Here is a 114,615-nt window from a genome sequence, read left to right as displayed (position 1 = left end):
CGAGCTGCTGGCCTGGCTGCGCGGACTGGGCAACCTGCCGGCGGCGCTGGAAGCGGACCGGGAGGTCGTCGACCAGGTGCTCGCGGTGGCCCGGGCCGACCTGCGGGCCGCGGAGACGTACCACTTCGTCGCGGAGGCCCCGCTTCCGCTGCCGGTCACCGCGATCGCCGGCGAAAGCGACCCGAGCGTCAGCGAGCTGGACGCCGCCGGCTGGCGGCGGCACACCTCGGCCGAGTTCCGGCTGGAAGTGCTGCCGGGCGGCCATTTCCCGGCACTGCGGCTGGACTCGTACGCCCCGCGGATCATCGCGGAGCTGCCGCGAGCCGCCGCGGCCGGCGACGCGTCCTCGGAAACGATAGCCACGGTGACCGAGATCTGGGAGGACGTGCTCGGGCTGGCCGGCATCCAGCCCGACGAGGACTTCTTCGACCTCGGCGGCTACTCGCTGGTCGCGACCACGGTGGTGTCCCGCTGCTCCAAGGCCTTCGGCACGACGGTGCCGGTGCACCTGGTCTTCGACCACCCGGTGCTGGCCGAGTTCGCGGAGCGGGTCGAGGAGCTGGTCGCGCAGGACACCGCGCCGGCGGTGAGCGCCGTGGCGCAGCGCCAGGAGGGCTCGCTGAGCAGCCTGCTGGACGAGTTCGAGCAGCAGATGTCCGCCTCAGCGGACGTGTCGTGAGGGGGTGAGTGGGCGTGGGTGTCGCAGATCTGCTTGAGCGCTTGGACAAGATGGGGCCGCAGCGGCGGGCCGACTTCGCGCAGGTGCTGGCCGACCGCGGCTCGTCCTTCGGCGTGTACCCGTTGTCGCCCGCGCAGCGCCGCATGTGGTTCGTGGACCAGCTGTACCCGGACAGCGCGGTGCACAACGTCCCGTATGCCTTTCTGCTGCGGGGCGAGCTGGACGTCGACGCGCTGCGGGCCTCGTTCGACGAGTTGGTCCGCCGGCACGAGGCGTTGCGGATGAACGTGTTCGCCATCGACGGCGAGCCTTGGCAGGCGGTGAACGAGCCGTGGGACGGCGTGCTCGCGGTGGAGACCGCGGCCGACGACGCCGACCAGTCGGAGGCGGCCGAGGCCTACGCCGCCGAGGAGGCCGGCCGGCCGTTCGCGCTGGCCGACGCCCCGCCGCTGCGGGCCCGGCTGGTCCGGTTCGCCGGGGGCCAGGCGCTGCTTCTGGTGACGGCGCACCACATCGTCGCCGACGGCGGCTGGAGCATGCGGGTGTTCTTCGCCGACCTCATGCGGTGCTACGAGTCGCTGTGCGAGTCCGGGCGGCTGCCGACCTTCGCCGAGCTGCCGACCTTCGCCGAGCTCGCCCAGGCCCAGAGCGAGCACACCGCCCGCCGGCGGGCGGGCTCGCTGGCGTACTGGACAACGCAGCTGGCCGGCGCGCCGACCGTGCTGGACCTGCCGCTCGACCGGCCGCGCCGGACGGTGGCCCGGATGTGTGGCGACGTCGCCGAGGCCTGCTGGCCCGGCCGGCTGGCCGGCGACGTCGCGGAGTTCGCCCGGGTCAACCGGGTCACGCCGTTTGCCGTGCTGTTCGCCGGTTTCGCGGCGTTGCTGCACCGCTACTCCGGCCGTGACGACCTGTTGGTCGGCACCGCGGTGTCCAATCGGGACGGTGTTCGCGGCGTGGACGCGATCGGCCTGTTCGTCAACACGGTGGTGTTGCGCAGCCGGGCGCCGCAGGGCTCGACCTTCCGGACGCTCGTCACCGCCGCGATGGACACGGTCACCGGTGCCCAGCGGCACCAGGAGTTCCCGTTCGAGTCGGTGGTCGAGGCCCTCAACCCCGAGCGCGACACCTCGCACCACCCGGTGATCCAGGTGCTGTGCGCCATCCAGAACACCCACGCCGACGGTTTCCGGCTCGGCCGCGCCGAGGCGGAGATCGTGCCCGTGCACACCGCGGCCGCCCGATGCGACCTCGGCCTGACCTACGCGCTCGACACCGACTCCGTGCGCTGCTGGCTGGAGTTCGACACGGACCTGTTCGAGCCCGACACGATGGCGCGGCTGCTGGAGCACCTGCGCTGCCTGCTCACCGCCGCGCTGGCCGACCCCGATCGTGATCTCGCCGCGCTGCCGGTACTTCCTCCGGCCGACCTGGACCGGTTGGTCAACGACTGGGGCCGCGGTGAGCGTGAGACCCGCCCGGCCACGCTGCTCCACGAGTTGTTCGAGGACCAGGCGGATCGCACGCCGATGGCTCGCGCCGTGTCCTGCGGCGACACCGTGCTCACCTACCGCGAGTTGGACGACGCGGCCAACGGGCTCGCACATGTCCTGCGCGCCAACGGGATCAGCCGTGATCGGCGGGTCGGGATCTGCCTACCGCGCGGTGTCGAGCTGGCGGTCGCCGTGCTCGCCGTGTGGAAGGCCGGCGGCGCTTACGTTCCGGTAGACGTGGATCAGCCGCCGGCACGGTCGGCAACCGTGCTCGCGGACGCCGGCGCCGACGTCGTCGTGACCACCGGTGCGCTCATGGACCGGCTGCCGGCCAAGGTGATCGACGTCCATGCCGCTGGTGCGACCGCCGAGCGGCGGCCGAGCACCGCGACCTCGGACGACCTGGCCTACGTGATCTACACGTCCGGATCGACCGGCCAGCCGAAGGGCGTCGCCGTGGCTCACGCGGCGGCGGTGAACACCCTGTTCGGCCTCACCCACGCCACCGGGCTGACGGCGGCCGACCGGGTGCTCCAGTTCGCCTCTGTCGGCTTCGACGCCTCGGTGGCCGAGTTCCTGCTGGCCTTGGCCAACGGCGCCGAGCTGGTGTGCGCGCCGCGGCCGGCGATCCAGCCCGGGCCCGAGTTGGAGGAGACCATCCGGGCCCGGGGCGTGACCGCCGCGCTGCTGTCGCCGACGGTGTTGTCCATGCTGCGTCCGGACCAGGTCACCGGCCTGACGACGTTGGTGGTGGGCAGCGAAATGGTGCCACCCGAGCTCGCGTACGAGTGGTCGGAAGGTCGGCGCCTGCTTTTCGCGTACGGTCCGACCGAGACGACCGTGATCTCCACGGTCGAGCCGTGCGTGCGGCTGGAGCCCACCGCCCCGATCGGCCGACCACTGTCCAATGAGGACGTTTACGTGCTCGACGGCCACCTGCGGCCGGTGCCGCCGGGGGTTCGCGGCGAGCTGTACATCGGCGGCGGTTCGCTGGCCCGCGGCTACCTGGACCGGCCGGCGCTGACCGCCCGCCAGTTCGTGCCCGATCCGTTCAGCGGCCGCCCGGGCGCCCGGCTGTACCGAACCGGGGACATCGTCCGGTTCCGCCCGGACGGCGTGTTGGAGTGCTTCGGCCGGGCCGACGGCCAGGCCAAGGTCCGGGGCATCCGGGTCGAGCTGGGCGAGATCCAGCACCAGCTGGGCCGACAGCCGGGCGTGCGGGCCTGCGCCGTGGTGACCAAGGAGTTCGGCCCCGGCGACGTCCGACTGGTGGCCTACGTGACGCCCGCCGGCCCCGGGCCGCTCGACGAGCGGGGGCTGCGGGAGGCGCTGCGGGTGGTGCTGCCCGAGTACATGATCCCGGCCCGGTTCGTGGCCGTCCGTGAGATGCCGCAGAACGCCAGCGGCAAGACCGACCACCGGGCGCTGGAGGCGCTGGCCGCGCCGGTCGAACCGCCGGCGCCTGCCACCGCCGATGACATGGGCGCGGTCGAGACCGTGGTCGCGGACGCCTGGCGCGAGATCCTGCGGGTGCGGGCCGTCTCCGCCGACGACAACTTCTTCGACCTGGGCGGCAATTCGCTGCTGATCAGCCGGGTGGCGGCCGTGCTCCGGGAACGGCTGGGCCGGCCGGTCACCGCGCTGACCCTGCTGCGCCATCCGACGATCCACAGCCTCGCTGTGCACCTGGGCGGCGAGAGCCGGGAGCCGTCGCCCGCCGTGCGGGCGGGAGCCCGTGAGCAACGCCTCCGCACCGCGGCGCTGCGCGCGCGGCGGCGTGACGGCCGGACCGAGGGGAATGCCGATGAGTGAGCCGTCCGGTCTCGAAGTCGCGGTGGTCGGCATGGCCGGCCGGTTTCCCGGAGCCGCCGACATCCACGAGTTCGAGACGCTGATCCGGGAGGGCCGCAACGCCCTCACCCGCTCCACCGACGAGGAGCTGGACGCGCTCGGCGTGCCCGCGTCGACCTACAACCGCCCCGACTACATCCGGGGCCGGGGCCGGATCGACGGCCCCGAGCTGTTCGACGCCGAGTTCTTCGGCTACACGCCGATGGACGCGGCCCTGCTCGACCCGCAGCAGCGGGTGTTCCTGGAATGCTGCTGGCACGCCCTGGAGGACGCCGGGCAAGCGGGCCGGCCGGACGCGGGGCAGCTGGTCGGTGTCTACGCGAGCGCCAGCCTGAGCAGCTACCTGATCCGGCATCTGCTGACCCAGCCGTGGCTGGTGGCCGACGTCGGCGCGCATCAGCTGCTGCTGTCCAACGACAAGGACTCGCTGGCCGCCCGGGTCAGCTACGCGATGGACCTGCGCGGCCCCTCGGTCGTCGTCCAGTCGGCCTGCTCCAGCTCGCTGCTGGGCGTGCACCTGGCCAGCCAGGCGCTGATCAGCCGCGACTGCGACCTGGCCCTCGTCGGCGGGGCGGCGATTCGGCTGCCGCAGGCCGAAGGGGCGGTCCACCAGGCCGGCGGCATCATGTCGCCGGACGGTGAGTGCCGGTCGTTCGACGCGGCCGCGAACGGCACCGTCGGCGGCAACGGCGTCGGCGTCGTGGTGCTCAAGCGCCTCGCGGACGCGATCCGGGATGGCGACACGGTCCATGCGGTCGTGCTGGGCTCGGCGGTCGGCAACGACGGCGCGGCTCGGGTGGGATTCACCGCGCCGGGCGCCGAGGGCCAGACCGCCGTGATCCGCGCGGCCCTGGACGTCGCCGACGTCGATCCGAAAACCATCGGTTACGTCGAGGGCCACGGCAGCGCGACTCCGTTGGGCGACGCGGTCGAGGTGGAGGCGCTCACCGCCGCGTTCGACGCCGGTTCCGACACCGAGCCCTGGTGCGCGCTTGGTTCGGTGAAATCCCTGGTCGGGCACCTGGACGCCGCCGCCGGGATCGCCGGGTTCATCAAGGCGGTGATCACCGTGCGGGACGGCGTGATCCCGCCGAGCCCGCACTTCACCCGGCCGAACCCGGATTCGGCGCTTGAGCGGAGTCCGTTCCAGGTCAGCCCGACCGCTCAGCCGTGGCCACGGTCGTTCGACGTGCGCCGGGCCGGCGTCAGCTCCTTCGGCATGGGCGGCACGAGCGTGCACGTGATCGTCGAGCAGCCGCCGACGCCCAGCGCCCCGCCCCGGGCCGCGCTCGGAGGGCCGGAGGTGCTGGTGCTGTCGGCGGCCTCGCCGGATGCGCTGGAGACCGGGCGGCGGAACCTGGCCGGGCACCTCGGCGCGAACCCGGACCTCGATCTGCGCGACGTCGCGCACACGCTGGCAACGGGACGTCGCCGGCTCGGGCACCGAATGGCCGTGGTGACCAACAGTTCCGAGGCAGCACAGTCCGCTTTGGACGGTTCGGACGTCCGACGCGGATCCGGCCCGGTCCACCGCGAGGTGGTGCTGATGTTCCCCGGCCAGGGAACACAGCAGGCCGGCATGGCCGCGGAGCCCTATCACGCCGGCGGCGTCTTCCGGGACTGCGTGGACGAATGCGCCAAGCTGGCCGGCGACCGGCTAGGCCTCGACCTGGTGGCCGCACTGACCACAGTGGATGGTGCGGAGACGCTGAAGCGGACCCGCGACGCGCAACCGGCGCTGTTCGCCGTCGAATACGCGACCGCGATGCTGTGGTGGCACCGGGGAATCCGGCCGCGGGCGATGATCGGGCACAGCATCGGCGAGTACGCGGCCGCGGTGCTGGCCGGAGTGATGGACCTGAGCGACGCCATGGCGCTGGTCTGCGAACGCGGCCGGCTGATGGACGGCCTGCCCACCGGCTCGATGCTGGCCGTCGAGGCCGCGGCCGACGACCTGCCGGAAGTACCCGGCGTTGATGTCGCCGCACACAACGCGCCGGGTCTGAGCGTGCTGTCCGGGCCGGACGACCGGATCGCCGCCGCGGAACAGGTGTTGGCCGAGCGTGGCGTGGCCACGCGGCGGCTGCACACCTCGCACGCCTTCCACTCGGCCATGATGCAGCCCATCGCCGACGAATACGCCGACGTGGTGGCGGGTGTGCGGCTCAGCCCGCCGCGAATCCCGTTCGTGTCCAACGTGACCGGCACGTGGATCACTGACGAGCAGACCACGGATCCCGGCTACTGGGCCGCGCAGCTGCGCCGGCCGGTCCGATTCCACGACGGCATGCGCACCCTGCTGGAACGGGACCGACAGGTGTTGCTGGAGGTCGGCCCCGGCGTGACACTGACCAGCTTCGCCGGCCAGCACGGGTTGGCGGCCAACGGTCACGTCGCGGTGAGCTCGTCCACCCGGAATCGGGAGATCACCGCGGATTCGCTGGCCCGGTCCTGGGCGGCCCTCTGGGTCGAGGGTGTGGACCTCGACGAGGCGGCGGTCGGACAGGGTGGCCGGCGGGTGCCGCTGCCGGTGTACCCGTTCGAGCGGGCCCGGCACTGGATCGCCCTGCCCACGGACGTGCCGGACGCGGGCGAGACGGAGGCTTCGCAACCGGTGCCGAGCGTGGCGGAGCCGGGGCTGACCGACACCCAGACCCTGGTCACCGATGTGTGGCGGCAGCTGATGGGCATCGACCGCCCCGGGCTGCACGACGACTTCTTCGGCCTGGGCGGCCATTCGCTGCTGGCCACCCGGATCCTGGCCCGCATCGGCTCGGAGCTGGGCGTGGAGCTGTCGGTGCAGCTGCTGTTCGAGCACCCGACGATCGCCGGCCTGGCCGCCGAGGTCGACCGGGTGTGCGCGGCGGAGGCGTCCGACGCCGAACTGGAGGCACTGGTGGCGCGGTTGGGCGAGCTGCCGGCCGACGAGCTGCGGGCGCAGCTCGCCGGACTCGACGACGCGGGTGAGGGAGCGACGCAGTGAGCGGGACCGCGAGTGAGGATCTCAAGGCCATCGTCGGCGGGCTCGCGCCGGAGCAACGGCGGCGGCTGCTGGCCAAGCTGCGGGAACGGGACCAGGCCGGGTCGGCCGTCCGCTTCCCGCCGGAGCACACCGGCCGGGCGGGGGAGCCGACGCGGCTGTCCTTCACCCAGGAGCACATGTGGTTCCTCGACCAGATCGACCCGGGCAGCCCGGCCCGCAACATCCCGTTCGCCCTGCGCGTCAACGGGCGGGCCGACCGGCCGGCGCTGAGCCGGGCGCTCGACGAGATCGTGCGCCGGCACCACGTGCTGCGCACCGTCTTCCGCACGGAGCCCGACGGTCCTCGGCAGACGGTGATGCCGCCGTACTCGGTGGAGCTGGCCGTCGTGCCGATCGAGGACGACGCGATAGCCGACCACATTGCCCGGCTCGGACAGCACCGCTTCGACCTGGCCGAAGGGCCGCTGCTGCGGGCCGTGCTGCTGGCCGGCCCCGAGCAGGACGTGCTGGCGATCGTCGTCAACCACGCCGTCTTCGACGGCTGGTCGATCGATGTGTTCGTGAACGAGCTGACGGCCTGCTACCGGGCCGCCGTGCACGGCCGAACCCCTGACCTGCCCGCACTCGCGGCCCAGTACACGGACTGGGCGGCGTTCCAGCGCGCGAAGCTCGACGGCCGGCCGATGGCCGACCTGATCGACTACTGGAAGCAGCGGCTGGCCGAGGCGCCCGCACTGTCCACCGTGCCCACCGATTTCCCACGGTCGGCGTCGCCGGGCAGCGAGGTCGGACAGCGGGAAGTCGCTTTCCCGGATGGGCTGGTCGCCCGCCTGGAGGAGTTCGCCCGGGCCGAACGCACCACGCCGAACGTGGTGATGACGGCCGCATTCGCCGCCGTGCTGCACGGGGAGACCGGATCGTTCGACTTCCTGCTGGGCGTGCCGGTGGCCGGCCGCGTGCACACCGCGATCGAGCCGCTGATCGGCTGCTTCGAGAACACTGTCGTGCTGCGGATGGATCTCGCGGGGGAGCCGACGCTGGCTGAGGTCGTGCGACGGGCGCACCGCGCCTTCGTAGCGGCCTACGAGCATCAGGAAGCGCCGTTCGTCCAGGTCGTCGAGGCCGTCGCGCCGCCGCGGTCGCTCAACAGCAACCCGCTGTTCCAGATCCTGTTCAGCCTGTCCGGCACCAACGACACCTGGCTTCAGGACGGGCAGGACGACCTGTTCACGCCGGTGCGGGCGGAGTCCGGCGCGGCCGACTTCGACCTGCTCGTCTCGCTGACCCACCGCCGCGGCGGGGTCGTCGGCACCGCCGGTTTCGACGCCTCGCTGTACCTGCCGGGCACCATCGAGGGCCTGTTCACCCGGCTGTCGCAGGTCCTCACCGAACTCTTCGACCACCCCGACCGCGCGCTCGGCGAGGCCGAGAGCCTGCGCCGGGACGAGGTCCGGCTCTGGAGCTCGTTCGACGCCGGGAACGTCACCGAGAACGTGCGGACCTGGCTGCGAACCCTGCGCACCCGGGCGGACCTGGTGGCGACGGACTCCGCGGCCGCGGCATTGTCTCCGGACCGGAACGGTGCCGCGGTGTGCCTGGTGCGCTGGGAGGACTGCCGGTCGGGTCCGGACGACGCGTCGACGGCGGTCGACGACCTGGCCGCCGCCGTACGGGCGGCCGCGCTGGCTGGAAAAGCCGTGCTGGTGGGCATTTGCCCGCCGTCCGAGGCCACGACCGCATTGACGGCGTGCGACGACCGGTTGGCCGACGCGCTCGCCGGCGTCGAAGGCGTCGAGGTCGTGCGGCCGGAGGAGTGGACCTCGCGCTACCGGGTTTCCCGCGCCGGACGGAAGTCCGACGCGAACGGGTACTCGCTGGAATTCTCGGCGGCGGTCGCGACCGAAGTCGTTCGCCGGCTCGCACGCCCGGTCGCCGGCCACGAGCTCGTGGTGCTCACCGACGCCAAGGCGGAGCCCGCGCCGAATCGCGTGCTGCTGGCCACCAGCCCCGAGGTGGCGGAAACCGCGCGGCAGGCCCGGCCCGACGCGACCGTGGTCTATTGCCCGCAGGACGACCGAGAACGGTTCACCGCCCACCTCTGGGCCCTGGACGAGCCGACCAGCCGCCCCGGACTGCGCACCGTGCAGCTGGACGGGTCCAGGCTGGAGTTCATCGCCAACGAGCTGGCCTCGCCGAGCGCCGTCGCCATGCGGACGCTGTCCTTCGCCGACGCCGCCGAGGACACCGAGCACGAGCGAGTGGCCCCGAGGGACGACCTGGAGCGGCGGGTCGCCGAAATCTGGTGCGGCTTCCTGCCCGACGCCCACGGCGACGTGCGGGAGGACTTCTTCGCGGCGGGCGGCCATTCGATGCTGGCCCTGCGGATGCTCGGCTCGATCCGCGACGAGCTCGGCACTGTCGTGCCGCTCACCGCGTTCTTCGCCGGGCCGACGATCGAACGCCTGGCCGACGCGGTCCGGGAGGGCGGGGCCGACCAGCCGGCGCCGATCCCGGTCGTGCCGCGCGACCGGCCGCTGGAGCTTTCCCTGTCCCAGCAACGCTATTGGACCGCCAGCCGGTTCGGCGACGAGCCCAACCGGTTCAACATCACGTTCGCCGCGCGGCTTCGCGGCCCGCTGGACGTGGCGGCGCTGCGCACGGCGGTCGCCGCCGTCGTCCGGCGGCACGAGGTGCTGCGGTCGACGTTCCCGGACGAGGACGGCCGCCCGTCGGTGGTCTTCCACGACCGCAGCGACCACTGGCTGCCGGCGCTGGACATCAGCGGCTTTCCCGAGGCCGACCGGCCGGCCGTCGTCGACGAGTACATCCACGAGCACTCGCAGGCCGCGTACAACCTGGAGTCGGGCCCGCTGCTGCGCGTCCGCCTGCTGACCGAGTCGCCCGAGCTGCACTACCTGCTGCTGGGCATGCACCACATCGTCTCGGACAACTCGTCGTGGGCGATCTTCCTGCGGGAGCTGGAGACCTGCTACGACATCGCGGTCGCCGGGGGCGGCGAACCGCCGCGGCCGCTTCCCGTCCAGTTCGCGGACTACGCGATGTGGCAACGGGAATGGCTGGCCGGGCCGGAGGCCGCGGCGCACCTGGACTACTGGCGGCAGGCGCTCGACGCCGTGCCGGCGCTGTCGGCGACGGCCACCGACCATCCCCGGCCGGCCACGGCGTCCAACCGGGCCCGGCACACCGACCGGCTGTTCGCGCCGGAGCTCGGGCCGCGGCTGAAGGCCTTGTGCCGCAACCAGGGCATGACGCCGTTCACGGCGCTGGTCGCCGGTTTCGGGGCGCTGCTGCGTCGTTACGGCTGCCAGCAGGACCTGGTGGTCGGCACCTCGGTCGGCGGCCGCTACCGGGCCGAGGCCGAGCCGCTGATCGGTTGCCTCGCCGACCTGCTGCCGATCCGGCTGGACGTCCCGCTCGACGCCACGCTGTCCGAGCTGATCGCCGACGGGCGGACCCGGGTCACCGGGGCCCAGAGCCACCAGGAGATCCCGTTCGCGGCCATTCTCGACGAGGTGCGGCCGGCCCGCGGCGCCGCGAACCACCCGCTGTTCCAATGCGTCGTCAACTACATCGAGCCGTCCGTGGCGGCGGTCGGCGGGATTGCGTTGGAGGCGCTGGACGTTCCGGACAGCGGCCTGGACTTCGACCTGTTCCTCACCGTTTCCTGGTCGGGCGAGCGGCTGCGGGCCAGCCTGCGCTATGCGGCGGACCTGTTCGAACCGGCCACCGTGGCGGCGATGCTGGCGGCGTTCGAGGCCCTGCTGGCCGACGCCGTCGCCGGCACCGGCCTCGCGGTGGGCGAGGTCCCGCTGGGCGCGGACTTCTCCTTGCCGCTGGTCGCCCCGCTGCTGCCGGTCACGGCCGAGAGCGCGCCGGCGCAGGTGATCGGGGTGGCGTCGACCTTCACCGCCGAGCCCGTCACCGCGGGCGTGGAGTTCTGGCTGGGCGCGTTCGGCGCTCGGGCGGAGCTGGAGTTCGCGCCGTTCAGCCAGATCGTGCAGCCGCTGCTCGACCCCAGCGGCCCACTGCACGCCGAACCAGAAGCGCGCAACGTTCTACTGGTGCGGTGGCAGGACTTGCTGCCAACCGTTGCAAGTGGACGGATGCGACCGGGTGCCGCGATCACCGCGCTCGACCGGGCGCTGCACGAGCTGCTGGACGCGGTCCGGCAGCACCGGCAGTGGTCGCAGTCGCCATTGGTGATCGGGATCTGCCCGGCGTCGGCGGCGTACCGGGACCCGACCTGGGACGCCCTGTTCGCCGGCGCCGCCGGCCGGTTCGCCGACTCCGCCCGGCGCGTGCCGGACGTCGTGGTGACCGACCTCGGCCAGCAGATGCCGGTGTTCCGGGTGGCCGAGATCGACGATCCGGTCGGCGACGACCTCGCCCGCATGCCGTACAGCCGAGAGGCGTATGCGGTGCTGGGGACCGCGATAGCCTTCGCACTGGCCGAATGCCCGCCGGTTCGGACCGTCGTCGTCGGCCCGAACGTCGCGATGACCGACGGACTCGTCCGCCACCTGCGGGGACATCTGCGCGCCGGACGCCGGATCGCGGTAGCTGCCGAACAGTTGCCAGCCGCGCTGGCCCATCCACGCAGCGAACTCCTGTCGCCGCAGGGACTGTCCTGCGTGCGTGACGGCGTCGTGCTGGTGCGGGACCAGGCTGCGGCGGGCGAACTCGACGCCACCTCGCCGGATCTGGCCGTCATGGTGGCGCCGGCGGGGGAACCCGATGCCCCGATCTGGAGCGAGTACGGGCCGACCGCCCGCCGGCTGCCGGCCGCGGTGACCCGCGAGCTGGCCAGGGCCACCGATGCCGGCGCGTTGCTGGAACTCGTGTCCGGTAACCGATCCGGCTCCACGGACGCGGACGACCACGTGGCGCCGGAGACCGCCGAGGAGCAGGCGCTCGCCGACATCGTGACCGACCTGCTGCGGGTGCGAACCGTCAGCGTCACCGGGGATTTCTTCGCGCTGGGCGGCGATTCGCTGCTGGCGATCCAGCTGGTGTCCCGTGCGGCTCGCGCCGGGATCCTGCTCACGCCGCGAATGATCCTGGCCCATCGGGACATCAGGTCCCTGGCGCGAGCGGCAGGCGGCGGCATGGGCGCGACGGCGGCCGAGCACAGCGGGCCGTTCGAGCCCATCCCGGGGCAGCGCTGGTTCCTCGACGAGATCGCCCCCACGATGCCCAACCCCTCGCACTACAACCACCCGTACTACGTGTCGCTGAGCCGGCCGGTCGCGCCGGCCCACGTCGAACAGGCCCTCGCGGTGTTGCTGCGCCGGCACGAGAGTCTGCGCACGCGGTACGAGCGGACCGGCGACACCTGGACCGCGCAGATCGTGCCGACTCCCGACCAGATCGACCTGGTGTGCCACGATCTGTCCGATTTGGACCCGCAAGCCAAGGATGAGCGGCTGCTGGAGCTGACGTCGGCCGCACAGACCACGCTCGATCTGGCGGCCGGCCCGGTGCACCGGGCCATGCACTTCGACCTCGGCCCGGACGAGCCACAGCGGCTATTCCTGCTCAACCACCACCTGGCGGTGGACGGCGTGTCCCGGGGCATCCTGCTCAACGAGCTCGAACTGCTGCTCGACCAGCTGGAGGCCGGCAAGGACCCGATGCTGCCGGAGCCCGGCACCTCGCTGAGCACCTGGGCCCAGCGCAGTGTCGAGTACGCGGCGTCGCCGGAGTTGCGGCAGGAGACCGAGTTCTGGCTCGCTCAGGGGCGGCCGGCGGACAGCTCGCTCGCGGTCGACCTGGTCGGCCGGCCGGTCACCATCGACACCATCCGGATCGCCCGGACCGCGGTGTCGCCGGCCCGGACCGCGCGGCTGCGCGAGCTGGCCCGCCGGTCGGGACTGCGCTTCCCGCATCTGCTCGCCGCCGCGGTGGCGACCCAGGTCGCCCGGTGGAGCGGGGGCGACTCGGGGTCGATGTACATCATCACGCTCGGCCGACCCGACACCCTGCCCGACGTGGACGTGTCCCAGACGGTGGGCTGGTTCCAGACCCAGTATCCGGCCGCGTTCACCGTGCCCGCCGACGCCGGCGCGGTGGAGCGGGCGAGGTCCGTCGGCAACCAGCTCAACCGGGCCCCGGACGGCGGTGTCGGCTACGGCACGCTGTTGTACCAGAGTCCGTGGCAGGACGTGCGGCAGCGACTGCGGAACATGCCCAAGCCCCAGGTCAGCTTCAACTACATGGGCGAGTTCGGCCTGAACGACGCCGCCCCCGGCGCGGAGCGGTTCGTGCCGGCCCGGGGATCGTTCGGGCATTCGATGGACGAGCGGGCGGCGTGGCCGAACCTGCTTGACTTCATGGTGACCGCGCACGGCGATGGCCTGCGCATTGAGGCCAACTACAGCCACAACGTGTTCCGCGGCCGGACGGTCGACCGAATGCTCGGGGAACTGGCCGCGGAGTTCGACCGGATGATTCAGGACGAGGAACTGTGAACGTCAGCGTCAGGCCGGAGACCCGGCTGCTCACCGGGGTGTCCGCGCTGGTCGTGCTGGCCGCCGGCCAGCTGCTGTCGGCCGTCGGCACCCGGATGACCAATTTCGCGCTCGCCGTCTACGTCTACAACGAGACCGGTAGCGCGACCCAGTTGACCACCATGAGCATGTGCGCGCTGCTCGCGACCGCGGTGTTCAGTCCGCTGGCCGGCGCGTTGGTGGACCGCTGGCGGCGGCGGACCACGATCATGGTCAGCGACGCCGGCTCGCTGGTCGTGACGGCCGCGCTGCTGGCGCTGTTCGCCACCGGGCAGATCCAGGTGTGGGAGCTGTTCGTGGCCAACGTGCTCACCGGCGCGCTGATGGCCTTCCAGCTGCCCGCCTACATCTCCACCGTCTCGATGATCGTGGACCGCCGCAACTACCCGCGGGCCTCGGCGATCTTCTCGATCACCCGGTCGGCGCCGGCCGTCATCGCGCCCGGCGTGGCCGCGCCGGTGCTGTCGTCGATCGGCATGAAAGCCATCCTGGCCATCGACGGCCTGTCCTACGCGGTCGCGGTGGCCACGGTGTTCCTGGTCGCCTTCCCGGTGGTGGAACCCAAGCTGCGCAAGGGTTTTCAGGAGCTGCTGCGGGAAATGGCCTTCGGCTTCCGGTACATCTGGAACCGGCCGGCCATGCGCGGCCTGGAGACCGTGCAGTTCCTGACGATCCTGCTGTCCGGCTTCGGGGCGGTGCTGATCACGCCGTTCATTCTCGACCGCACCGGAAGCGTGGACGAGGTCGGCCTGGTCAGCTCCATCGGCGCGGTCGGCGGCATCGTCGGTGCGGTGCTGCTGTCGGTGATGAAGCCGACCAGCCGCAAGGCGGTGCGGATGTTGGCCGCCACCATGGTGTTCGGGCTCGTCGGCCGCGCGCTGTTCGGGTTCGCCGACTCCGTGGCGGTGTGGTCGTTCGCCTGGCTGACCACGTGGTTCTGCCTGCCGTTCATCAACTCCTACGGTCACTCGATCTGGCAGGAGAAGGTGGACCCGCAGGTCCAGGGGCGGGTGTTCGCCACCCGCCAGCTGGTCGAGGGGATCGGCATCCCGATCGCGGTCGGGCTCGCCGGCCCGCTGGCCGACACGGTTTTCGAGCCGCAGATGCGGCCCGGGCACCTGCTCGGCGACGTGTTCGGCGGCGTGCTGGGCACCACGCCGGGATCGGGCGTTGCCCTGATGTACGTGCTCACCGGCGCCCTGCTGGCGGTGCTCGCGGTGGTGGGCCTCGCGCTGCGCTCGGTCCGGGACATCGAGTCCGCGGTGCCCGATTTCGTGGCGGAGCAGGAACCCGCCAAGGTTGCTGAGAAGACGGAGGTCTGACATGGGACTCACCTACGCCGTAGTGCGCAACGACGAGGAGCAGTACTCGATCTGGCTCGCCGACCGCGAGCTGCCGCTGGGCTGGCACGGCGTCGGGTTCACCGGGTCGGAGCAGGAGTGCCTCGACCACGTGGCCGAGGTGTGGCAGGACATGCGTCCGGCCAGCCTGCGCCGCGCGATGGGCTGACCGCGATGGAGATCACCGCGCTGGTGGGCGCCATCCTGGACCTGGACCCGACCGACCTGGCCGACGACCGGCCGCTGTCCTCCTACGACACCTGGACCAGCATGAAACACGTGCAGATCGTGGTCGCGCTGGAGTCGGCCTACGGCGTGTCGCCGAGCGTGCAGGAGATCAAGGAGATGAAGACCATCGCCGACATCCGCCGCGTGTACGTCAAGGAGCGGACACCGTGACCGGCGGCGACGCCCGGCTGCTGGTGGACGCGTGGCGGCGCTGGCGAGAGATCGCCCGCGAGGACGCGCCGTACCGGGTGGCGGTGCTGGCCAGCTATACCGCGGACCCGCTGGTGCCGCACCTGGGCCTGGCCCTGCACGACAGCGGGATGCCTGCGCACGTCGAGGTCGGCCCGTACAATCAGATCGCCCAGCAGTGCGTCGACCCGGGCAGCGCCACCGCCCAGGCCGAGCCCGACGTCCTGCTGGTCGCGCCCCGGTTCGAGGAGTGCTGGGGCCGCCCGCCGCGACTCGACGACCCCGACGACGTGGACCACGCCGCCGAGCTGCTCATGCTCGCCGACGAGGCGCTGGCCGCCAGTACCCGGTGGAACGCCACGCTGGTTTTCGTGCTCCCCGCGCTGCCGGAGGACCGGCCGTTCGGGATCGGCGACCACGGCCTGCACCGCGGGGTCGTGGCCACCGCGACGATGGTGCGGGAGGCGTTGCGCGACCGGCTCGCCGGCCGGCCCAACGTCGGTCTGCTCGACGCCGAGGCCGTGGTCCGATCGGTCGGCGTCGCCAACGCGCACACGCCGATGCTGCATCGCCTGGCCGGAATCCCTTACAGCGACACGGTGTTCGCCGGGCTGGCCGACCAGGCGGCGCGGCTGCTGCGGCTGCGCCTGCAGCCCGCTGGCTCCGTCGTCGCGGTGGACGTGGACAGCCTGCTGCGCGACGGGGCGGGTCCGCGGTCCGGCGGCGAGCTGCTGAGGCCGATCCTGGATCAGTTGCGCCACAACGGGTCTCGCACCGTGGCGATCAGCCGTGCGCAGCCGGACGCCATGTGGCCGATCGTGCGGTCGCTGTTCGGTGACGGCTGGGAAGACCTCGTCGATGACTGGGAATTCGTCGACGACACGTGGACTCCTGTCGGACGGCTGCTCACCGCGGACGCCGGCAGCTGGCCGGACCCGACCGGCGTGGTCGGCATCGGCGCGGACGCCGAGATGTGGGCGGCCAACCTGGTCGGCAGCCCCGTCTGGGACCAGGTCCCGCCGCTCGACTCGCCGCGTCCGACGCCGGCCGTGGCCGCCGGGGAGCCGGCCGCGCCCGTGTCGCTCGCCGGTTACATCGCAGGTCTCGGCGTGTCCGTCGACTGGCGGCCGATGGACGGCGAACTGCTGCCGGCAATCGCGGAGATGGCCGAGAAGACCAAGGACTTCACCCTGGGGATCGCCCACGACGAGGACAGCTTGGCCGCCCTCGTCGAGGACGACGACAGCACCATCCTGGTCGGCGAGGTGCGCGACCGGCTCGGCGACTACGGCCACGCGGTGGCCTGCGGCGTCCGCTTCGCGGACGGATCCGGCGTGGTGGACCCGTTCTACGTGAGCTGCCCGGCGATGGGCCGCGGCGTGGAGGACAACACGATCGCCCGGATCATCGAGCTGGCGGTGCAACGGCAGTGCGACACGCTGGTGTTCCGGCACGTCGCGACCGGCCGCAACGACGCCGCGCTCCGGTTCCTGCGGGACATCTCCGCCCAGGCGGGCCCGGTGCGGATCCTCGTCGAGGAACTGCCCACCGACGCCGGAACGGCCGTCGCCGTATGACCGACTTCCTTGTCCTCGGCAGCGGTTCACTGGCCCGAGTGGTCTGCTACAGCCTCGCGGCGGTGGCGACGCGGCCGATCCGGGTGACCGTGGTCGGCCGGGACGCCTCGGTGGTGGGAGAAATCGGCCAGGTTTCCCGCGTGCGGGCGGCGACCGGTGGGAATCCGGTCACCTTCCGGGGGATCACGCTGCCGACCTGGCGAACCGAGGACCTGGCGTCGGTGGTGGCCGAGGTCGTGCCGGACGCGGTGCTGTTGTGCGCGTCGACGCAGTCCCCGTGGGAGGGGACCGCGCGACCGTCGGCCTGGACCGAGTTCACCCGGCGTGCGGGATTCGGCGTGACCCTGCCGTTCCACGTCGAGTTGGCCGAGGCCGCGGCACGGGCGGTCGCCGAGGCGGCGCCGGACAGCCTGTTCCTCAACGCGGCGTTTCCCGACGCGGTCAATCCGGTGTTGTCCGCGTTGGGGATTCCGGTGTTCGCAGGCATCGGAAACGTCGCCGTGCTCGCCGCCGCCGCGCGGGCCCGGCTGGCCGAGGACGCCGAGGCCGGTGAGCTGGCGATGCTCGCCCACCACCTGCACCTGCACGCACCCGCGAACCCCGACCACGAAGCCGTGGTGTACGTGGCGGGGAAGCGAGTGCCGGCCGTGCCGCTGCTCGAAGCGCAGCGGCGGGTGCGGCGGCAGGAGGCGAACCAGGTCACGGGCCTGTCCGCGGCCCGAACCCTGTTCGATGTGGTCGGCGACGCCACCGTCCACACCCACCTGCCGGGACCGATGGGCCGGCCTGGCGGCTATCCGGTGACGGTCGGATCGCGCCGGATCGCGCTGCGGCTGCCGGCCGGCGTCACCGAGGACGACGCGGTGGCGGCCAACCAGGTCTGGGCCGAGCAGGACTCGGTTTCCGTGGAGCGCGACCGGATCCGGTTCACCGGCGCCGCCGCGACGATGCTGCCCGAGCTGGGCCCGGACGTGCCGGTCGAGTTCCCGGTGCGGGACCTCGCCGAGGTCCGCGCCGCGCTGTCCCGGCACCGTGAGCTGCTGCGGGGCCGCGGCCCCGACGATTTTCGAACGAGAGTGGTGTGATGGAAGACGAGCGGTTCGACAAGCTGCTGGCCGTCGCCGGCCGGGTGTTCGGCGGGCCGGTGACGGCCGCCGACTCGTTCCACGGCCTGGGCGGCGACTCGCTGAAGGCGGTCGCGCTGATGGCCGGCCTCGAAGAGGAGACCGCGATCGAGGTCGACACCTTCGAGATGATCAGCGCGGCCAGCTTCGGCGACTTCTTCCGGTCCTATCTCGGCGTCGTCAGCGGGTGACCCGGGCCAGCTTGCGGCCGACCTTGAGGTAGCAGTCGCCGGTCCGGCCGGCGAGCATGCCGTCCACCAGCGCCGCCAGCGGCTCCCGCGTGTCGTCGGCAGTCAGCGTCACCGTCTCCTGGTCGCCGTCGGACTCGACCACCAGGCGCAGGCCGTTCTGTTGTGCGACCCGGCGGACGTCGCCGTTGCTCTTGGCAAAACCGAGCGCCTTGACCACCTCGGTCACCGGCTGGTCCAGGTCGGTGACCGAGGGCAGGTCGTCGACGTCGCCGAACACACGCCGGGAGAAGCGGGCGACGAACTCCTCGCGGGCCTTCATCGCCGCGTCCACACCGTGGATGGCCGCGGTGATCTCCCCGGCCAGGATCTTCTTCAGGTCCATCGGGTGCAGGGAGCCGGCGGCCACCCGTGCGCCGACGACCGCCAGCTCGGCGTCCGCCCACTCCGACAGCGCCCGCAGGTAGGGGTCCACCAGCCGGTCGGGCACCGACATGATCCGGCCGAAGATCTCGCCCGGCGGGGCGACCAGCGGCACGTAGTTGCCCCGGGACTTGCTCATCTTGGTGCCGGCGCCGTCGGTGCCCTCGATCAGCGACGTGGCGACCACCAGCTCCGGGGTCTGGCCGCAGATGTCCATGACCTTGCGGCACATCTGCATGTTGAGGAACTGGTCGATGCCGCCGACCTCGAGGTCGCAGTTGGTCTCGACCGAGTCCAGCGCCATCACCACCGAGTACGCCAGCTCGGCCATCGACAGGCCCTGCCCGGCGTCCAGGCGCTTGCGGAAGTCCTCCCGCTGCAGCGGCATGGACACCGGGATCTGCGACAGGATCTCGATGACCCGCGGCAGGGTGACCTGGCGCAGCCAGTCCCCGTTGTGCCGGAACTGGGCGCGGTCGAAGTCGAAGAACGGGCTGACCTGCTGGCGGTAGGTGGCCAGGTTGGCCGCGATGCGCTCGTCGGTCAGGGCCGGCCGGTCGTCGGAGCGGCCGGACGGGTCGCCGATCTTGGCCGTCATGTCGCCGACGATGAACACGACCTGGTGGCCCATGCGCTGGAAGCGGCCGAGGATCAGCATCGGCACCGTGTGCCCCAGGTGCACCTCGGCCCCGGTCGGGTCGATGCCGAACTTGGCGACGAACGGCCGGCCCTCGCCCGCGGCCTTGGCCAGCCGTTCGGCCAGCGCCTCGGTGGATGGCTGCAGCTCCTGCGAACGCGCGCCGATCAGGGCCGCCTGCTCGGCGAGCGTGAGGTCGGACAGGTCGAGGCTCCGGCGCCGGGTGGTCTCGGCCAGCAGCTCGCGCACGGCCGCGTCGCCCGCCAGATCCGCGTCCTCGAGCAGCGCGGTCACGCGGTCAATTGACTGGCTCAGCCGGCTCATCAGCGCACTCCTGGTAGATCGTCACGACGAGCCGATACTAACGGGAGGTCGTGACCGGACGCCGCTGTTTTCGCGCAGCCGTCACGGTGGCCGTCCTGGTCGTCGACGCTGGTAGGTCCAGCGTCGACGACCAGGACGGTGTGCCAGCGTTTGGAGCGTGCCTGGGGTGACGAACAAGTGCCGACGGCGCGCGGTGGACAGCAATCGGGCCGGTGCGCTGATGACGGAAGCCGTGGTCGGCGTGTGCTGGGCGTCGCGGACCGGATCGGTCACATTTCGAGGTCCGCGGCGTTGTAGTCGCCGGCCTCGATGTCTCGGACGATCATCTGTCAGAAGGAGGTGGGCTCGTCGACCGTGGCGTCGCCGATGCGGCTGATCGCCTCGCTGAACCCGGCCGCGGCGGCGGCCGTTTCGTTGTGGTCCTGAGCGGTCTGATAGAAGGGCAACGAGTCCTCGAAGACGTCCAGGCACGCCGCGAACGCCGGACGGGCGACACAAAGCCGAGCACCGCTTGTGAATCGGCCATCGGTGACGGTGATCGTGTGTCCGATACCGCCGACAACACGGCAATCGTCCGCCATAAATGGTCGTGTTTGTCGGTTATGCGCTGATCAAGTCCCCCGATTGGCGGCAGGACTACGAAGATCACGGGCGTACTTTGCGACCGAGAGCGTGATGTCGTTGCCGATTAACGAGTGAACGACACCGTCCGAGGGGGTACGGGGGAAATGGTGCGGTTACGCACGACTTTGACATGCCTGTTTACGGTTGGAGCGATGCTGCTCGCGGGACAGAGCGCGAACGGGGCGGCCCCGCTTGGCATCGCGCCGGCACACACGACTCCACAGCTGGGGCCGGCCACCAACTGGAGAGCCGAGCCGGGCCAGCACCACGGCCAACTGGTGCCGTCCACCGCTGCGCTGCCGCACCGCCAGCCGGCGGCGACCAGCAAGCCGCTGGCCGTGAGCAAGCCGAAGGCGACCACGTCGGCGACCTACTCGGCGCCGACCACGCCGCAGCGGATGATCCCCGGCGAGCAGTACTCGATTCCGTTCGCACTGACCAACAGCACCGGCAATCCCTTGCCGGCCAGCCAGTTCGAGCTCTCCTACCACTGGACGCTGCCGGACGGCACTGACCGCACCGACCAGTCCAACCGGCTCGGCACCGCGCTGCCGAACGACCTCGCGCCGGGCCAGTCCGCCACCTTCGACGCGCACGTCGTCGCGCCGACGCCGGGCATCTTCGGCAACGAGCGCCAGGCGTACGTGCTGAGGTGGGACCTGCGCGACAAGAAGACCGGCGCCTGGCTGTCGCAGACCGCGAATGTGCCGACGCTGGACCAGAACGTCGCCGTCGAGCAGCCGACCTCCGACCAGCTGGGGCTGGAGAACTTCTACCAGTACAGCGGCGTCGCGACCGGTGCCGGCAGCTCCGTCTCGGTCAACGCCGCCAACGGCAACCTGGTGTTCGGCTATGCGCCGCTGACCAACCCGGGCCGCGGCCTGTCCAGCTTCGTTCGGCTGAGCTACAACAGCTTGGACACGTCGAACTCCTATGCCGGCGCGGGTTGGTCGGTCTCCGCGTCCTCGCTGCCCCGACTCGGCACGCCGCTCCAGTTCGACCTGCTCGGCGGCCTGCTCGGCTATCCCGGCAAGGTCACGCTCGTCGACGGCGACGGCACCAGCCATGTGTTCTCGCTGAACAAGCACGGCAGCAACGATCCGAAGGACTGGGACTACGACAAGCCCGCCGGCGTGCACCTGTACCTCCAGCACACCGGCAGCAGCGACCCCAACCGGGCCTGGGTGATGACCCAGCCCGACCGCACCCAGTTCTTCTTCGACGCCGACGGCTTCCAGACCGCCACCGTCGACCGCAACGGCAACACGATGACCTTCAACTACACCAAGACGGTCATCGGCAACCGCAACACCGGCGTGCTCACCTCGATCACCGACCCGGCCGGCCGCCAGTCGCTGACCTTCGACTACTACAAAGCCGGCGAGGCCGCGAACTACTTCTCCGGTGATGTGAAGAAGTCCACCGCCGCGCTGCCGAACAACCTGATCGTCAACCAGCTCAAGTCGATCACCGACCTGTCCGGTCGGACGATCACCTTCACCTACAGCGACACCGGCCTGCTCCAGGAGCTCGCCGACGGCGCCGGCACGCCGCAGGAGAAGGACTTCGACTTCTTCTACGACAACGGCGCGCTGCTGACCAACCCGAAGCTGATCCGGGTCAACGACCCGCTCGGCCACGGCACCCAGATCAAGTACTTCACCGATCCGTCCGACCAGCTGCGCTACGGCCGCGTGCAGACGCTGACCGACCGCAGCGGCGCCGGCACCGCGTTCGACTACACCGCTACGGATCCCAAGTCCGGTACCAAGCTCAAGCAGACCATCACCGACCCGTTGGGGCACGCCAGTTCCCTGCTGCTGGACGGTTTCGGCCGGATGGTGTCGACCACCGACGCCAAGAACGAGACCACCAACCTGAACTGGGACGCCGACAACAACGTGATCCGGTTGCAGGAAGCCAACAACGCAGTCAGCACCTGGGTGTACGACCAGAACACCGGCTATCCGCTGCAGATCACCGACGCGCAGAACGCCGCAAACGGCGGTGCCTCGATCGGCGTGTCCTATCAGACGTTCCTGAACGGCCATGTCGCCGATGTGGTGTCCAACACCAGCGCCGAGGGACGGACCTCGACGTTCGGCTACGACCAGTCGGGCAACCTGATCTCGGTCACCGACCCGAACGGCAACGTCTCCGGCACGCCGCCGGGACACTTCACCACCAAGTACACCTACGACTCCACCGGGCAGCCGCTGACCAGCACCGACGCCAACGGCCACAGCACGCGCTTCGGCAACTTCGACCCGAACGGCTTCCCACAGACCACAACCGACGCGCTCGGCGCCGTCACCACCACCAACTACGACGTGGTGGGCAACGTCGTGTCGATCACCGACGCGAACCACAAGACCAGCACGTACACGTACGACATCTTCAAGCGGCCGCTGCTGTCCAAGGTGCCGAAGGACCAGGACAAGGGCCAGTACGTCGTCACACCGGGGCCGGTGTACGACCGCAACGACAACGTGGTGCGGCTGACCGCGCCCAACGGCGCCGTCGGCACGGCGAGCTACGACGCCAGCGACCGGGTCGTCGCCAGCACCCTGCCCAAGGACACCGATACCGGCCCGAACCGGCTGACCACCTACGGCTACGACCGCGTCGGCAACACGATCACCACCACCCAGCCCAACGGCAACCTGCCCGGCGCGGCCCGCGGCTCGTTCACCACCACCAACACCTACGACGAGCTGAACCGGGTGATCGCGGAGACCGACGCCAACGGCGGCCGGACCACCTACACCTACAACAACGTCGGCGACAACACGTCGATCACCGACCCGCTCGGTCACGTCACCGCGAAGTACACCTACGACCTGAATCACCGCACCACTTCGGTGACCGACGCGGACGGGCACACCAAGTCCACCGGCTTCGACCGGGACGGCCTGCAGACCAGCACCACCGACGAGGAGGGCAACAAGACCAGCTACACGCTGGACGCCCGCGGCATGACCGTCCAGGTGCAGGCGCCGTTCCGCAACGACAACGGGACGATCACCAACAACACCACCCGGTACGAGTTCGACGAGGTCGGCAACCAGACCAAGGTCATCTCGCCGCGGGCGGTGGCCGCCGGCAGCACCGAGGCCTTCGTCTCGCAGACCCGGTACGACCCGGTGAACCGGGTGCAGGCCCAGCTCTCTCCCTTCGACCCCAACGATTCCCGGTACAACAAGCCGTCCGAGACGGACTACAGCTACGACGCCGCCGGCCAGCTGACCCGGGTCAGCGCGCCGCCGTCGCAGGGGCAGACCGTCCGCAACGACACCACGTACAACTACTTCGACAACGGCTGGTCCCGCAGTTCGACCGACCCGGTGGACATCTCCACCAACTACGACTACAACGACCTCGGCCAGCAGACCGTTCGCACCCTGACCAGCGCCGGCGGATCGTCGTCCCGGTCGATGTCCTGGGACTACTACCCGGACGGCAAGGTCAAGACCCGCGCCGATGTCGGTGTGCCGGCCGGCAGTGCGGTCGAGTTGGTGGACAACTCCGACGCGCAGAACGTGTCCGCGGTCGGCTCGTGGCCGGCGTCGAGCGCAGGCAGCAGCGGATTCCAGGGCTACGACTACCAGACGCACGCGGCCGGCCCGGGGACCGATTCCTTCTCGTGGAACCTGGTGATCCCGCAGGACGGCACCTACGACGTGTACGTGCGGTACCCGTCGGTGGCCGGCGCGGCCAAGGATGCCGCGTACACGGTGAACTTCACCGGCGGCACCGCGAACACCACCGTCGACCAGACGCAGCAGGCCGGCGACTGGGTCAAGCTGGGCAGCTGGGCGTTCACCGCCGACGGCAGCGGGCAGAAGATCACGCTGGCCGCGAACGCCGGCGGCGTGGTCACCGCCGACGCGGTGAAGGTGGTGCGGCAGAACAACAATCCGCCGCCACCGCAGAAGAACCTGTTCAACTACAGCTACGACGCCGACGGCAACCTGACCGATCTCGCCGACCAGTCCACCGGTGCCCAGTTCGACGACTACGCCGCAACTTTCGACGGCATGGACCGGCTGGCCACCGTGAAGGTCGGCAAGGGCGGCGCGGTGCAGCACACCACGACGTTCAGCTACGACGCCGACGGCAACACCCTGACCCGCGGCGACGACGCGGCGGCGGCCTCCTTCGCCTACGACGCACGGAATCTGCTGACGAAGGTGACCAACGCCGAGTCCGCGACCGACCCGAAGCCGAAGGTCACCACGTTCGGCTACGACCCGAGTGGTCAGGTCAACAAGGAATCCCGGCCCAACGGCAACGTGGTCACGTCCAGCTACTTCCTCAACGGCCAGTTGCAGCACCAGATCGAGAACAAGTCCGACGGCACGGTGGTTGCCGAGCACACCCTGGACTACGACCCGGACGGCAACAAGACGCAGGACGTGGCGAAAACGCAGAACGCCGACAACCACTCGGCCTACGTCAACCAGACCACCAACTACAGCTACGACCCGCTGGACCGGCTGGCCGGCGCGACCAAGACCGGCGGCGGGCAGAACGAGAGCTACGTCCACGACGCCAACAACAACGTGGTGTCGCAGACCATCGGCAACCAGACCACCACGTCCAACTACGACCGCAACCGGCTGCAGACCACCAGCGCCGGCGGCTTCACCACGTCGTACAACTACGACGTGTTCGGCCGGCTGGACACCGTGACGCTGAACGGGAACACCCTGGAGCGCTACGGCTACGACGGGTTCGACCACATCGCCACCGACCGCAAGAAGACCGGCGACACCGTCAGCACCACCAGCTATGCCTACGATCCGTTCGACCGGACCGTGTCCCAGACCACCGACGGCAAGAACGGCAAGACCACCACGTTCGACTACCTGGGCGTGTCCGGAGCGGTGACCGCCGAGCACGAGAACGGCAAGCTCACCAAGACGTACCAGTACTCGCCGTGGGGTGAGCGGCTGTCCCAGGTGGTGCACAAGGACGACGGGTCCGAGGATCCCACCTACTACAGCTACAGCCCGCACTCCGACGTGCAGGCCGTCACCGACGCCAACGGTGACACCAAGGCCACCTACGGCTACACCGCTTACGGGGCCGATGATTCCAGCCAGGACACCGGTGCCGACAAGTCCGATCCGGCCCAGCCGGACAAGGATCCGTACAACGCGTACCGGTTCAACGCGGCCCGGATCAACGGCAACAGCAGCACGTACAACATGGGCTTCCGGACCTATGACCCCGGTCTGAACTCCTTCCTCACCCGGGATTCCTACAACGGGGCCCTGTCCGACCTGAGCCTGACCGCCAATCCCTTCACCGGCAACCGCTACGCGTTCGGCGGCGGCAACCCGCTCAGCAACATCGAGCTCAACGGCCACAACTGGCTGTCCGACCTCGGGCACGCCGCCCTCGACGTCGCCGGCATGATCCCGGTTGTCGGCGCCGTCGCCGACGTCGCCAACGCCGCGTGGTACGCGGTGGACGGCGATTACCTCGACGCCGGGCTCTCACTCGCCGGCGCCATCCCCGTCATCGGTGACGCCGCGCTCGGCACCCGCTATGCCATCAAGGGCGCCAAGTACGTCGACGAGGGCATCGAGGCCGCCGAAGCCATTTCCACCGGCGTGAAGGACGCCGAGCACGTCGCCGAGGACGTCAAGGCCGTCGACAAGACCGTCTCCGAGGCCGACCAACAGGCTGCGAAACAGGCCCAGGCCGCCGCGGCGCAGAAGGCCGCCGACGAAGCCGCGGCCCGCAAGGCCGCCGAGGAGGCCGCCGCGAAGAAGGCGGCCGAGGAGAGAGCCGAAGCCGCCGCCGAACAAAAGGCGGAACAGGAAGCCGAGGGACAGGCCGAGTCGCAGGCGTGCCCCGTGACCAACAGCTTCCCGGCCGCGACCGCGGTGCTGATGGGCGACGGCACCACCAAGGCGATCAGCGACGTGCAGGTGGGCGACCGGGTGCAGGCCACCGATCCGACCACCGGTGCCACCCGGGCCGAGCCGGTCGACGCGCAGATCGTCACGCCCGGCGACCAGCAGTTCACCAACGTCACCGTGCACGCGGCGACCGGCGACGGGACCATCACATCGACCCAGCAGCACCCGTTCTGGGACGCGACCGCCAAGAAGTTCGTGAACGCCGCCGACCTCAAACCCGGCGACGAGCTGCGCGAGCCCGACGGCGACCTGGTGGCCGTCGTGTCGGTGGTCAGCTACCTCGGGCAGCGCACGGCGTTCAACCTGACCGTCGATGACCTGCACACCTACTACGTCATGGTCAACGGCGTCGCCGTGCTGGTGCACAACAGCTGCCGCACGGCCCGGGCGCTGGGCACCGCCGGCGAGACCGCACTGGGCATTCCGCCCGGCAAGGTGCGTATCCCGTCGGCCAGCGGCACCGCCAGCTATCGTGTTCCCGACTATCTCTCCAAGAACGTGTTGCTGGACGTGAAGAACGTGTCCCATCTCGACCTGACCGACCAACTGGCCGACTTCTACGATTTCGCGTCCGCGACCAGCCGGACGTTCGCCATCATCGCCCGGCAGGACACCACGCTCAGCCCGGCGATACGAAGCATGCAGAACCTAGGACTGGTGCGGATCTTCCGATGGCTGCCGCCGATCAATCTCTGACCGAACAGGATCTCGTGACCGAGCTGCGCGCCGCCGGCGTGGCCGTGAACTCCGTCTGGGACCTCGTGAACACCCGGTCCGGCTACGCCGGCGCGGTGCCCGTGCTCATCGCGGGCCTGCGCCGGGCCGACCCCGATGACGCCCGCCTGATGGAGGGCATCGCGCGGGCGTTGTCGGTGAAGGAGGCGCGGCCGGCCGCGGCGTCGGCGCTGCTCGAGTGCTTCGGCCGGGTCGAGGATGACTCGGCTCGCTGGGCGATGGGCAGCGCGCTGGACATCGTGGCCGACAGGTCGTCGGTGTCCGGCCTGCTGGAGCTCGCCGGGCAGGGCCGGTACGGCTCGTCCCGGCAGCTGGTGGTCAGCGCGCTGGGGCGGGTCGGCAAGGGCCGGCCGGAGGTCGTCGAGCTGCTGGTGCGGTTGCTCGGTGACGACGACCTGGCGGCGTTCGCGGCCGCCGCCCTGGCCCGGCTCAAGGCCGTCGAGGCCCGCGAGCCGCTACGGCCGCTGCTCGACCACGAACTGCCGCTCGTGCGCAAGCGAGCCAGGGACGCACTGTCCAAGCTGGACGCGATCGCCGAACAGGAAGAGCGATGAGGGGGAGCTGATGAAGGCAAGGGGCTTACTCGCGGTGGCGTTGGCCGCCACGGCGATGGTGGTGGCGCCGGTTGCGGCGCAGGCGAATGTCGGCGGGGCGTTGCCGCTGCCGGGGTTCGGGGCGATCGTGGTGGACCAGGCGCACAAGCACGTGTTCGTGAGCGGTGGGCCGACGGGCAACTCGATCGTGGTGACGGACTTCTCGGGGGACGTGGTCAAGCAGATCACCGGGGAGTTCGGGGCGACGGGGCTGGCGCTGAGCGCGGACGGGGCGACGCTGTACGCGGCGCTGGCGGCGGGTGACGCGGTGGCGGCGATCGACACGGTGAAGTTCACGGAGACAGCAAGGTACGCGACGCCGGCGCAGACGTGCCCGACGACGCTGGCCCGGACGGGCCAGTACGTGTGGCTCGGCTACGGCTGCGACGGGAACTGGTCGGGCGGCATCGGTCGGCTGGACACGGCGGCGGCGACGCCGGCGATCACGTTGGGGCAGCAGGGAAACGCGGTGTTCAACGGGGCGCCGCTGGTGGCGGCGGCGGAGAACGGGCCGGTGGTGGCGACGCAGCCGAACCTGAGCCTGTCCACCACCGACGTCTACACGGTGAACGCGGGTGCATTGCAGGCCGGGGCATCGGGCACGGTGACCGGTAGCGACGTACAGGACGTCACCGTGACGCCGGACGGGGCGACGCTGTACACGGCGGCAGGCTCGGAGGACCACGTGGCGGGGCTGGCGACTGCGGACCTGTCCGGCCGGGGTGCGTACGCCACGGGGCACTTCCCTGACGCGGTAAGGATTTCCGCCGACGGCGGGTACGTCGCCACCGGCGCCTACACATCCGCGCACAAGGTGCTCGTGTTCAAGTCCGGTGGCACCACGCCGGTGAACGCCGTCGGCCTGGGCGACAGCACCACGGCGAGCCGGGGCCTGGCCTGGACCACGGACAACAAGCGGCTGTTCGTCGTCACCCAGCAGACCGCGGGCGGCGCTCCCGGCCTGGCGGTCGTGCTCGACCCGACGGAGCCATGCACGCTGCTCTGCTGATCACAGCGGTCGGTTGAGCGATCCCATCTGCCTCGGCGGGTGGGATCGCTTCTTTCGTTCCGGAGGTCAGCGGTCGATGGGGGCTGTGCGTGTCGGAAACCATGTCCATGCTGGTCAGGCCGCGTGTTTGTACTCATGGATGACTCCACCGAGGCGGACGTTCGAGACTGTCGACCAGGCGCCGGCAGCAACCATTCAGACGGCAGCGTTCCGGCGGGCGGTGCGCTCCAGGATCCCCAGGGTTGCTTTGAGGGCGGACTCCGAGATCACCGGGAAGTCGACGCGCTTGCGCCACTCCTCGTCGACTTCCGACCAGTCGTAGTAGGAGGTGACGCGGGTGCCGTCCTCGGCCGGTTCCAGCCGGTAGCCGTAGATGTGGCGGGCATGCGGTCGGACTCGGCCCTCGACGGTCCAAGCGATCTCCTCGCCCGGGATGAGCTTGGTGATGACGACCTCGACGTCGTACCTCCCCAGCGGAACGTCGCCGAGCGCTTCCCGGTCCATGTGGACCACGAACCGGTCGCCGGGCTGTGTGACCGGCGCCCCTTCGGCGTCCATGAGCATTCCCGACGAGTCGATGTCCACATGACCCTTCGGATCGGCCAGGACGGCGAAGATGGCGCTGGCGGGGACCGGTACGAGTCGGGAGACTTCGATCCGTTCCGTGTTGTCGTCCGGGCGCGGCGTTTCCGCCGTGGCGATCAGGACAGCGCGACCGAGGACGTGCGAGGTCATGGTGAAGCCGAGGACGGCGGGGGTGGCGTCGGCCGGGATACCGATGGACTCGACGTCAAGGGCGTGCACCACGACGAAGTAGCGGTGCGGGCCGTGCCCAGCCGGCGGGGCGGCGCCGATGAAACGCGCGAGGCGGGCGTCGTTGGGTAGCTGGAAGGCGCCCTCCGGCAGGCCCGAACCGGTGTCGTCGCCCACGCCCTCGGGCAGCTCGGTGACGGTGGCGGGGATGTCGGCGACCGCCCAGTGCCAGAACCCGGACCCGGTTGGGGCGTCGGGGTCGTAGACGGTGACGGCGTAGCTCTTGGTGCCATCGGGAGCGCCGCTCCAGGACAGCTGCGGGGAGATGTCCTTCCCGCCGGGGATGCTGGCGGAGAGCTGCTCAAGCGACCAGGCGGCACCGTCGGTGATCGTGGTGCTGGCAACGGTGAAGGCAGCTGCCTCGGGGAGGCGGGCGAACGGGTCGTTGGCGCTCATCGCGTCGTTCCTTTCCTGCCGCGTTGGTGACGTGCCGAGGGTGGGGTCTCGTCGGGAGGCCCGGCCCTCGCCTCTCGGCCTCCGGATCGACCATATCACAGATAATCGATTATCTCTCGCCCTGTCTATACTCTGGCCATGACGCGAACGACGGGTGCCACGACCTCGCGGGGCAAGCCCATGCTCTCTGAGCAGGTCTATGCGCACCTGCGGGACGCGATCATGCACGGCGCCCACGCACCCGGTGATGCCCTCAAACCGCAGGATCTCGCCAAGGAACAGAGCGTGAGCCTGGCCGTCGTGCGCGAGGCACTCGTGCGTCTGGTTGGCGAGGGCCTCGCCGACCGGCTGCCGAACCGTGGCTTCGCTGTCCCGGCCTTCTCCGATCATCGCTGGCAGGAGATCGCGGAGGCTCGGCGGGCCGTCGAACCTGTTCTCCTGCGCATGTCCATCGAGCGCGGTGACCTGGACTGGGAGTCCCGCGTGCGGGCCGCCCATCACCGTCTCGCCCGCACCCCGGCGTTCGTCCCCGGGGAAGGCGAGCACTACAGCGACGCATGGGCCGAAGCGCACCGGATCTTCCACCGCACCCTGCTGGAGGGATGCGGCAACGCGATCCTTCTGGAGACCTTCGACCGAATGTGGACCGCGAGCGAACTCGCCCGCCGCTGGTCGGCCCACCGCACCCCCGACCGGGACCACCTCGGTGAACACCGCCGGCTGGAGGATGCCGCGCTGGCGCGCGATGCCGACGCCGCAGCCGCGGCGCTGGCCCAGCACCTCACCCTGACCGCGGCCGGACTGGCCGACCGCACCCAGCACGAACCCACGACGGAAGCCTGACGCGCCTCAGCAGCGCGGCCGGTCGAGTTCGTACCCCGGATTCCCGGCCGCGCGAACCGCGACGGATCAGAGCGGCCCGGGCTGAGGAGAGTGGCGGGTGGGCTCTGCCGCCCGAGATTGCGTAGCTGCCCAGCTGGCGAGGAGTTTGAGCCGGTCTTCGGATGCGGTGCCGGGTTCGGCGGTGTATGTGATCAGGTTGTGCACGGCTCGGCCGGACAGGGGTAGGTCGAGGGACTGGAAGGTCAGTTCCAGGTGGCCGACGTCGGGGTGCTGGAGCCGTTTGATGCCGTCGTGGCGGATCAGGACGTCGTGCATGGCCCACAGGCCGCGGAACTCGGGGCTGAGGGTGCACAGCTCGCCGACGAGTTCGCGCAGTGCCCGGTCGCGGGGCTCGCGCCCGGCCTCGGCGCGCAGCAGGGCGGCGGTGGCATTGCCGGCGGCGTCCCAGTCGACGAAGAAGTCATGTGCGCCGGGGTCGAGGAAGATGTAGCGGGCGATGTTGGGGCGGCCGCGCTGGTCGACGGTGGCGCTGTCGAACATCGGCGCGTGCAGGGCTCGGGCCAGGGGGTTGCTGGCGACGACGTCCGTGCGGCCGTTGCGTACGAACGCCGAGGACATCGTCATGGAGTCGAGCAGCCACTGGACCCGGGGCGGGACCTCGACGTCCCTGCGACGCGATGGCGTGCGACTCTCGGGCCGCGATGACCGGGCCAGGTCAAACAGGTAAGTGCGTTCGTTGTCGTCCAGTCGCAGGGCGCGAGCGACCGCGTCCAGGACGTCTTCGGACACGCCGCCGATGTGACCCTTCTCCAGCCGCGTGTACCACTCCGTGCTCACACCGGCAAGGACGGCGACCTCCTCGCGCCGCAGCCCGGCGACCCGGCGACGGGCGCTGGTCGGCAGTCCGGCCTGCGCCGGGGTGATTTTGGCGCGCCGGCTGGCAAGGAAGTGCCGGATTTCGCCGCGGTTCCCGGGCTGCTGGTCCATGTCATTCACGGTAGCCGCTGGTCACGGCGCGAGGGGGGTTGAGGTCATACCCCCTGTAAACGCGACCTTCTCCGGTGGCGGCGATCGCGGTCTCCTGGGGATCGAAACAAGCAATGGAGGCAGGGGACATGACGAGCAAGACGCTGACAGCGCCGGCGGTGGCGCTGGGCACGTGGGCCTGGGGAGACAGCGGCGAAGTGGGCGACGGCTATTTCGGCAGTCAGCTGACCGCGTCCGGCCTGCGAGAGGTCGTCGAGAAGGCGCAATCGAACGGGTTCACCCTGTGGGACACCGCGGTGGTGTACGGCATGGGCCACTCGGAGACGGTCCTCGCTCAGGCGCTGAAGGGCTACGCCCGCAGCGAGTACCAGCTGTCGACGAAGTTCACCCCGCAGGTCGCGGGCGACGGCGACGATCCGGTCGCGGACATGCTGGAGCAGAGCCTCGACCGAATGGGTACGGACTATGTGGATCTGTACTGGATCCACAACCCTGCCGACGTGGCCCGTTGGACGCCGCTTCTGATTCCGCTGCTGCGGAGCGGCAGGATCAAGCATGTCGGCGTCTCGAACCACAACATGAAGGAGATCGCTCTCGCCGATCAGATCCTCGGCGAGGCCGGCTTCCGTGTGGAGGCGGTCCAGAACCACTGCAGTCTCCTGTACCGGAACTCTGAGCGGGCGGGCATTCTTGATCACTGCCGCGAGCACGACGTGCGGTTCTTTTCCTACATGGTCCTCGAGCAAGGGGCGCTGACCGGCAGGTACAGCCCGGCCCATCCGTTGCCGGAGGGCAGCAGCCGGGCGGCTGTGTACAACGGCATCCTGCCCCAGTTGCAGGCGCTGACGGACAGGATGGGGGCGATCGGCGAGGACCGAGGCGCGTCCGCCGCCGACGTCGCCACCGCCTGGGCCATCGTCAAGGGGACCACCCCGATCATCGGGGTCACGAAGGCGGGTTACCTCGACGGGTTGGTCCGAGCTCGCGGCATCGAGCTCGCCGACGAGGAGATCGCGGAGCTGGAGGCGCTGGCGGATGCTGCGGACGTCGACACGCGCGGCAGCTGGGAGCACGACATGTAGCAGTCGTCGTCATCGCCGATATGAAGCACAGCATCGACGCCGTTCCGAACCTTCACTGGGAGGCCAAGGAACTGCTGCTCGACCGGAACCGCATCGCTGTGCGCGTTTCGTGCAGATGACAAACCTGCGTGACTCCGCCAGGCCCACCACCGCCACCCACGTCGTGAGGCGTGACGATCGAGCGGGATTCGATGGCAACGAACCGCCATCGAACTCAGCTGATCACCCCGCGGGCCGGACCGGTGCCTGTCTCAGCCGATCTTCGCGATCATCTTGCCGGCGACGCGGCCGGTGAACATCTCCGGGAACGCGACGGGGATTGCCTCCAGCCCTTCGATGACGTGTGTGCTGTAGTGCAGCTTCTGTGTCGCGACGGCCGGGGCGAGATCAGCGAGGAATTCGGGGTAGTAGTCGTAGAACTCGGTCACGTTGAAGCCGCGGATGGTGAGGGTCTTGTAGATGGCCGCCCGCAGCAGGTCCGGCAGATGGTCCGGTCCCTCGAAAGCCCCGGTGCGCGTGATCTGCGACATGACGCCGCCCAGGGCGACCTGCGCGTTCCGGTTCAGGTGCGCCGGCAGCGCGGGGAACAGGGCGACACCCACGTTCTCGTAGAGGGTGTCGATTCCATCGGGCACGGCGCGGGCGAGTTGCTCGGCGAAGTCGGGCGCCTTGTAGTCGGCGGCGGCGTCCAGACCGAGATCATCGAGCAGGTGGCGGGTCTTCTCGGGCCCGCCCGCGATCCCCACGACCCGGTATCCCCGGAGCTTTCCGATCTGAGCCGCGGCCGAGCCGACGGCGCCGGCCGCAGCGGTGACGACGAGCGTTCCACCCGGCTTCGGGTCCAGGATCTTGGTCAGGCCGACCCAGGCCGTGAGGCCCGTCACGCCGAGCACGCCGAGGTTCGCCGCCAACGGCGCCGCGTCCGGATCGACCACCCGAAGGTCCGACCCGTCGGACACGGCGTAATCCTGCCAACCGGTGGCGCCGGTGAAGCCGGCGACGTGGGCACCGACAGCGAACGCGGGATTGTCGCTCTGCTCGACGACGGCGACCGTGAAGCCGAACATCGTGTCGCCGAGCGCGATGGGCGTCTGGTCGCTGTTCGCGTTCCCCATCAGGATGCGGTTGAAGGGATCCAGCGAGACCAGGATGTTGCGAACGAGCACTTGTCCGTCGCCGGGGACGGGCACGGGGCGCTCCACGATCTCGAAGTCGCTCTCCTTCGGGTTTCCGTGCGGCCGTGCCGCCAAGATGATCTGCCGATTCACGCGCGCGCTCACGCTTGTCTGCCTCTCGTAGGGCGGGCCAACTGGTGTGTCCTCGACAGAACGCCACCCGCCGGGACCCAACCAGTGCTCTCGCGGACCCGGGTAGTGACAGGTCCTCCCAGGCCCGATCACCCGCGAGTTACCGTGCTTTCATGACCGACAAGCCGAACCACCTGGGCGAATACCTCCGCGCCCGCCGCGGGCTTGTCCCGCCCGAGCAGGCGGGCGTCCCCGATCTCGGTGGACGGCGGGTGCCCGGCTTGAGGCGCGAAGAAGTTGCCATGCTCGCCGGGATCAGCGTCGACTACTACCTGCGCCTGGAGCGGGGACGCGAGCGCAATCCGTCCGTGCAGGTTCTCGAATCCATCGCCCGTGTCTTCCAACTCGACGACGAGCACACGGCCCACCTGCTGAGCCTGGGGGCGGACAAGCCCCGGCGGACGCGGCGCAGGCCGCGGACCGAGACGGTGCCGGCCAGTACCGTCAAGCTCCTGCCGCCCCTGCCGTATCCCGCGTTTGTTGAGGGCCGCTATTTCGACATCCTGGCCGCCAACGCCGTGGCGACCGCGCTGTCGCCGCGCCTGTCGGTTGGGGGCAACCAGTTGCTCGACGTGTTTCTCGACCCGGCGGAGCAATCCCTCCACCTGGACTGGGACGGGACCACAGCGTGCTACGCCGCCAGCCTCCGCCGGTCCGTGGGCACCGACACCGACGACCCGCGCCTCGTCGAGCTCATCGGAGAACTCTGCCTGGCGAGCCCGCGCTTCCGCGCCCTGTGGAACCGCCACGACGTGGCGGCGCAGCGCGCTACCTCGGTCCCGTTCGACCACCCACAGGTGGGCGAGTTGCGTCTGCATCGTGAGAGGCTCGCGATCAGCGGAACGGACGGCCTCACTCTCGTCATCTACCACGCGGAGGCTGGCTCCTCGGACGACGAAAAGCTGGCGCTTCTGGGGTCGTCCTCACTGACGCAGGCCGAAAACAACGGCCTTTCGCGTCGCCCCTCGGCCGAGCGACACGGCTGAACCACATTTCTCTTCGTCCACCGGGATATGCGGTGACAATGCGCGTCAGTGGATGAGCAAGCCGACGATCTTCGTCGGCTGTTTTTCGTTTCTGCGTCTCATGGTGCCGGCACTGCGGCCGTCTCGCCGTCCATGGCCGCCAGTTGACGGGTGATGCGGTTCGTGTCGGTGATCCGATGCTGAGCGCGGCTCAGGTCCAGGGCACGCTGCCAGGCCTCGCGGGCCTCGGCGTGTTGTCCCAGCGCGGCGTGGGTTCGGGCCAGGTGGTCGAGGGTGTCCGCCTCGTAGTAGGTGGCGCCGAGGTGTCGGCACAGCTTGAGGGATTCCTGGAAGCGGACCAGGGCCCGCTCGTGCCGGCCGCGGCGGTGTTCGATGTAGCCGAGACAGTCGAGGGTGACGGCCTGGCCCTGTCGGTTGCCGTGCCGGACGAACAGGGCCAGCGCCCGCTCGCAGGAGGCCCTGGACTGCTGGAAGTCGCCGAGCAGCGCCTGGTGCCAGCCCACCATGCTGAGCGCCTCCGCCTCCCACACCGGATTGTCCAGCGTCCGGAACAGGCGGAACGCCCGGTCGGCGTAGTCCAGTGCCAGGCGGTCGTCCACGTGCCGCCACACCCAGGTGAGGTCGTAGTACGCGCGGGCTTCCCCATGCGTGTCACCGGCTTCGCTGGCCAGGTCGAGCGCGCGGTGCAGGTGGGAGGCGGCCTCGGTGCGCATTCCGGCCCGAGCGTGGGCCTGGCCGAGCAGGCGGTGCGCGTGCCCTTCGAGTGCGCGGTCGCCCAGTTGCCGCGCGGCGGTGAGCGCGATTCGCCAGGTCGTCAGCTGCTCGTGCAAGTGCCCGCGCCGCAACAGGTAGCCGTGCATCGTCCAGGCCAGCTGCCAGGCCAGCTCCGGCCAGCCGTGCCGGACCGCGGCCTGCTGTGCGGCGAGCAGACCGGCGTGTTCGACGTCGAACCAGGACAGGATCGAGGCGTCGTCGGGGAAGTTGGGGATGGCGAAGTGGCTCGGCCGTTCGCCGATGTCGATCGGCTTGCGGTGCGGGTACAGGAGTCGCTCGCCGACGTAGCTGGCGTGGATGTAGAAGGAGACCAGCTGCCGCAGGGCTGGTGTCCCGCCCGACCGCGGTTCGGCGGCCCGCTCGGCGGCGTAGAGCCGGACCAGGTCGTGCATACGGCAGCGAGGAGAGCCTTGTCGCTGCACCAGATGCGCGTTCTCCAGCTGCCGGAGCAGCGCCGTGACCCGGCTGGCCGGCAGTCCGGTCAGGACCGCGATCGCGGGCAGTCCGATGTCGGGGCCCGGGACCATGCCGAGTAGCCGGAACACCCGGGCGGCCTCGGGGGCGAGCGCTTCGTAGGACCAGGAGAGCGTGGCGCGCAGGTTCGAGGTGAGCTCGCCGCCGTCCAGAGCGTCCAGCCGGGCCGACGCCTCGCCGAGCTCGGCGGCCAGCAACGACAGCGAAAGTTCTGAGTAGGTGGCCGCGCACGCCGCCACGATTCCCAGGGCGAGCGGCAGGCCGGCGCAGTAGGTCACCAGCTCGTCGACCGCGGTCCGGTCGGTTTCGACCCGGTCGGGGTCCAGGCGCTTCGCGAGCAGGTTCCTGGCGTCCGGGGCGTCCAACACGTCCAGCGCCAGCGGCCGGGCGTCATGGGTGGTGACCAGCCCGGTCAGCTGGTTGCGGCTGGTGATCAGCACCGTGCAGCTCGGGCTGTCGGGCAACAGCGCCGCCACCTGGCCGCTGTCCCTGGCGTTGTCCAGCACGATCAGCATGCGCCGGTCCGCCACCGTGTCCCGGTACAGCGCCGCCTGCCCCTCGGCGTCGAACGGGATCGACGCCGGCGGCAGCCGTAGCGCGTCGAGGAATCCGCGCACCGCCTCCACCGGTTCCACCGGCGTGCCGGACGGGTCGAACCCGCGCAGGTTCACGTACAACTGCCCGTCGGGGAACAGGTGGGCGTTCTCGTGGGCCCACTGCAGGGCGAGCCAGGTCTTGCCGACGCCACCCATGCCGACGATCGCGATGATCGTGACGGCGCCGTCCGCCTTGGTGGGCAACGACTTCGTGAGCGAGGCCAGGTCTCGGGTCCGCCCGGTGAACGATCGGGGACGGGCCGGCAGACGGGGCACCGGCACCGGCGCGGTCCGCGCCGGAAGAGGCGCGTCGGCCGGCGCGTAGGGGTGGTCGGGAAGGCAGATCCAGGCCCGCACCGCGGTTTCCTTGACGGTGACGTCGGCGTGCCGGTAGGTGATCGCGTCCTCGATCCGGCTGTTGCGAACCACCTCGTGGAAGAACCAGGACGAGACGATGAGCGCCAGCACCCCCGGCGAGCCGGCCAGGGCCGCCTTCAGCGGCGGCGCGTCGAGCAGCCGGAACGCCAGGTTGATCGACTTCGCGGTGACCCCGAAGTCGTCGTAGGCGATCTCGCCGGCGTGCAGCGCCATCCGCAGCCGGATCCGTTCCGGGGCCAGGTGGGTGTTGTTGTGCCGGTGCAGCGCCGTGGCCAGGGCCTTGGGCAGCGAGTCGACGAACGCGGCCTTGGGCACCTCCGCCCCGGCGAGCACGAACACGCCGTCCCCGCGGTCCTCGATCTCACAGCTGTCCCACGGGATTCCGGCCGCGTCGAAGGCCATCCGCAGCGCTCGGTACACCCCGCCCCGCACCACGACCTGGTCGTTGTTGGTCCGTTGCGGGTGGCCGAACCCCTCGACGTCCACGACGAGAATCGTTCGGTGCACCGCCTGGCGCCGGTCCACCGAACGAATGGCGCGGACCGGCGACACGGGGCCGGAGCCCGTCTCCCAGCGCGGGTCGGGCACGAGGCCGTCCTCGATGTCCGACACGGTCGAGCGGGCAGTGCTGCCAACGACTTCCGGATAGCCCTGGAACATGGCCGGTCCTCCTCCCGAGGAGTGATCGAGCCGTCTGTGGGGTGGGACGTCGGGACGCGGCGGGTGCCCACAAGGATGAGCCAGGGTCAGGAAGCGGGATAGTGTGATTGCAATATTGCACGGGCGTTACCGGGCAGGTTGTGCCGTATCCTTTTGCGAGGAGTATCGCGAGAGTCGGCGAGCAGGGCTCCGGAGAGGAAGGCGTTCGTTCATGTCGCAGGACGCACCGTCCGCGCGCGAGCGTCAGCTGGCGCGGGAACTCCGACTGCTCCGCATGACCGTCGGCCTGACCGGCAAGGACGTCGCGGCGCGGCTGGGCTGGTCGACCTCGAAGGTCTCCCGGATCGAGACCGGACGGATCGGCATCGGCCAGGATGATCTCGAGTCGCTGTTCGGTCTGTACGAGGCGCCCGACGACAAGGCCGAGCACCTGCGCCGGCTGGCCGCCTCGGCCCGGACGCAGGGCTGGTGGGACGCCTACGCGAACAGCCTGTCGTCCGGATACTCGAGCCTGATCAAGCTGGAGGCGGGATCCGCCGAACTCCGGTGCTACTGCGCGCTGGTCCCGCACGCCCTGCTGCAGACCCCGGAGTACTCGCGGCACGTCATCCAGTCGACCCTGCAGGTGCCCGCGCCGACCGAGATCGACCGGCGTATCGACATCAACCGCCGCAGACAGGCGGTGCTGCGGCGGGAGAACCCGCCCATGCGGCTGTCCGCCGTCATCGACGAGGCCGCGTTCCGGCGGCCCATCCGGACCGCCGACGGGCGGATCGACAACAGCGTCACGCGTGCGCAGTTCCGGCGGCTGGCCGAACTCTCGACGTGGCCGAACGTCACCATCCAGGTGCTGCGCTTCAAGTCCGGGATCCCGCCGGTGACCGCAGGCTCGTTCTCCATCCTGGAGTCGATGGCCACCAACACCCCGGACGTCGTCTACCTGGAAAACAAGACCCGATTCTTCTTCATCGACACGGAGCGCGAAGTGCACCAGTACGTGCAGGAGTTCGAACTGCTCAGCTCGATGGCGCTGGACCCGGACGACTCGCGCGTCTTCGTCGAGCGCGCCGCGCAGCGTTGAGGCCACGGTCGATGCACCGGCGTGAACTGGGGGAATCGGGACTCAAGGTCTCCGCCATCGGACTCGGCTGCATGGGCATGTCGGAGTTCTACGGCCAGGCCGACCAGTCGGCGGGCATCCGCAGCATCCACCGGGCGATCGACCGGGGGATGACCCTCATCGACACGGCGCCGTCCTTCGGCGCGCCGTCCTTCGGCGAGTCCGCGAACGAGCTGCTCGTCGGGCGGGCCCTGCGCGGACGGCGGGATTCCGTCGTGCTGGCCACCAAGTTCGGCTTCGCCGGCAGCGGGGACGACCGGGTCGTGGACAATTCGCCCGCCTACATCCGGCGCTCGGTCGACGAGTCGCTGGCCCGGCTGGAGACCGACCACATCGACCTGTACTACCTCTACCGGCGCAGTCCGCACGTGCCGATCGAGGAGGTGGTGCTGACGATGAAGGAGCTGGTCCAGGCGGGCAAGGTGCGCCATCTCGGGCTGTCCGAGGTCAGTGCCGAGACGTTGCGCCAGGCCAACGAGATCCATCCGATCGCCGCCCTGCAGAGCGAGTACTCGTTGCTCAGCCGCCACATCGAGGACAGGATCCTGCCCACCGCGCGGGAACTCGGCGTCGGTGTCGTCGCCTACGCGCCGGTCGCGCGGGGCCTGCTCGCCGGTGCGCTGACCACATTGGACGGCCTGGAGCCCAACGACCTGCGGCGGCATCAGCCGCGCTTCCAGCAGGGCAACCTCGGCCAGAACCTCGCGCTCGTGCAACGAGTGCGCGCCGTCGCCGAGGAGGTCGGCTGCACCACGGCGCAGCTGGCCCTGGCCTGGCTGCTGGCCAAGGACGACGGGATCGTGCCGATCCCCAGCAGCACCAGCCGCCGGCACGTCGAGGAGAACGCCGCGGCGGCCGAGATCGTGCTGTCGGCCCGGCTGGTCAAGGAGCTGGACGAGGCCATCCAGCCCGACGAGGTCATCGGCGATCGGAACACCGCGGCGAGCCTCGCCCTGATGGAGCTGTAGCACCCCATGGAGCACGTCCTGGCCCGGCGGCACGCCGACTTCCGCCGGTTGTTCATCGGGAACTCGGTGTCTTTGCTGGGATCCAGCGTCACCGCGGTCGCGCTGCCGTTGTCGGCGGTGGTGTATCTGCACGCCTCGCCGTTCCAGATGGGCCTGCTCGGCGTGGCGACCCTGGCCCCGCACTTCGTGTTCGGGTTGCCGGCCGGGGTGTGGGTGGATCGGTTGCCGTATCGGCGGATCCTGGTCGCCGCCGACATCGCGCAGACCATCCTGGTCGGTGCGGTGCCGCTGTTGGCCTGGCTCGGGGTGCTGAGCCTGTGGCACCTCTACGTGATCGTGGTGCTGGCCGGCGTGGCCAACCTGTTCGAGAACGTGACGGCACAGTCGTTCACCCCGCACCTGGTGCCCCGCGAGCAGTTGTTGTCGGCCAACAGCACCCTGATGGCCAGCAACGCCACCGTGAACACCACCGGGTCGGCCGTCGGCAGCGCGCTGGTCACGGTGTTCGCGGCGCCGTTCGCGCTGGTGGTGGACGCCGTTTCCTTTGCTGTGGCCGCCTTTTTCAAGGCGCGGATCAGCACGCCCGGTCCGCCGCCGCGAGCGACCGAACGGCGGCTGGCCGCGGAGATCGCGGTGGGGCTGCGGGCCGTCTTCACCCAGCCCACCGTGCGGGTGGTGATCGTCGCCGCCGCGCTGGGCGCGCTGGCCGGGCAGATGCAGAACGTCGTGCTGGTGCTTTTCCTTGTGCAGGGCCTGAAACTCTCCTCCGGGCTGGTCGGCCTGGCGATCACCGTCGTCGGCGTGGCCGGCGTTGCGTCGGCGGTTGTGGCCACGCCGATCACCCGCCGCCTCGGCCCCGGGCCGGCTTTCATCGCCGGCATGCTGATCTCGGCCCTGGCCGGGCTGGTTCTGGTGCTGGCCAGCGGCCCATTGCCGGTGGTGCTGGCCGTGGTCGGGCTGGCCCAGGTGCTGCGCGGCGCCGGGCCGTCCCTGTTCGGAGTCAACCAGCAGACCCTCCGGCAGACGTTGGTGCCACCGGACCTGCTGTCCCGAGTCAACGCCACGTGGCGGTTTCTCGTCTACGGCTTGCAGCCCGTCGGCGCACTTCTGGGCGGCGTGCTGGGGTCGCTCGACCTGCGCCTGACGTTGATCGTGAGCAGTGTGGTGATGTTGCTGGGCGTGGCGGTCGCGGTGTTCTCGCCACTGCGGTCGATGCGGGCGATCGCTTAGGCGAAGTCGGTCAGTCCAGCGGTTTCCTGTTGCGCTGTCACGTCGGCGAGGCGTTCGGACAGGGCGGCGTGCAGGAAGCGGTAGGAGTCGCTGCCGAGCACGAGGCGTTTCGGGGCGGCGGACTGGTCGGCGCTCGCGATGATGCGGGCGGCCATCCTGGCCGGGTCGCCGAGGGAGGGGCGGCCGCGGTCGTCGGCGCCACGAGTCATGGCGGCGGGGGAGGCGTCGTAGGCGGGCATGGGCGTGGCGGTGTGGAGGCTGTCGAAGCGGAATTCGGTGCGGGCGCCGCCGGGTTCGACGATGGTGACCTCGATGCCGAACGGGGCGACTTCCTTGCCGACGGACTCCATGAAGCCCTCGATGCCCCACTTGCTGGCGTGGTACAGCGACGCGCCCGGGTTGGTGGCCTGCCCGCCGTAGGTGGAGATCTGGATGATCCGCCCGCCGCCCTGGGCCCGCAGGTGCGGCAGCGCGGCCCGGGTGACCTGGATGGAGCCGACCAGGTTGGTGGCCAGGATGTGGTCGATCTGCTCGTCGGTGACCTCCTCGGCCGCGCCGAACAGGCCGTAGCCGGCGTTGTTGACCACGACGTCGACGCGGCCCAGTTCGCCGAACGCGCGGTCGACGACCACCCGCACGGCCGGCGTGTCGGTGACGTCCAGGTGGGCCACCCAGAACTGGTCGCCGTACTTGTCCTGCAGGTCACGCACCGAGCCCGCCCGGCGGACGGTGCCGGCGACCCGGTCCCCGCGGCCCAGCAGCTGCTCGGTCAGCTGCCGGCCGAAGCCGCTGTTGACGCCGGTGACGAACCATGTCCGCATTGCTTTCACTCCTCATGTCTTGGCTGCTCAGAGCATGCGGCGCGGCCATCGAGCGAGGGAGTGCCGAGAAGTTCCTGGGAGTGTCAGGACCACCCACCGCCGGGCCGCGGCGGTTAGCGTCGAAGGCATGGACACACGGGAGGCCGGCAACGCGCTCGGGGAGTTCCTGCGGGCGCGGCGGGAGCTCGTGCGCCCGGAGGACGTCGGCATGCGGTCGGCCGGGATCCGTCGCGTTTCCGGTCTGCGGCGTGAGGAAGTGGCCATGCTGGCCGGCATCAGCGCCGACTACTACCTGCGGCTGGAGCAGGGCCGGGACCGGACGCCGTCGACCCAGGTGCTCGACGCGCTGGCCGACGTGCTGCGGCTGGACGAGGCCGGCGCCGCCCACCTGCGGGAGCTGGCCCGCCCGAAGTCCCGTCGCCGGCCCCGGCCCAAGGTCGAACGGGTGCCGGCCAGCATCCAGCAGCTGGTGCGGTCCCTGACCATGCCGGCGTTCGTGCAGAACAAGTACATGGACGTGCTGGCCGCCAATCCGCTGGCCGTGGCGCTGTCCCCGCACCTGGCGCCGGGCTGCAACCGGCTGCGGGCCCTGTTCACCGATCCCGAGGCCCGGCGTGTTCATCCGGACTGGGAGCAGGGCACCGCCGAGGTCGTGGCCCAGCTGCGGGCGGTCATCGGCGGCGACACCGAGGATCCGCGGCTGGCCGAGCTGATCGGCGAGCTTTCCCTGGCCAGCGAACGGTTCCGCCGCCTGTGGGCCCGTCACGACATCCGCCGTCGGCGCAGCGCCACCACCAGGCTGAGTCATCCTCAGGTCGGCGAGCTCATCCTGCACCGGGACAAGCTCGCCGTCACCGGCACCGACAACCTGGTGATCGTTGTCTATCACGCCGAGCCGGGCACACCCTCGGCCCAGGCGCTGGCCCTGCTCGGCTCGCTGATCACTGCGGGGTGAGCCGCTTTGTCAGAGATCGAGCGTCAGGCGGTGTGAACGCGCCCGGGACACGCATACCATCATGGTGTCGCTGCTGGCTCGTTCCTGCGGGTTCAGCACACTGTCGCGGTGGTCGATTTCGCCCTCCAGGACAGCGGTTTCGCACGAGCCGCAGGTTCCTTCACGGCAGGTGGACGGCACCAGCACGCCCACGTCCCGCAAGGCATCGAGCACCGAACAACCCGCGGCCACGTGGACCGTACGACCGTCGCGCAGGCCGACGTCGAACGGTTTGTCGTCTTGGGTCCCGTGATCGCGCGCCCGGGGCGCGAATCGCTCCACCGTCAGCACCAGCCGCGACCAGACGTCCAACTGCTCGATCTCGTCGATCAGCGACGCCGGCCCGCAGCAGTACACCGCGGTCCCATCGGGCAAGCCGTTCATCAGCGCCGACAACGACGGCCGGCCATCGTTCCTCGTCGTCCACAGGGTCGTTTCCGGCCCGGCCAACAGTTCGCGGAAGGGCATCTCGGCCAGCGACCGTCCAATGTAGTGCAACTGCCACCGCCGACCGGTTTCCCGCAGCCGGGCCACCATCGGCACGATCGGCGTGATCCCGATGCCGCCCGCGATGAACACGTGCTCCGGCGCGTCTGTCAACCGGAAGTGATTGCGCGGCCCGTCCACCCGAAGCGTGTCGCCGACCGCCACCCGCTCGTGCACCCAGACCGACCCGCCGCGCCCGTCCTCCCGCCGCCGCACCGCAATCTGCCAGCGATCGGTGCCCGTCCCCGTGAGCGAGTACTGCCGCTTGCCCTCGCCCGTGGTGAGGTCAATGTGCGCACCCGGCTCCACCTCGGGCAGCCGTCGCCCATCCGCCGGCATCAACGTCAGCAATCGAACATCATCCGTCAACGCCTCCACAGCACCAACCCGCAGCAGGCGTCCTTCCCGCGCCCTCTTCACCGATGCCCGCCCCCGAAGCGTCACCTTCAGCGCCACCGGCCCGCGAAACTCCCACCCGTGCACCTTGATCGGCTCTTGCAGACTGAGGTCCGGGAACCGTTCCACCAGCCGTGCCACCGCCACCCGCGCCTCCAGCCTCGCCAGGCTCGCCCCCACACACGCATGCGGGCCCGCGCTGAACGCGATGTGCTGGAGGTCCTTTCGGTCGATGTCGAAGTCGTCCGGGTTGTCCCAGCGCCGCTCGTCGCGGTTGGCCGAGCTCAGCACCCCCGCCACCACCGCCCCCGCCGGCAGGTCCACTCCGGACAGTGTCACCGCCTTCGTTGTCCGCCGTGTCACTGTCCCCACCGGCGATCCCCACCGCAGCGCCTCTTCGATCAGCGCCCCCACCGCCCCCTCGTCCTCCCGCACCCTTTCTCGCACTTCCGCCCGCTCCACGTAGGCCCCCATCGCGAAGCCGAACAGGTCTCTGGGTTCCTGCATGCCGCCCACGATCAGCAGCTTCACTGTCGCCGCCAGCTCACTGAACGTCGCCCCCGTGGCCAGCAACGCCGACAGAATGCTCCCTGCCGGCACCCCTTCGTCCACCCGCCGCCGGAGCATCTCGTCCACCTCGCGTCCAGCCCCCTCCGCCAGCCGACTCTTCTCCTCGTCCCCCTCGTAGTTCGACGCCCCCGCCGCGATCCCGTTTAACCACCCCAGCACTGTCTCCGCCGGCACCTTCGGCAACCCCGTTGCCTCCGTCAACACCCGAATCGCCAGCGGCTGCGCGAATTCCCCAATCAGATCCACCACCCTCCCCGCCTCCAGCCCTTCCACCAGCTCGTCCACCACCCCCTCCACCACGGCTCGCATCCCTTTGGCAATCACCGACGGCCTCAGCCTGTCCGTCAAAGGCTTCCTCAGCCTCCGGTGGCATTCGCCCTCGCTGTGCAACAGATTCGGCCCGATCGCCTCCGTCAGCGGCGAGTCCTCCACCGCCGCGCTGTACGTCCCCGGCTCCGCCGCCAGCGCCCGCACGTCTTCCCACCTGGTCACAAAAAACGCCCTCGCCCAGCCCACCCACACCACCGGCCGCTCTCGCCGCAACCTTGCATAGATCGGATACGGATCCGCATCCAACCCCGCCACCGTGATCCCAACCCCATCCGCAGAGCCCATACCGGCAGCATCTCCGCCCACCCAAGCCAAGTCCAGAGCAGAACCAAAACCAACACACGCACCCCCAACGCACCCACGACGTAACTCGCGCCGAACCCACGCACCCACCTGACGCGCGCACCTACGGACCGCAACCACGGTGCCGGGTGGCAAGGCCGCGGCGGCACACAGGAGTCTTTGGGGAAGGAGTCGGCCGTCGTGGCCGCGGCAGCGGATCACGAGCCCAAGGGTCTGTGATGTTATGGAATTGTGGGAAGGGGCCGTCGATACGATCTCAGAACGGTTCTCATTCAACGGTTCCCGCCAACGGCACAGGTCTGGCGGTGGCAGGTCCGGTGGTCGTGGCGGTTTGGATCAGAACGGCGGCTCATCCAACGGATCTGGCTTGGTGCTGTAGGTCTGCCCCCACCGCGTCTGGATGCTGGCGGTCCCATCCTCGGCGATGGTGACCTTCGCTTTGGTCGCATGCTTGTAGCGGTGATGCCTACGGTCCAACGGCCCGAGATTAGTGCCCGTGGTCTTGCCTTCCGGCCACGCCACCGCATGATCGAGGTCGCACGACCGCGACGGATGCGAACAACAGGGCATCACACACGTCCTGTGCCGGGTGCGAATGAACCGGTCCACCTCCGCCTTCGGCCGGTACATCCCCGGGCTGTACTCCAACAAGTTGCCGGCCCCATCGGTGAGCAGCCGGTGGAACACCGTGCCAGGCTGGGACATCAAGTCCCGCACGACCTCTGCCGGGATCAACTGACCAGCATCGAGCTGCCCCGGCCGATCATCGACACCCAACAACGCGGTGATGGGCACGGTGACCTGGATCAACGCCTTCGAACCGGCACTTTTCGGTTCTTCCAACACCAAGGCGGCCAACACGTCCGCCCGAACCGCGTCCATCGACCTGCCGTTCTTGGGTTCCGCGCGGGCCAGCCGGTCGATCTTGGTGTACATCGCCTGAGCGACCTCCACCGGCTGTTCGGACTTCAGGACGGCCATCCCGTCGTCCTCGTCGTAGAGCTCGACCTTCCGACCCCGCCGCCGCCCCGCACACCGCCGGGCATGCCCAGCAGGATCCGCGCGCTGCAACCGGCGCTGCACCGACCGCCGGAGTTGTTGACAGCACCGGCCCTCCGCCGTCTCCAACGTCTTCGCGACGGCCTTCTGCGCCAACTCTGGTGTGTAGTCCTCGGTCGGATCGACCAGCCCGTGGGCGGACCACTCACTGATCACCCCGGCCTCCATCGCCTCCAACACATCCGGAAACAGTGTGGCCACGCGGGTGGCCCACTGGACAAGCGAGGAGGCGTTGCTGGGCGAGAGCTGCAACGCCATGCCGATGTCGATGACGGCCCAGTCGTCCACGTTCAACTCGGCGATCAACCGCAACCGCTCGGCCTGCGCCCGACGGATACCCCGCTCGTATTCGATCAAACGAGCGACTTTTGCTTCCATACCAGCAATTCTATGCCCACCGCAAGATCCAACTCGACCCACGAACGAGTGAAACCCATTGCCAGACAACGGCTTTGGTGATCGGCGCTCGGCACAGTGTCGAGGCTACGGTAGCGGGCATGCATGAGGTGCTGAGCCGCTCGGTCAGCCATAACGCCCGTGCCAGGGCGATCTCGATCCGGCCGAGCTGCCATTGCCGGCCTGGGCCCGCAAGCACGACTGACCTGCGGCGCGTCATCGGATCCCGACGAATCCGATGACGCGCCGGCAGAATCAGGACCAGGCGACCGGGAGTTCGAACACGCCGTAGACGGCCATCTGGTGGCGGAACTCGAGGCTGTCGAAGGGAACCGCGAGCCGCAGATCCGGCAGCCGACGGAACAGGGTCTCCAGCGCCACCTGCACCTCGATGCGGGCCAGGTAGTGGCCGAGGCAGTGGTGGATGCCGAAGCCGAAGGTGAGGTGGCGAGGGGAGGGACGGCCGATGTCGAGACGGTCGCCGTCGGGGAAGGCTGCGTGGTCCCGGTTGGCCGACGGCAACGCCACCAGCAGCCCGTCGCCGGCCTTGATCAGCTGGCCGCCGATCACCACGTCCTCACGAGCCGCCCGAGGAAGACCGTTGTGTACGACGGTGAGGTAGCGCAGCAACTCCTCGACGGCGTTGGGGACGGTGGTCGGATCGGCCTGCAACAAGGCTCGTTGCTCGGGATGCTGGAGCAGGGCCAGCACGCTGAGGGCGGTCATGTGGGCGGTGGACTCGTGCCCGGCGACGAGGATCATCCGGGCCAGGTCGGCGATCTCCTGCTGGGTGATCGCCCCGATCCGGTACTGGTCGACGACGAGCCGGCTGACCAGGTCGTCGCCGGGGTCGGCGTCCTTGGCCGCGACCAGCCGCACCATGTACTCGGTGAGCTCCTGGTTGGCGGCCCGCACGCCCTCCTCGGAGGTCCGGCGGTCGGCGACGCGGAGGGTGCGCTGCTGGAAGAAGTCGTGATCCTCGTAGGGCACACCGAGCAGCAGGCAGATCACCATGGACGGCAGGGGAATGGCGAACGTCTTGACCAGGTCGCCGGGCTCCCCGCCGGCGACGAGGTCGTCGACCAGACCGTCCACGAGGTGCTGCACCGAGGGGCGCAGCAACTCCATGCGCCGGGCCATGAAGTCCTTGTTGAGCATCCGCCGCAGCCGCCCGTGTTGCGGGTCGTCGTCGCGGATCATCAGCTGCCGGAAGCGCAGGTTGGCCTTGACCGCCGGCGTGATGAACGGGAAGCCGGGAGTGTTCGGGTCGGCGCTGAACCGCTCGTCGGTCAGCACCGCCTGCGCGTCGGCGTAACGGGTGATCAGCCACGGCGTGGTGCCGTCCCACAGCCGCACTTTGCCGACGGGATCATCGTCGCGGCGCAAGGCGAACGGCGCGGGCGGGTCGAAGGTGTGGCTGGCCCGGGCCATCGGGTAGTCCTGGATGGTCACGACGCGGCCCGCAGCAGGTCGGCCAGCTTCTCCCGCATGATGATGTTGGTGCCGTCCGAGTGCAGCCAGATCGCCGCGTCCCGCAACAGCTTCTCGATGCCGTTCTCCCGCATCACGCCAGCCCCGCCCCACAGTTCCATGGCCCGCCGGGCTGAGTCGAAGGTCCGCTCCGAGACCAGCAGCTTGGGGATGATGCTCAGCGCCGGGTCGTAGCCCTCGGTCCGGGTGGCCTCGCTGGCGGCCCGCAGCACGTAGGTGCGCGAGGCGTCCACGTTGACGTACATGTCGGCCAGGTAGGAGCCGACGGCCTGGTGCTCGATGATCGGCTTGCCGCCCTGGATCCTGGTGCGGCAGAAGGAAAGTGTGCGGTCGAAGCACTCGCGGGCGATGCCGAGGGCGCACGCGGCCGCGTAGGTGTTGCCGGCCCGCATGGCCGAGATGGCGTCCTGGCGGGCGGTGTCCGGAGCGCCGAGCACGTCGGCGTCCGGCACGAACACGTTGTCGTAGAAGATCTCCGAGTTGTTGGCGGTGCGCTCGCCGCACTTGTCGTGCACCTTGCCGATGCGCACGCCCTCGGTGCCGGCCGGCAGGATGAAGCCGGTGATGCCGGCCTCGCCGGTGCGGGCGTAGCACAGGATGATCTCGGCCCGGTTGGCGTTGGAGATGTAGTGCTTGACGCCGTTGATCACATAGCCGCCGTCGACCCGCTCGGCCCGGGTGCGCAGCCCGCCGTTGGGACCGGTGTAGGGTAGGAAGTTGTCGGAGCCGGCGGCCGGCTCGGTCACCGAGGCCGCGAACAGGCCGCGCGGGTTGGCCGCCATCCGCGACAGGTGGCGCTCGCGCTGCTCGGGGGTGGCCATGGCGTGGAACATCTGGGCGATCTTCCAGTGCACGCCCAACACCACGCCGATGCCCAGGTCCGCGGCGGCGATCTCCTCCAGCACAGTGACATTGGTGACGTGGTCGGTGCCGCTGCCCCCGTAAATCCTCGGCAGCGGGGCCTGGCGCAGGCCGTGGGCGTCGGCCTGCTCGATGATCTCCCACGACCAGGCGTCTTGCGGGTCGGTCTGCGCGTCCAGGTCGGCCGCGACCGGTCGGACGACCTTGGCGGCGAACTCCCGCGCGACCTCGCGCCACTTGAGCGCTTCCGGCCCGAGGCTGAAGTCCACTGTTGTGCTCTCCTTCTTGGTGTCAGTTCGCGAGTGCGGCCCGCACAGCGGCGGTGAGTCCGCGAAGTGTTGTCTCGCCGAGGAAATCGGTCAGCGGCAGATCCGTGCCGAGTGTTCGGTTCACCCTGGTCCGCAGCCGCGACGCCATCAGCGAGTCCAGGCCGATCGCCCTGAGCGGACGGTCAGCGGGAACGGTGCGCATGCCCAGCGACTCGGCGATCTGCGCGGCGACGAAGCCGTCAGCGTCGGTCGGGGCTTCGGGTTGTGGCTGGGGAACCGGTGCGAGAACCGGCGGTTGGGGAAGGGCTGTCGTGCCGGCGACCGTGAAGCGTAGGCGCAGGCCGGGAAGCTCGGCGACCGTGCGGCCACCGGCATCGACCAAGGCGGCAGTGCCAGGCAAGTCGATCATGATGGGGGAAGAAGTGGAGGGAACCAAGGTCGTCTCCGGAGCTATGGGATTCGCCGCCGGCGCCTCGAACCAGTACTTCTCCCGCTGCCACGGATACCGCGGCAGCCGCACACACCGGGACCCGGCTGGGAACACCTTGTCCCAGTCCGCCTCGTACCCGTGGCCGTGCAGCGCACCCAACCCCCGAGCCAGCGCCGCCAGCTCGGACTCGTTGCGGTACAACGAAGGCACGACCCGCAGACCCTCGAACGCCGTCCGCAGCACCGGATGCGGGCTGATCTCGATGAACACGGCGTCGCTCGTGGCCTGGACCACAGATGCCAGCCGCACCGGATCACGCAGGTTGCGCACCCAGTACGCGGCATCGAGGCCCGAACCGTCCACCACTTCGTCGATCACCGTGGAGTGGATCGGCACCGAACCGGCCCGCGGCTGGAGACCGGCCAGCTCGGCCAGCAGCGGCTCCCGCAGCGGATCCACCTGAGGGCTGTGCGAGGCAAAGGTGACGTCCACCAGCCGACAGAACACACCCTGCCGATCGAGCTTCTGCTGGATCTCCCGCAGCGCCAGGGGATCCCCGGACAGCACCGTGGAACGTGGGCTGTTCAGCGCGGCGATCGCCACCCGGTCGGCGTAGTCGGAGATCGCGTCGGCAGCCTCGGCCTCCGACAGCTCCACGGTGGCCATGCCACCCTGGCCGGCGATCTGCTTGCACAGTCGGCTACGTCGACAGATCACCGCCGCCGCATCGGCCAGGCTCAGCGCCCCGGCCACGTAGGCGGCGGCCGATTCACCCATGCTGTGCCCGATGACGACGTCCGGCTCGACGCCCCAGTGCCGCCAGACAGCGGCGATCGACACCTCCATGGCCCACAGCACCGGTTGGATCCGGTCCAGCTCGGTCAGCCATCCGGTGTCCTCGCCGAGCAGCAGCTCCAGCACTGACCACCCGGTCTCGGCCCGCACGGCCTCGTCGCACAAGGTCAGCTGCTCGGCGAAGACCGGGGACTGGGCATGGAGTTCGCGGCCCATCCCGGCCCACTGCGACCCCTGCCCCGGGAACACGAAGGCGATTCTCGGCCGCCGCGAAGGGCTGGGGGCGGTCGCGGCGAGCGGGTTGTCCAGCTGCTCGGCCAGCTCCTCGCGGGTCCGACCGGTCACGGCCAGCCGGAATTCCTGGTGCTGACGGTGTTTCGCCGCCGTGAAGCAGATGTCGCCCAGAGGCAGGTCCGTGCTCCGGAGAAAGTCCACATAGGACTTGCGTAGCTGGTCCAGGGCCGGCTCGGTGGCCGCCGACAACACCAGCGGCGCCGGGCCGGTGAGCTCCGGGCCACAGGACGACACGTGCTCGGTGAGCACCACGTGCGCGTTGGCCCCGGAGATGCCGAACGAGCTGACCCCGGAGATCGCCGGCCGGCCCCGGTCGGGCAGCTCGGTGAGCCTGGTCGGGATCGTGACGCCGAGCTCGTCGAACGGGATCGAGGGGTTGGGCCGGTTCAGATGCAGGCTCGGCGGCACGACCCGGTGCCGGAGCACCAGCGCCGCCTTGATCAGCCCGGCCAGCCCGGCGGCCGCCTCGGCGTGCGCGATGTTGGTCTTCAACGAGCCGACCAGCAGCGGCCGGTCCGCGGGCCGGCCGGCGCCCAGAACCGTGCCCAGGGCACCGAGTTCGACCGGGTCGCCGACCGAGGTCCCGGTGCCGTGCGCCTCGACGTAGTCGACGGTCGAAGGCTCGATGCCCGCGTCGGCGTAGGCCGCCCGCAGCATCTCCTCCTGACCGCTCACCGCGGGCGTCATCAGGTAGCCGCTGCCACGGCCGTCGCCGATCACGCTGCTGCCGCGGATCACCGCGTACACCGGATTGCCGTCGGTCACAGCTGCTTCCAACGGCTTGAGCGCCAGCACCGCTACGCCCTCGCCACGCACATAGCCGTTGCCGGAGGCGTCGCCGAACTTGCAGCGGCCGTCCGGCGAAAGCACCCCGCCCTGGGACAGCGCCACCGTCTCGTGCGGTTGCAGGATCATGTTGACGCCGCCGACCAGCGCCAGGTTCGACTCGCCGGAGCGCAGGCTCTGCATGGCCAGATGCACCGCGACCAGCGAGGACGAGCACGCCGTGTCCAGCGAGATGCTGGGGCCGCGCAGGTCGAAGAAGAACGACAGCCGGCCCGGCAGCGCGGCCCGAGTGCCGGAGTTCACCCCGGAGTGGATGTCGAGCACGCCGGCTCGGCTGAGCAGGTCCCAGTAGTTGCTCATGGCCTGGCCGACGTAGACCCCGGCCCGGTTGCCGGCGAGGTCGGCCGGCCGGATGCCGGCGTCCTCCACCGCCTCCCACGCCGTCTCCAGCAGCAGCCGCTGTTGCGGGTCCATGGTCTGCGCCTCGCGCGGGGAAATCCCGAAGAACGCCGCGTCGAAGCCGTCCACTTCGGACAGGAATCCGCCCCGTCGGGCGACGGACTTGCCCGGCACGCCGGGCTCCGGGTCGTACACCGCGTCCACGTCGTAGCGGTCCGGCGGCACCTCGCCGACCTGGTCGCGGCCCTCACGCAGCAGCCGCCACAGCTCGTCGGGGCCGGTCGCGCCGGGGAAGCGGCAGCCGATGCCGACGATGGCGACCGGCCCGCCCCCAGCAAGCGCTTTCCCGTGTTCAGTCATCCAGGACTCCCAGTACGCCTAATGTCGGGCCGACGATAACTCACGTGCTGGTTCATTCCGTCTCGCCTGTTATCTTCCCGACAAGACGGATCGTCATTTTCGACAGGTGACACCGTCAATTTACCTGAAGTTACCGGTCGAATAGGGGAATGATGACAAACGTGCAAGTGGTCGATCGTCTACTCATCGCCGAAACCGTGACGACAATGGGTTGGGCCATCGACCGTTCCGATTGGCTCAGGCTGGCCGGGGTGCTCGCCCCGGAGATCGCCCTGGACTATTCCTCGCTCTACGGCGGCGAGCCGCATCGCGTCACCCGGGACGAGCTGATCGGCCGCATGACCCGGTTCACCGAGGCGCTTGACATGGTCCAGCACCTGGTGCTCGGCGTGCTGGCTGCCGTCGACGGCGACCGGGCCACCGCCTCCGCAAACGTTGTCGCCGTGCACCGCAAGGCCACCCACCTGGGCAATCCGCTGTGGACGGTGGCCGGCACCTATGACTACGGGCTGACCAGGACGGCCGATGGCTGGCAGATCGACCGGCTCAAGCTGACCGTGCTCTGGGCCGACGGCAACCAGCACCTGCGGCCGGCGCCGCCTACCACGTAACCGGCAGCGCCCGCAGCCCCCGCACCAGCATCCCCGTCTTCCAGACCAGCTCCTCCTCGGGCACGGCCAGCCGCACGGTCGGCAGGCGGCGCAGCAGGGTCCCGATCGCCGCCTGCAGCTCGATGCGGGCCAGCTGCGCGGCGATGCAGAAGTGGATGCCGTGGCCGAAGGCCAGGTGGGGGTTGCGGCCGCGGGTGAGGTCGAGCCGCTCGGGGTCGTCGAACACCAGGTCGTCACGGTTCGCCGAGGCCAGCTGGGGCAGCACGGTCTCGCCTGCGCGCACGAGGACGTCGCCGATCTGGACGTCCTCGAGCGCCACCCGCGGCCCGCCGGCCGAGGTCTGGATCGGCACGTAGCGCAGCAGCTCCTCGATCGCCGACGGCAGCAGGTCGGGGTCGGCCAGCAGCAGTTCCCGCTGGTCGGGCCGGGTCAGCAGGGTGTAGGTGAAGTTGCCGATCTGGTTGGCGGTCGACTCGTGCCCGGCCACCAGCAGCGTGACGCCGAAGTTGACCAGCTCGTCCGGGCCGAGCTCGTCGACCTCGGCCAGCACGCCGAGCAGGTCGTCGGTGGGCTCGACCCGGCGGCGCTCGACCAGCTCGGCCAGGTACCCCTTGAGCGCGGCCCCGGCCGCCTCGATCTCGGCCGCCGAATACGCGGTGATCGACACGAACCGCTCGGACCAGGCCCGGAACCGGTCGCGGTCGTCGAAGGGCACGCCGAGCAGCTCGCAGATCACGGTGATGGGCAGCGGCAGGGCCAGGCCCTCGATCAGCTCGGCCGGCGGCCCGGCGGTGATCAGGCCGTCCAGCAGGTCGTCCACGATGGCCTGCACCCGCGGGCGGAAGTCGTCCATCCGACGGCTGGTGAACGCCCGGGCGGCCAGCCGGCGCAGCCGGGAGTGCTCGGGCGGGTCCATGGTGAGAATGGTCTTGGCCCGGGCGATCACCGGCTGCGGCCGCGGCACGTCCGCCCCGAGCACGGCCGCCCGGCTGAACCGGGAATCGCCCAGAATCGCCTTGACCGCGGCGTGGCCGATGGCCAGCCAGCCCTCGCCGCCGTACGGGAGTTCGACGCGCAGCAGCGGTTCCGCGGGGCGCAGCTGCCGGAATTCCGGATCGAGGTCGAGTTGGTGCGCGGTGCGGAACGGAAAAGGGCGTGCAGGTGTCATGGCGCGAGTAGACCATCCACGCCGGTGCGAATTCGGCGTGAAGCTACTTTAGTTACATTCGCCGACCTGCCCATTATGGACACGTTGAGTCGTTGCCCAGAGTTTCGCCGTTGTTGGGACGTTCGACGGTCACCGCGGGTTGCTTGGGCGAGGCGATTCCCACTTACGAGTGTTGCTCGATAGGGTGTCGGGTAGACCTGAGGGTGAGCGGTGACCACCCGCTCACCCTCCGAGAAGGGAGTTATCCTCATGAACACCGGACTCCGTCGCACCGCGGCGGGCGCCGCCGTCCTCGGCGCCGTCGCCGTGGCCGCGCTCGTTCCCGCCGCCGCGGCCTCGGCGATGCCGACCGACTTCCGGTGTACCTCGGCCCAGGTGACCACCACCCTGGTGCCGGGCGAGCCCGGGGCCGGCCAGCGCTACGCGCAGGTGAAGTTCACCGCGAAGCCCGGCCAGTCCTGCAACTTCCAGGGCAGCCTGCCGGTCTCGCTGACCGGCGCCCCGGGCATCACCGTGACGACCGCGGCGGACGCCGCGAACGCCCCGCTGGTGACGATCTCGGACGGCCAGTCGGCCACGATGTTGTTGCACTGGACCGGAATCGAGGCCCCGTCGAACCAGGTCACGCCGGCCAGCGTCACCGTGGTCGCGCCGAGCACCACCGACCCGCGCGGCATCAGCAGCGACCCGAACATCACGCTGCCGTGGAGCCTGGGCGCGATGGACGACTCGGGTCAGGCGCACGACCTGATCGTCAGCGCCGTCACCGCGGCCTGACGCCGGTTTCCACTGGCCGGCACGGTTCTCCGTGCCGGCCAGTTTTCCGTTCCGTCCAGGTGGGCGGTTCGCCGTAACCGGTGTCGGAAGTGACGGGCATGTCCGTTCAGGCACATCGGATCGTCGGTTCACCCGGTGGCCCGGCGAGAGCGGTCCCGGGGCGGCATCCTGCCCCTCAGACCCGAACGGCCGGAGGATCGAACATGACGCTCGCGGACGTCAGAGCCATCTACCTGGTCCACGCGATGGTCCAGCGCGAATTCGGCTTCATGCCCGAGCTCGTGCGGGCCGTTGTCGGCGGCGACGTGGACCGGGCTCGGGTCGTCATCGGGCACGTCGAGCTGGTCGCCGGCCTGGCGCGCCGGCACCACCGCGTCGAGGACCGGCATTTCTGGCCCAAGCTGCTCGACCGGTTGCCGGCGGAGGCCGCGCCGCTCGTGCGGGCCATGGAGAGCGAGCACCAGGATATCGACGTTCTGGTCGGTTGTTTGGGGAAGGCACTGGATTCTTGGCGTGCCGCGGCTGCCCCGTCGGCACGGGACGCCACCGCGGCCGTGCTCGACGCGTTGATCTTGCCGCTGGCCGATCACCTGGCCCGGGAGGAGGAGCACGTCGTCCCGCTGATCGCCCGGTGCGTGACCTCGGCCGAGTGTGACGAGATGCTTGCCGACCACGTTGAAGACACCGAACTGGCCCCGCTGATCTTCGGTTTGCTGCGCTACGACGCCGATCCCGACGTGTTCCGGATGACGGTCGAGCGGCTGCCCCTGCGTTCGGCCATCCTGGAGCGTTCGGAGCAGGCCTTCGCCGAGCACGCCCAGCGCGTCTACGGCACCGCCACCCCGCCCCACGCCCCTGGCCCGCCGTCGCCGGCCGACGGGCCGTGTTCGCTGACGGGCATCGCCTAGAGGCTCGCCGGATAATGGACCGCAGGGTACATTCAATGGGTGCTCACCAAGAAGGGGGCCGCGACCCGCCTGCGGATCGTCGAAGCGGCGGCCACGGAGATCCGCGAACGCGGCGTCGGCAATGTCACCCTGGACGACGTCGGCAGCCGCAGCGGCACCGGCAAGAGCCAGCTGTTCCACTACTTCCCCGAGGGACGCGAGCAGCTGCTGCTTGCGGTGGCCCAGCACGAGGCCGACCGGGTGATCGAGGACCAGCAGCCCTACCTCAGCGAGCTCACGTCATGGACGGCGTGGCGGCAGTGGCGGGACGCCGTCGTCGGGCGCTACCGCCGGCAGGGCGTGCACTGCCCGCTGGGCGCCCTGATCATGGAGATCGACCGGCGTACCCCGGCCGCGCAGGAGGTGACCCGGCAGCTGTTCGCGCAGTGGCAGCGGCAGGTCGAGATCGGCATCGAGAAGATGCAGGCCAGCGGCCACATCAGCCGAGACATCGAAGCCTCCGCGGCGGCGTCGGCGCTGCTCGCCGCGATCCAGGGCGGGGTGGTGATCCTGATGTCCACGGGATCGTCCGAGCACCTGGAGGCGGCGCTGGACTTCTGCCTGGACCACCTGCGTGCGGCCTAGCGCGGATCGCACGGATCCGGCCACTGCCAACAGATCCCGCCACGCCGGCCGCGGGTAGGCTCGCCGACGTGCTGTTGGGACGCAGACGCGAGCAGGAGACGCTGGACCGGCTGGTGCGGGACGTCCGCGACGGCCGGAGCCGGGTGCTGGTGCTGCGGGGTGAGGCCGGCGCCGGCAAGACCGCCTTGCTTGACTACGTGGCCGGCACGATGCCCGCCGAGCGGGTGTCCCGGGCGGTCGGCGTCGAGTCGGAGAGCGAGATCGCCTACGCGACGCTGCAACGGTTGTGCGTCCCGCTGATGACCCACGTGGACCGGCTGCCGGCGCCCCAGCGCGAGGCGCTGCTGGTGGGGCTGGGTGAACGGGCCGGTGCAGTTCCGGACGCGTTGCACGTCGGGCTGGCGGTGCTCGGGCTGTTCGCCGAGGCGGCGGCCGAGCGGCCGCTGCTGTGCGTGGTGGACGACGTGCAGTGGCTGGACAAGATGTCCGAGGTGATCCTCACCTTCGTGGCCCGGCGGTTGGACGCCGAATCGGTGGCCCTGGTGTTCGCCTCCCGCGACGAGGAACTGCTTGACGGCCTGCCCGAGCTGCGGGTCGACGGCCTGCCCGACGGGGACGCCCGGGCGCTGCTGGACTCGGTGCTGCCGGGACCGGTCGACGCCCGTATCCGGGACCGGATCGTCGCCGAGACCCACGGAAACCCGTTGGCGCTGCTGGAACTTCCGCGCGGCCGCACGCCGGCGGAGCTGGCCTTCGGCCTCGGCGGCCGGACCACGGCCCCGATCCCGAACCGGATCGAACAGGGCTTCCAGCGGCGGATCGCCGAGCTGTCCCAAGACACCCGCACGCTGTTGCTGGCCGCCGCTGTGGAGCCGCTCGGCGACGTCCCGCTGCTGTGGCGGGCGTTGGAACGGCTCAACGTCACACCGGACGCCGCCGCCCCGGCCGAATCGGCTGAGCTGCTCGAACTCGGGGCCCGCGTGCGGTTCCGGCATCCACTGGTGCGTTCGGCCAGCTGGCGCTCCGCCACCCCGGCCGAGCTCCGCGCGGTGCACGGGGCGTTCGCCGACGTCACCGATCCGCAGCAGGATCCCGATCGCCGGGCCTGGCATCGCGCCCACGCCACCCTCGGGTTGGACGACGAGGTCGCGGCCGAGCTGGCTCAGTCGGCCGACCGGGCCCGTTCCCGTGGCGGCCACGCCGCGGCCGCCGCCTTCCTGGAGCGGGCCGCGGAGCTGACCGCCGACCCGAAGCCGCGGGCCGCCCGCGCCTTCGCCGCGGCGCAGGCCCGGTTCGCCGCCGGCCAGCCGGCCAAGGTGCCGGAGTTGTTGGCAGCAGCGGAACTCGGCCCGCTCGATCCGCTGCACCAGGCCGAAGTGGAGCGGCTGCGGGCCCAGGTAGCCTTCGCCGTCAACCGGGGCCGCGCAGCCGGCCCGCCGTTGCTCGCCGCCGCCCGGCGGCTGGCGGACCTCGATCTGGCCGCCGCCCGGGAGACGTACCTGGCGGCATTCGGCGCGGCGGTGCACGCCGGTGACCACCCGCGTCCGGCGGCCGAGGCCGGTCGGGCCCTGCCGGCGGGCGACGATCCGGCCGGGCTGCTGCTCACCGGCCTCGCGGCGTGGGCGCTCGACGGCTACGTCGCGGCGTTGCCGAGCCTCAGGCGGGCGTTGTGCGAGGCTCCGCTGTTGCTGGTCGCCCCGGTCGCCCAGGAGATCTGGGACGACCAGGCGTGGCAACGGATCACCGAGACGGTGCTGGCCGAGACCAGGGTCACCGGTGCGCTGTCCGTTCTGCCGACGTCGTTGACCGCGCGGGCCGGCGCGCTGCTGGCCGACCTCCGCCTGACCGACGCCGCCGCGTTGCTCGACGAGGTCCGCACGCTGCGGGAAGCCACCGGCCTGGCCGGGGATCCGTTCGCCGAGCTCACGCTGCTTGCCTTGCAGGGCAAGGAAAAGCCGGCGGTCGAGCTGATCGAGACCGTGACCAGGGACGCCGACGAGCGCGGCGAACGACGGCTCACCGCCATGGCCGACCATGCCCTGGCCGTGCTCAACAACGGCCTCGGCCGGTATGCCGCCGCTCAGGCCGCGGCCGCCCGCGTCGGGCCGCACCTCGGGATTTCCCCATGGACGGAACTGGTCGAGGCCGCCATCCACGCCGGCGACATCGCTGCGGCGACCGAGGCCCGCGACCGGCTGGCCGAGCACACCGGCCCGGCCGGCACCGACTGGGCGCTGGGCACACAGGCCCTCGCCGACGCCCTCGTCGCCCCTTCTGACGACAAGTTCCGTGAGGCGATCGACCGGCTGCCACTGGCCCTGCCCGCCGCCCGCGCGCGCCTGCTGTACGGGGAGTGGCTGCGCCGGGAGAACCGCCGCGCCGACGCCCGTGACCAGCTCCGGCCGGCCCACGAGGCATTCCTGGCCGCCGGGGCCGGCGGCTTCGCGGAGCGCGCCGGCCGTGAGCTCGCCGCGACGGGGGAGACGGTCCGCAAACGCGGCGGCGGCGCTGTGGAGGAACTGACCCCGCAAGAGGCGCAGATCGCCCGGCTGGCGGTCGCCGGCCGCACCAATCCGGAGATCGCCGCCGCGCTGTTCCTCAGCCCCCGCACGGTGGAATGGCACCTGCGCAAGGTGTTCACCAAGCTCGGCATTACGTCGAGACGGGAGTTGGCTACTTCTTCGCTTTGAGCGCCGCCTCGAACGACTTGCGCAGACTCGCCGGGCCGATGATCGGCAACGCGGCCGCCAAGAGGCGCTGGCGGAAATTGTGCGGTTCCCGCGTCAACTCGACGTCGATCCGGGTTCCGTCGCCGTCCGGCGTCAGCTGGAAAATCCATCCGCCGCCCACCCCGAAAAGCTTCGACTCGTGCGTGGACACCGTGACCCGCCGCCGGTCGGCGTCCCATTCGTAGCGGGCCCGCTCCCACGCGGCGGCGGTGCCCTCGGTCACCTCGGCCCAGGAATCGCCCCGTTCGTGCACCTCAAGGGTGTCGATGGACGGCCAGTCCCGCACGCGGGCCGGGCCGAAGTCGGTGAGCACGGCCATGGCGTCGGCCGGGCTGAGCGTGGAGACCAGGTGAAAACGTGTGACGGACATCGCTGTTTCCCTCGCTGTTCGGATTTGGCGTGACGGGAAATATGGTCACCGCCGGGCCCGGTCCATCGCCCCCGGGTGACTCACTGGCCGACACCCTGGCCGCACACCGGGCAGAGCTCGGTGCCCGAACGTGCGGTTGCCGGTGGTCACGGTGGGCTTGGATAATTCGACCATGGGTAACTGGGCACTCGAGAACCGTGACGGCATCGCTGTTCTCACCTACACGCGGCCGCCGCGGAACTATCTCGACTTCGCCTCCATCGCCGAGCTGGGGGATCTGCTCGAACGAGTGGGCAAGGAATCCGACGAGCTGAAGGCCGTGATGCTGACCGGCGGCGTCGACGGCTATTTCATCGCGCACGGCGACCTCGAGGACCTGGCCCGCCTCGGCCGCGGCGAGGGCGAGGACGGCCCGCCGGCCTGGCACCGGGTCACCGACCTGGTGCGGGACATCCCGCAGCCGGTGGTCGCGGCCATCGACGGGCAGGCCTGGGGCGCCGGCAACGAGCTGGCCATCGCCTGCCAGCTGCGGGTCGCCTCGCAGCGCTCGCACCTGGGCAACCCCGAGGTGAACGTCGGCATCACCACCGGCGGCGGGGGCACGCCGCGGCTGCTCCGTCTGATCGGGCCGGGCCTGGCCGCCGAGGTTCTGTTGCGGGGCCGGGTGTTCAAGGCCGAGGAGGCGCTGAAGGTCGGCTGGGTCAACGAGGTGCTGCCCACTGAGGGCTTCGTCGACGCTGCCGTGGCCTGGTGCCGCAAGCTCGTCGAGCTGCCGACCGAGGCCGTGTACGCGGCCAAGCGGGTGCTGGTGCAGTCGGCCGAGCTGTCCCTGGACGAGGGGCTGGCGCTGGAACTGGCCGAGTTCAAGCAGATCACCGGCAACAGCCCGGCGATGGCCGCCCGGATCAAGCAGATCGCCGCGGGCGGCTGACCGTCGGCAGGCCGTCGCCGTGATCGCGGCGACGGCCAGCCCTCGCGCTAGTCAGGGCTCCAGTGCGGGTCGAGGCTCTGCCCGTGCCCCCGCGGGCACCGTCCGTATCCGCTGCCGGACACCTGCCAGTGAGCTGGGCAGTAGGGCCGTTCGCACTTTCGGCAGAACCCGGCCAGGTCGTACAAGTCCAGTGTGGACACTCCGGCGAAGCTGACCGGTCCGCCGAAGACCTACGCCGTGCGCTGCCCCTCTTCCGCCCGGCGGTATCACCTCGACCTCAGCGGCCGATCCTGAAGGTGATCGATCACCTGCTGGGATGAGAAATCCTGTTTGCGAGGTTGCCCGGGCTCTGAGCCAGTTCTGAGGCACGGGGCCGCCGCCTGTTGTTACGCTGATACCAGTATACGAATACATGTATTGAACTGGAGGATGGGTGATGGCTGGACGGGTGAGCAGGCGGGGCATGCTGGGTCTCGGCGCGGCGGCGGCAGGCCTGGGCGTGGCCTCGCTGGCCGGCCGGGCCAGCGCGTCGACCCCCACGTTCACGCCGCTGCCGGCCGACGCCCGCCCGCGTCCCGTGCCGGCCGAGGGATACATCCTCGACCGCATCGGCGACGCCATGTACGCCGTCACCGCCGGCGGCAACCAGTCCGCCTTCGTTGTCACCAAAGCCGGTGTCGTGCTCATCGACGCACCCCCGAGCCTCGCCACCGCCCTGCCGGCCGCGATCAAACGGGTCACCGCCAAGCCGGTCACGCACATCATCTACAGCCACTCCCACGCCGACCACATCGCCAACGCCAAGGCCTTCGGCGACGTCGTACGGGTGTCCCATGTGGACACTGCCGCCACCGTCAAGGCCAACCGCGACCCCAACCGTCCCATGCCCACGACCACCTTCACCGACCGCCGTGTCCTGCACGTCGGCGGGCATGCCTTCGAGCTCAGCTATCCCGGCCCCAACCACGAGGCCGGCAACATCATCGTCAACGTGCCCCGTGAACGCGCCGCCGTCATGGTCGATGTCGTCCTGCCCGGCTGGTCCCCGTTCAAGGCCTGGGGCACCGCCGACAGCGTCCCCGGCGTCCTGCGTGCCCACGATGTGTTGAGCCGCCTGGACATCGACACCTTCGTCGGCGGCCACGTCCATCGCCTCGGCACCCCCGCCGACATCCGCACGTCCCGCGACTTCACCTACGACCTGTGGGACACCACCAACCGCGTCGTCGGCCAGACCAGGCTCGCCGACTTCACCGCCCAGGTCGAGCCCGGCAACAACTGGGCCGCCTTCCAGCTCTACTACGACGCCATCGCCACCCGTGCCGAAGCCGAGATCCGCCAGCGCTGGCTGGGCAAGCTCGCCGGCGTCGACGTCTTCACCCGCGACAACATCATCACCATCGCGGTCTCACTCCTGCTCGACGCCCCCAAGGACATCAGCTGAACGTGGTGAAGGGGTCCTTCATGACGTTGAACGTCAGGGAAGGTCCCTTGATCTTGGGCGGGGGCTGACGTACGCCTGAATGGACTAAAGGGCGGCGGCCAGGGCGACCGACACGGTGGGGTGGCGGAACTCGAAGCCGTGGCGGATCAAGGCGTCGGGCACGGCCCGCTGGCCGGTCATGGCGCCGGCGTCGGCGAGTTCGCCGGCGAAGAGGCGCAGCAGCCAGGGCGGGTAGACCCACGGGGTGGGGCGGTGCAGGAGGCGGCCGACGGCGCGGACCATCTCGGCGTTGGTGACCGGTTGCGGGCCGGAGAGGTTGACGGGGCCGCTGATCTCCTTGTGCTCCAAGGCGAACTGGATGGCGGCGACCTCGTCGTGCAGGGAGATCCAGGCCAGGTACTGGCGGCCGGTGCCCATGCGGCCGCCGGCGCCCCAGGCGACCATGGGGCGCAGTTGGCCGAGCAGCCCGCCGGTGGGGGAGAGCACGATGCCGGTGCGCAGCAGGACGACCCGCGCCGCCAAGGCGGCCTTGGTGGCCTCTTCGCGTTCGCGGTCCATGTCGGCCAGGAAGCCGGTGCCGGCCGGCACGGACTCGTCGACGACCTGGTCGCCGGTGTCGCCGTAGTAGGCAACGGAAGAGCTGTTCAACAGGGCGGGCACGCCTTGTGCGGCGACGGCCTCGGCCAGCACCCGGGTGGGCACGACCCGGCTGTCGGTGAGCTCCTTCTTGAACTCGGGAGTCCACCTCTTGGCGGTGGTGTCGACGGCGCACAGGTTGATCACGGCGTCGACGCCGTCCAGCGCGCCGTCGGCGATGGTCCCGGCGACGGGATCCCACTGGCGCTCGTCGGGAGCCGAAGGCGAGCGGCGGACCAGCCGCAGCACCTCGTGCCCGGCGGAACGGAGCACCGGCGTCAGGGCGGTCCCGATCACCCCGGACGCCCCGGCGACGACTACGCGCATCGGCCTGCCCTTCTCACGACGGAAGTGATTAACGGTGTTAACTCTAGCGGGTCGGCCCGGCTCGCTTGACGGTGCGGATGATCGGCGCGGTCTCGATCGTGTGGATCTGCGGCAGCGCGGAGAGTCGGTCAGTGAGGTAGCGGTAGAGGTCGCGGCTGTCCCGGCAGACGACGGCGACCAGCAGGTTGGTCGGCCCGGTGGTGGCGGCGCAGAAGGCGACCTCGGGATGCGCGGCGATGGTGGCGCCGGTCGTGACGAGGTCCGCGGGCGACACGGACGCCCACAGCCGCGCCTCCGCGTGGTAGCCGAGCAGTTCGGTGTCGACGTCCACATCGAACCACAGCAGCCCGGCGGCCCGCAGCGCGTCGAGCCGCCGGGCGACCCGCGACTGCGACCAGCCGGTGGCGGCGGCCAGCACGGGATAGGGTGCGCGGCCGTCCTCGGCGAGCGCCCGCAGCAGCGGACGGTCCGCGTCGGTCAGGGCCTCCGCCGGCTCGCCGTGCACCGGTGCCAGGGCCGCGATCTGTTCCGGCCCAAGGGATCCCGGACCGTCGAGCCCTTGCCGGCCGCCGCCGAAGACGTGCATGACGTTGTGCGCGGTGACAGACAGGACCGGCGCGGTGCGCTGGAGCCGGTGCAGGAGCAGTTCATCGCGTTCGGTCGCGGACCAGGAGCGCAGGCTGGCGCAGATCTCCGTGCCGCCGGAGACCAGGTTCACCCACCGCGTGTCGTCGCGACGGGCCAGCGCCTGCGCGACATCGGCGGCAGCGCCCTGCTTGCACTGCACGCGGACGACCCACTCGGCCCCGCCGATCCGGACCGGGTCGACGTCCCCGACGAGGCGGACCAGGTCGCTCTCCAGCATCCGGGCGTAGCGCCGCGCCACGGTGCGGTCCGACACGCCCAGCACCTCGCCGATACGCGCGAACGACGCCCGGCCGTCGACCACCAGGGCCTGGAGCAGGCCTCGATCGACATCGTCGAGCACGACGGATTCCCTCGTCATAAGCTCCATCATGTCGGATTCTCCCGCTGACAGCGACCTGGCTACGCGTTCGTCCGATCGCAGGCCAGTGTCTGTCGCATGGAAACCGTCACCGAAGCACTGGAGCTGTTCGACTCCCCGGAGCCGCTGAGCGTCCTCGAACGAGACGCGAACCTGCTGCTCGCGCCGCCGCACCCCAGCGGCCTGCCCGTCACGCCGTGGCACGACCAGGAACCGTTGGCGGTCGTGCACTTCCCGCGGGAGCACGTGCCGCAGGCCTTCGCCGCGCCGCGCGGCGTGTACGAGAACGATCACCTGCGCATCGAGTGGCAGACCATGGACGACACCCGACAGCCCTTCTACCACCGCAATTGCGACGTCGACGAGCTCTGCTTCCAGATCGCCGGGGAGCGGACCCTGATGACCGAGCGGGGCGTGATCGAGCACCGCGCCGGCGAGTTCTCCCGCATCCCCCGAGGTGTCGCGCACGACAACTACGGCCGGCGCGAGAGCCACCTGCTGTTCTACTCGCCGGCCCCGATGATCGAGGAGCGCCAACCCACACGCCTCGCGCAGGCGACGTTCCCGCCGTTCGAGGGCTGGCAGGCCGGCCCGGTGAACGAGGCGGTGACCGAATGCATGGGCACGCCGGGCCACGACATCGCGGTCTTCCCAGTGGACGAGAAACGCCTGCTGAGCAACGACTCTGAGCGCCTGGAAGTCCTGACCACGACCCCCGGTGCCACCGGCGTGACCTGGCAGTACCGGTCGCCGCGCATGCGCCTGGGCAGCGTGTGGCTGCCGGCCGCCGACGGCCGGCACTACCGCCGAACCCTGGACGCCGACGAAATCCAGTATCAGATCAGCGGTCGTCGAATTGTTGTCTCCCAACGAGGTTCGGTCGAGCTGAGGCCGGGTGACCTGGTTCGGATCCCGTTGGGTGTGGCGCACACCAGCATCGCCACCGAGCCGACCGAGCACCTTGTCCTGTTGTCCGACCGGGCCCTCACCCAGGTCGCGCCCACCGACCGTTACGCCGAGGGACACAAGTGAAAGCCCAACTGCTCACCGCCTTCGGCGGCGTCGAGAACTTCACGCTCACGGAGGTGCCGACGCCGGTCCCCGGTCCTGGCCAGGTCCTCGTCCGCACCAACGCGTTCGGGGTCAACAGTCTGGAGTGCAAGATCCGTGCTGGGACAGTCCAGCATGCGTTCCCGACACCGCTGCCGGTGATCCTGGGCAAGGAAATCGCCGGCCACGTAACCAAAGTCGGTGACGGCGTGACCGGTCTGGCGGTCGGTGACCGGGTCGTGGGGTTTGCCGACTCGGGCGCCTACGCGGAGTACGCCGTCGCTCGCGTCGAAGCGCTCACGATCCTACCCGACGCCTTGGAGTTCACCGCCGCGGTCACGCTGCCGGTGGCCGTCGAAACGGCCACGCGGGGCATCGCAGCCCTTGGTGTCCAATCGGGCTGGACCGTCGTGGTCAACGGGGCGACCGGTGCGGTCGGCACCGCGGTCGTGCAACTCCTTGCCGCACAAGGCGTCACGGTCATCGGCACCGCGTCCGAGCGCAACCACGAGCACCTGGCCTCGTTCGGCGCGACGCCCATCGCCTACGGGCAAACCATTCGGCGGCCCGTCGATGCCGTCTACGACGTGACCGGGCACGGCTTCGTGCCGACGGCCATCGAGCTGACCGGCGACCCTCGGCGAGTCCTGACCATCGCCGACTTCACCGCCGCCCGGCTCGGCGTCCTGACCTCCACCGGCGCCGGCAAGCAGACCGCCGAGTCCTTCGCACCGGTGCTACCCCTTGCCGCTGAAGGAAAGTTCCGGACCGTGATCGACCGGGTCTTCCCGTTCACGGACATCGCCGAAGCCCACACCCGCAGCGAACAGGGCCATGCCCGCGGCAAGATCGTCGTTCAGTCCGGATAGGGCACGAAGGTGCTGCGGTTCTCGTCGACCCGCAGCGCCCGGCCGATCTGCGGGGCGGCGCGCTGGGGGCACAGGGGGCGGTCGCAGGTGCGGCAGCCGGGGCCGATGGGGGTGGCGGCACGGAGGTCGTCGAGGTCCATCCCGGCGGAGTAGACGAGCCGGCCGGCGTGCCGGATCTCGCAGCCGAGGCCGATGGCGAAGGTCTTGCCGGGCCCGCCGTAGCCGCCCCGGCTGCGCGCCACGGTGCGGGCGATCCACAGGTACCGCTGCCCGTCGGGCATGGCCGAGACCTGGGTCAACACCTTGCCGGGGGCGGCGAAAGCCTCATAGACGTTCCACAGTGGACAGGTGCCGCCCGATCGCGAGAAGTGGAACCCGGTGGCGGACTGGCGCTTGGAGACGTTGCCGGCCCGGTCGACCCGCACGAACGAGAACGGCACGCCGCGCAGGCCGGGCCGCTGCAGCGTGGTGAGCCGGTGGCAGATGCTCTCGTAGCCCATGGCGAAGTGGTCGGCCAGCAGTTCGATGTCGTAGCGCAGCCGCTCGGCGGTCTCGTGGAACGCCCGGTACGGCAGAATCAGCGCGGCGGCGGCGTAGCGGGCCAGGCCGATGCGCACCAGCGACCGGCTCGCGCTGTCGTCACCCTCGACGACGGCATCCAAAAGGTCGGGGAATTCGAGCTGGGCGATGAGCGTGGCCATTCGGAAAGCCTGTTGTCCGGGGCGCAGGTGAAGGGAAAGATGCAGCACTCGGGCGGCCGGGTCGTAGTGATGCATTTCACCGGCGTTGGCATTGTGGGATGTGTCACTCGGGGCGGTGACGACGCGGACGCCGTGCATTCGAGAGAGGTGCGAAGACAGCGCGGTGCGCACTTCGCCCGGGCGGACGCCGGCGGCCTCCGCAATCGATTCAGAGGCCTCGTCCAATTCCGGAAAATGGTTGCGATGCCGGTAGAAGAAGTCCCGGACCTGCTCGTGCACGCCGATCGACTGCTCGACGGCCCGGTCCCCGGCCAGCGCCTCCACCTGCTCGGCCAGGCTGCGCCCGCGCCGGTGCAGGGCGATCACCGCCTCGGCCACCTCGGGCATGCCCGAGGCCACCTCCCGCAGGTCGGCCACTGACACCCGGTCCATCGGCAGCGCTTCGCGCAGCTCGGCGACCAGGCGGGCGGCGTCGTCGGCGGCGAAGAAACCGGCGTCCACGCCGAACGCCTCGGTGATGCGCACCAGCACCGGCACGGTCAGCGGCCGGGAGTCGTGCTCGATCTGGTTGAGGTAGCTGGGCGAGATGCCCAGCAGCCGGGCCAGGTCGGCCTGCCGCATCCCGCGCTCGTCACGCAATCGGCGTAGCCGGGCGCCGACGAAGGCCTTCTCCATCCGCCCAGCGTAGGGCCATCTTGCTAACCCCGCCATTAGCAAAGTTGGCAGATCCGGGTATGAAGATTTTCAAGAATTCGCCGGTTCCGCGGTGTCGACAGTCGAAACGAGGAAATGGCACGGTCGGTGCAACGAATTCGACCACGGGAGTTGAGCCTCATGTCGACGGCACAGGAAATCGCGAAGCAGTGGGCGACCGACCCGCGCTGGAACGGCGTGGAGCGCACGTATTCGGCCGAGGACGTGGTGCGGCTGCGCGGCACCGTGCAGGAGGCCCACACACTGGCCGACCGTGGTGCCCGCCGGCTGTGGGACCTGATGCGGACCGAGGACTACGTGCACGCCCTGGGCGCGCTCACCGGCAACCAGGCGGTGCAGCAGGTCCGGGCCGGCCTGAAGGCGATCTACCTGTCCGGCTGGCAGGTCGCCGCCGACGCCAACCTGTCCGGCCAGACCTACCCGGACCAGAGCCTGTACCCGGCCAACTCGGTGCCGGCGGTGGTGCGCCGGATCAACAACGCGCTGCTGCGGGCCGACCAGATCAGCCACGCCGAGGGCACCGTCGCTGAGCAAACCAAATATGGCCAAGACTGGCTGGCCCCGATCGTGGCCGACGCGGAGGCCGGCTTCGGCGGCGTGCTCAACGCCTACGAGCTGATGAGCGCGATGATCGCCGCCGGCGCGGCCGGCGTGCACTGGGAGGACCAGTTGGCCTCCGAGAAGAAGTGCGGCCACCTGGGCGGCAAGGTCCTCATCCCGACCGGCCAGCACATCCGCACCCTCAACGCGGCCCGGCTGGCCGCCGACGTGGCCGGCGTGCCGTCGGTGGTGATCGCCCGCACCGACGCCCAGGCGGCCAGCCTGATCACCACCGACGTGGACGAGCGTGACCGCGAGTTCATCACGGGCGAGCGCACCGCCGAGGGCTTCTACCGCGTGCGCAACGGGATCGAGCCCTGCATCGCCCGCGGCCTGGCCTACGCCCCGTACGCCGACCTGCTGTGGATGGAGACGTCCCTGCCGGACCTGGAGGTGGCCCGCCGGTTCGCCGAGTCGGTCAAGGCCCAGTACCCGGACCAGCTGCTGGCCTACAACTGCTCGCCCTCCTTCAACTGGCGCAAGCACCTGGACGACGCCACCATCGCCAAGTTCCAGCGCGAGCTCGGGCACATGGGCTACAAGTTCCAGTTCATCACCCTGGCCGGCTTCCACGCCCTCAACCACTCCATGTTCGATCTGGCCCGCGGCTACGCCGAGGACGGCATGACCGCCTACGTCGAGCTGCAGGAACGGGAGTTCGCGGCCGAGGCCCACGGCTACACCGCGGTCAAGCACCAGCGTGAGGTCGGCACCGGCTACTTCGATCTGGTCAGCACCACCCTCAACCCGGCCGGCGAGACCACGGCCCTGGCCGGTTCCACCGAGCAGGCCCAGTTCTGATGCGCAGCGTCGAGATCACCGGGGAACGCGGCCCCCGGTTCGACGAGGTCCTCACGCCCGAGGCGGTCGCCTTCGTGGTGCGGCTGGACGACGAGTTCGCCGGCCGCCGGTCCGAGCTGCTGGCCGCCCGCCGCGAGCGCCGGGCCCGCTTCGCCGAGGGCGAGCTGCCCGACTTCCTCCCGCACACCAAGCACATTCGCGAGGACGAGTCGTGGCGGGTGGCCTCCCCGTCGCCGGGGCTGGCCCGCCGCCGGGCGGAGATCACCGGGCCGCCGGAGCGCAAGATGGCGGTCAACGCCCTCAACTCCGGGGCCGACGTGTGGATGGCCGACTTCGAGGACGCGTGCGCGCCGACCTGGCACAACGTGATCACCGGCCAGCTGACCCTGATCGACGCGCTGGACCGGCGCATCGACTTCACGGCCGACAGCGGCAAGCGCTACGAGCTGTGCGCGGAGCCGGCGACCATCGTGGTGCGGCCCCGCGGCTGGCACCTGGTGGACAAGAACATCATTGTCGACGGTCGGCCGGTCTCCGCTTCCCTGCTGGACTTCGGGCTGGCTCTGTTCCACAGTGGACGGCGGCAGCTGGAGCGTGGGCACGGGCCGTACTTCTACCTGCCCAAGCTCGAAGGCCATCTGGAAGCCCGGCTGTGGAACGACGTGTTCTGCTTCGCCCAGGACCAGTTGGGCCTGCCGCGCGGCACGATCCGGGCCACCACGCTGATCGAGACCATCACGGCCGCGTTCGAGATGGACGAGATCCTCTACGAGCTGCGCGAGCACAGCGCCGGCCTGAACGCCGGCCGCTGGGACTACATCTTCAGCGTCATCAAGAACTTCGGCGCCCGCCCGGAGTTCGTGCTGCCGGACCGCGGCCAGGTCACGATGACCGTGCCGTTCATGCGCGCCTACACCGAGTTGCTGGTCCGCACCTGCCACCGGCGCGGCGCGCACGCCATCGGCGGCATGTCGGCGTTCCTGCCCAACCCCGACCCCGAGACCAACACCGCCTGCATGGACATCGTCCGACAGGACAAGGAAAGGGAGTCCATCGACGGCTTCGACGGCTCGTGGGTGGCGCACCCCGCGCTGGTCGAGACCTGCCGGGCGGCCTTCCCCCGTGACGACCAGCTGGATCGGCAGCGCACCGACGTGGTGGCCACCGCCGCCGGTCTGCTCGCGGTGGACCGCACGCCCGGCCGCGTCACGGAACCGGGGCTGCGCAACAACGTCTCGGTCGCCGTCCGCTACTTCGACGCCTGGCTCGACGGCACCGGCGCCGCCGCGATCAACGGCCTGATGGAGGACGCGGCCACCGCCGAGATCGCCCGCTGCCAGGTGTGGCAGTGGCTGCGGCACGTGACCCCGCTGGCCGACGGCGGCGTGGTCACCGCCGACCTGGTGGAGGACATGGTGGACAAGGAGCTGCTGTCGCTGAAGCCGGAGCGCCGCGAGCCGGTGCGGGAGCTGTTCCGGCGCAACGCCCTGGCGTCCGAGCTGCCGACGTTCTTCACCACCGGCGCGTACGCGCGGCACCTGGCCTGACCGTTCCGGATGGTGGGCATGAGCGGGACCCGCGGGGCCTCGGCCGGTATCCTCTGGCCGAGGCCCGCGGTGCAGGGAAGCCGGTGCGAATCCGGCGCGGTCCCGCCACTGTGACCGGCTCGACGGGCCGGGAGTCAGACACCGGCCGCGGGCACGGCTGTGTTGTCCACGAGGATGGAGCTGACACGCGTGGAGTTGTCGTGCGCGCATGTGCTGGATCGCCTGAACGGGCCGGGACCGGTGTTCTCGGTGGAGTTCTTCCCGCCCCGCGACGCCGCCGATGAGCAGCGGCTCTGGCTGGCGATCCGGCAGCTGGAGGGGTTGGACCCGGCGTTCATGTCGGTGACCTACGGGGCCGGCGGGTCGAGCCGGGACCGGACCATCCGCACCACCGGTCGGGTGGTGCGGGAGACGTCCCTGCTGCCGATGGCCCATCTGACCGCGGTCGACCACTCGGTGGCCGAGCTGCGCAACGTCATCGGCTGGTACGCGGCGGTGGGCGTGCGCAACATCCTCGCCGTGCGGGGCGATCCGCCCGGCGACCCGATGGGGGAGTGGGTCAAGCACCCGAACGGGCTGACCTACGCCGAGGAGTTGGTGGCGCTGGTCCGGGAACTCGGCGACTTCTGCGTGGGAGTCTCGGCTTTCCCTTATGGTCACTCTCGTTCGACCGACCTGGACACCGACACCGAGTACTTGGTGCGGAAGTTCCGTGCCGGGGCCGATTTCGCCATCGCGCAGCTGTTCTTCGAGGCCGAGGACTTCCTGCGGCTGCGGGACCGGATGGCGAAGCGGGGCTGCGACGCGCCGCTGCTGCCGGGCATCCTGCCGCTGACCACGGTCCGCACCCTGCACAAGACCGTGGAGCTGTCCGGCGCGCCGGTGCCGCCGTCGATCGCCCGACGGCTCGAACCGCTGGCCGACGACCCCAAGGCCTTCCGGGCCGAGGGCATCGACGTGGTGACCGAGCTGGCCCAGCGCCTGATCGACGAGGGCGTGCCGGGTGTGCACTTCTACACGTTCAACATGTCCAAGGCGACCACCGAGGTGGTCGGCCGGCTGGGGCTGCTGCCGGCCCGGGCATGATCGTTTGAGCCGGCCGAGCTCACAGCGTCGTGAGCTTGGCCGGGTTGAGGACCCACATCACCTGGTCGATGCCCTCGGCCGAGCCGACGATCGAGAGCACGCCGATGGTCTCGCCGTCCCGCTGGAGCAGCAGCGCGTCCGCGCCGTTCAGCATGGCCGGCACGGTCCGCACGTCCTCCCAGAAGTTGGTCGACCAGGCACGGACCAGCTTGGACACCGCGTCCGCGCCCGTGACCACGTACTTCGTGGCCCGCGTGACACCGCCCCCGTCGGAGTAGCTGACCACGTCCGCGGCGAACAGCTCCTCCAGCGCCGACAGGTCCCCGGCCTGCGCGGCCTGGACGAACGCGGTCAGCAGCCGCCGCTGCTCGGTCGGATCGACCGGGGCGCGGCGCTCGGCCGCCAAGTGCTTGCGCGCCCGGCTGACGTACTGCCGGGCGGTCGCCTCGGTGGTCTGCACGATCTCGGCGATCTGCTGGTACGGGTAGTCGAACGCCTCCCGCAGCACGTAGGCGGCGCGTTCGGTCGGCGTGAGCTTTTCCAGCAGCAGCAACACACCCAGTTCCAGGGCAGCGGCCCGCTCGGCGCCCAGCTGCGGATCCGCTGACGTGTCAACCGGTTCCGGCAGCCACGGCCCGACGTAGCGCTCCCGCCGCGCGTAGGCGGACTGGGTGGCGTTGATGGCCAGCCGGGTGGCCGTGGTGGCCAGGTAGGCGGCCGGATGCTCCACCTTCGCCCGGTCGGCGGTCTGCCAGCGGATCCACACCTCCTGCACCAGATCCTCGGCGTCGGCGGCGGTGCCCAGCATGCGGTAGGCGATGCCGAACAGGCGGGGCCGCACCTCGGCGAAGACCGCGGCCGCGTCGTCGAGCGTCGTCTCCATGCTGTCTGGTCCCTTTCGACGGGGCTGGCCGGGCGGCGCACTGCCAGTCGCAGCGTACGCCAGCCCGGCCGCCTTCCCCGTGCCCACGGACCAGGTGGGCATCATCCGTTGGGCTGAACATCCGCTCTGCCAACGGAAACCGCGTCGCTACACAGGAAGACCGAGTCCTCGACGGCCTCGATCCGGTGCCGGCGGTGCGGCAGCGACAGCAGGTCGCCCGGCTGCGCCTCCCACGACTCGCGCCCGGCGATCAGCCGGACCCGGCCGCGCAGCACGTGCACCGTGGTCGCCCAGCACAAGTCCTGCTCGTGCAGATGTTCGTTGGCCAGCACCGCCGTCACCGTGTGGCGCACCCGGTGTTCGTGCACGGTCAACGAACTGCGCCGCTGTGGGCACGCCCGGGCCTGGTCCAACTGTCCCTGCGCCACCGCGACCAGCGACGTCTTGGTCATGGGCGCGGCGCCCGGCGGTCCTTGCGCTGCTCCAGTTCCTCGGCGCTGACCGGCACCAGCATCGGCTGCCCCGGCACGCAGAACATGGTCACCACGAAGGCCGATTCGGCGTCGGTCAGGTGGTTGCCGTCCTGGTAGTGGATCACGTCGCCGCCCGGCTCCCAGAACGCCTCGCCCGCCTTGACCACCCGCGCCGGCTCGCCCTCCAGCTCGAAGACGATCTCGCCCTTGACCACGTAGCCGTAGGCCGGGCCGGAGTGGCGGTGCGGCGGCGCGCCCGGGCTGGCCGGCGGCAGCGTGACGAGAATGGTCATCGCCTCGGCGTGCTCGTGGATCTGGGGCGCGTCCGGCACGGTCGCGACCACGTCCAGCTGCGGCGGTGGCCCGGCGGCGTAGAAGTCCTCCACGGTGTGCTCCTCCAGTTCGTGGGTTGACGCCAGCTAGGACCGGCCAGGCCTCGGATGTGTGACAGCGGGAGACGGCCATCACGTCGCTGTCACACATCGGGGCTGTCACAAACCCCGGTGCTGTCCGGTCCTAGCTGGAGCTGAGGCTCACTGGGAAGGACAGACCATGAAGATCGTCGTCATCGGGGGCACCGGCCTGATCGGCTCCGGCGTCGTCCGGCAGCTGACCGAGGCCGGCCACGAGGCCGTCGCCGCCGCGCCGAGCACCGGCGTGAACACCCTCACCGGCGAGGGGCTGAAGGAGGTGCTGCGGGACGCTCAGGTGCTGGTCGACGTGTCCAACTCGCCGTCGTTCGCCGACGACGACGTGATGGACTTCTTCGTCACCTCCACCGGCAACCTGACCGAGGCCGCCCGGGAGGCCGGCGTCGGCCACTACGTCGCGCTGTCCATCATCGGCATCGACCGCTCGCCCGAGATCGGCTACTACCGGGCCAAGGTCGCGCAGGAGACCGCCATCCGCGGGGCCGGGCTGCCGCACACCATCGTGCGGGCCACTCAGTTCTTCGAGTTCGCCGGGGCCATCGCCGACACCTCCGTGGTCGACGGCGCCGTCCGGCTGCCCGGTGTCGGCGTGCAGCCCATGGCCGCTGTTGACGTGTCAACGGCCGTCGCCCGCGCCGCCGCCGGGGACCCGGTCAACGGCGTGGTCGAGATCGCCGGGCCGGAGGCGTTCGGGCTCGACGAGTGGGTGCGCCGAGTGTTGGCGTTCCGGGGCGACCCGCGCCAGGTGATCACCGACCCCGACGCCCTGTTCTACGGCGGTGTGCCCGGGCAGTCCGTGCTGCTGCCCGGGCCGGACGCCCGCCTGGCCCAGACCCGTCTGGACGCGTGGCTGGCCGCGCAGAAGTGAGAGCTCGCGCGGGTGGCGTTCCTCCATGCGCCACCCGCGCGTCCTAACGGTGGTGGGCGGCGAGGTGCCGGGCCAGGACGTCGTCGCCGAAATCGCCCTCCGGGTCCCGCCACACCGAGTGCACGTGGTTGACGTCGCGCTGCGTGTTGTCGTACTCGGCGAGCAGGCGCGGGCCCTGGAGGCGGTAGTAGTGCGGCTGGCCCGGCTCGATTCCGCCGGCCCAGGCGAAGTGCACGTCCAGCAGCTTGTCGCCGGCGAACTTGGCCGCCTCCCGCTCGGCCAGCTCGTCCGGGACACGGCCGAGGAACACCATGAGCAGTGCTCGCAACTGGTCCCTCTGTTCGGGGGAGAACCTTGTCGCGGGCACTCCCTTCGGGGCGGTCGTCAGGCTCACGTCGTCGAGGTGCTTCGGCTGGAGGCCCACCTTGGCTTCGGCCGCTTGCTGGATCTCCTCCACGGAGTCGGCCAGCCGAGGTTCGGTGAAGCGGCCGCGCCAGACGTCCGGCAGGCGCATCGCCGTGTTCCCCTCGCCGATCCGGGGCCGGTTGCCGGTGACGATGTCCACCGGCGGCGTCGCGCTGATCACCGCTTGCTGGGCCAGCTCCTCGTCGAGCGAGCGCACCAGGTCCCGTCCGAGATCCTCCACCGCCCCGAGCGGCCGGAGCAGGTGTCCGCCCAACAGCGGCGAGGCCGCGGGGTCAGCGCCCAGGAAACAGGGCGTGCTGGCCTGAACTGTGCCGTTCAGTACAACGTGGTGCACCGACACGTGGTGCCCGCCGAACCGCCACGACCAGGGGCCCTCGTCCGACGGCTCGCCGAACACCCGCAGCCAGTACAGCTGCGGATCTCGGCCGCGCTCCCGGCCCCAGTCCACCCGGAAGCCCTCCAGGCCGTCGAGCACGTTCTCCAGGCCCATGATCGTCGACACCGTCACGAAGCCCGCCCGCGACAGCCCCGACGCCACCAGCCGCATCGCCAGCTGCTGCTGCGCCGGCCGCATCCTGGTCAGCGGCAGACCCCCGTGATCCGTTGGCGTGTAATACCAACGGTGCCGCTCCTCCTCGGCCGGCCACGGCCAGGCCGCCGCCGCGCGCTGCTCGTCATCCAGACTGTCCAGCCAGGCCCGGGCGGCGTCAACCATCCGCCCGGCCGGATCGCGGTCCGTCACACTGTCGAACCTACGACTCGCTCACCACCAGCACCAGCGAGCCCTCGAAGGTCGGCTGCGTGCGCAGGTGGCCGTGCTTGCGGTCCCAGGTCCCGTCGGCCAGGTCCCGGCGCAGATCCCGCTCGAACCGCTGCTGCGCCTCCGGCTGCACGAAGCTCCACGCCGAGCACGCCTGCCGGTCAACGCCTGGCCCGGCGCTCCCGCCACACGCCTGGTTCGTCGCGGCGCTGCGGCGGCACCAGGAACTTGGGGCGGTTGAACCAGGCGATGCAGAACTGGAGGGCCAGCCCGAGCATGAACAGCAGGAGCAGGCCGCCCTCGACGTAGGCGAGCCAGGTCGGCCCGCGTACGACGCCGCGCGCCGGGTCGGTGTAGGCGATCAGCGGCACGGCGAGCGCGAGGGAGGTCATGCTGAGCGTGAAGGCGGTGAAGCCGCGGGCCAGGCCCCGGTCGAAGTCCGGCTTGAACCCGTACCGGCCAGTGAACCGAACGATGTGGTTCGGATCCCGCCACATCCGGATCGTGCTTCGCAACATGACGCCGGCACTCAGCCAGAAGAAGGCAGCCACCAGATACACCACGACACGATCATCTGCCTCGGGCGGCCGCGGCGGTAGAGTCAGATCCGGAGTCGGTTCCGTTTAGGCGAGGGGTGCGGGGTGGCGGAGGGTCGCAGGCTGCGGGCGGACGCGCAGCGCAACGAGGACCGGCTGCTGGTGGCGGCGGCGGAGGCGTTCGGGCGGGACGGGGCGAATGCCTCGGTGAAGGACATCGCCAAGGCGGCGGGGGTGGGTGTGGGCACGCTCTACCGGCGGTTTCCGTCGAAGGAGCTGCTAATCGAGGCGACGTACCGCAACGAGGTGCAGCGGCTGTGCGACGCGGCGCCGGAGCTGGCGGAGCGGCTGGAGCCGGGCGAGGCGCTGCGGAGCTGGATGGAGCGGTTCATCGACTTCATGGCGGCCAAGGACGGCATGGCGGACGTGCTCCGAGTGGTGCTGACCGATGAGGGGGAGCGGCTGGAGACCCGGGCGATGCTGGCGCGGGCGATCGAGAGCCTGCTCACGGCGGACATGCGGCCGCAGGCGCACGCGGGGGACGTGCTGATGGCGCTGGGCGGGATCAGCCTGATCGCGGCCAGCGAGGGCCGGCGTGACCTGGCGGGACGGCTGATCGATCTGCTGCTGCACGGGGTGCTCGTGTAACCCCCGCTCCTATCCGTCTTTCGGGGACGGGTGGAGGATGGTGGCGGGTGGGCGAGCGAGCCGAGGCACAACACGAGCGGCAGCGGGCGGAGCCGAGGGGGCTGCACCTGGTGGGGCAGGATGTCTACGCCGACTGGGAGGCGGTCTACCGGGACAACGTCGGCCGGATACACCGGCTGATGTACGCCAAGGTGGGCAACCGACCGGACGCGGAGGACCTCACGACCGAGGTCTTCCTGACCGCGCTCAAGCCGTTGCGGGTCACGGCCAGCATCGGCGAGGTGCGCTCCTACCTGCTCGCCACCGCCCGCACGGTGCTGGCCGACTACTGGCGGCGCACCCTCGGCCGGGAGGTCACCACCCTGGACGAGGAACTCGGCATCTCGACGCCGGAGCCGGCGCCGGAGAATCCGACGGCGCCGGCCCGGGCGGCGGCTATCCTGGCCGCGCTGCCGGAGCGGTACCGGCGGATCCTGGAACTGCGGTTCCTCGGCGCGTGCTCGCTGCGCGAGGCGGCGGAGCAGATGGGGGTTACGGTCGGCAACGCGAAGGTGCTGCAACACCGGGCCCTTCGGCAGGCCGCGACGGTGGCGGAAGGGATGCTGTCGTGAAGACTCCAGCGTGGCGCTATGTCGAGGACCTGCTGGCCGGGCGCAAGCCGAGGCCGTTCAAGGCGACCGAGGACGAGGCCGCCGAGGTGCGGGCGGCGATCCTGTTGCAGTCCGAACAGGACAGTGGCGAGCCGTCCAAGGAGTTCGTCGCGGCACTGCGGGATCGGCTGGCCGGCGAGATGGCGGAGAAGCCGACGCCATCCGGCAATCGCCGCCAGTTCGTCAAGATCACGACGGCCGCCGCAGCCGCTACGGCGGTGGGAGCCGGCCTCGACCACGTGCTGGTCTCGCAGACGGCGGCCGCCCCGGAGCAGCAGAACATGGTGCCCGACAACGGGGAGTGGCGGACCGTCGTGGCCTCGACGGACCTGCCGGACGGCAGCGTGCGGCCCTTCGATCTCGGCGCGGTGACAGGCTTTCTGCGGCGCAGCGGGGGAGAAGTGTCCGCGGTGTCGGCGATCTGCACCCACCTCGGCTGCCGGCTACGGCTGGATGCGCCAGAGCGCAAGCTGAACTGTCCGTGCCACCGAACCTCGTTCAATGTGGACGGATCGCTGGCCCAGCACGAGCTGCCGGTCGCCCCGGCGCCGCTGCCGACCCTGCTTGTGCGGGAGAACAGCGGCCGCGTCGAGGTTTTCGTGCCGCCGCCGGCGTAACCCGGACCCGTATCCCTGGGCATGAGGAAATCCCATGGGGCAAGGGGGATCGTGGCCGTCGGCGCGGCGATGCTCGCGCTGACGGCGTGCAGCCCGGCCGTGTCGACGCCCGGTCCGACCACGTCGATGCCGAGTATGTCGATGCCGACGACGTCACAGTCCACTTCGGACCAGCCGGTGGCGACCAACACCGTGTCCATCAAGAACTTCGCGTTCGACCCGGCGGTGATCACGGTCAAGGTCGGCACCACGGTCACCTGGACCAACGCCGACCAGGACCCGCACACGGTGACCAGCGACGGCAAGTCCGGCCCGCTCAACTCCAAGCCGTTCAACCAGGGCGACACCTTCCAGTACACCTTCACCCAGGCCGGCACGTTCTCCTATCTCTGCACCATCCACCCGTTCATGACCGCGACCGTGACGGTGACGCCGTGAGTGACGCGGAAGTGGACGAACATGGCATGACCCGGCGGCAGTTGCTGCGGCACACGGCGTGGTTCGGTGCGGCGGTGGTGCTGACGGTGGCCGGCGGCGAGGTGATCAGCCACATCTCCGGCCCGGCCGAGGCAGCGGCCCCAGTCGACCCGCTGGCCGACCCGCACGCGCTGCGGTTCGTGCAGGTCAGCGACAGCCACCTGGGTTTCAAGGGCACGGCCAACACGGCCGTCGAGGACTCCTTCCAGCACGCCATCAACCAGGTCAACGCCCTGCCGTTCCGGCCCGACTTCGTGATGCACACCGGGGATCTCACCCACCTGTCGACGCCGGCGCAGTTCGACCAGGTCAAGCAGATGATGAGCCACCTCAACACGTCGCAGACCCTGACCGTGCCCGGCGAGCACGACTCCGTGGACGACACCGGCCAGAAGTACCGGGCCGCCTTCGGCGCCGGCACCGCCGGCGACGGCTGGTACAGCTTCGACATGAAGGGCGTGCACTTCCTGTCCCTGGTCAACACCCTGAGCCTGGAGAAGCTCGGGCACCTGGGCGCGGACCAGTTGGAGTTCGTCCGCAAGGACGTGGCCAAGCTGTCCGCGGACACGCCGATCGTGGTGTTCAGCCACATCCCGCTGTTCGAGATGTACCCGGCCTGGGGGTGGGGCACCGACGACGCCGTGCAGGCGCTGTCCTACCTGCGCCGGTTCTCCTCGGTGACCTGCCTGAACGGGCACGTGCACCAGCTGTTCACCAAGACCGAGGGCAACATCACCTTCCACAGCGCGACCACCACCGCGTACCCGCTGCCCAAGCCGGGCGTCGGCCCCGCGCCGACACCGCAGACGCTGCCGGCGGGCAAGCTGGCCGACGCCCTCGGCATCCGCGAAGTCGCCTACCGGCAAGGGAATCCGGGCCTGGCCGTGAAGGACGTGAAGCTGGCATGAGGTACGTCACCGCTGTCCTGCTGGCCCTCAGCGGCTACATCCACGCCGACCTCTACCTGCACGGGTATCGGGTGATTCCCCTTGTCGGGCCGGCGTTCCTGCTCCAGGCCAGCGGCTCGTTCGCGATCGCCGTGCTGTTGCTGTTCGGCAACGCCCTGATCCCGCGGCTGGCCGCCGCCGGACTCGCCTTCGGCGCGCTGGCCGGCTTCGTCATGTCACGGACGGTCGGCATCGGCACGTTCGTCGAGCAGGGCTTCGATCCCGCCCCGCAAGCGTTGATCAGCGTGCTGGCTGAGGTCGCCGTGCTGGCGCTTCTTGTGGTGGCGTGGCGGATTCAGGCCAGCAGGGCCGGTGCGAGGGTCACCAGCTGATCGATGCCGGTGGCGAAGTCGGTGCCCACCGGCACCGAGATCTCCACGTGGTCCGCGCCGGCAGCCAGGTGGTCACGCACCATCGCGGCGATCTCCGTTGGCTTGTCGGAAGAAATGGGCTGGCCGACCACCAGCAGCTTGTCCGGGCCCAGTATCTCGCGGGCCTTCGCGGTGAACTCCGGCGGCTGCCACGCCGGCAGGGCGCCGTCGGCGACTTCCCCGGCCAGGGCCAGCATCTTCGGGCCGTTGGCGGCGATGATCCTGGGGAAACGGACATCCGGCGCGGGCGCCTGGCCCACGGTCGGCATCCGCTCCAGGTAGCCACGCATGGTGGCCAGCGGCCGGCCGAACTCCAGGCCGGCGCTGGCCGCCTGCTCCGGGTAACCGACGCCGAGGCCGAGCACGAACCGGCCCGGGAAGGCCTGCTCCAGCAGGGCGCCGGCGGCGTGCATGGTCTGTGGGTGCCGGGCCCAGATGTTGGCGATGCCGGTGCCGAACGCCATCCGCTCGGTGGCCGCCAGCAGCACGGCCAACTGCACCAGGGCGTCCTTGCCGCCGATCACCTCGTTGGTCCAGGCCGCGCCGTAGCCCGCGTGTTCGAGCCGGCGCACCGCCTCACGCTGTAGGTCGATCGGCGGCACTTCGGTGAAGGAGACCGGCAGGTGCACGCCGACCGGTCCCAACGCTGGCTTTGTCATGACACCAGCCTCGGGGCGGAGCGGTCGGCGTGTCCAAGTCCCGTGCCGCACCGGCCGATGCGGTTCAGGCATCGCCCCTGGTCAACGCGGGTGGCCTTGGTTGGGGAGGGAGCAACCAAGGCCGCCTTCGGGTGTCAGCCGCCTCCCTCCCTGCTTGCCATCCGTCGCCACCTCGGCGTATAGATAGACCGGTCGATCTACTTCGAGGTGGTGGCCTGGCATGACCCGACCGGGACCCCGGGAGCGGCTGCTGGCCGCGACCACGACGCTGAGCTACACCCGTGGCGTCGGCGTCGGGCTGGACGCCATCCTCAAGGAGGCCGACGTCGCCCGCCGGTCCGTCTACCAGCACTTCGGTGGCAAGGACAATCTGATCGCCGAGGCCATCGCCGGGGCGTCCACAGTGGACCTCGACGCCATCGAAGCCCGGATGGAGCAGGCCGGCGCCGACCCACGCGGCCGGCTGCTGGCGATCTTCGGCTTCTACGTGGACCGCTCCTCGCACAAGCACTTCAAGGGCTGCCGGTTCGTCGCCGCCGATCTGGGGCTGCCCGATCCCGAGCATCCCGTGCACGCCAAGACCCGCGCCCACTTCGAGCGCCTGCACCACATGCTCGTGACCGAGCTGACCGCCCTCGCGCACCCGGACGTCGCCGGCGCCGCCGACCGGCTGATGCTGGTCATCGACGGTCTGCTGGCGCAGAACGGGACCCACCCGAGCCCGGGCACGGTGCCGGCCGCGCGGGCGATGTTCACGCACGTGCTCGACCAAGCCTGAAGGAGCACACCATGGATCTCAGCAACGCGACCGCCCTGGTCACCGGGGCCAACCGGGGGCTGGGCAGCCTCTATGTCGATCAGTTGCTGGCCCGCGGCGCGAAGGTGTACACCGCCGCCCGCCGGCCGGAGACCATCGAGTCCCGTCCCGGTGTCACACCGCTGCGGCTGGACATCGCCAACCCGGACGACGTGGCGGCCGCCGCCGCGACCGCGGCGGACGTGAACCTCCTGATCAACAACGCCGGCGTGCTCACCGAGGCGTCGTTGCTCACCGGCGACCTCGCCGACGTCCGCGAGGACCTGGACACCAACTTCTTCGGCACGCTCGCGACGATCCGCGCGTTCGCCGGCGTGATCGAGGGCAACGGCGGCGGCACCATCCTGAACATGCTGTCCATGTTCTCGTGGACCAGCGCGCCCGGCGCCGGCGCGTACTGCGCGTCGAAGGCGGCTCTGTGGTCGCTCACCAACTCCGTGCGGCTGGAGCTCGCGCCGCGCAAGGTTCGCGTGGCCGGGCTGCATGTCGGCTTCGTCGACACCGACATGGTCCGGCACCTCGACCGGCCCAAGGTCTCCGCCGAGTCCGTTGTGGACGCCGCGCTGGCCGGGCTGGCCGCCGACGACTACGAGATCGTCGCCGACGAGACCAGCCGCAAGATCAAGCAGGGGCTCAGCCAGGACCTCCGCGTCCTGTACCCGAACCTGCCCTGACCCGAACAGGAGCCGTCCCATGCCGATGTGGCATGTCCACTACCCCAAGGGCGTCTACGACGCCGCCGACCGCAGGGCCCTCTCGACCCGGATCACCGAGCTGTACCACGAGCGGGTCAAGCTGCCCAAGTTCTACGTGAGCGTCGCGTTCCACGAGTTCGACCCCGAGCACTTCTTCGTCGGCGGCGAGCCGGCCGAGCGCTTCGTGCGGATCTGGATCGACCAGATCGCCCGCCAGAACGCCGATCCCGAGCGTCAGCGCCGGTGGATGGTCATGCTCAACGACTGGCTGTCGGCTTTCCTCGCCGACCGCGGGTTGAACTGGGAGATCCACATCGACAACACGCCGACCGACTTCTGGACCATCGACGGCTATCTGCCGCCCCCGTACGGCTCCGAGGACGAGCAGCGCTGGCTGGCCGAGAACAAGTCCTCCGAGCTGCTCGGCCGCTGATCAGCGCGCCAGCGGGACGGCGATCCGCCCGGTGTGGCGGGGCGTTTCGGCCTCGTCGAGCATCGCGGCGGCGACGGTGGCACGACTGACCCGCGCCGGGAAGAACTGCCTTGGCACGCCGTCGATTCCGACCGTGCGACGGGTCGGACTGATCGGACCGTCGAACAATGGGCCGGCGTGGAAGACCGTGCCACCCGCCCGCAGAACAGTGGTGTCGGCGGCGATCCGGTCCGGCAATTCGGCCCGCATGAACAAACCGAGCAATGCTCGGGTGGCCCAGCCCGCTGCTGCCGCCGACTCGCCGGTGCCGAGAGCGGCCAGCCAGACGACCCGACCGGCGTCAACGGCGGCCCGCGCCCCAGCGGTCAGGATCCCCGCACCGCCGAGGCCGGACAGCACGATTTCACTACCCCGCAAGGCTTTGGCGATACCTTCGGGATCGGTGACGTCGGCGGCGACCCGGATCAGCCGGTCCGAGTCCGGGAGGGCGATCCGTTCCGGCGCACGGGCGATCGCCGTCACGAGATGCCCGCGGGCCAACGCCTGCCGGGTGAGCTCAAGGCCGGTCGCCCCGGCGGCCGCCAACACGGTCAGCTCCATCACGCCACCGCCGACAGCACGGAGACGGCGGCGCTGTGCAGCCCGGGCGCGGCGACGAGCACGTCCGGGCTGCCGGCCCGCCATGGCGAGCCGTCGATCCGGCTGACCACGCCGCCGGCCTCGGTGGCCAGCAGCATGCCCGGCGCGATGCCCGGCAGCACCGGCTCGTACTGCCAGAACACGTCGTGCTGGCCGGATGCCAGCAGCAGCAACGGGAACGTGGACGGCACGAACGCCCGCACCAGCAGCGCCTCGTCCAGCATCGCGGTGATCGACTCACCGATGCGGCGATGCGTGTTGGGCAGTCCGGCCTCGGCCTGCCCGGTGCTGACGATGGCGGCGTCCAGGTCGGTCTTGGCCGACGCCCGCAGCCGCTTTCCGTTGAGATAGGCGCCCTCACCGCGGGTCGCGGTATACGTGCGGTCGCCGATCGGTTGGCGCACAACGGTGTGGACCGGCTCGCCGTCGCGGATCAGCGTCACGGTGACGCACCACTCCGGCATGCCGTGCACGTGGTTGACGTTGCCCTCGACGGCGTCCACCGCCCAGAACTCGCCCGGCGGCAACGGTGTCGTCTCCATCTCGTCGTCCAGCCACACGGCTTCGGGCCGCAGCTCCTTCAGCGCCGGCCGGAGCAGGTCGAGCGCCACGGTCTCGTTTCGGCTGCCGGCCTCGAACATGTCGGACTTGCCGCCGGGGCGCGCGTCCGCGGAGAACACGGCGAGCAGTCGGTCGGCGGCTTCGGTGACAACGGGGGTCAGGTTCATGCCCACGACGCTAGGAGCGGGCTGGCCTAACGTCCAGTGCACTCTTGTTACGCCAAGAGTTACCCTCGTGCATGTGGACCTGAACCTACTGGTGGCGCTGGACGCCCTGCTCGAGGAGAACAGCGTGGCCGCCGCGGCCGACCGGCTACACCTGTCGCCGCCGGCGATGAGTCGCACGCTGGCGCGGATCCGGCGGGCCACCGGGGACGAGATCCTGGTGCGAACCGGCCGCACGATGACCCCGACGCCGCGGGCGCTGGAGCTGCGGGAGGAGACCCGTGAGCTGGTCCGCCGTGCCGCCGCTGTGCTGACTCCCGTGCAGGAACTGGATCTGGACAGCCTGGAGCGGACGTTCACCGTGCGTTGCCATGACGCCCTGGTGTTCGCGCTGGCCAGCACGCTGACCACCGCCGTCGAGCGGGCCGCCCCCGGCGTGCGGATCCGGTTTCTCGGCGAGCCGTCCGGCGACGTCGCCGATCTCGCCCGCGGCCACACCGATCTGGAGGTCGGGGCGACCGAGCCGAGCCGCCCCGAGATCGCCGCTGAAACCATTGGCGCAGACCGGCTCGTGCTCGCGTGCGGGACGACTCATCCGCTCGCCGACGGCGATCTCACGCCCGAACGGTTCGCCGCCGCCGACCACGTCAAGGTGTCCCGCCGTGGCGGGCTCCGCGACGTGATCGACGACCGGCTCGCCGAGCTCGGGCTGCACCGGCGAGTGGTCGCCGCCCTGCCGATCACCAGTGCCGCCCTGGAACTGGCCGCGAGCGGCTCCGTCGTCACCGTTGTGCCCGAGCTGGTCTGCCGCTCCGCGTGGACCCGGCTCGGGCTGCGCGTCCGGCCGCTGCCGTTCGAGCTGCCGCCCGTGCCGGTCATTGTCGCGTGGCACCACCGCTACGACGGCGATCACGCCCACGCGTGGCTGCGCGCCCAGGTGCGGGACGGCCTGCGGGCCGCGCTCTGATCAGACGCTGCTGAGGGCGGCTCGGTGCGGTCATCCCGCGTCAGGGGGAGTGACCTCCAGCCTGAGCACGGGTTCGCCGTTGTCGATCTCGCCGGTCGGCACGAAGCCGTACTTCCGGTAGAACGGGCCGGGGCCGTCCTCGGCCGGGTGGTGACTCGTCAACAGCTCCGTCGCGCCGTCCGCCCGGATCAGGTCGACGACCAGGTCCAGCACCGCGGTCCCGTGGCCCCGGCCCTGGTGCCGGCCGTCGATCAGCAGTCGCCACAGGTAGTACGGCCCGAGAATGCCCGGCCGGCCCGGCGGCACGTTCCAGCTCAGCATCACGAAGCCCACCGGCTCGTCGCCGTCGTACACCGCCCGGTACCAGGGCTCGGCTTCCGGTATCTGTACCGCGTCGTTCAGTGAGCTCGTCACCGACCCGACGAACCGCTCCTGTGACGGGTGCACCTTCAGCGCGCGCACCGCCTCCCGGTTCTCGTCGGTGATCTCCACCAGCCGCACGCCCATTGCGCGGACGCTAGCCGAAGATGTGGTCCAGCTGCGCGGCCATTACCGCCCGGGCGGTGGCGCTGGTCTGCTGCCCGGTGACCACCACGAAGATCAGGCCCTCCAGCAGGGCGATGAGGCCGTTGGCGGCGAGATCGGCGTCGGTGTCGGGGCGGGCGAGGCGGATCTGGTCGGCGAGCATGTCGCGCAGGTCGGGCTTGCCGGCGCCGAGCGTGGCCAGGCTCTCGGGCCGGAGCTGGAGGCGGCGCATGAACACGGCGGCGGTCTCGGCCTCGTTCGGGCGGTCGCGGGGGACCAGCTCCATCATCACGGCGGTGACGAGCTGCCGCGGGCTGCGGGGCTCGGGCAGGGCGGCGACGACCTTGCGGATCTCGGTCCGCACGTCCTCGATGATGATCTCCAGCGCGAACCGCAGCATCTCGTCCTTGCTGCGGAAGTAGTGCTGCACCAAGCCCATCGACACGCCGGCCTCGGCGGCGACGCCGCGCAGTGTGATGGCCTCCCAGCCGTCGCGGCGGGTGATCCGCCACAGCGCGTCGGCGATCTCCCGCCGCCGCGCCTCATGGTCCACGATCTTCGGCACCCGTTCACAATACGCTGCATTGCCAAAGCGGTTACCGTGCAGTGCATGGTGAAAACGACGACCAACGGGGATGTGGTCCTCGCCTACGAGACGTTCGGTCACGAGGGTCGGCCGATCCTGCTGCTCACCGGGGCGGCCGCGCAGATGGTGATGTGGCCGACGGCGTTCTGCGAAGCCTTGGCCGCCAAGGGTTTCCACGTGGCGCGGATGGACAACCGCGGCACCGGCTTGTCCCAGGACCCGACCACGGCCCAGTTCACCCTGGACGACATCGCCGCCGACGTCACAGCCGTGTGCGACGCCCTGGGCTGGCCCGGGGCCCACCTGTTCGGCATGTCCGAGGGCGGGATGTTCGCGCAGGCCACCGCCGTTCGCCGACCGGAACGGGTGCTCAGCCTGATCTCGCTGGCGTCCGCGCCGGTGCTCCGGCCGTGGATCAGCGGCCCGAACCTCCGGGCGGCCTGGCGGGTGTACCGGGTGATGAGCCGCGGGGCGACCAACCGTGAGGAGCTGAGCCAGCTCTGGGTGGACGTCTACAAGATCGCCGGCACGCCGCCCGTGGACGAAGAGCTCTGGCGGGAGGTGGGTCGGCAGCACTTCGACCACGGCCTGCGGCCGGAGGGCGACAAGCGGCTGTTCAAGGCGGTCATCAAGGCCGGCGACCGCCGCCGGGAACTACGCGGGCTGCGGGTGCCGACACTGGTGCTGCACGGCGAGGCCGACCGGCTCGCGCTGCCCAAGGCCGGCCGGGAGACGGCGAAGGCCATCCCGGGCGCGAAGCTGGTGACGTTCCCGGGCATGGGCCACGATCTCCCGCCCCAGCTGTGGTCCCGGATCATCGACGAGGTCGACGCGTTCGTCCAGGAGGTGGCGGCCGTCACGGGCAGAGATCGGCCGATTACTTGAATGGTCACGTGCTCGTTGCTACGAAGGAGACCATGGCACCCACAGCCGTCCGTCCGCCCGCCGGCGCCTGGGAGGAGCACGCGATCCGGTCCCTGGCCGACGGCGTGGGCGCGAACGCCTGGGCCCGCCGCGCCCAGCTGGTGATGGCCGCCTGGCGCGGCGACTCCGTGGCGTCGATCGCCAGCGACGCCGGCCTGACCCCGCACACGGTCAAACGCTGGTTGACCATGTTCGACGAGCAGGGTGTGCCGGGACTGATGGCGCAGCCGGGATCGGGCCGCCGCTCCCGGGTCAGCGACGGCGACCGCGACCGGATCGTCGCGGTCGCCCGGAAGGGCCGGTGGACCCTGGAGTCGCTGACCGAGGCGGTCCGCGCCGAGGGCATCGACCTCGGCGCGGGACAGCTCCGCCGTATTCTCATCGCCGCCGGCGTGAACTGGCGCTAGACCGGCGTCTTGTGCGCGGCCCGCACCGCGTGGCTCAGGTCCAGACCAGTCGTCTCCGGGGCCAGGAACTGCGACACCAGGCCGCCGATGGCCAGCACCGCCGCGCCGATCAGCAGCGTGAACCCGACGCCGACCTGGGTCAGCGCGATCGGCAGCAGGAACGTGCCGATCGCCGCGCCGACCCGGCTCATCGCGGTGGCGAAGCCGACGCCGGTGGTGCGGATCGAGGTCGGGAACACCTCCAGCGGGTAGACCGCGGTCAGCGCGCTGGACGCGGCGTTGAGGAAGGAGAACACCAGGAAGCAGATCACCACGACGGCGATCGGGGCGTTCGGCCAGACACCGACCACCGCCAGTGCGACGGCGGTGATCCAGAACGGCGGGATGAGCAGCTTGCGCCGGCCGATCCGCTCCACCAACAGGCAGCCCACGGCCACGCCGAGCACCGCGAAACCGTTGCTGGCCAACGAACCCGCCAACGCGTCGTCGCCGAGGCCCAGCGCCGCCAGCACCTGCGGGTAGAAGGTGCTGATCGCGAAGTACGGCAGCACCAGACAGGCCCAGAACGTGCTGGCGAAGATGGTGCTGCGGATGTGCTCCTTGGTGAACAGCGCCCGCAGACTGTTGCGGGGCTCGGCGTCCGCGACCTCGGTGTCCACGTCGATGTCCATGCCGAAGCGGTCGATCAACGCCTGCGCCTCGGCCCGCCGCCCCTTGCTCAGCAGCCAGCGCGCCGATTCCGGGATGCCGCCCCGCAACGACACGCAGATCACCGCGATCACCGTGCTGCTGGCCAGCGTCCACCGCCAGCCGTCGGGCACGTTGACCAGCGCGTAGCCCACGGCGAAGGCCACCATGTAGCCGACGTACCAGCTGACCTCCAGGCTGGCCAGCAGCCGGCCCCGGTTGGCCTTGGGCGCGTACTCCGACAGCAGCGGCGCCCCGATCGCGTACTCGCCGCCGATCGCGATGCCCATGATCAGCCGGATGATGAACAGCTGCCAGGCGTCGTGCACGAAGAACTGCGCCACCGAGCCGACCAGGAAGATCAGCATGTCGGTGAGGAACACGATGCGCCGGCCGTAGCGGTCGGCGAACCAGCCGAACAGCGGGCCGCCGACGAAGATGCCGACCAGCGCGGACGAGCCGATCAGCCCGACCATCCACGCGGACATGTTCAGCGCCGTCGTCACCGCGGGCACGACCGCGCCCAGGCCGCCCAGGATGTAGCCGTCGATGCCCTCGCCCACCTGCGTGGCCAGGGTCAGGCGGAGACGGACGCGCGAGGTGGATCTGTCGGTGTCGGGCTTCGTTGCCATCTTCCGATCCTGTTCTGTCAGGGGACGTTCGGCCAGTCCACAGCGATGTACTTCGTCTCGAGGAAGGCGTCGATGCCCTCGCGCCCGCCCTCCCGCCCCAGTCCCGACTGCTTCACGCCGCCGAACGGGGCGGCGGGGTCGGAGATCAGCCCCCGGTTCAGCCCGACCATGCCGGCCTCCAGCCGGTCGGAGATCCGCAGTGCCCGCTCCAGGCTGCCGGAGTACACATAGGACGCCAGCCCGTGCTCGGTGTCGTTGGCCCGCTTGAGCATCTCGTGCTCGTCCCGGTAGGTCAGGATCGGCGCCACCGGTCCGAACACCTCGGTGGCCAGCAGCTCCGCGTCCGGCGGGACGTCGGTCAGCACCGTCGCCGGGAAGTACCAGCCCGGACCCTCGGGCGTCGGCCCCTGGGCGGCGATCTTCGCGCCCTTGGCCAGCGCGTCGTCCACCAGGCCCTGGATCTTCTGCCGCGCCGCCTCGTTCACCATCGGGCCGAGCGTCACGCCCTCGGCCAGGCCCGGTCCGATGTGGACGGACGCCATCGCCTCGCCGAACTTCGCCGTGAACTCCTCGGCGACGTCCTCGTGCACGTAGAACCGGTTGGCGGCGATGCACACCTCGCCGCCGCCGCGCATCTTGGCGTCCATCGCGCCGCGCACCGCCGCGTCGACGTCGGCGTCCTGGCAGACGATGAACGGCGCGTTGCCGCCCAGCTCCATCGTCACGTTGACCACGTGGTCGGCGGCCTGCTTCAGCAGGACCCGGCCGGTCGCCGTCGACCCCGTGAACGAGAACTTGCGGACCCGGTCGTCCTGGAACCAGACGTTGGCCACCTCGGCCGCGCGGTCGGTCGGCAGCACAGTGCACACACCATCCGGCAGGCCGACTTCCACCAGCAGGCCCGCCACTGCCAGCGCCGTCAGCGGCGTGTCCGGCGCCGGCTTGAGCACCACCGGGCAGCCGGCCGCCAGCGCCGGCGCGATCTTGCGGGTCGCCATCGCGGCGGGGAAGTTCCACGGCGTCACGAAGGCCGTCACCCCGACGGGCTGCTTCCGGACCAGATGCCGGAACCCGCCCGCCGGTGCGTCGCCGAAGCTGGAGCCGACCCGGACCGCTTCCTCGCTGAACCAGCGGAAGAACTCCGCCGCGTAGAACACCTCCGCCTTGGCGTCGCGGAGGGCCTTGCCGTTCTCCAACGTGATCAGCCGGGCCAGTTCGTCGGCGTGATCCCGCATCGCCGCGAACATGTCGTGCAGGATCTCCGACCGCCGCCTCGGCGCGGTGGCCCGCCAGCCCTCGAACGCCTCCGCCGCCGCGTCCACCGCCGCGCGGGAGTCCGCTTCCCCTGCCGCCGACACCTCGCGGATCACCTCGCCGGTGGCCGGATCCGCCACCGGATACGTCCGTCCGTCGACCGCCGCCCGCCATCGGCCGCCGATGAAAAGATCCCCGCTCCCCGACGCCTTGGCGATTCCATCCACGTCCATGGGCCGGAATTCTCGACCCGGAATACCCGGCTAACAAGGAATCAGCCGAATTCGACACCTCAGTTGCGCTGAGGGCAACTACCCGGCGAGTCCCGCTCTCGGGCAAGCGAAATACCGGTTCAGGTCAGCCAGGCCTGGGCCGACCGCACGGGCCGGGCCTCCCAGCCCATCTGCGCCGACACCGTGCCCGCCGCGGCCGCGGTGATCCGCCCGGCTTCGTCCAGCCGCGAGCCCAACCGCTCGGCCGGGGCGGAGACGTTGAGGGCGGCCACGACCCGGCCACGGAAGTCGCGGATCGGGGCGGAGACGCCGACGAGGGCGTCCTCGAACTCCTCGCGGACCCGGGCGTAGCCGTCCCGGCGGGCCTCCTGGATGCGGGCCCACAGGTCGGAAAGGGTCCGGACGGAGGAGTTGGGGAAGCCGGCGGACAGGTCGCCACCGGGGAAGCGCACGTAGAGGTCGTCGGGGGTGGAGTCGAGCAGCAGCACCCGGCCGGCGGAGGTGCACGGCACCGGAACGCCCCGGCCCTCCCAGCCGTGGGCCCGGAAGGAGTGCCCGGAGATGGACAGCAGAGTCAGCACCTGACGGTCCCGCAGCACACAGAGGTGCACGGTCTCCTCAAGATCGGTGGACAGCCCGCGCATGATCGGCTCGGCCACCCGGACGAGGCGGTTCTCCACGGATCGGGCGACGAGGGAGAACAGCCGCCAGCCGAGGCGGTACTCCAGGGTGTCGGGGTCGCGCTCGACGATGCCCTCCTCGGCCAGCGCCCGCAGGGCCCGGGAGACCTGACTCTTCTCCCGGCCCACCAGCTGGGCCAGCCGCACCACGCCGAGCCCGCCGGCCCGCTGGGCCTCGGCCGAACCGAGCGCCTCCAGCAGTTCGATGTCGCGGCGCAGCCCATGGCCCTGGTGGCGTTCCACCCGATCAGCCTACGGCCAGTTGGCGGCAGCGCAACCAGCGTTGCGATTGCTTGCCCGCGGTGAGGACCGGACCTAAATTCGGATTCATGATTCTCATCGGCGAATCATTCGTCGGCAACGGCGCTAATGCCGCCCACACCAACATCGTGCTCGGCCGAAAGGACGGCCCGATGGCGTCCGCGTGGGCGACCGCGCTGGCCACGCCGAGCGCCGGCCACGTGCCGTTCGTGACGGTGCTGCGGCCATCGGTGCCGGTGAAGCCGTTCACGCTGTTCGTCAGCAAGGCTGCGCCGGCGGGTGAGCTGCACGAGCGGGCGATCTGGGGCTCGGCCCAGGCCGGCCTGGCCCAGGGCGTGGCCGACGCGGTCGCGGCCGGCCTGCTGGACGACCCGGACAACCTGCTGATCATCGCGGCGGTCTGGGTGAACCCGGCGGTCGACGACCTGGACGAGTCGTACCGCAACCAGCGGGACGCGGCGCTCGGCGCGGTCCGGGCGGCGGTCGAGGGCACGCCGACCGTCGAGGACGTGCTCAAGGCGGCGGAAGCCGGTGCGTACAACCCGTTCTACACACCTGGGGACGCCTGATGAAGATCACGGACATCACTCTCGACCGATTGCGGCTGCAGCTCGACCCGCCGCTGCGCGCGGCCTGGGACCCGGAGCCGAGGACCAGCTTCGACGCCACGATCGTGCGCGTGCACACCGACGAGGGCGTCACCGGCATCGGCTCGGGCGACACCATGGACGGCTTCGACGCGTTCAAGGACCTCTTCCTCGGCCAGGACCCGCTGGACATCGTCCGGCACGTCAAGGCGATCGAGACGGCCAACTTCCACGGCGGCTACTACTGGCCGGTGGAGGTCGCGCTGTGGGACATCATCGGCAAGGTCGCCGGCCTGCCGGTGGCCACGCTGCTCGGCAACGCCGCCCACTCGGTGCCGGCCTACGCCTCCTCGGCCGAGCTCAAGCCGCCGGCCGAGCGGGTCGAGACCGCCCTGCACGCCCGGGAACTCGGCTTCCGGGCGATGAAGATCCGGATCGACCGGGACCGCGTCGAGGACGGCGTCAGGGCGGTCGCCGCGGTGCGGGAAGCGCTCGGCGACGGCTTCGAGATCATGGTGGACCTGAACCAGTCCTGGCGGATGGCCGGCGACACCGCCAACGCCTCCGACCTGGTCAAGACCCGCAAGCTGGTCCGGAGGCTGGCCGAGCTGGACGTCTTCTGGGTCGAGGAACCGTTGCCGTACAACGATCTCGACGGCTTCAAGACGCTGCGGGCGGAGAACCCGGGAGTGCGCATCGCGGCGGGGGAGATGCAGCACTCGCTGCCCGAGCTGCTGCGCTACCTGGAACACGACGTGCTCGACATCTACCAGATGGACGTGGTGCTGGCCATCGGCATGCACCGCGCCCGCACACTAGCCGAGCTGGCCCAGCTCAAGCACCGGCAGTTCACCCCGCACAGCTGGACCAACGGCATCGGCGTGCTGGCCAACCTGCACGTGGCAGCCGGCGTCGGCGGCGGCCCGTACTTCGAGTTCCCGTTCGACCCGCCGGGCTGGACCCCGCAACGCCGCGACTTCATGCTGGCCGAACCGGTCATGGTCAACCGTGCGGGCGAGCTGGAGGTGCCGCAGACTCCGGGGTTGGGCATCGAGCTGGACGAGGACGCAGTGCGGCGCTGGAGGATCGCATGAACCACGAGTACTGGCTGACCGCCGCGGCGAAGATCGAGCCGGAGACCCGCCCGCACATCGGCGGCCGGTTCGTCGACGCGCGGTCCGGCAGGACGTTCGACAGCGTGTCGCCGCGCGACGGCAGCGTGATCGCCCAGGTTTCCGCCGGTGGCAAGGAAGACGTCGACGAGGCGGTGCGCTCGGCGCGGGCCGCCTTCGACAGCGGGGTGTGGCGGGAGCTGCCGCCCAAGGAGCGCAAGCGGATCATGCTGCGCTGGGCCGAGCTGATCGTCGAGCACGCCGAGGAGTTGGCGCTGTTGGACACGCTGGAGATGGGCAAGCCCATCGGCGAGGCGATCCGGGTGGACGCGACCAAGGCGGCGGAGACGATCGCCTGGTACGCCGAGACGATCGACAAGACCTACGACGAGGTCGCGCCGGCCCCCGGCGACGCGCTGGCGCTGATCACCCGCGAGCCGCTGGGCGTGATCGGCGCGGTGGTGCCCTGGAACTACGCGCTGCTGATCGCCTCCTGGAAGCTCGCGCCGGCCATCGCCACCGGCAACTCGGTGGTGCTCAAGCCGGCCGAGCAGACGTCGCTGGCCGCGCTTGTGTTGTCCCGCTTGGCATCCGAGGCCGGACTGCCGGACGGCGTGCTGAACGTGGTGCCGGGCCTGGGCGAGGAGGCCGGGCAGGCGCTGGGCCGGCACCCGGACGTGGACAAGATCGCGTTCACCGGCTCGGCCGAGGTGGCCCGCCTGTTCCAGGTGTACGCCGGCGAGTCCAACGGCAAGCAGGTCGCGGTGGAGGCCGGCGGCAAGTCGCCGCAGCTGGTCCTGCCGGACGCCGACCTGAGCGCCGCGGCGTCGGCGATCGCCTGGGGCATCTTCTACAACGCCGGCCAGACCTGCAACGCCGGCTCGCGGGTGATCGTGCACAACTCGGTGCGGGACCGGCTGATCGAGGAGATCGTCAAGGTCACCGCCGAGACGTTCAAGGTCGGCGACCCGCTCGACCCGGCCACCGTGATGGGGCCGATCGTGGATTCCGCCCAGCTGGCCAAGGTTCTCGGCTACGTGCGCACCGGGGTCGCGCAGGGAGCCCGGGTCGTGACCGGCGGGGACGTGGTGGACGGCAACTACATGGCGCCCACCGTGCTGGCCGACGTGTCCAATGAGGACACCGTGGCCCGCGAGGAGATCTTCGGCCCGGTGCTGGCCGTGATCGGCTTCGACGGCGACGCCGACGAGGGCGTGCGGCTGGCCAACGACACCGACTTCGGCCTGGCCGCCTCGGTGTGGACCCGGGACATCTCGGTGGCGCACAAGGTGGCTCGGCGGCTGCGGGCCGGCACCGTGTGGGTCAACACCTTCGACGCCAGCGACGTGATCACCCCGTTCGGCGGCTTCAAGGCCACCGGCGCGGGCCGGGACAAGTCCCTGCACGCGCTGGACGCGTACACCGCAGTGAAGACCACCTGGATCGACCTGAGCAGCTGAGAGGCAGCAGATGAGAATTGGTTTTGTCGGCCTGGGCAACATGGGGCGACACATGGCCCGGCACCTGATCCTCGCCGGCCACCAGGTCACCGTGCACGACGTGCGCGAGAAGGCCGCCGAAGAGCACGTGGCTCTGGGCGCGACCTGGGCCTCCACCCCGGCGGAATGCGCCGCCGGGGCGGACTTCTTCATCACGATGGTGCCGACCCCGCGTGTCGTCGAGGACGTCATGCTGCGGGCCGGAGCCGCCGCCGCGCTACCCGAGGGCGCGCTGTGGATCGACATGTCCACCTCGACCCCGGCGGCCGCCGAGCACGTCGGCATCCGCCGGCTGGACGCCCCGGTCAGCGGCATGGCCAAGGGCGCCGAGGCGGGCATGCTGCAGATTTTCGTCGGCGGTGACGCCGGAGACTTCGCTCGGGCGCTGCCGCTGTTCCACGTCATGGGCGACCCGGCGAAGGTGCTGCACGTCGGCGGCCTGGGCGCCGGCTACACCGTCAAGCTCATGATCAACCTGCTCTGGTTCTGCCACCTGGTGGCCACCTCCGAGGTGCTGGCCATGGGCGTGAAGGCCGGCGTCGACCTGGCCGTGCTGCGCGACGCGCTGCTGGCCAGCCCGGCTGCGTCGAACTTCCTGGCCAGCGACGTGCTGTCGGTGCTGAACAACGGCGACTACGACGACTCGTTCGCGATGATGCTGGCGTGCAAGGATCTCGGGCTCGCGGTCGACCTCGGCCGGGACCTCGGGGTGTCCACCGAGCTGTCCGCGCTGGTGGAGCAGATATTCCGGCGGGCCCGGGCCCAGTACGGCGACCTGGCCGGCGAGATGAGCCCCGTCCGGCTGTACGAAACCCTTGCCGGCAAGCAGTTCCGGCTGACCGAGGGAGGCGAGCCGTGTCTGGTGCCGGCGGTCTGAGCATCGAGCCCACCGCCCGGGTCGAGTTCGGCCCCGGGGTGGTGCGGCGGTTGCCCGAGTTCGTCGCCGATCTGGGCTTCACCCGTGCGTTTGTCGTCACCGACCGCGGCCTGCGGGCCGCGGGCATCGTGGACCGGGTCGTGAAGATCCTGGACGCGGCCGGCGTGGAAACCGCCGTGCACGACGACATTTCCCCCAATCCGTCCACTGTGGAGATCGACCGGGGTGCGGCCCGCGCCCGCGCCTTCGGCTCCGCGGTGATCATCGCCCTTGGCGGCGGCTCTCCCCTCGACGCCGCCAAGGGCATCTCCCTGCTGGTCGGCAACCCGGAGTCGGCCGCCGCCGACGCGGACAACCTCTGGGGCGCCGAGCCCGGGCTGCCGCTGATCGCCATCCCGACGACGTCCGGCACCGGCGCCGAGACCAACGGCTTCGGCGTCATCGAGGACACCCATGCCCGGCGCAAGGTCTACATCGGACACTCGTCGGTGCAGCCCCGGATCGCCGTGCTGGACCCGGAACTGGTCCTCGGACTGCCGGCGCGGGTCACCGCGGCGACCGGGATCGACGCCCTCGTACACGGTGTCGAGTCGCTGGCTTCCCGTGGTGCCAATGCCTTCTCGCAGGCGTATGCCACGCAAGCCGTGACCCTGGTCAGCCACTGGCTGCCCGTGGCCTACCGTGACGGTTCCGATCTGGAGGCCCGGTCGCAGCTTATGCTCGGCGCCCACCTCGCCGGCCGGGCGCTGACCATCTCCGGCCTAGGTCTCGTGCACGGCATGGGGCATGCCCTCACCGCGCACACCGGCACGCCCCACGGCATCGCCTTGGCGGCAGTGTTCGAGGAGGTCATGCAGTTCAGCCTCGTCGAGGCGGCCGACGCCTACGCCGAGGCCGCGCGGGCCATGCAGGTCGCTGACGCCATCGGGGCCGTGCGGGAACTCTGTGGCGTGGTGGAGATCAAGCGCCCGCTGCGGGAACTCGGTGCGACGACGGAGCTGCTGCCGGCCATGGCTGCCGCCACCGTCGCCGACGCCGTCACCAAGAACAGCCCGCGCCTGCCCAGCGAACCGGAAGTGCTGGAGCTCCTGCGGGAGGTCTACTAGCCCTCGCGAGTCCCGCTCTCCAGCAATCATGATGCGAGTTCCGGAACTCGACATTCAGTTGCCCGAGAGCGGGACTCGCGAGGGTTCAGGCGGGCCAGATCGGGGTGAGCTTGTAGGTTGTCGACTTGACAGTGACCGTGCCCCCGGACGCGGTGATCGTGATGCCGCTGTCGTTGGGCAGGTAGCAGCGCGAGATGGAGACCTCGCCGTCGTTGGCGAAGACCTCGATGGAGGTGCGGTCGACAAGGATCTCCAGTGCTGTCAACGGTTCGGCGAGCTGTTGGTCATTGACGCCACGGGCGGTGGCCACGATCGGCACGCCGAAGACGGTGAGCGTGAGCGTCGCACCGTTGGGAATCGCTGCGTCGAGCAGGATGTGGAAAGCGCCGGTGCTCGGGGTCAGCGTGACGACCTTGCCCGGGGCCGGCGAACCGGACCATGTCGTGCCGCCGGCGTGCAGGGAGGCCAGTTCGGCGACGGGCTTGCGGAACAGGCGCGGCGCGCCACCGACGGTGTGCAGCGTGAGTTCGCACGGGAAAGTGACTTGCTGGTTGAACGGCATGCGCGGATACGAACCGCCGCGCATCCACGCCGCCTGGATCCGTCGCCCGTCGCCGGTCTCGGTGTTGTTCCAGGTCTGGGTGGCGTAGAAGTGGGGCCCGGTGTCGGAGGGCAGCTGTTTGGTCTGCTCGGTGAAACGAGTGCCGTCGAAATCGCCGATCGAGTAGTAGCCGTTGCCCCGCACCAGAACCCACTTCGTGCCGCCGTCGACCGGCAGCTCGAAGAAGTCCGGGCACTCGTAGCTGTCGGGCACCGGATTGCCGGTGTCGGTCCAGTGCAGCAGGTCCGGCGAGGTCAGGATGTGGTACTGCCCGCCGCCGTACAGCATCATCACCCAGTGCTTGCCCGGCGCGTACCAGAACACCTTGGGATCCCGCTCGGGCATGACCAGCACCGGGTTTCCGGCGTAGTGCCGCCAGGTTCGGCCATGGTCGAGGCTGTAGGACAGGCACTGGCTCTGATTGTCGTTGCGGGCCCAGAAGGCGACCATCGGCAGAGTGTTCGGATCGGGGGACAGTCGCGAGGTGTTGCCGTAGTCGATCACCACCGAGCCGGACTGCACGCCGGTGCCCAGCGACTCCTCGAAGAAGGCGGGCGCGAGTTCGGTCCAGTGCACCAGATCCCGGCTCACGGCGTGGATCCAGCACTTGTTCCACCGCTGCGCGAACAGGTGGTACTCGCCGTCGTAGTACACCAGACCGTTGAGGTCGTTGAGCCAACCTTCTTGCCGCTGCCCGGGATCGAGCCGGGTCATCGCCCACTGCCGCGCGGTGAAGTGCACCTGCGGCCGCCAGGTCTCGCCGTACCGGGGCTGAGTGGCGGCCGGTAACTGCTCGGGATGATCCGTCTGCACGACGTGGTCCACGATCACGTGTCCCCAGTCGCCACTCGCGTTGTCGACGAGCTGGATCCGGGCGGTGCGCCCGGCCAACTCGCCGACGTCCCAGCTGTCCGGCATCAGCGTGTCGGTGTTCCGCCCGGTGGCGCTGCGCACGACCTGCCCGTCTACCACCAGGTTCAGGCAGGTCACGTACTCGTAGTCGCCGCCGCCGATGCCGAACGCGAGGTAGCGGCGCTGGATGGTGAACTCCGGTGAGGTGATGGTCCCGGTCAGGCCGTCGCCCTGAAGTTCGCTGCTGGCCACCCCGTCGCCGTGGAAGGCGTAGACATCCATCGACGTCAACTTGGCCACGCCGTGCACCGGTCCGCTGCCGAAGGCCGTGCCCTGCACGCTCCAGCCGGCCCAGTCGGCGCTCTCGAAGTCGGCGACCACGATGTCGCCGGAGGTCGATCTCGTGTCAGGCGACGCCGCGGCGCGGGGCAGCGTCGACGGGGCGATGGTCGACAGGGTGATGCCGAGTCCGGAAGCGATGCTGGAGCGGAGCAGGTCACGGCGCTTCATCGAGCCTCCCCACGGGACGATCCCCTCGCTGGGATCGGGCCGGACCAGAGTGCTCCGCGCACCGGCCGGCGACAACGATTTGCGCAAACACCGGCGGGCGACCCTCCACTGTGGCCGCTCGCCGCCTCTTCCGGCCGGTCAGTCGTGCCAGGGCTCGTCGTCCACGCGGGCGGCGAGCCCGCTGTCCGCCGCCTCCTCGATGGCCAGCGCGATCCGGTGGTCCTGGATGCCGTCGGCCAGCGGGTAGGGCTCGGGGCCGTCGCCGCGGACCCAACTTCCCATGTCCTGCAACAGGGTGGCGATGGCGATTTCCTCGTCGTTCCACCGCTTGCCCTGATAGGGGTTGCGGTACAGCACCTCGTCGCCGAAGGTGATGTGGTCGGTGTCGAAGCCGTCCAGGTCCAGGTCGTAGCCGGTCTGCCGGCGGACGATCTCGGTGCGGGCGATGGTCTTCGGCGCGGTCAGGCGCACGACCTCGTTGTCCCGCAACTCACCCAGCGTGCCCCGGACGAGCAGACGCCGCATCAGCAGCTGGTTGTGCCACTGGTTGTCGGTGAAGTCGTAGACCCCGAGGCCGCCGCCGTCGAACTCGATGGTGGCGATGATCGTCGTCGCGTCCTTCACCTCGGCCGGCTCGGCCCAGCCGTCGCGGCTGAGTGGGTCGGTCAGCCGGGCGATGGTCCGCACCGCCCGCACGTCGGCCCGGCCCCGGCCGATGCCCAGCAGCGTGCGGATCAGCGACACCGCGTGGTACTGGTGCGTCGACGACACGTCCACCCTGGTCGGCTCGCCGACAATTCCCTTGCGCACCAACGCCAACCGGGCCGCGTGGGCGGGCATCCGGGTGTACTGCTCCGCCACCTGGACCAGGCCCGTCGACCCCACCTTGGCCCACAAGTCCCGCAGCCCGGCCAGATCCGGCGCCGGCGGCGTCTCCGCAAGCACCGGCACCCCACGCTCGGCCAGCTCTGCCACCAGCCCCGGCGTCACCGCCCACGGTGTCGCCGTCACCACGAACGACGGCTTGGCCGCCAGACACTCGTCCACTGTCCGGAACACCGGCACCGGCAGGTCGCTGCGGCTGCGGGACACCACCCCGACGCATTCCAGGTCGGCCAGCTCCGCCGCCAGCCGCCAGAAGAACTCCGCCCGCCAGCCCGTTCCCACGATCGCGAATCCAGTCACGCCACCACGATAGGATCAACCGTGGACCGACACACGCGCACCGTCGACGACCTGCTGCGACTGCTGGACGGCCTGTTCACCGACACCGACGCCGCCCGGTGGGACGACTTCTACGCCGACCGGTCCCGGCCGGTGCCGTTCTTCGCGGCCAAGCCGGACGAGAACCTGGTGGCCTACCTGGAACGCGGGCTGATCGAGCCGGGGCGGGCACTTCGCCCTCACCTGCTTCACCGCCGAGGAGGGCTCCAGCCATTCCGACAGCGACTTCTACCGCGAACCGTCGCTCGGCGGCGGCGTCGGCTACACCCCCGAGTCGCTGCGGTGGATCTTCTCCGACCTGGAGCCGGTCGAGCTTCGGCTGATGACGGAACAGCACGCCGACACCCCGCTGTTCGGCGTGCCGTTCCTGTGGACCGCGCTGTTCCGGCGGCCCTAGAGCGCGATCTCGGCCAGGCGCTCGACGTCGTCGATGTCGGCGGTGCCGGGGGAGAGGATCAGCTCATCGGCGCCGATCTCGGCGAAGGCCGCGATAGTCGCCCGCACGGCGTCGGTGTCGCCGCTCATGCCGGCCGCGACGTGGTCGGCGTAGTCACCCATGATGGAGTAGTAGTCGTGCAGCTTGGCCCGGCCTTCGTCGGGGCGGCCCAGGGCGAAATAGGCGAGGGCGACCAGGCGCGGCTGGCCGGGCCGGCCGGCCTCCTGCCACGCCGCGCGGGCCTGCTCGAAGAAGCCGGCGACGTCCGAGGCCGCCCCGCCGCCGGCGATGTAGCCGACGCCCCACTTGGCCATGCGGGTGAAGGAGGCCGGCGCCATGCCGCCGATCAGCAGCGGCACCTCGCGGGAGCCGGCCGGCACACCGGGGTTGTCGCCGCCGCCGACCGGCTGGCCGGTCCACAGTTCCCGGTAGTCCGCCAGGTCGGCGTCCAGGCGCTTGCCCAGGCCCCTGGACCCGAGCCCGTCGACCACGAAGTCGTCCGGCCGGCCGCCGAGGCCGATGCCGACGGTGAGCCGCCCGCCGGACACCCCGTCGATGCCGGCGAGCTCCTTGGCCAGCAGCTTGCCCGGCCACACGGTGGCCAGCAGGATGTTGGTGGTCAGACCGATGGTGCTGGTGGCGCCGGCCGCGGCGGCCAGCGCGACAGTGTCCATCACGCCGGGATAGGCGATCCGGCCGATCGTGCCCAGGGTCGAGAAGCCCGCCCGCTCCGCGCGCTGCGCCCAGGTCGGGATGATCGCCGGGTTGACGTCGCGCACCTGGTTGGGGAGGCCGATGCCGATCTTCATCGCGTCCTGCTCCTCAGTTGAGGTTGAGAGCTCAATAGTAACTTATCTTGACTGTATCACTCCATGACTGTCAGCGATGCTGTCAGCCGGGCGACGAGCGTGGCCATGGCGGCGCGCAGCTCCGGGCCGCCCTCGACGCGGAACGGCAGCGAGATGGTGGCCAGCCACTCCTGGGCGTACATGGTGGGATTGTTGGTGCTGCCGACCAGAACGCAGCCCTCGCCGGCCGGCTCCAGCCGTCCCATCGGGCCGCGGATCCACGGCGCGACCTGCTCGACCGGCGCGTCGAAGACCACCCGGGTGGGGAACTCCCAACCCGCGCCCAGGTTCTCCTCCAGCGACCGGACGGGGTCGAGGTCCGCGGGCGGCTCGAAGACGTGTGAGGTCTGCTCGACAGACCGCACCCGGTCGATGCGGTAGGTGCGGACAGCCTGTGCCCGATGGGACATACACAACACGTACCAGCGCCCGTGCCGCACGACCACCGCCCACGGATCGACCTCGGTCGTCCATTCGTTGCCGCCCTCGCTGCGATAGGTGACGACAACACTGCGGCCGGCTGCGACGGCGGCGACGAGCGCGCTGGTGGTGGCCGGATCCGGTCGGGCGGCGTTGCGGTCGGGCGCGGCGGCGGCGTGCTCGCGCAGGGCGGCGGCCTGCCGGCCGACACTGTCCGGCAGGGCCCGGATGACCTTGCCCAGGGCGCCGCCGAGCAGGTCGTCGCCGGCCGGCTGGCCGTCGAGCACGGCCATCACCAGCACCAGGGCCTCGGCCTGGGTGAAGACGATGGGCGGCAGCTTCATGCCGCGCCCCAGCGTGTATCCGCCGTGCGGACCGCGCACCGACTCGACGGGGATGCCGGCTTCGCGCAGGATGCCGACGTAGCGGCGGGCGGCCCGTTCGGTCACGCCCAGCCGCTGGGCCAGCTCGTCGGCGGTGGTGCCGGGGCGGGTCTGGAGGATTTCCAGGGTCCGCAGCGCCCGTGCGGTGGGGCTGATGTCCGTGCTCACCCCGGCAGGCTAGGCGAACCGGAAGTAGAACGTCCGGAATTGCCCCTACGGTGCCGCTCATGGAACTTGTGCTCGCAGCTGGCCTGTGGCTGGACGGGTCCGCCGCCTGGGCTGATGTCGTGTCGGAACTGGAGCGGCTAGGTCACCGGGCTGTGCCGCTCACGCTGCCCGGCCAGGGCGACGGCAACGCCGCCGCCACCCTCGACGACCAGCTGGCCGCCGTCCTGTCCGCTGTGGACAGTGCGGCCGAGAAGCCGGTGGTGGTGGGGCATTCCGCCGCCTGCACGCTGGCGTGGCTGGCCGCCGACGCGCGGCCGGACCGGGTCGCCCGGGTGGTGCTGATCGGCGGCTTCCCTACCGCCGACGGTCAACCGTATGCGGACTTCTTCGAGATTCGCGACGGCGTGATGGCCTTCCCGGGCTGGGGGCCGTTCGAGGGGCCGGACATCGTCGATCTGGACGGGGCGGCCCGGGATCGCCTGGCCGCCGCGGCGATCCCGGTGCCGGCGGGCGTGGCCAACGGGGTCGTGCGATACGGGGAGGAGCGCCGGTTCGACGTGCCGGTCACGCTGATCTGCCCCGAGTTCAGCCCGGCGCAGGCGCGGGAATGGATCGCCGGCGGAGAACTGGCCGCGGCCAAGCACCTGGAGCTGGTGGACATCGACTCCGGGCACTGGCCGATGGTCACCCGGCCCGCCGAGCTGGCCCGCCTGCTGGTCTGAATTTGCTCGCGGAAACGTGTCGATTCCGGGTGCGGCTGCTCGACGCGCAGGTGAGGGTTGGGGCGATCCCGACCACTGACGCTAGGAGCACGGCATGCGGTTTCTCATGGTGCACCGGATGGACGAGAGCCTGCCCGAGGCCTGGAACCCGAGCCCGGAGTTCATTGAGCAGATGGGCGCGAAGATCCAGGACTGGATGGCCCGCGGCATTCTGATCACCGCCGAGGGGGTGCACCCGTCGGTGAAGGGCGCCCTGGTCCGCAAGACCAGCGCCGGGGCGACCACCGCCACCGACGGGCCGTTCACCGAGGCCAAGGAGGTCATCGGCGGCTTCGCGCTGATCAACGCGGCCGACCGGGCGCAGGCCGTGGCCTACGCCGAGGAGTACGCCGCGCTGTTCACCGAGATCGAGGTCGAGGTCCGCCAGGTCGTCGAGTTCGAGGACCTTCAGCAGGGCTGACGATCAGCGGGCCGGTCGGGTCGGCGCGACCCGACCGGCCGCGGCCGGTCGGCTAGCGATCCGGTGCTGTGGCGGCGACTTCCGCGCGGATTCCGGCGACGATCAGCCGCAGCCCGTGGTGGAAGTGCTGCTCCGGATGCGGCGAGGGCACGTGGGCCAGCGCGGCGTGCAGATGCGGATGCCGCACGGGGTCAACGGCGGCCTCAAGACGGTCCGGGCCCTCGGCGGCCAGCTGCTCCTCGATGGTGTGCGCGACAACGTGATACGTCACGGTGTCGGCGGTCCACGCCGCGTCCTTCGGCGACAGGCCGGCCTCCAGCAGCGCCCCGATCAGGGCGTTGCCGTAGGCCAAGGCGTTGGGCAGCGGGAAGAAGACGCCGGAGAACACCCGAGCCCCGTCGCGGCGGGCCAGCAGCGCGCGGCGCAGCCGGGTGGCGAGCTCGGTGACCCGAGCCTCCCAGGGCAGCTCCGTGACGTCGGCGACACCGGCCAGCAGCTCGTCGGCCATCGCCTCCAACAGGGCCTGTTTGCTGCGGAAATGCCAGTAGGTCGCCCCGTTCTGCACGCCCAGCGCGGTGGCCAGCCGCCGCATTGAGAGCTGGTCCAGCCCGGCCTCGTCGAGCAGGTCGAGCGCGGCGGCCAGCACCTGCTCGCGATTGATTCGCACGACACCTCCAGTTGACGGCCGCCACCAGTATGCCGCAAACTTCAACGGTGTTGAAGTTCAACGGTGTTGAAGAAGGTGGGGGAATGCGTCGAGTTGTCCATCGCCGGCACGGCGGCCCGGAGGTCCTGGAAGTCGACGAGGCGTCGCGCCCGGTGCCGGGGGAGAACGAGCTGCTGGTCGAGGTTCGGGCAATTGGCGTCAGCCTGCCGGTCGTGCGCCTGACCAGGGCGGACAGCGCTGAACTCCCGCACGTGCCCGGCGGTGAAGTGGTCGGCCGGGTGGCGGCGATCGGCAAGAACGTCACCGGCTGGGAGATCGGCCAGCGCGCCGCCGGCCTGGCCTTCACCGGTGCCTACGCCGAGTACGTCACGGTCGCCGCCCCGTTCCTGGCCCCGGTCCCGGACGCCGTCGATGACGCCACGGCAGTTGCCCTGGTCCGCAGCGGCCAGGTCGCCCTCGGTGCTCTGCGGGCCGGCGCGTTCCAGGCCGGCGAGAGCGTGTTGATCACCGCCGCGGCCGGCAGCGTCGGCAACCTCGCGATCCAGCTGGCCAACGCCTTCGGCGCGAGCCGGGTTGTCGCGGCGGTCGGTGACGACAGCAAGGCCGACTTCCTGCGGGGCGTCGGCGCGCACGAGGTCATCCGCTACGACCAGACCACCGAACCGGTCGACGTGGTGCTCGACGGGGCTGGTGGCGAGGCACAAAACGCGGCCCTGCAACAGCTCGCGCCGTTCGGCCGGCTCGTCTCGTTCAACGCCGCCGGGCAGCCGGTCGACGTCAACGAGCTGCGATATAACGCCCGTGGCGTTATCGGCTTCGCCATGGCCCACCTCGCGTCCCGTCGCCCGGAGGTCTACGCGCGGCACCGCCAGGAACTCTGGGACCTGCACACCCGGGGCGCTCTGAAGCCGGCCATCCACGCCATCCTGCCGCTGGAGCAGGCGGCCGAGGCGCACCGGATCATGGAATCCCGGGCCAGCCGGGGCAAGATCGTGCTGGCGCCCTAGATCCCCTCGGCCATGCGCTCGATCAGCGGCGCGGCGGCGGCCAGCACGTCCAGCTCGTCGCCGGAGAAGGCGGCCAGCGCGGCGGCGAGCTGCTGGGCGTGCGCGGCTCGCTTGCGCCGCAACACTTCCCGGCCGGACTCGCTCAGCGACATGATGATCCGACGTCCGTCGTGCGGGTCGTTGCGCCGCTCGACCAGGCCCCGCTGCTCCAGGCCGCTGATGGTGGTGGCCATGGCCTGGGGCGTGATCTGCTCGGCCCGGGCCAGCTCCGCCGACGTGGCCGAGCCGCCGCGGTCCAAACGGGACAGTGCCGACCGCTCGGGCAGCGTCAGCTCGCCGGGCGTCGAGGTCTGGCGCAGCCGGCGCGCGAGCAGACCGATGCTGTCCTGCAGCGCGGCGGCCAGTTCCTCGACGTCCATGCAGGCCAGCCTAGCGGGAGTGCTGCATCCCGGATTCCACGTGGAAGCGCTCGATCAGGTCGGCCGAGTTCCGGGCCGCGTCCTGGGCCCGGAACAGCTTGGCCATCCGCCGTGCGTTGGACCTGATCTCGGAGGTGTCGAGCAGCCGCTGGACGGCCGCGCGGATGGCGGCCGGCTTGGGCTTGCCGGTCCGCAGGTTCACCCCGACGCCGGCGCGGGCGACCCGGGCGGCGACCTCCGGCTTGTCCTCGGTCGTGCCGGCGACGACCAGCGGAACCCCGTGCGACAGCGCCTGTTGCACGCCGCCGAAGCCGCCGTTGGTGACCATCACCGACAGTCGGGGCAGCAATCGGTCGTAGGGCAGGAACGGCGCCACCCGGGCGTTGGCCGGCACGGTGTCCGGCGTCTGCCGGCCGACGCTGGCCACCACCAGCACGTCCAGGTCGGCCAGTGCCGCCAGCGTCGGCAGCACCAGGTCGCCGAGTTCCGTGTCGGCCACGGTGCCCTGGGTGACGTGCACGATCGGCCGGTCGGTGTTCTCGACGTCCGCCCACCAGGACGGAACTTCCTTGGACGCCACGGGATCCACCAGCGCGCCGACGAAGTGCACCTGCGACGGCAGGTCCGGCCGCGGGTGCTCGAACTCGGCCAAACCGTTGTGCAGGTGCAGATGCGGCGACAGTCCGCTCAGGCCGCCGCCGGTCGGCGGTAGGCCGAGGGAGCGCTGGACTTCGGCCAACCGGTCGTGCACCTCGCGCAGGACCACCCGGTCCAGCAACGTCTGCAGCGCCCGGTTGCGCAGTCGGCTCACCGCGCCCGAGCCGGGTTGCAGGCCCAGCCCGAACGGGGCGGTGTGCGGGCTGGCCAGGGTCATCGGGCCGATGCCGACGCTGATCGACGGCGGCCCGTCCAGCGCGGCGAACGACAGCGCACCGCCGAAACCCATGTCGTTCACGATCAGATCGGCCGGCTGCTCCGCGTGCAGCCGCCGCAAGTCGGCCAGCTGCACCGGGATCGGCTCGATGAACACCGAGCACAGGTCGTTGCGGAGCTTGGCCAGGCCGCGAAGCGCCTGCCGCTCCGGGAAGACCTCGTCCACGCTTCGTCCATTGTGGTCGATCGTCTCGGACATCGGCGTGAACTCCGCGCCGGTGGACCGGATCCGGTCGGCGAACTGCCGGCCGCCGCACCAGCGGACCCGGTGGCCGCGCGCCGTCAGCTCACGGGCGATGGGCAGCAACGGCGCGGTGTGGCCGGCTTGCGGGATGCTGGCGAACAGGGCATGCATGGCGTCACGGTAGGGGGCGACCCACCGTCGAACCGTCGCGAACCGGCGGCGCCTTTCCCGGGTCGGCACGACTGTCTGCCCGTATGTCGTCGCTCGCGACGGCCATGGCCGCCCGCACGAACGCGGCCACGGCCGGCGACCGCGTCTCCCGGGGCCAGGCCACCGCGAGCGTGCTCGGCGAGATGTCGATGACCGGCCGGTAGGCGATGCCCGGCCGGACATGCCGGCGTGCCACCGACTCCGGCGGGAACCAGACGAGCCGGCCCAGCTCGACCAGGCTGAAGATCTGCGCGATGTCCAGCTGCCGCCGGGGTCGCAGATCGTCCGGCTGCGGCAGCCCGTCCAGGTCCGCCAGGCACAGGGTGTCCCGGGCGGCCAGCGGGTCAGTCGCCGGCAGCGCCACCAGCCTGGGCTCGGTCACCAGCGGCTCGAAGTCCAGGTCCCGGTCGTCGAACGGCAGCGGGAGCAGCGCGACGTCGGCCCGGCCCTCCCGCAGCGCCGGCGGCTGCTCGCCTCGGCCACCCAGCTGCACCGACACCGGGATGGCGGCGTCGTCTTGCTCGTACAGAGCCAGGATCTTCGGCAGCAGCCCCGCGTCGTAGTCGGCCTTGAGCGCCAGGCGCAGCGAGGGCTCCGGGTTGCCGGCGTGCTGGGCCCGCCTCTCGGCCGCTTTGACCGCGTCCAGCACAGCGCGGCCGTCACGCAGCAGCACCTCGCCGGCGCTGGTGAGCGTGACCTGCCGGGTCGTGCGCACCAGCAGTTGCACGCCCAGTTGCCGTTCCAGGTCCCGGATCGCCCGCGACAGCGGCGGCTGCGCCATGCCCAGCCGCTCCGCCGCCCGCCCGAAGTGCAGTTCCTCGGCGACCGCGACGAAATAGCGGAGCTGCCGCACCTCCAGGTCACTCATATCATCAGGGTATCAATCGGAACCGGATTGGTCATTCCGGTTGACCGGAAATCCGAGTTCACTTCAGTGCCATGATCGTTGTGACCACTCCCACCGGGGCCATCGGCAGCAAGGTCGTGCGGAACCTGCTCGACCGTGACGCCAAGGTCCGCGTGATCGTGCGCGACCCGGCCAAGCTTTCCGACTCTGTTCGCGACCGTGTCGAGGTCGTGCCCGGCTCGCACAGCGACGCCGACGTCGTCAACACCGCTTTTGTCGGTGCCGACGCCGTTTTCTGGCTTGCGCCGCCGAACTTCCGGGCCGTGAGCCTCGACGCCGCCTACTCCGATTTCGCCCGCCCGGCCGCCGCGGCCTTCGTCAGCCAGGGGGTCGGCCGCGTGGTCGGCGTTTCCGCCCTCGGCCGCGGCACTCTCGTCGCCGGCCAGGCTGGTTTCGTCACCGGGGCGCTGGCCATGGACGACGTCATCGCCGCGTCCGGCGTCAATTTCCGTTCGCTGGCCCTGCCCGGTTTCATGGACAACGTGCTCCGCCAGGTCGACGAGATCATGAACGAGGGCGTCTACCGCACTCCGCTGCGCGCCGATCTCAAGCTGCCGCACTGCGCCACCCAGGACATCGCCGCCGCGGCCACCCGTTTGCTGCTCGACGACACCTGGACCGGCCAGGGCCACGTCGCCGTGCTCGGGCCGGAGGACTTGTCCAGCAACGACATGGCGGCGATCATGTCCGACGTGCTCGGCCGCCCCGTCCGCTGTGAGCAGACTCCGCCCGAGGCCTTCCTGGCCGGGCTTCAGGCCTCCGGCATGTCCGAGGCGACTGTCCGGGCCTACTTCGACATGATGACCGCCAAGAACAACGGCCTGGACGAGGCCGAGCCGCGCACCCCGGAATCCAGCAGCCCCACCAGTTTCCGCCAGTGGTGCGAGGAAGTGCTCAAGCCGGCGGCCGCCGCCCGCTAGTCCGTGTTTCACCGGTGGGTGGCCCCGGCACCGCTTGTTGTCTGTGGGCAACAAGCGGTGCCGGACTGGGTTCGGTTGGTGGCTAGCTGGCTTCCGCCCACCCGAATTCCGGTGCCCCGTCGTTGATCTTGACTGACCAGTGGCTGTGGTGGATCAGTCGATGATGTTGCCCGCAGAGCAGGACGAGGTTGTCGGTGCTGGTGGGTCCGCCGTCGGCCCAGTGGATCACGTGGTGGGCGTGACATTGCCGTGGTCTTCGATGACACCCGGGGAAGGCGCATCCCCGGTCTCGGATGATCAACGCCCGGCGGATCTGCGTCGGGATGGTGCGGGTGGCGCGTCCGATGTCCAACGGCTGCGACTGGGCACCCAGGACCACGCGCAGAACGGTGCTGTCGCAGCCGATCCGTCGCGCTGAGGTGGCGTTGAGCGGCCCCGACCCGTCCATCTCGGCCGTGCCCCGCTGAGCCAGAAAGTCCGCCAGCGGCATGGTTAGAGCCAGGTGGGGCTTCTCGCCGCCCTCATCCGGCAGGCTGTCGCTGCCGGCGGCCAGGTCGATGATCTCGGCGAGGGCGTCGCCCTGGCGTTGTGGGGTGGTGCGGGTGTCGTCGGCGGAGGCGGGCTTGGCCAGTGGGCTGAGCATCGCTTCCAGCTGTGCTCCGCTTTCCGGGTCGAGCTTGCCCCGAAACACCATGGAGCCGTCGCGCCGGTTGGTGTAGTGGAATTCTCGTTCGGGTTCGGCCAGGTCGGGGTCGTCGGGTTCTTTGCCGTCCTGGTCGAGCAGTTGCAGAATCCGCTGTCCGAGCGTCCGCAGCGCCGCCCCGTCGAACACGCGTGCCTTGTCCAGCAGCTCGGCCTCGACCTTGTCCCGGTCAGGCTCGGGCGCTTCGGCCAGAGTCTTGTCCAGCACAATGAGGTGCTGCTTGCTGAGCATCCCCGCCCGCGCCGCCTCACGAACCGCCTCGCGTCGGAACAGCTGCGCGTGCCGCAGCAGGTCCCGCGCCTCCGCCCGGGTGATCTTCCACCGTGCCGCCAGATCCGTCACCAGCGCCCGCTGGTCGTCTTTGCCTTGTGCGGTGCGGTCCCACAGCTCTGATACCAGTTCGACCTGCCGCACGTACTCCGCGCGCTGCCGGTCCTGGCTCTGCTGGCCGGCGGCCCACAGCGATCCCTCGTCCATGCGCCACCACTGGGCGTCGGCGGTCAGGGTCGCTTCCATACCCTCGATTCTACCGCCCCACAGTGATCGATTCCTGTTGTGGGGCAAGGAATACCTGTGTGGGTGACAAAACCAGGCAAGCGCTTTCCGAGCTGGAAGCAGCGGGCGGTGGCGGTGCGGCGGCGACGACGATGCACGGCGGGTGGGAAGGGGCGTGAGGCGGTGCAGGGCAAGGGTGATCGCTGGTGGGAACCGGCAGCCGGCGACCGGGGAATGGCATACCGGTCAACGGTAACTGTGTGGTGTGGACACCCGAGCCACAGCCGCGCCCGGTCAACGGCGACTGCGCGGTGCGGACACCCGAACCACACCCCCGCCACCCCGCCCCACGGCAAGACAACCACCCGAGCCCGCCCCCACCCCAGTCCACAGCCCTCCCTAGACGCAACACCCCACCCCACCGCCGGCAAACCACCCAACGCCACGACGCACCCAACCCCACCACCCGCCCAACCCAAGCAAACTGGGAAACCGCGCGGCGCGGGCACCTCTCAGGCCGGCGCGGTGTCCAACGCCAGCTGTAGGTCGACGACCATGCCGTCGTCGACCTCCTCGGCTCGTCGCACCTTCGCCTTGAGTGGCACGATGTAGCCGCCGTCCTTGGGGAACATGGAGGTTCGCCAGGTGCTGCCGCCGAGTGTGACGGTGCACGGCAGGCAGCCCCAGCCGTAGGTGAGCGCGGCGGACACCTCGCGTAGGTCCCGGCACTGCTCCTCGGGCACGGTGACGAAGTAGAACGGCGAAGGCCCGCGCCAGTACCAGATCTCGCCGCTGAAGCGCAGGCGCATCACGGCGCGTCCTCGCCGACCCGGCCGTCGATGGCCTCGCGGATCAGGTCGGCGTGGCCGAGGTGCCGGGCGTACTCCTCGATCATGTCGGTGAGGATCCGGCGCAGGCTGGGCGTGCCCCAGCCGTCGGGGAACTCGTGTCCCTTGGCCCGGTCGAGGCCGCCGTCGGCCAGCGCTTCGGCGATCAGCCGCCGGGACCGCTCGATGGCTTCCTGCCACTCCCGCCACGTCTTCGCGACGTCGCTGTCGGCCGACCACTCCCAGTCGGAATCCCAGTCGGCGCGGGTGAAACCGGGCCCGCCGTTGAGCTTCCACACGAAGGACGAGGCCTCGCAGCGGGTCAGGTGCCGCAGCAGTCCGCCGAGTGTGATCGCCGACCGGCCGATCTTCGTCGCCATCGCGGCGGCGTCCAGGTCGGCGCACTTCCAGGCCAGCGTCCGGCGGTTGCGCTCCAGGGTGGCCAGCAGCGTGGTGATCTCGTCGCCGGCCATCGGCGGCTCGGTGAGCACTTCGGTCATGCCGACACGCTACGACCGGTTCCGGACGTTCCCCTTCCGGAATCGACACAGCCGGAATCGACACAGCCGGAATCGACCAGCGTGTCCAGATCACGCTCCGCGTAGAGCCGGTGCTCCCACTCCTCGTTGAGCACGGTCAGCAGGCACTCCCGCACCGGGAAGCTGCGTGCCGGCGGCCAGCCGGGGGCGTCGACCGGCTCGGTGTCGCCGGCCAGGGACTCCTCCGTGAGATCATCGACGACCTCACGCACCGAGGCCATCCGGTCCCGCCGCAGCTCCAGCACTTCGTCCAGGGACGGTCGCACCTCTCGGTCCCGGGGCACGCCCGGGGTGTCCGGCATTCCGTCCCACGGCAGGGAAAGCGCGTGCCACGGCGCCGGATCGCCCTGCATGCCGCGCAGGATCCAGCACTCGGTGGCGAACGAGAGGTGTCGCAGCGTCTCGATGAACGACCACTCGCCGCCCACGGATTCGTGCAGCAGCGCGGGATCGAAGGTGCGGGCCCGCCGAACCGTGCCGTCCCACAGGCGTTCCACCACGTCCCAGGCCTGGCGGAAGCCGGCCGGGTCGGTGGGCCGCATCTTCGCCCGGTCGGGGTGTCTGCGGTCCAGTTCGGCCTCGACCAGCGGGCCGATGTCGACGCCGTTCACGGTCACGTTGACCAGCTCGCCGCTGATCTCCACGTCGCGCAGCTCGATGCCGCGCAGCGTGGCGTCGCTGAGCAGGACGCCGCGGAACCGCGTCCCGGTCAGGTCGACGGTACGGAACTCGGCCCCCGTCAGGTTCACCCGCTCGAACCGGGTGCCGCTGAGGTCTTGCCGGAAGAAGTCAGCCATGCCTGAGGAATGTAGGTGCCGGTGCAAGCCCCCGCGCTGTGAGGCTCCGCCTAGCACAGCTTAGGAATCCGGTCGTGGAAACCCACATCTTGTTGGAGCATCATCGAACTAGCAAGACCGGATGACACGGAGGACGAGATGAGTTCAGCACAGAAGGTGGCCATTGTCACGGGGGCGTCCCAGGGTATCGGGGCCGAGCTGGTGACGGCGTACCGCAAGCTCGGCTACCGGGTGGTGGCGGTTTCCCGGACCATTCAGGAATCCGACGACCCAGAGGTGCGGACGATTCCGGCTGACCTTTCCCAACCCGGGGCCGGCGCCGCAGTCGTCGAACAGGCGCTGGCGGGGTTCGGGCGGATCGACACCCTGGTGAACAACGCCGGCATCTTCGTGGCCAAGCCGTTCACCGAGTACACCGACGAGGACTACGACGCGGTCACCGGCGTCAACCTGCGCGGATTCTTCGACATTTCCCGGGGCGCGGTGGCGGCGATGGTGGAGCAGGGCGGCGGGCACGTCGTCTCGGTCTCGACCACGCTGGTCGACCACGCCCTCTCGCAGGTGCCGGCCGCCCTGGCCGCCCTGACCAAGGGGGGTCTGAACGCCGTCACCAAGTCCCTGGCCATCGAGTACGCGGCCCGCAACGTGCGGGTCAACGCGGTGGCGCTGGGCATCGTCAAGACGCCGATGCACGCCCCGGAAACGCACGACTTCCTGGCCGAACTGCACCCGATCGGCCGAATGGGCGAGGTCGACGAGGTGGTCGACGCTATCGTGTTCCTGGAGAACAACCGATTCGTCACCGGCGAGATCCTGCATGTCGACGGCGGCCAGAGCGCGGGGCACTGACAATGAACGCTGAAGTGGCGGTACTGACCACTGTCCTGGACCGGTGGAAGGAAGCGGTCGACGCGCACGACCCGGAGCGGGTGGCCGAGAACTTCACCGAGGACGCCATTTTCCAGGGCCTGCACCCGTACACGGTCGGGCCGAAGGGAGTCGCCGAGTACTACGATTCCCAGCCGATCGGGATGACGGCGACGTACACCATCCAGGAAACCCGTCGACTGAGCGACAACCTGGTGCTCGGCTATCTGCACGTCGATTTCGACTTCACCGACCGGCCGACCGTGAGTGTGCAGCTCAGCCTGCTGGTCGAGGGTGAGAAGATCCGGCACTACCAGGTGTCGCGGCTCTGAAGGAACGGCGTCACCACATCGCGGAATTCGGCCGGGCGCTTGCTGTGCACGCGGTGCCCGGCCGCGATGGCGACCAGCCGGCCGTGCGGCAGCCGGCGAGTCATCTCGTGCAGGTGGTCCAGCCGCACGTGGCTGGCCGACCCGCCGTGCACGAGCAGCGCCTGGGCGGTGACCGAGGCCAGCCGCGACCACCAGTGCGGGTTCGGCGTGCGGAACTCGGTGATCATCGGCTCGACCATCGACCGGTCGAAGCGCCGCCAGAATGCCAACCCGGCCAGCGCCGCCGGCGACCGCGTGGGCGGCGGACCCGGTTCGTGGGGTGGCGGTGGGGTGTCCTCCAGGACCAGTCGCCGCACACGGCCCGGCATCTCCTGGGCGATCAGGCAGGCGACCCGGCCGCCGAGCGAGTGACCGACCAGGTCCACCCGGTCCAGCCCCAGCTCGTCCAACAAGCCGACGATGTCGTCCCGGAACCCCGGCAGCGAGTAGTCGTCGGCGCGGGAGCTGCGGCCGTGGCCGCGCAGGTCCGGAGCGATCACCCGGCGACCGGTCAGATCGAGGGCCAGTCGCCGCCACGTGCCGCTGTCGCTGGCCATCGCGTGTAACAGCACAACCGGCTGCCCGTCAGGATTCCCGGTCTCCCGGTACGCGATGTCGACCTTTCCGACACGGACGGTTGCGGGCATCGGTCCAGCCTACAGAGATGATCATGGGACGACAGGGGCGGTCACTCGGACGTCCCAGTCAGGTCTTCCGGGCCGGAAATCCGCGCCGGCCATGGCGTCCGGCCGGGTCACGGGGTACAACTAGCCAACCCTATGACAGACCCCTGAGCCAGACCCCTCCGGCCCGCGGGAGAGAGCGCTCTCACCAGGGCCCGTCAGTCACCGACGACAGGACGGTTCGCATGATCATGGCCCGAAGACTCGGCCGGGCGCTGGTGCTCGGCCTCGCGCTGGCGACAACCCTGCCCGCAGCCGCGACAACCCTGCCCGCAGCCGCGACAACCCTGCCCGCCGCCGCTGCGACGGCGGCCCCCACGTCGCAGTTCCATCCCGGCGGCGCGCCCGATCTGGGCGGCAACGTCACCGTGTTCGACCCGTCGATGCCGGTCGGCCAGATCCAGGCGGCGCTGGACAAGGCGTACGCCACGCAGGTCGACAACGAGATGGGCACTCAGCGCTACGCGTTCCTGTTCAAGCCCGGCGCCTACGGCACCGCGACCCAGCCGCTGCAGATCAAGGTCGGCTACTACACCGAGATCGCCGGCCTCGGCGCGTCCCCGAACGACGTCGTGATCAACGGCAAGATCGACTCGTACAACCGCTGCCTCGACGGCGGCGGCACCAGCAACTGCCTGGCGCTGGTGAACTTCTGGCGCACCGTGTCGAACCTGTCGATCGACATCAACGCCACCGGCCAGGACGGCTGCCGTGCCTCCGCCGACTTCTGGGCGGTGTCCCAGGCCGCGTCGATCCGCCGGGTCAACGTCACCGGCGGCGGACTGTCGCTGATGGACTACTGCACCGCCGGACCCCAGTACGCCAGCGGCGGCTTCATCGCCGACTCCAAGCTGCCGTCGGTGACCAACGGCTCGCAGCAGCAGTGGCTGATCCGCAACAGCGAGATCGCCGGCTGGTCCAACGGCGTGTGGAACCAGGTCTTCTCCGGTGTGGTCGGCGCGCCGGCCGAGACGGCGTTCCCCAACCCGCCGTACACCACGCTCGACACCACTCCGGTCAGCCGCGAGAAGTCGTACCTTTTTGTTGACTCGCACGGGAAGTGGAACGTGCGCGTGCCCTCCGCGCAGCACAACAGCCGCGGTGTCACGTGGGCCAACGGCTTGACGCCCGGACGCACCGTGCCGCTGTCCGACTTCTTCGTGGCCAAGCCCTCCGACCCGGTGTGGCTGATCAACGCGGAACTGGCCCTGGGCAAGAACCTTCTGCTCACGCCGGGCGTGTACGACATCGCCCAGAGCATCCACGTGTTCCGGCCCGACACCGTCATCCTCGGGCTCGGGCACGCCACCCTCACCGCCGACCGCGGCGCCATCCCGCTCGACATCGCCAGTGTGCCCGGCGTCATCGTCGCCGGTGTCACCTTCGACGCCGGCGCGCAGAAGTCCCCGGTGCTGCTGCGGGTCGGCCAGCAGCACGGCTTTGGCTTCAGCTCCGCCAACGACCCCACCACACTGTCCGATGTGTACTTCCGGGTCGGCGGGCCGCACGTCGGCAGCGCCGACACCGCGCTGGAAGTCAACAGCGACAACGTGATCATCGACAACACCTGGGTGTGGCGGGCCGACCACGGCGTGGAGAACCTGACCAACACCCAGCGCTGGAACACCAACATCGGCCGCCAGGGCGCGGTGATCAACGGTGACCACGTGACCGCAACCGGCATGTTCGTCGAGCACTTCCAGACGTACAACACCGTGTGGAACGGCAACGACGGCACCACGATCATGTACCAGAACGAGCTCCCGTACGACCCGCCCACGCAGGCCGACTGGATGCACGGCTCGGTGCTGGGCTATGGCGGCTACAAGGTCGGCGACAAGGTCAGGACCCACCGCCTGTATGGCGCCGGGGTCTACGTGTTCAACCAGAACAACCCGGCCATCCACACCGCCAACGGCTTCGAGGTCCCGACCACGCCCGGGGTGACGCTGCACCACATCATGACCGTCAACCTCGCCGCCGGCACCATCGACCACGTCGTCGACGGCGTCGGTGGACCGGCCGACACCACCAAGATCGGCCAGCCGGTCTTCGTGACCGAC

100 protein-coding genes and 1 riboswitch (2 of these 101 cut by a window edge) are annotated in these 114,615 nt (G+C 70.4%); of the genes, 57 read left to right on the top strand and 43 right to left on the bottom strand.

Features of this window, described 5'->3' with window-relative positions; genetic code table 11:
• The 10 genes in view from JJ691_RS23905 to JJ691_RS23860 are tightly spaced (at most 14 nt apart) and all read left to right on the top strand, a layout consistent with a single transcriptional unit that may run on beyond the window.
• On the top strand, positions 1-679 hold the 3' portion of the coding sequence (locus tag JJ691_RS23905; protein ID WP_211770943.1) for a thioesterase II family protein. The gene continues 413 nt to the left of window position 1, outside the view; 679 of the gene's 1,092 nt are visible here — the last part of the coding sequence; the start codon falls outside the window, past its left edge; the stop codon is at positions 677-679.
• A 14-nt stretch (positions 680-693) separates the two neighbouring features.
• Entirely contained in the window at positions 694-3,984 is a 3,291-nt protein-coding gene (locus tag JJ691_RS23900; RefSeq protein WP_211770942.1) for a non-ribosomal peptide synthetase, read from the top strand.
• Positions 3,977-7,006, top strand: coding sequence for a type I polyketide synthase (locus JJ691_RS23895; RefSeq protein ID WP_211770941.1), 3,030 nt, complete (start codon positions 3,977-3,979; stop codon positions 7,004-7,006). The genes JJ691_RS23900 and JJ691_RS23895 overlap by 8 nt, the downstream gene beginning before the upstream one ends.
• Positions 7,003-13,494 (top strand): condensation domain-containing protein, encoded by a 6,492-nt coding sequence (locus JJ691_RS23890; protein WP_211770940.1) that lies wholly within the window; start codon positions 7,003-7,005, stop codon positions 13,492-13,494. The genes JJ691_RS23895 and JJ691_RS23890 overlap by 4 nt, the downstream gene beginning before the upstream one ends.
• Positions 13,491-14,855 (top strand): MFS transporter, encoded by a 1,365-nt coding sequence (locus JJ691_RS23885; RefSeq protein ID WP_211770939.1) that lies wholly within the window; start codon positions 13,491-13,493, stop codon positions 14,853-14,855. The genes JJ691_RS23890 and JJ691_RS23885 overlap by 4 nt, the downstream gene beginning before the upstream one ends.
• A 1-nt stretch (position 14,856) precedes the next feature.
• Positions 14,857-15,042: an MbtH family protein gene (locus tag JJ691_RS23880; protein WP_211770938.1), complete on the top strand. Its 186-nt coding sequence runs from the start codon at positions 14,857-14,859 to the stop codon at positions 15,040-15,042.
• Positions 15,043-15,047: 5 nt separating this feature from the next.
• Entirely contained in the window at positions 15,048-15,272 is a 225-nt protein-coding gene (locus JJ691_RS23875; RefSeq protein ID WP_211770937.1) for an acyl carrier protein, read from the top strand.
• Positions 15,269-16,867: a hypothetical protein gene (locus JJ691_RS23870; RefSeq protein ID WP_211770936.1), complete on the top strand. Its 1,599-nt coding sequence runs from the start codon at positions 15,269-15,271 to the stop codon at positions 16,865-16,867. Before JJ691_RS23875 ends, JJ691_RS23870 begins: the two co-directional genes overlap by 4 nt.
• Entirely contained in the window at positions 16,864-17,952 is a 1,089-nt protein-coding gene (locus tag JJ691_RS23865; protein ID WP_211770935.1) for a hypothetical protein, read from the top strand. Before JJ691_RS23870 ends, JJ691_RS23865 begins: the two co-directional genes overlap by 4 nt.
• Entirely contained in the window at positions 17,952-18,182 is a 231-nt protein-coding gene (locus JJ691_RS23860; protein WP_211770934.1) for an acyl carrier protein, read from the top strand. The genes JJ691_RS23865 and JJ691_RS23860 overlap by 1 nt, the downstream gene beginning before the upstream one ends.
• Here JJ691_RS23860 and tyrS read toward each other — a convergent pair.
• On the bottom strand, positions 18,172-19,563 hold the full coding sequence (gene tyrS / locus JJ691_RS23855; protein ID WP_211770933.1) for a tyrosine--tRNA ligase: 1,392 nt from the start codon (positions 19,561-19,563) through the stop codon (positions 18,172-18,174). The genes JJ691_RS23860 and tyrS overlap by 11 nt on opposite strands.
• Before the next feature lie 776 nt (positions 19,564-20,339).
• Here tyrS and JJ691_RS23850 point away from each other — a divergent pair.
• The 3 genes from JJ691_RS23850 to JJ691_RS23840 are packed head-to-tail and all read left to right on the top strand — an operon-like array spanning position 20,340 to position 28,454.
• A complete protein-coding gene (locus JJ691_RS23850; protein WP_211770932.1) occupies positions 20,340-26,813 on the top strand; it encodes a golvesin C-terminal-like domain-containing protein in 6,474 nt (2,157 codons plus the stop codon).
• Positions 26,789-27,406, top strand: coding sequence for a hypothetical protein (locus JJ691_RS23845; protein ID WP_211772292.1), 618 nt, complete (start codon positions 26,789-26,791; stop codon positions 27,404-27,406). Before JJ691_RS23850 ends, JJ691_RS23845 begins: the two co-directional genes overlap by 25 nt.
• A gap of 10 nt (positions 27,407-27,416) precedes the next feature.
• Positions 27,417-28,454, top strand: coding sequence for a YncE family protein (locus JJ691_RS23840; RefSeq protein ID WP_211770931.1), 1,038 nt, complete (start codon positions 27,417-27,419; stop codon positions 28,452-28,454).
• Between the two features lie 195 nt (positions 28,455-28,649).
• Here JJ691_RS23840 and JJ691_RS23835 read toward each other — a convergent pair whose 3' ends face one another.
• Entirely contained in the window at positions 28,650-29,663 is a 1,014-nt protein-coding gene (locus JJ691_RS23835) for a YbhB/YbcL family Raf kinase inhibitor-like protein (RefSeq protein ID WP_211770930.1), read from the bottom strand.
• A 180-nt stretch (positions 29,664-29,843) separates the two neighbouring features.
• Here JJ691_RS23835 and JJ691_RS23830 point away from each other — a divergent pair, with 180 nt between their 5' ends.
• Complete coding sequence (locus JJ691_RS23830) at positions 29,844-30,506, top strand: GntR family transcriptional regulator (RefSeq protein ID WP_211771675.1); 663 nt, start codon at positions 29,844-29,846, stop codon at positions 30,504-30,506.
• A 66-nt stretch (positions 30,507-30,572) separates the two neighbouring features.
• Here the strand turns inward: JJ691_RS23830 and JJ691_RS23825 are convergent, their stop codons facing one another.
• The gene (locus JJ691_RS23825) at positions 30,573-31,493 is read right to left on the bottom strand and encodes a helix-turn-helix transcriptional regulator (RefSeq protein WP_211770929.1); all 921 of its coding nucleotides are present in this window, start codon (positions 31,491-31,493) and stop codon (positions 30,573-30,575) included.
• Between the two features lie 128 nt (positions 31,494-31,621).
• Between JJ691_RS23825 and JJ691_RS23820 the strand changes: the two genes are divergently transcribed.
• The gene (locus tag JJ691_RS23820; RefSeq protein WP_211770928.1) at positions 31,622-32,575 is read left to right on the top strand and encodes an aldo/keto reductase; all 954 of its coding nucleotides are present in this window, start codon (positions 31,622-31,624) and stop codon (positions 32,573-32,575) included.
• A gap of 251 nt (positions 32,576-32,826) precedes the next feature.
• On the opposite strand, the gene JJ691_RS23815 is transcribed toward JJ691_RS23820, so the two are convergent.
• Entirely contained in the window at positions 32,827-33,924 is a 1,098-nt protein-coding gene (locus tag JJ691_RS23815; RefSeq protein ID WP_211770927.1) for an NADP-dependent oxidoreductase, read from the bottom strand.
• Between the two features lie 71 nt (positions 33,925-33,995).
• Between JJ691_RS23815 and JJ691_RS23810 the strand changes: the two genes are divergently transcribed.
• The gene (locus tag JJ691_RS23810) at positions 33,996-34,868 is read left to right on the top strand and encodes a helix-turn-helix domain-containing protein (RefSeq protein ID WP_211770926.1); all 873 of its coding nucleotides are present in this window, start codon (positions 33,996-33,998) and stop codon (positions 34,866-34,868) included.
• 98 nt (positions 34,869-34,966) lie between these two features.
• Here the strand turns inward: JJ691_RS23810 and JJ691_RS23805 are convergent, their stop codons facing one another.
• Complete coding sequence (locus JJ691_RS23805; RefSeq protein WP_211770925.1) at positions 34,967-37,750, bottom strand: tetratricopeptide repeat protein; 2,784 nt, start codon at positions 37,748-37,750, stop codon at positions 34,967-34,969.
• 211 nt (positions 37,751-37,961) lie between these two features.
• Here JJ691_RS23805 and JJ691_RS23800 point away from each other — a divergent pair, with 211 nt between their 5' ends.
• From JJ691_RS23800 to JJ691_RS23790, 3 genes are read left to right on the top strand one after another with little or no spacing between them, the layout of a single operon-like run.
• Positions 37,962-38,831, top strand: coding sequence for a helix-turn-helix domain-containing protein (locus JJ691_RS23800; RefSeq protein ID WP_211770924.1), 870 nt, complete (start codon positions 37,962-37,964; stop codon positions 38,829-38,831).
• Positions 38,832-38,842: 11 nt separating this feature from the next.
• Positions 38,843-39,838 (top strand): aldo/keto reductase, encoded by a 996-nt coding sequence (locus JJ691_RS23795; RefSeq protein WP_211770923.1) that lies wholly within the window; start codon positions 38,843-38,845, stop codon positions 39,836-39,838.
• Between the two features lie 6 nt (positions 39,839-39,844).
• Positions 39,845-41,068, top strand: a complete 1,224-nt coding sequence (locus tag JJ691_RS23790) for an MFS transporter (protein WP_211770922.1) — start codon at positions 39,845-39,847, stop codon at positions 41,066-41,068.
• On the opposite strand, the gene JJ691_RS23785 is transcribed toward JJ691_RS23790, so the two are convergent.
• Complete coding sequence (locus tag JJ691_RS23785; protein WP_211770921.1) at positions 41,065-41,889, bottom strand: SDR family oxidoreductase; 825 nt, start codon at positions 41,887-41,889, stop codon at positions 41,065-41,067. The genes JJ691_RS23790 and JJ691_RS23785 overlap by 4 nt on opposite strands.
• Before the next feature lie 127 nt (positions 41,890-42,016).
• Between JJ691_RS23785 and JJ691_RS23780 the strand changes: the two genes are divergently transcribed.
• Positions 42,017-42,844, top strand: a complete 828-nt coding sequence (locus JJ691_RS23780) for a helix-turn-helix domain-containing protein (RefSeq protein WP_211770920.1) — start codon at positions 42,017-42,019, stop codon at positions 42,842-42,844.
• Between the two features lie 9 nt (positions 42,845-42,853).
• Here JJ691_RS23780 and JJ691_RS23775 read toward each other — a convergent pair whose 3' ends face one another.
• The 5 genes from JJ691_RS23775 to JJ691_RS23755 all read right to left on the bottom strand — a co-directional run bounded on the left by JJ691_RS23775 (position 42,854) and on the right by JJ691_RS23755 (position 52,108).
• A complete protein-coding gene (locus JJ691_RS23775) occupies positions 42,854-44,809 on the bottom strand; it encodes a cytochrome P450 (RefSeq protein ID WP_211770919.1) in 1,956 nt (651 codons plus the stop codon).
• Between the two features lie 495 nt (positions 44,810-45,304).
• Complete coding sequence (locus JJ691_RS23770; protein WP_211770918.1) at positions 45,305-46,447, bottom strand: HNH endonuclease signature motif containing protein; 1,143 nt, start codon at positions 46,445-46,447, stop codon at positions 45,305-45,307.
• A gap of 231 nt (positions 46,448-46,678) precedes the next feature.
• A complete protein-coding gene (locus JJ691_RS23765) occupies positions 46,679-47,875 on the bottom strand; it encodes a cytochrome P450 (RefSeq protein ID WP_249228141.1) in 1,197 nt (398 codons plus the stop codon).
• On the bottom strand, positions 47,872-49,044 hold the full coding sequence (locus JJ691_RS23760; RefSeq protein ID WP_211770917.1) for an acyl-CoA dehydrogenase family protein: 1,173 nt from the start codon (positions 49,042-49,044) through the stop codon (positions 47,872-47,874). Before JJ691_RS23760 ends, JJ691_RS23765 begins: the two co-directional genes overlap by 4 nt.
• Positions 49,045-49,066: 22 nt before the next feature.
• On the bottom strand, positions 49,067-52,108 hold the full coding sequence (locus JJ691_RS23755) for a type I polyketide synthase (RefSeq protein WP_211770916.1): 3,042 nt from the start codon (positions 52,106-52,108) through the stop codon (positions 49,067-49,069).
• Positions 52,109-52,269: 161 nt separating this feature from the next.
• On the opposite strand from JJ691_RS23755, the gene JJ691_RS23750 reads away from it, so the two are divergent.
• Positions 52,270-52,719 (top strand): nuclear transport factor 2 family protein, encoded by a 450-nt coding sequence (locus tag JJ691_RS23750; protein ID WP_211770915.1) that lies wholly within the window; start codon positions 52,270-52,272, stop codon positions 52,717-52,719.
• Here JJ691_RS23750 and JJ691_RS23745 read toward each other — a convergent pair.
• The gene (locus JJ691_RS23745; protein WP_211770914.1) at positions 52,709-53,887 is read right to left on the bottom strand and encodes a cytochrome P450; all 1,179 of its coding nucleotides are present in this window, start codon (positions 53,885-53,887) and stop codon (positions 52,709-52,711) included. The genes JJ691_RS23750 and JJ691_RS23745 overlap by 11 nt on opposite strands.
• 249 nt (positions 53,888-54,136) lie before the next feature.
• Here JJ691_RS23745 and JJ691_RS23740 point away from each other — a divergent pair, with 249 nt between their 5' ends.
• The 4 genes from JJ691_RS23740 to JJ691_RS23725 all read left to right on the top strand — a co-directional run bounded on the left by JJ691_RS23740 (position 54,137) and on the right by JJ691_RS23725 (position 58,886).
• The gene (locus tag JJ691_RS23740; protein WP_211770913.1) at positions 54,137-54,664 is read left to right on the top strand and encodes a DUF4232 domain-containing protein; all 528 of its coding nucleotides are present in this window, start codon (positions 54,137-54,139) and stop codon (positions 54,662-54,664) included.
• A 203-nt stretch (positions 54,665-54,867) separates the two neighbouring features.
• Positions 54,868-55,572: a hemerythrin domain-containing protein gene (locus JJ691_RS23735; protein WP_211770912.1), complete on the top strand. Its 705-nt coding sequence runs from the start codon at positions 54,868-54,870 to the stop codon at positions 55,570-55,572.
• 39 nt (positions 55,573-55,611) lie between these two features.
• Entirely contained in the window at positions 55,612-56,196 is a 585-nt protein-coding gene (locus tag JJ691_RS23730; RefSeq protein ID WP_211770911.1) for a TetR/AcrR family transcriptional regulator, read from the top strand.
• Positions 56,197-56,264: 68 nt separating this feature from the next.
• Complete coding sequence (locus JJ691_RS23725; protein WP_249228140.1) at positions 56,265-58,886, top strand: ATP-binding protein; 2,622 nt, start codon at positions 56,265-56,267, stop codon at positions 58,884-58,886.
• On the opposite strand, the gene JJ691_RS23720 is transcribed toward JJ691_RS23725, so the two are convergent.
• Positions 58,870-59,295 (bottom strand): SRPBCC family protein, encoded by a 426-nt coding sequence (locus tag JJ691_RS23720; RefSeq protein ID WP_211770910.1) that lies wholly within the window; start codon positions 59,293-59,295, stop codon positions 58,870-58,872. The genes JJ691_RS23725 and JJ691_RS23720 overlap by 17 nt on opposite strands.
• Positions 59,296-59,467: 172 nt before the next feature.
• Here JJ691_RS23720 and JJ691_RS23715 point away from each other — a divergent pair, with 172 nt between their 5' ends.
• Entirely contained in the window at positions 59,468-60,226 is a 759-nt protein-coding gene (locus JJ691_RS23715) for an enoyl-CoA hydratase/isomerase family protein (protein WP_211770909.1), read from the top strand.
• A 436-nt stretch (positions 60,227-60,662) separates the two neighbouring features.
• Positions 60,663-61,670 (top strand): MBL fold metallo-hydrolase, encoded by a 1,008-nt coding sequence (locus JJ691_RS23710; RefSeq protein WP_211770908.1) that lies wholly within the window; start codon positions 60,663-60,665, stop codon positions 61,668-61,670.
• 84 nt (positions 61,671-61,754) lie between these two features.
• On the opposite strand, the gene JJ691_RS23705 is transcribed toward JJ691_RS23710, so the two are convergent.
• Positions 61,755-62,633: a TIGR01777 family oxidoreductase gene (locus JJ691_RS23705; protein ID WP_211770907.1), complete on the bottom strand. Its 879-nt coding sequence runs from the start codon at positions 62,631-62,633 to the stop codon at positions 61,755-61,757.
• Positions 62,634-62,676: 43 nt separating this feature from the next.
• A complete protein-coding gene (locus JJ691_RS23700; protein WP_211770906.1) occupies positions 62,677-63,639 on the bottom strand; it encodes an Lrp/AsnC family transcriptional regulator in 963 nt (320 codons plus the stop codon).
• A 78-nt stretch (positions 63,640-63,717) separates the two neighbouring features.
• On the opposite strand from JJ691_RS23700, the gene JJ691_RS23695 reads away from it, so the two are divergent.
• Both JJ691_RS23695 and JJ691_RS23690 read left to right on the top strand, forming a co-directional pair.
• On the top strand, positions 63,718-64,671 hold the full coding sequence (locus tag JJ691_RS23695) for a hypothetical protein (protein ID WP_211770905.1): 954 nt from the start codon (positions 63,718-63,720) through the stop codon (positions 64,669-64,671).
• On the top strand, positions 64,668-65,558 hold the full coding sequence (locus JJ691_RS23690; RefSeq protein WP_211770904.1) for an NADP-dependent oxidoreductase: 891 nt from the start codon (positions 64,668-64,670) through the stop codon (positions 65,556-65,558). Before JJ691_RS23695 ends, JJ691_RS23690 begins: the two co-directional genes overlap by 4 nt.
• On the opposite strand, the gene JJ691_RS23685 is transcribed toward JJ691_RS23690, so the two are convergent.
• Positions 65,546-66,934, bottom strand: coding sequence for a short-chain fatty acyl-CoA regulator family protein (locus tag JJ691_RS23685; protein ID WP_211770903.1), 1,389 nt, complete (start codon positions 66,932-66,934; stop codon positions 65,546-65,548). The genes JJ691_RS23690 and JJ691_RS23685 overlap by 13 nt on opposite strands.
• A 159-nt stretch (positions 66,935-67,093) precedes the next feature.
• On the opposite strand from JJ691_RS23685, the gene aceA reads away from it, so the two are divergent.
• From aceA to JJ691_RS23670, 3 genes are all read left to right on the top strand, one after another.
• Positions 67,094-68,374: an isocitrate lyase gene (gene aceA, locus JJ691_RS23680; protein WP_211770902.1), complete on the top strand. Its 1,281-nt coding sequence runs from the start codon at positions 67,094-67,096 to the stop codon at positions 68,372-68,374.
• A complete protein-coding gene (gene aceB / locus JJ691_RS23675; RefSeq protein WP_211770901.1) occupies positions 68,374-69,921 on the top strand; it encodes a malate synthase A in 1,548 nt (515 codons plus the stop codon). The genes aceA and aceB overlap by 1 nt, the downstream gene beginning before the upstream one ends.
• A 50-nt stretch (positions 69,922-69,971) precedes the next feature.
• Positions 69,972-70,085, top strand: a riboswitch (cobalamin riboswitch).
• Between the two features lie 10 nt (positions 70,086-70,095).
• Positions 70,096-71,007, top strand: a complete 912-nt coding sequence (locus JJ691_RS23670) for a methylenetetrahydrofolate reductase (protein WP_211770900.1) — start codon at positions 70,096-70,098, stop codon at positions 71,005-71,007.
• 19 nt (positions 71,008-71,026) lie between these two features.
• Here the strand turns inward: JJ691_RS23670 and JJ691_RS23665 are convergent, their stop codons facing one another.
• From JJ691_RS23665 to JJ691_RS23655, 3 genes are all read right to left on the bottom strand, one after another.
• Entirely contained in the window at positions 71,027-71,890 is an 864-nt protein-coding gene (locus JJ691_RS23665; protein WP_211770899.1) for an RNA polymerase sigma-70 factor, read from the bottom strand.
• 101 nt (positions 71,891-71,991) lie between these two features.
• Entirely contained in the window at positions 71,992-72,342 is a 351-nt protein-coding gene (locus JJ691_RS23660; protein WP_211770898.1) for a LuxR family transcriptional regulator, read from the bottom strand.
• Positions 72,339-72,749: a cupin domain-containing protein gene (locus tag JJ691_RS23655; protein ID WP_249228139.1), complete on the bottom strand. Its 411-nt coding sequence runs from the start codon at positions 72,747-72,749 to the stop codon at positions 72,339-72,341. Before JJ691_RS23655 ends, JJ691_RS23660 begins: the two co-directional genes overlap by 4 nt.
• A gap of 166 nt (positions 72,750-72,915) precedes the next feature.
• Between JJ691_RS23655 and JJ691_RS23650 the strand changes: the two genes are divergently transcribed.
• A complete protein-coding gene (locus JJ691_RS23650; protein ID WP_211770897.1) occupies positions 72,916-73,662 on the top strand; it encodes an SDR family oxidoreductase in 747 nt (248 codons plus the stop codon).
• Positions 73,663-73,705: 43 nt separating this feature from the next.
• Here JJ691_RS23650 and JJ691_RS23645 read toward each other — a convergent pair whose 3' ends face one another.
• The 3 genes from JJ691_RS23645 to JJ691_RS23635 are packed head-to-tail and all read right to left on the bottom strand — an operon-like array spanning position 73,706 to position 75,411.
• Positions 73,706-74,830 carry a DUF3500 domain-containing protein gene (locus tag JJ691_RS23645; protein ID WP_249228138.1) on the bottom strand — a complete coding sequence of 375 codons (1,125 nt, stop codon included), beginning with the start codon at positions 74,828-74,830 and terminating at the stop codon, positions 73,706-73,708.
• A gap of 10 nt (positions 74,831-74,840) precedes the next feature.
• Positions 74,841-74,981: a hypothetical protein gene (locus JJ691_RS23640; protein ID WP_211770896.1), complete on the bottom strand. Its 141-nt coding sequence runs from the start codon at positions 74,979-74,981 to the stop codon at positions 74,841-74,843.
• A 28-nt stretch (positions 74,982-75,009) separates the two neighbouring features.
• Positions 75,010-75,411 (bottom strand): hypothetical protein, encoded by a 402-nt coding sequence (locus JJ691_RS23635; RefSeq protein ID WP_211770895.1) that lies wholly within the window; start codon positions 75,409-75,411, stop codon positions 75,010-75,012.
• Between the two features lie 78 nt (positions 75,412-75,489).
• On the opposite strand from JJ691_RS23635, the gene JJ691_RS23630 reads away from it, so the two are divergent.
• From JJ691_RS23630 to JJ691_RS23605, 6 genes are read left to right on the top strand one after another with little or no spacing between them, the layout of a single operon-like run.
• Positions 75,490-76,032, top strand: coding sequence for a TetR/AcrR family transcriptional regulator (locus JJ691_RS23630; RefSeq protein ID WP_211770894.1), 543 nt, complete (start codon positions 75,490-75,492; stop codon positions 76,030-76,032).
• A 47-nt stretch (positions 76,033-76,079) separates the two neighbouring features.
• Positions 76,080-76,643 (top strand): RNA polymerase sigma factor, encoded by a 564-nt coding sequence (locus JJ691_RS23625; protein WP_249228137.1) that lies wholly within the window; start codon positions 76,080-76,082, stop codon positions 76,641-76,643.
• Positions 76,640-77,299: a QcrA and Rieske domain-containing protein gene (locus tag JJ691_RS23620; RefSeq protein WP_211770893.1), complete on the top strand. Its 660-nt coding sequence runs from the start codon at positions 76,640-76,642 to the stop codon at positions 77,297-77,299. The genes JJ691_RS23625 and JJ691_RS23620 overlap by 4 nt, the downstream gene beginning before the upstream one ends.
• A 21-nt stretch (positions 77,300-77,320) precedes the next feature.
• Positions 77,321-77,737, top strand: coding sequence for a cupredoxin domain-containing protein (locus JJ691_RS23615; protein ID WP_211770892.1), 417 nt, complete (start codon positions 77,321-77,323; stop codon positions 77,735-77,737).
• Positions 77,734-78,684, top strand: coding sequence for a metallophosphoesterase family protein (locus JJ691_RS23610; RefSeq protein WP_249228136.1), 951 nt, complete (start codon positions 77,734-77,736; stop codon positions 78,682-78,684). The genes JJ691_RS23615 and JJ691_RS23610 overlap by 4 nt, the downstream gene beginning before the upstream one ends.
• Positions 78,681-79,055 (top strand): hypothetical protein, encoded by a 375-nt coding sequence (locus JJ691_RS23605; protein WP_211770891.1) that lies wholly within the window; start codon positions 78,681-78,683, stop codon positions 79,053-79,055. The genes JJ691_RS23610 and JJ691_RS23605 overlap by 4 nt, the downstream gene beginning before the upstream one ends.
• On the opposite strand, the gene JJ691_RS23600 is transcribed toward JJ691_RS23605, so the two are convergent.
• Positions 79,019-79,753 carry an LLM class flavin-dependent oxidoreductase gene (locus JJ691_RS23600; protein WP_211770890.1) on the bottom strand — a complete coding sequence of 245 codons (735 nt, stop codon included), beginning with the start codon at positions 79,751-79,753 and terminating at the stop codon, positions 79,019-79,021. The genes JJ691_RS23605 and JJ691_RS23600 overlap by 37 nt on opposite strands.
• A 220-nt stretch (positions 79,754-79,973) precedes the next feature.
• Between JJ691_RS23600 and JJ691_RS23595 the strand changes: the two genes are divergently transcribed.
• Genes JJ691_RS23595 through JJ691_RS23585 form a run of 3 tightly spaced genes read left to right on the top strand, consistent with a single transcriptional unit; the run spans position 79,974 to position 81,698 of the window.
• Entirely contained in the window at positions 79,974-80,531 is a 558-nt protein-coding gene (locus JJ691_RS23595) for a TetR/AcrR family transcriptional regulator (protein WP_211770889.1), read from the top strand.
• Positions 80,532-80,542: 11 nt separating this feature from the next.
• Positions 80,543-81,244 carry an SDR family oxidoreductase gene (locus JJ691_RS23590; protein WP_211770888.1) on the top strand — a complete coding sequence of 234 codons (702 nt, stop codon included), beginning with the start codon at positions 80,543-80,545 and terminating at the stop codon, positions 81,242-81,244.
• Between the two features lie 19 nt (positions 81,245-81,263).
• Complete coding sequence (locus JJ691_RS23585; RefSeq protein ID WP_211770887.1) at positions 81,264-81,698, top strand: tautomerase family protein; 435 nt, start codon at positions 81,264-81,266, stop codon at positions 81,696-81,698.
• Here JJ691_RS23585 and JJ691_RS23580 read toward each other — a convergent pair whose 3' ends face one another.
• A complete protein-coding gene (locus tag JJ691_RS23580; RefSeq protein WP_211770886.1) occupies positions 81,699-82,298 on the bottom strand; it encodes an NAD(P)-dependent oxidoreductase in 600 nt (199 codons plus the stop codon).
• Positions 82,298-83,065 (bottom strand): inositol monophosphatase family protein, encoded by a 768-nt coding sequence (locus JJ691_RS23575; RefSeq protein ID WP_211770885.1) that lies wholly within the window; start codon positions 83,063-83,065, stop codon positions 82,298-82,300. The genes JJ691_RS23580 and JJ691_RS23575 overlap by 1 nt, the downstream gene beginning before the upstream one ends.
• Before the next feature lie 73 nt (positions 83,066-83,138).
• On the opposite strand from JJ691_RS23575, the gene JJ691_RS23570 reads away from it, so the two are divergent.
• Positions 83,139-84,029 (top strand): LysR family transcriptional regulator, encoded by an 891-nt coding sequence (locus JJ691_RS23570; protein ID WP_249228135.1) that lies wholly within the window; start codon positions 83,139-83,141, stop codon positions 84,027-84,029.
• Positions 84,030-84,059: 30 nt separating this feature from the next.
• Here JJ691_RS23570 and JJ691_RS23565 read toward each other — a convergent pair whose 3' ends face one another.
• Positions 84,060-84,536: a GNAT family N-acetyltransferase gene (locus JJ691_RS23565; RefSeq protein ID WP_211770883.1), complete on the bottom strand. Its 477-nt coding sequence runs from the start codon at positions 84,534-84,536 to the stop codon at positions 84,060-84,062.
• A 10-nt stretch (positions 84,537-84,546) separates the two neighbouring features.
• The gene (locus JJ691_RS23560; protein ID WP_211770882.1) at positions 84,547-85,119 is read right to left on the bottom strand and encodes a TetR/AcrR family transcriptional regulator; all 573 of its coding nucleotides are present in this window, start codon (positions 85,117-85,119) and stop codon (positions 84,547-84,549) included.
• 45 nt (positions 85,120-85,164) lie between these two features.
• On the opposite strand from JJ691_RS23560, the gene JJ691_RS23555 reads away from it, so the two are divergent.
• The gene (locus tag JJ691_RS23555; protein WP_211770881.1) at positions 85,165-86,025 is read left to right on the top strand and encodes an alpha/beta fold hydrolase; all 861 of its coding nucleotides are present in this window, start codon (positions 85,165-85,167) and stop codon (positions 86,023-86,025) included.
• Between the two features lie 32 nt (positions 86,026-86,057).
• Positions 86,058-86,471 (top strand): helix-turn-helix domain-containing protein, encoded by a 414-nt coding sequence (locus tag JJ691_RS23550; protein WP_211770880.1) that lies wholly within the window; start codon positions 86,058-86,060, stop codon positions 86,469-86,471.
• Here JJ691_RS23550 and JJ691_RS23545 read toward each other — a convergent pair.
• The 3 genes from JJ691_RS23545 to JJ691_RS23535 form a co-directional block, all read right to left on the bottom strand.
• Positions 86,468-87,790 carry an MFS transporter gene (locus tag JJ691_RS23545; protein ID WP_211770879.1) on the bottom strand — a complete coding sequence of 441 codons (1,323 nt, stop codon included), beginning with the start codon at positions 87,788-87,790 and terminating at the stop codon, positions 86,468-86,470. The genes JJ691_RS23550 and JJ691_RS23545 overlap by 4 nt on opposite strands.
• A gap of 17 nt (positions 87,791-87,807) precedes the next feature.
• Complete coding sequence (locus JJ691_RS23540) at positions 87,808-89,277, bottom strand: NAD-dependent succinate-semialdehyde dehydrogenase (protein ID WP_211770878.1); 1,470 nt, start codon at positions 89,275-89,277, stop codon at positions 87,808-87,810.
• Between the two features lie 119 nt (positions 89,278-89,396).
• On the bottom strand, positions 89,397-90,200 hold the full coding sequence (locus tag JJ691_RS23535) for an IclR family transcriptional regulator (protein WP_211770877.1): 804 nt from the start codon (positions 90,198-90,200) through the stop codon (positions 89,397-89,399).
• Positions 90,201-90,286: 86 nt separating this feature from the next.
• Between JJ691_RS23535 and fae the strand changes: the two genes are divergently transcribed.
• From fae to JJ691_RS23510, 5 genes are read left to right on the top strand one after another with little or no spacing between them, the layout of a single operon-like run.
• A complete protein-coding gene (gene fae / locus JJ691_RS23530; protein WP_211770876.1) occupies positions 90,287-90,787 on the top strand; it encodes a formaldehyde-activating enzyme in 501 nt (166 codons plus the stop codon).
• On the top strand, positions 90,787-91,899 hold the full coding sequence (locus JJ691_RS23525) for a mandelate racemase/muconate lactonizing enzyme family protein (RefSeq protein WP_211770875.1): 1,113 nt from the start codon (positions 90,787-90,789) through the stop codon (positions 91,897-91,899). The genes fae and JJ691_RS23525 overlap by 1 nt, the downstream gene beginning before the upstream one ends.
• Positions 91,896-93,377: an aldehyde dehydrogenase gene (locus JJ691_RS23520; protein WP_249228134.1), complete on the top strand. Its 1,482-nt coding sequence runs from the start codon at positions 91,896-91,898 to the stop codon at positions 93,375-93,377. The genes JJ691_RS23525 and JJ691_RS23520 overlap by 4 nt, the downstream gene beginning before the upstream one ends.
• Before the next feature lie 10 nt (positions 93,378-93,387).
• Entirely contained in the window at positions 93,388-94,293 is a 906-nt protein-coding gene (locus JJ691_RS23515; RefSeq protein ID WP_211770874.1) for an NAD(P)-dependent oxidoreductase, read from the top strand.
• On the top strand, positions 94,272-95,399 hold the full coding sequence (locus tag JJ691_RS23510) for an iron-containing alcohol dehydrogenase family protein (RefSeq protein ID WP_211770873.1): 1,128 nt from the start codon (positions 94,272-94,274) through the stop codon (positions 95,397-95,399). Before JJ691_RS23515 ends, JJ691_RS23510 begins: the two co-directional genes overlap by 22 nt.
• Before the next feature lie 85 nt (positions 95,400-95,484).
• On the opposite strand, the gene JJ691_RS23505 is transcribed toward JJ691_RS23510, so the two are convergent.
• The 4 genes from JJ691_RS23505 to JJ691_RS23490 all read right to left on the bottom strand — a co-directional run bounded on the left by JJ691_RS23505 (position 95,485) and on the right by JJ691_RS23490 (position 100,841).
• On the bottom strand, positions 95,485-97,362 hold the full coding sequence (locus tag JJ691_RS23505; RefSeq protein ID WP_211770872.1) for a glycoside hydrolase family 32 protein: 1,878 nt from the start codon (positions 97,360-97,362) through the stop codon (positions 95,485-95,487).
• 138 nt (positions 97,363-97,500) lie between these two features.
• Complete coding sequence (locus JJ691_RS23500) at positions 97,501-98,547, bottom strand: Gfo/Idh/MocA family protein (protein WP_211770871.1); 1,047 nt, start codon at positions 98,545-98,547, stop codon at positions 97,501-97,503.
• A gap of 432 nt (positions 98,548-98,979) precedes the next feature.
• A complete protein-coding gene (locus tag JJ691_RS23495) occupies positions 98,980-99,831 on the bottom strand; it encodes an LLM class flavin-dependent oxidoreductase (RefSeq protein ID WP_211770870.1) in 852 nt (283 codons plus the stop codon).
• Between the two features lie 56 nt (positions 99,832-99,887).
• Positions 99,888-100,841: a helix-turn-helix transcriptional regulator gene (locus tag JJ691_RS23490; RefSeq protein WP_211770869.1), complete on the bottom strand. Its 954-nt coding sequence runs from the start codon at positions 100,839-100,841 to the stop codon at positions 99,888-99,890.
• Between the two features lie 59 nt (positions 100,842-100,900).
• Here JJ691_RS23490 and JJ691_RS23485 point away from each other — a divergent pair, with 59 nt between their 5' ends.
• Both JJ691_RS23485 and JJ691_RS23480 read left to right on the top strand, forming a co-directional pair.
• Positions 100,901-101,563, top strand: a complete 663-nt coding sequence (locus JJ691_RS23485; RefSeq protein WP_211770868.1) for an alpha/beta fold hydrolase — start codon at positions 100,901-100,903, stop codon at positions 101,561-101,563.
• Positions 101,564-101,657: 94 nt separating this feature from the next.
• A complete protein-coding gene (locus JJ691_RS23480) occupies positions 101,658-102,023 on the top strand; it encodes a YciI family protein (protein WP_211770867.1) in 366 nt (121 codons plus the stop codon).
• A gap of 52 nt (positions 102,024-102,075) precedes the next feature.
• Here JJ691_RS23480 and JJ691_RS23475 read toward each other — a convergent pair whose 3' ends face one another.
• The gene (locus JJ691_RS23475; protein ID WP_211770866.1) at positions 102,076-102,690 is read right to left on the bottom strand and encodes a TetR/AcrR family transcriptional regulator C-terminal domain-containing protein; all 615 of its coding nucleotides are present in this window, start codon (positions 102,688-102,690) and stop codon (positions 102,076-102,078) included.
• Positions 102,691-102,737: 47 nt separating this feature from the next.
• Between JJ691_RS23475 and JJ691_RS23470 the strand changes: the two genes are divergently transcribed.
• Complete coding sequence (locus tag JJ691_RS23470) at positions 102,738-103,697, top strand: quinone oxidoreductase family protein (RefSeq protein WP_211770865.1); 960 nt, start codon at positions 102,738-102,740, stop codon at positions 103,695-103,697.
• Here JJ691_RS23470 and JJ691_RS23465 read toward each other — a convergent pair.
• The 3 genes from JJ691_RS23465 to JJ691_RS23455 are packed head-to-tail and all read right to left on the bottom strand — an operon-like array spanning position 103,694 to position 106,311.
• Positions 103,694-104,116, bottom strand: a complete 423-nt coding sequence (locus tag JJ691_RS23465) for a MarR family winged helix-turn-helix transcriptional regulator (protein ID WP_211770864.1) — start codon at positions 104,114-104,116, stop codon at positions 103,694-103,696. The genes JJ691_RS23470 and JJ691_RS23465 overlap by 4 nt on opposite strands.
• Before the next feature lie 10 nt (positions 104,117-104,126).
• Positions 104,127-105,404 (bottom strand): glycosyltransferase, encoded by a 1,278-nt coding sequence (locus JJ691_RS23460; RefSeq protein ID WP_211770863.1) that lies wholly within the window; start codon positions 105,402-105,404, stop codon positions 104,127-104,129.
• A 4-nt stretch (positions 105,405-105,408) separates the two neighbouring features.
• A complete protein-coding gene (locus JJ691_RS23455) occupies positions 105,409-106,311 on the bottom strand; it encodes a LysR family transcriptional regulator (protein WP_305875234.1) in 903 nt (300 codons plus the stop codon).
• A 71-nt stretch (positions 106,312-106,382) separates the two neighbouring features.
• Here JJ691_RS23455 and JJ691_RS23450 point away from each other — a divergent pair, with 71 nt between their 5' ends.
• Positions 106,383-107,270, top strand: coding sequence for an NmrA family NAD(P)-binding protein (locus tag JJ691_RS23450; protein WP_211770862.1), 888 nt, complete (start codon positions 106,383-106,385; stop codon positions 107,268-107,270).
• Positions 107,271-107,352: 82 nt separating this feature from the next.
• On the opposite strand, the gene JJ691_RS23445 is transcribed toward JJ691_RS23450, so the two are convergent.
• From JJ691_RS23445 to JJ691_RS23430, 4 genes are all read right to left on the bottom strand, one after another.
• Positions 107,353-108,489 carry an HNH endonuclease signature motif containing protein gene (locus tag JJ691_RS23445; protein ID WP_211770861.1) on the bottom strand — a complete coding sequence of 379 codons (1,137 nt, stop codon included), beginning with the start codon at positions 108,487-108,489 and terminating at the stop codon, positions 107,353-107,355.
• Positions 108,490-108,980: 491 nt separating this feature from the next.
• The gene (locus JJ691_RS23440) at positions 108,981-109,277 is read right to left on the bottom strand and encodes a DUF1905 domain-containing protein (protein WP_211771666.1); all 297 of its coding nucleotides are present in this window, start codon (positions 109,275-109,277) and stop codon (positions 108,981-108,983) included.
• Positions 109,277-109,795 (bottom strand): mycothiol transferase, encoded by a 519-nt coding sequence (locus tag JJ691_RS23435; RefSeq protein ID WP_211770860.1) that lies wholly within the window; start codon positions 109,793-109,795, stop codon positions 109,277-109,279. Before JJ691_RS23435 ends, JJ691_RS23440 begins: the two co-directional genes overlap by 1 nt.
• Entirely contained in the window at positions 109,792-110,631 is an 840-nt protein-coding gene (locus JJ691_RS23430; protein ID WP_211770859.1) for a DinB family protein, read from the bottom strand. Before JJ691_RS23430 ends, JJ691_RS23435 begins: the two co-directional genes overlap by 4 nt.
• Before the next feature lie 138 nt (positions 110,632-110,769).
• On the opposite strand from JJ691_RS23430, the gene JJ691_RS23425 reads away from it, so the two are divergent.
• Both JJ691_RS23425 and JJ691_RS23420 read left to right on the top strand, forming a co-directional pair.
• Positions 110,770-111,480: an SDR family NAD(P)-dependent oxidoreductase gene (locus JJ691_RS23425; RefSeq protein WP_211770858.1), complete on the top strand. Its 711-nt coding sequence runs from the start codon at positions 110,770-110,772 to the stop codon at positions 111,478-111,480.
• A 2-nt stretch (positions 111,481-111,482) separates the two neighbouring features.
• Positions 111,483-111,830, top strand: coding sequence for a nuclear transport factor 2 family protein (locus JJ691_RS23420; RefSeq protein WP_211770857.1), 348 nt, complete (start codon positions 111,483-111,485; stop codon positions 111,828-111,830).
• Here the strand turns inward: JJ691_RS23420 and JJ691_RS23415 are convergent.
• Positions 111,809-112,516: an alpha/beta fold hydrolase gene (locus JJ691_RS23415; protein WP_211770856.1), complete on the bottom strand. Its 708-nt coding sequence runs from the start codon at positions 112,514-112,516 to the stop codon at positions 111,809-111,811. The genes JJ691_RS23420 and JJ691_RS23415 overlap by 22 nt on opposite strands.
• Before the next feature lie 227 nt (positions 112,517-112,743).
• Here JJ691_RS23415 and JJ691_RS23410 point away from each other — a divergent pair, with 227 nt between their 5' ends.
• Positions 112,744-114,615, top strand: the 5' portion of a protein-coding gene (locus JJ691_RS23410; protein WP_211770855.1) for a hypothetical protein. Its footprint extends 9 nt past the window's final position; the window shows 1,872 of its 1,881 coding nt (coding positions 1-1,872); the start codon lies at positions 112,744-112,746; the stop codon falls past the right edge of the window.

Source organism: Kutzneria sp. CA-103260 (genome assembly GCF_018263855.1).
In the GTDB taxonomy this organism is placed as follows: domain Bacteria; phylum Actinomycetota; class Actinomycetes; order Mycobacteriales; family Pseudonocardiaceae; genus Kutzneria.
This window is presented reverse-complemented; position numbering and strand designations above follow the sequence as displayed.

Excerpts from the sequence above, each read along its gene's own strand:
- JJ691_RS23735 (WP_211770912.1), top strand. The coding sequence starts at position 54,868 with ATGACGCTCGCGGACGTCAGAGCCATCTACCTGGTCCACGCGATGGTC.
- JJ691_RS23430 (WP_211770859.1), bottom strand. The coding sequence starts at position 110,631 with ATGGCTGACTTCTTCCGGCAAGACCTCAGCGGCACCCGGTTCGAGCGG.
- JJ691_RS23745 (WP_211770914.1), bottom strand. The coding sequence starts at position 53,887 with ATGACACCTGCACGCCCTTTTCCGTTCCGCACCGCGCACCAACTCGAC.
- JJ691_RS23485 (WP_211770868.1), top strand. The coding sequence starts at position 100,901 with ATGGAACTTGTGCTCGCAGCTGGCCTGTGGCTGGACGGGTCCGCCGCC.
- JJ691_RS23460 (WP_211770863.1), bottom strand. The coding sequence starts at position 105,404 with ATGCATGCCCTGTTCGCCAGCATCCCGCAAGCCGGCCACACCGCGCCG.
- JJ691_RS23860 (WP_211770934.1), top strand. The coding sequence starts at position 17,952 with ATGGAAGACGAGCGGTTCGACAAGCTGCTGGCCGTCGCCGGCCGGGTG.
- JJ691_RS23550 (WP_211770880.1), top strand. The coding sequence starts at position 86,058 with ATGGCACCCACAGCCGTCCGTCCGCCCGCCGGCGCCTGGGAGGAGCAC.
- JJ691_RS23700 (WP_211770906.1), bottom strand. The coding sequence starts at position 63,639 with ATGACGAGGGAATCCGTCGTGCTCGACGATGTCGATCGAGGCCTGCTC.
- JJ691_RS23585 (WP_211770887.1), top strand. The coding sequence starts at position 81,264 with ATGCCGATGTGGCATGTCCACTACCCCAAGGGCGTCTACGACGCCGCC.
- JJ691_RS23710 (WP_211770908.1), top strand. The coding sequence starts at position 60,663 with ATGGCTGGACGGGTGAGCAGGCGGGGCATGCTGGGTCTCGGCGCGGCG.
- aceB (WP_211770901.1), top strand. The coding sequence starts at position 68,374 with ATGCGCAGCGTCGAGATCACCGGGGAACGCGGCCCCCGGTTCGACGAG.
- JJ691_RS23505 (WP_211770872.1), bottom strand. The coding sequence starts at position 97,362 with ATGAAGCGCCGTGACCTGCTCCGCTCCAGCATCGCTTCCGGACTCGGC.
- JJ691_RS23565 (WP_211770883.1), bottom strand. The coding sequence starts at position 84,536 with ATGGGCGTGCGGCTGGTGGAGATCACCGACGAGAACCGGGAGGCGGTG.
- JJ691_RS23465 (WP_211770864.1), bottom strand. The coding sequence starts at position 104,116 with ATGGACGTCGAGGAACTGGCCGCCGCGCTGCAGGACAGCATCGGTCTG.
- JJ691_RS23670 (WP_211770900.1), top strand. The coding sequence starts at position 70,096 with ATGGAGCTGACACGCGTGGAGTTGTCGTGCGCGCATGTGCTGGATCGC.
- JJ691_RS23845 (WP_211772292.1), top strand. The coding sequence starts at position 26,789 with ATGGCTGCCGCCGATCAATCTCTGACCGAACAGGATCTCGTGACCGAG.
- JJ691_RS23830 (WP_211771675.1), top strand. The coding sequence starts at position 29,844 with ATGCTCTCTGAGCAGGTCTATGCGCACCTGCGGGACGCGATCATGCAC.
- JJ691_RS23605 (WP_211770891.1), top strand. The coding sequence starts at position 78,681 with ATGAGGTACGTCACCGCTGTCCTGCTGGCCCTCAGCGGCTACATCCAC.
- JJ691_RS23835 (WP_211770930.1), bottom strand. The coding sequence starts at position 29,663 with ATGAGCGCCAACGACCCGTTCGCCCGCCTCCCCGAGGCAGCTGCCTTC.
- JJ691_RS23420 (WP_211770857.1), top strand. The coding sequence starts at position 111,483 with ATGAACGCTGAAGTGGCGGTACTGACCACTGTCCTGGACCGGTGGAAG.
- JJ691_RS23495 (WP_211770870.1), bottom strand. The coding sequence starts at position 99,831 with ATGAAGATCGGCATCGGCCTCCCCAACCAGGTGCGCGACGTCAACCCG.
- JJ691_RS23695 (WP_211770905.1), top strand. The coding sequence starts at position 63,718 with ATGGAAACCGTCACCGAAGCACTGGAGCTGTTCGACTCCCCGGAGCCG.
- JJ691_RS23795 (WP_211770923.1), top strand. The coding sequence starts at position 38,843 with ATGCACCGGCGTGAACTGGGGGAATCGGGACTCAAGGTCTCCGCCATC.
- JJ691_RS23450 (WP_211770862.1), top strand. The coding sequence starts at position 106,383 with ATGATCGTTGTGACCACTCCCACCGGGGCCATCGGCAGCAAGGTCGTG.
- JJ691_RS23810 (WP_211770926.1), top strand. The coding sequence starts at position 33,996 with ATGACCGACAAGCCGAACCACCTGGGCGAATACCTCCGCGCCCGCCGC.
- fae (WP_211770876.1), top strand. The coding sequence starts at position 90,287 with ATGATTCTCATCGGCGAATCATTCGTCGGCAACGGCGCTAATGCCGCC.
- JJ691_RS23415 (WP_211770856.1), bottom strand. The coding sequence starts at position 112,516 with ATGCCCGCAACCGTCCGTGTCGGAAAGGTCGACATCGCGTACCGGGAG.
- JJ691_RS23650 (WP_211770897.1), top strand. The coding sequence starts at position 72,916 with ATGAAGATCGTCGTCATCGGGGGCACCGGCCTGATCGGCTCCGGCGTC.
- JJ691_RS23545 (WP_211770879.1), bottom strand. The coding sequence starts at position 87,790 with ATGGCAACGAAGCCCGACACCGACAGATCCACCTCGCGCGTCCGTCTC.
- JJ691_RS23520 (WP_249228134.1), top strand. The coding sequence starts at position 91,896 with ATGAACCACGAGTACTGGCTGACCGCCGCGGCGAAGATCGAGCCGGAG.
- JJ691_RS23480 (WP_211770867.1), top strand. The coding sequence starts at position 101,658 with ATGCGGTTTCTCATGGTGCACCGGATGGACGAGAGCCTGCCCGAGGCC.
- JJ691_RS23575 (WP_211770885.1), bottom strand. The coding sequence starts at position 83,065 with ATGAACCTGACCCCCGTTGTCACCGAAGCCGCCGACCGACTGCTCGCC.
- JJ691_RS23555 (WP_211770881.1), top strand. The coding sequence starts at position 85,165 with ATGGTGAAAACGACGACCAACGGGGATGTGGTCCTCGCCTACGAGACG.
- JJ691_RS23805 (WP_211770925.1), bottom strand. The coding sequence starts at position 37,750 with ATGTTCCAGGGCTATCCGGAAGTCGTTGGCAGCACTGCCCGCTCGACC.
- JJ691_RS23820 (WP_211770928.1), top strand. The coding sequence starts at position 31,622 with ATGACGAGCAAGACGCTGACAGCGCCGGCGGTGGCGCTGGGCACGTGG.
- JJ691_RS23590 (WP_211770888.1), top strand. The coding sequence starts at position 80,543 with ATGGATCTCAGCAACGCGACCGCCCTGGTCACCGGGGCCAACCGGGGG.
- JJ691_RS23895 (WP_211770941.1), top strand. The coding sequence starts at position 3,977 with ATGAGTGAGCCGTCCGGTCTCGAAGTCGCGGTGGTCGGCATGGCCGGC.
- JJ691_RS23440 (WP_211771666.1), bottom strand. The coding sequence starts at position 109,277 with ATGCGCCTGCGCTTCAGCGGCGAGATCTGGTACTGGCGCGGGCCTTCG.
- JJ691_RS23660 (WP_211770898.1), bottom strand. The coding sequence starts at position 72,342 with ATGACCAAGACGTCGCTGGTCGCGGTGGCGCAGGGACAGTTGGACCAG.
- JJ691_RS23515 (WP_211770874.1), top strand. The coding sequence starts at position 93,388 with ATGAGAATTGGTTTTGTCGGCCTGGGCAACATGGGGCGACACATGGCC.
- JJ691_RS23525 (WP_211770875.1), top strand. The coding sequence starts at position 90,787 with ATGAAGATCACGGACATCACTCTCGACCGATTGCGGCTGCAGCTCGAC.
- JJ691_RS23715 (WP_211770909.1), top strand. The coding sequence starts at position 59,468 with ATGGGTAACTGGGCACTCGAGAACCGTGACGGCATCGCTGTTCTCACC.
- tyrS (WP_211770933.1), bottom strand. The coding sequence starts at position 19,563 with ATGAGCCGGCTGAGCCAGTCAATTGACCGCGTGACCGCGCTGCTCGAG.
- JJ691_RS23595 (WP_211770889.1), top strand. The coding sequence starts at position 79,974 with ATGACCCGACCGGGACCCCGGGAGCGGCTGCTGGCCGCGACCACGACG.
- JJ691_RS23685 (WP_211770903.1), bottom strand. The coding sequence starts at position 66,934 with ATGGAGAAGGCCTTCGTCGGCGCCCGGCTACGCCGATTGCGTGACGAG.
- JJ691_RS23705 (WP_211770907.1), bottom strand. The coding sequence starts at position 62,633 with ATGCGCGTAGTCGTCGCCGGGGCGTCCGGGGTGATCGGGACCGCCCTG.
- JJ691_RS23740 (WP_211770913.1), top strand. The coding sequence starts at position 54,137 with ATGAACACCGGACTCCGTCGCACCGCGGCGGGCGCCGCCGTCCTCGGC.
- JJ691_RS23600 (WP_211770890.1), bottom strand. The coding sequence starts at position 79,753 with ATGACAAAGCCAGCGTTGGGACCGGTCGGCGTGCACCTGCCGGTCTCC.
- JJ691_RS23825 (WP_211770929.1), bottom strand. The coding sequence starts at position 31,493 with ATGGACCAGCAGCCCGGGAACCGCGGCGAAATCCGGCACTTCCTTGCC.
- JJ691_RS23865 (WP_211770935.1), top strand. The coding sequence starts at position 16,864 with ATGACCGACTTCCTTGTCCTCGGCAGCGGTTCACTGGCCCGAGTGGTC.
- JJ691_RS23850 (WP_211770932.1), top strand. The coding sequence starts at position 20,340 with ATGCTGCTCGCGGGACAGAGCGCGAACGGGGCGGCCCCGCTTGGCATC.
- JJ691_RS23455 (WP_305875234.1), bottom strand. The coding sequence starts at position 106,311 with ATGAGTGACCTGGAGGTGCGGCAGCTCCGCTATTTCGTCGCGGTCGCC.
- JJ691_RS23720 (WP_211770910.1), bottom strand. The coding sequence starts at position 59,295 with ATGTCCGTCACACGTTTTCACCTGGTCTCCACGCTCAGCCCGGCCGAC.
- JJ691_RS23580 (WP_211770886.1), bottom strand. The coding sequence starts at position 82,298 with ATGGAGCTGACCGTGTTGGCGGCCGCCGGGGCGACCGGCCTTGAGCTC.
- JJ691_RS23615 (WP_211770892.1), top strand. The coding sequence starts at position 77,321 with ATGAGGAAATCCCATGGGGCAAGGGGGATCGTGGCCGTCGGCGCGGCG.
- JJ691_RS23840 (WP_211770931.1), top strand. The coding sequence starts at position 27,417 with ATGAAGGCAAGGGGCTTACTCGCGGTGGCGTTGGCCGCCACGGCGATG.
- JJ691_RS23780 (WP_211770920.1), top strand. The coding sequence starts at position 42,017 with ATGGACACACGGGAGGCCGGCAACGCGCTCGGGGAGTTCCTGCGGGCG.
- JJ691_RS23425 (WP_211770858.1), top strand. The coding sequence starts at position 110,770 with ATGAGTTCAGCACAGAAGGTGGCCATTGTCACGGGGGCGTCCCAGGGT.
- JJ691_RS23755 (WP_211770916.1), bottom strand. The coding sequence starts at position 52,108 with ATGACTGAACACGGGAAAGCGCTTGCTGGGGGCGGGCCGGTCGCCATC.
- JJ691_RS23435 (WP_211770860.1), bottom strand. The coding sequence starts at position 109,795 with ATGACCGAAGTGCTCACCGAGCCGCCGATGGCCGGCGACGAGATCACC.
- JJ691_RS23875 (WP_211770937.1), top strand. The coding sequence starts at position 15,048 with ATGGAGATCACCGCGCTGGTGGGCGCCATCCTGGACCTGGACCCGACC.
- JJ691_RS23785 (WP_211770921.1), bottom strand. The coding sequence starts at position 41,889 with ATGCGGACATGGTTCGTCACCGGCGTCAACAGCGGCTTCGGCCGGCAG.
- JJ691_RS23880 (WP_211770938.1), top strand. The coding sequence starts at position 14,857 with ATGGGACTCACCTACGCCGTAGTGCGCAACGACGAGGAGCAGTACTCG.
- JJ691_RS23540 (WP_211770878.1), bottom strand. The coding sequence starts at position 89,277 with ATGGACGTGGATGGAATCGCCAAGGCGTCGGGGAGCGGGGATCTTTTC.
- JJ691_RS23790 (WP_211770922.1), top strand. The coding sequence starts at position 39,845 with ATGGAGCACGTCCTGGCCCGGCGGCACGCCGACTTCCGCCGGTTGTTC.
- JJ691_RS23665 (WP_211770899.1), bottom strand. The coding sequence starts at position 71,890 with ATGGAGACGACGCTCGACGACGCGGCCGCGGTCTTCGCCGAGGTGCGG.
- JJ691_RS23445 (WP_211770861.1), bottom strand. The coding sequence starts at position 108,489 with ATGGAAGCGACCCTGACCGCCGACGCCCAGTGGTGGCGCATGGACGAG.
- aceA (WP_211770902.1), top strand. The coding sequence starts at position 67,094 with ATGTCGACGGCACAGGAAATCGCGAAGCAGTGGGCGACCGACCCGCGC.
- JJ691_RS23800 (WP_211770924.1), top strand. The coding sequence starts at position 37,962 with ATGTCGCAGGACGCACCGTCCGCGCGCGAGCGTCAGCTGGCGCGGGAA.